The organism is Paenibacillus sp. LS1 (assembly GCF_026013365.1).
Classification (GTDB): domain Bacteria; phylum Bacillota; class Bacilli; order Paenibacillales; family Paenibacillaceae; genus Paenibacillus.
Window position 1 is genome coordinate 1 of sequence record NZ_JAPDOE010000008.1, and the last position, 115343, is coordinate 115343.

Genomic DNA, 115343 nt, shown 5'->3' on the forward strand with positions numbered 1-115343 from the left:
ACTTTCCTTGAGAAAGTAGTATGGAACCGTGGTGTAGTTGGCCTAACATGCCTGCCTGTCACGCAGGAGATCGCGGGTTCGAATCCCGTCGGTTCCGCCATTTTTTAATTAAATATACACCGTGCCGGTGTAGCTCAACTGGTAGAGCAACTGACTTGTAATCAGTAGGTTGGGGGTTCAAGTCCTCTCGCCGGCACCATTTTTAGTATTTACATATGAATTTGTGATAGAATGTATATTACAAGAAAAAATGTTAATACTAAGATTCTCTTAGTGGATGAATGGCTTACTCTATGGCGGTCGTGGCGAAGTGGTTAACGCACCGGTTTGTGGATCCGGCATTCGGGGGTTCAATTCCCCTCGATCGCCCCATGATTTTTTAATGGGGATTAGCCAAGCGGTAAGGCAACGGACTTTGACTCCGTCATGCATAGGTTCAAATCCTATATCCCCAGCCATTTCATTATGAGTCATTAGCTCAGTTGGTAGAGCACCTGACTTTTAATCAGGGTGTCGAAGGTTCGAGCCCTTCATGACTCACCATTATATTTTGCGGTCGTGGCGGAATTGGCAGACGCGCACGGTTCAGGTCCGTGTGGGCTAACCCCCCGTGGAGGTTCGAGTCCTCTCGACCGCACCATATGTTTTGCGGAAGTGGCTCAGCGGTAGAGCATCGCCTTGCCAAGGCGAGGGTCGCGGGTTCGATTCCCGTCTTCCGCTCCAATTTTTGCGCCCTTAGCTCAGCTGGATAGAGCGTTTGACTACGAATCAAAAGGCCGGGAGTTCGAATCTCTCAGGGCGCGCCATTATTTTCATAAGTATCGGGATGTAGCTCAGCTTGGTAGAGCACCTGGTTTGGGACCAGGGGGTCGCATGTTCAAATCGTGTCATCCCGATTTTTTTTATTTGCGGGTGTAGTTCAATGGTAGAACTTTAGCCTTCCAAGCTAATAGCGTGGGTTCGATTCCCATCACCCGCTTCCTAGTAACATACAGAAAAGTCTTTGCTATAAGCAAAGGCTTTTTTTGCGTTAAAAAGAATAAGTGTATTTCTTTCAAAATAGGGTCAAATGTCATTTGATTAAGGATGGAATCTTTGTTTAAATAAATAGAACAATTCGTATCTGATTAACCGTATTTAGTTATAAAGGAGGACAAACAGTAATGAAAAGAGCTCTGGTCATTGGTGGAAACGGAACGCTAGGTAAGGCTGTTGTTGTGAAGCTGAGAGATTATTCCGTTGAGGTTATTACAGCAGGTAGACAATCCGGAGATGTTCAGGTGGATATGACGTCGACAGAGAGTATTACTACCCTCTTTGAAAAGGTGAGTAATATTGATTACGTCATAGTGGCGGCAGGCCAGACCCATTATGCAAAATTGGAAGAACTGACACCTGAGAACAATATGATTAGTGTGCAGGGCAAACTGCTTGGACAGGTCAATATTGTGTTGATTGGTCAGCACTATATTAACGATAAGGGGAGTTTCACGCTGGTCAGTGGCATTATACAAGACCACCCTATTGAGCAAGGTGCATCAAGCGCTATGGTCAATGGGGCTATTGATTCGTTTGCCAAAGCGGCAGCGTTTGAGTTGCCAAGAGGAATTCGTTTGAATTCGGTTAGTCCTAATCTGTTTGTAGAGTCCGCGGAAAAATATAAGAATTTCTTTATTGGATTTAATCCCGTACCTGTAGAGAAAGTGGCTAATACGTTTATCCAGAGTGCACTTGGGATTGAAACAGCCCAAAATTTTAAAATATATTAAAAGCTGGACAGTTATATATGATTTGATGATTACCTATCCCTAATTAATTGCAGGAAGAGAAGGGTGTAAATGAAGTGTATTTAAATGTTAAGCATGTAGAATGATTTTCATGAAACAGGACTGAATGAGACCCTTTGGAATATTAAATATAAAGGAGATCCACCGAAAATTCGGTGAATCTCCTTTTGTTTGCTGTGGATGAAACAGAGGTATATTGACTATTATGGAGCAGGTAGTCCAAGAACTTCGAGCATTTCATTACGTTTAAGCGATTCTGCAATTGGGCCGTCAATGAGCCATTTCTTTGCATTGAGGACATAGACATGACCATTTTGAACAGCGGGTAGGCTTTTCCACACTTGGAGTTGTTGGATTTCGTTGAGTTCATCTTTTGTTTTTTGCAATGCTTCAGCTGACCCATCTGAGCTAATGGACACGATAAACAGATAGTCTGCTTTGATTTCAGGCAAAAGCTCAACCGAGATACTGGCATTCATCCGTTCCGGATTCTCTGCCTCGAGTTTGGTAACGAGAGCATCGGGGGTGAATCCAATCTCATAACCCGCTCCTACATAACTGGAAGCTGGGAATGGCGTGGATGGAATGGACGAGAAGAACAAACGCATATCTTTCTCTTCTAGGCGCAGGAATGCAGCTGTAGGTTTGGTCTTGCTGATATCAGCTGCGAGCTCCTGAGCTTCAGTTAATTGATCTTTATTTTTTTGTAAAAGCTGTTCAGCCCGCTCTTCAATATCCAGCGCAGTAGCTACCTGCACGATAGACTCCTGCCAATTACGGCGATCATAAGTGATCGTAGGCGCGATCTTCTCGAGTTGTTCGAGAATTTTGGCATCCAAACTGGCATTGGCAATAATGAGGTCGGGATTGGCGCTGACTACAGCTTCAAAATTGACACTTTCATTGATGGGTTCTACAGCCACGCCTTGAGCTTCAAGTTGCTCATTCAGGTAATCTTGCCGACCAATAGGTGTAGCAAGTACCAGTGGTACCTCTAAGGAGAGGAGAATGTCCTCCATATTAATGGACACAATCCGTTCGGGATGTGCCGGGATTTCTTTGCTGCCACTGGAGCTCTCCACGGTCTTAGTAGCTGATTCAGTGGATGCGTCGCCATCTGTCCCCGCAACTGATTTCACGCCATCTGCAGATGGCTGCGAAGTGCTTGCAGGTGTCTGTCCACACGCAACAAGTAACATCGCGAGTATGAACAGTATCCCCGTTATTTTGACATAATGCTGTTTGTACATCATAATCCCCCTGTGTTTCTAATGATATTGATTCTCAGTACACTTTATATTGTAGCGGTCTAATGTTGGGGGAGACATAGCCTTCTGTGCTATCCAGTCATGGATTAATGTGCTGAGTTCTACCAAAAAGTTTGATGGTTTCATCAATAATTTGATCATGGGCATATGGTGAATAATCCAACCAAGGCATTTCATCTAGCAGATATACATGCTGGTTCTGCACGGGCATCAAATCTTGCCATAGCTGAGTATGTTGTAGTTTATACCAACGTTGCTGGGATTCTGAGTCTTGGTCCACAATCAGTAACATGCGATCTCCAACCATTTGAGGCAACTCCTGTTCATCCAATGCACGATAGACTTGCCCTGGAAGCAGATCGTGTGAAGGGGACACGCCCAGGTCGTTATATAGAACAGCGCCCCCATTACGTCGGCCGTAGATTAACAGATGACCCATCATGATATGAATGATGGAGACCGTATCCTCACCTATAAAATGAGCAAGCTGCTCTTTGGCATGGATTACCTTGTCATCATACTGCTCCAACCACTGCTGAGCATCCTGTTGCTGTCCTACAATGGAGGCAACTTGTACGAAGTGTTCCCGCCAGCTCAATCCTTTCCAGGGGATAACGATGGTAGGAGCAATTCGCTGCAGCGTTCTTTTTAACGTATGGGCTTCGTACTCATTACAGAGTATGAGATCCGGGCTCGCTTGCATCAACAACTCAACGTTGGTTTGCCAGATACGAGGATTCATTCGTTTGCTACGTCCCAGATGATAAGGGATATTTGAGAAAAACAGATTCCTATGTTGATCCCGTCGGTTATCGATCAATGCCGCATGGGGGATGATCTGCAATGCCAGCAGGTGGCCAGTCGTTCCGAAGGAAAGGGCAGCGATTTTACTGCGTTTCTGTCGTTGATAGGTAGAGGGAGACACGCCAACATATTTTTTGAATTTGCGGCTAAAGTAAAACTCGTCCTGAAAACCAACCTGTGAGGCGATATGTTTGATGGTTTGGCCGGGGACGAGCAGCATCTCTTTGGCCCGGTCCATACGAATGCTATTCACATATTCCATGGGACTGATGCCAGTGCGGTTTTTGAATACCCGCGAATAGTGCCATACACTCATGCCTGCCACTCCGGCAAGAACTTCACGAGAAAGATGCTCAGCATATCCAAGCTCAATAAGTTCAAGCGTTTGATCCAAAGCAGAGGTATGTTCGGAATCTCCTATTGCACTTTCTTTGGGAGGAGCATACACATGGGTCAACAATTCATGCATCAAAGTCTGAATACGAAATGGACGATTTTCTTGAGGTACAGAGATGCATTCATGGAGCTGGGAGGCAATTCTGGTACATTCCTGAAAAAGTTCATGTGGTAATTCATCGGCGTAAGACGAACGAAGTAACCCTTTTTGGTATACCTCCATTACAGTAGAATCCGAAATGATTTTGTTCATATCTGAAATGGGCTTTAACAGATCAAAATATATCGCGAGTCCCTGTAAAGGATGAATTTCATCCGGTGTATATTCTATCGCTGTTCCTGGCAGGATCAGATACATCTTGCCGAGTGTGGCATGATTTTGCCTGTGCCCAATACGGATATCGGCTTCACCGCCAGTACAGATGAGCAGAAGATGTGAGTCCGTTAATATGAATGGGGGAACAAAAGACGCTTGATCGAGAACTTCGGATGTCTTGAATCTTGCATATAGGTCACGGGTATGGTCACCGTTAGATATCAGTGGAAAGACTTGTAAAGTCACCAGAATCCCTCCTTAACGTGCAATAGTAACATTACATATCATGTATTTGAGAATAATTATCAATTATCGCATATTGTCATACAAATAAGAAGTCCATTATGTATAAGTCGAACTATCATTTACACGAGAACGTAGAGTACAGAATTAATCTGAGGAACGAAGCGTGCGCCTAAAAGCTTTCTGAAAGAAAGCTTCATCGAAGGTTGTTCTTCATCGGAGTGGTAGTGGAGAGAATACGAAGGAGGTTTTAGGGCTTCTAGATGTTGAAGAAGGTATGCAGATAGAAGTTTTTAGAGCATGGAACTACATGAAACATACATAACCCTTGGGCTTTATAGTTCACTACGCAAAAAAAGACAAGCCCTCTCCTACGATGTCCGCAGGAAGAGGAACTTGCCTTTTTAGTTAGAGTTAGCGATTAGTATCTTTCCAGAATAGTCTGTGTCTTCAAGCCATCGGCCGGAATCAGCCAGTTTTTGTTCTCCAGCAATTGCAGTAGTTGGGTACGCAGTCCGGATACGGCTACAGCATCATCGGTTTTGAAAGAAACTTCTACGATATTCTCAATACCTGTACCTGCTGCGTTACGGATCGGCCATACTTCGAGTGTAAGCTCTTGACCATTCCATGTGCCTTCATATCGTTGGAACGTTATCGGACCATAAGCACGGGATTGTGTAAGCTGCTGTTTGCCCCAGTTGGAGGAAGTCCAGTTTTTCAATTTGCCCGGAAGCTTGTCCAGTAACATGTTCAAGGCTGCCTGCTCCGAAGGCAACTGAACGCCTGTGGCACTGGTATCTACTTTTTTGGTATTGGAGAAGCTCAGCGTCTGTTTGCCATATCCCCAATCAATCTCAGCCTCGTAATTATCATCCGATTTATCAAATCCTTCTTGGTTAGCCAGAGTCAGCGCTGCGTTGATGTCGCCATTGATCACAGGGTAGCGTTTTTTATAAGTCAATTCGTAGTTATTTTTGTCATCCTTTTTGCGAAAACGAACGTTCCATCCTTGTTGATCCAATCCGAGAGCATTGGTGTCGAAGTACTCTACGTTAATGTTTCTTGGCGTGGAATTCAGTCCGAGTGTCTGAATCACTTCACTGCGTGGTGTCCCATCTGTATTCAATACAAGTTCCGGCTTAGCCAGAAACTTCACTTCATAAGCAGGAACGGCATTGGCAGCAGCAGAAGCCTGTGGTGCTCCCACAAATGTCATTCCACTTCCCAATGTTACGATGCTCAGCATCAATGAGGCAGTTACCTTTTTCCACTTTTTCAAAACCAATCACTCTCCTAATCTGGATTAACGTACAGACTCACTTTATCGCCCGAATATATGAAAGCGATTAAAGGGAAGCGCACATTGCGTTAACCCTGCATAGATTTGATGAATGGCAAACGATAGTTTATAGCGGATCAGGGCAATCAACCATGGAAAATGGGGAAGCCGTGACTCACCTCTCGCAGCACTTCTTTGAAGCGGTTTACCTGAACGGAAGGGTGGCGGTCCTTGTTATGTACCGTATAGATATGGCGCGGCGCTTGCTCTCCTGGAATGGGAAGAACTTGAATGAGCCCCTGCTGTTCCTCCCACTGTACCGCCATCCGAGACATGAATGAGACATGCCCTCCGATTAACACGAGCTGTTTGATCGCTTCCAGGGAATCCATCTCCACGGTGCTCCGCAAACGAATGTCATGTTGCGCGAGCCATTGATTGGTCAACCGTCGAGTACTGGATTCATTGCCATGTAAGGCAAAAGGAATCTGTGCGATATGATCGGGTGTTAATACATCCTTCTGGGCCAAACCATGCTGCGGAGAGCAGATTAATACCAAGTCATCTTCACACAACGTCTCGGCTTGCAGGGCAGGTCCAACAAACGGCTCGGAAGAGATCACCCCCAGATCAATCTGATGCCGAATTAACATCTCGCGAATAACAGGAGAAGGTTTGACGGATAAGACGATACGGATGCCCGGGAATTCCTGAGAAAAGGTATTGAGCATGGCGGGCAGCAGATATGTAGCTGGTACATAGCTTGCCCCAATGTGCAGGGTGCCCCGATAGAGGCTGTCATATTCCTTCACTACCCGCCTTGCCTCTTGGGTCAGAGCATTGATTTTAACGGAATAATGGAGCAGAGCTTGTCCAGCCTCGGTTAGAAAGGTCTTCCCACTGCGTGATTCGAATAATCGCACACCCATCTCTTCCTCCAATGACTTCATATGAAATGTAACAGTTGGTTGCTTGATCCCCAGTAACTCGGCCACGCTTGTCATGTGATGATGCTTGTCGATCAGCTCAACAATTTGCAATTTGATCAGATTCAATGTCCCAACACTCCTCTCACTTCTAATATAGATTTAATCTATGAACATCAACAGAATTCATCTAAAAAGTTAATTCCAATTTTACATACAAGACATACAACTCGCGAAAGCGGACGTTAGACTGAGAACAGTGCAAGAGACAAGTAACAGAAGACAGGCAGGGATGCTTATGAAATTAGAGATAACGGGAATTCAAAAATCATTTAATCAAACACCCGCACTGCTGCCGACAGATCTAACGCTGGAACATGGAAAGTTCACGACACTGCTCGGCCCATCAGGCTGTGGCAAAACAACACTGCTCCGCATGTTAGCCGGGTTGGAACAGCCGGATGCGGGGGAGATTCGTGCAGATGGTCAGTGTATCTACTCTGCGGCGAAGCGGATTGATATACCAACACACAAGCGTAATCTGGGCATGGTGTTTCAGGATTTTGCATTATGGCCGCATATGACCGTATACGAAAATGTAGCGTTTGGCCTGAAGGCCGGAAAACAGAAATCTGATCTGCGGCAAAAAGTGAACGAAGCACTTGGCATGGTCCGCCTGCAAGGCATGGAAGATCGGTATCCTCATCAGCTGTCGGGTGGACAGCAGCAACGGGTTGCTTTTGCCAGAGCCGTAGCCGTCAGACCTGGTGTGATCCTGTTCGATGAGCCACTGAGTGCACTGGATGCTGTACTCCGGGAAGAGATGCGGATTGAGATGATGTCCTTGGTTCGGGATATGGGACTGACTGCGCTGTACGTCACACATGATCAGATTGAAGCGATGTCGATGTCGGATGAAATTGTCGTCATGCAGAAGGGGCGGATATTGCAAAAGGGCAGCCCGGAAACGATCTACTCGGCACCAAGTGATCCGTATGTCGCTTCGTTTATCGGAAAGTCCAACTGGCTCACGCCTAATCAATCGATGGTACGTCCGGAGCATGTCACCTGGAACAAAACAGGTCATGACGATCTGTGTTATCCGGGGACGGTACTTAGTGTCAGCTATGTCGGTGAGCGTTATGAAGTACGAGTGCAGATGGAAGGACTTGGCGTATGGACAGCCTATATGAATCAAAGAGTGCGTGTGGGAGAGCTGGTTCAGCTTCATGTAACCCCTGAACGGATATGCCGAATGGATGGTTATGACAACCCGAGTGTGAAGCACAGAGAAGTTATAGCAGCGGCTAATTAAAGTAGTGAAAATCAAACAGAAACCAAGGGAGATGGAATGATATGTTGGGTATGAAAACACGGAAAAAGAGCGCAATGCTGTTATTAACTGCGGTAATGAGTATCAGTTTGTTCGGATGTAGTACGGGGAACACAACTACAGGCAACGCAGCACAACCCGCGGGTGAAGGAAACACAGCAGTAGCGGCGGAAACAACGAAACCGGCTGGCGGCAAGCTTGTCTTGTACAGTGCTGGCCCACAGAAGCTGGCAGATAACATCGTGAGCGGATTTACGGACAAAACGGGGATTGAAGTAGAGATGTTCCAGGGAACGACAGGAAAAATTTTGGCTCGTATGGAAGCAGAGAAATCCAATCCGGTTGCAGACGTTGTAATCCTGGCCTCTTTACCTTCAGCACAGGCTCTAAAAGCCGATGGACTGACTATGCCTTACCCGGACGCAGCGAATGCAGACAAGCTGAACAAGGATTGGTCGGATGCAGAGGGCAACTACTTCAGCAGCAGCGCATCCGCACTGGGTATTGTATATAACACCAAACTGGTATCTACACCACCAACAAGTTGGGCAGAGCTTGCTACGCCTGCGTGGAAAGATGCAGTGAACATTCCCGACCCTACATTATCAGGTTCAGCACTCGACTTCATCACAGGATACCTGAGTGCGAATGGTGAAAAAGGATGGGATCTGTTGAGTGCCTATAAAGCTAATGGTGTAGCGATGGCAGGCGCTAATCAGGAAGCACTTGATCCGGTCATTACGGGTGCTAAAAGCATCGTAGCAGCAGGTGTGGATTACATGGCGTATTCCTCCAAAGCAAAAGGTGAACCCCTGGATATCGTATATCCTGAGGAAGGCACGGTAATCAGCCCAAGACCGGCAGCGATTCTGAAATCCAGTCCAAATGTAGAAAATGCCAAAGCATTCATTGACTACCTGTTGTCCGATGAAGCACAGAAGCTTGTTGCAGATGCTTATCTGATCCCAGGCCGCGAAGACATTGAAGCGACCAACCGTGCCAATGTGAAGGATATTCCACAACTTAAAGTGGATTGGAACTGGATGAGCGAACATGGCGAAGAGACAGCAGCACGTTTTTCGGAGACTTTTAAATAAGAAGAAATAGGATAGATACAATTAGGCAAAAGGAATACCTGCTGTCTGTGGAAAGTCATGTGAGGTGAACGTAGTGAAACCTGTTGGAATGGACAACAACCGAATTTTTCGGAGAGTGGGCGTGATTCTGGCCCTCTTTCTGCTGACCATAAGCATTGGCGTGCCGCTCTTGCTGATCTTCTGGCAAAGTGTGTATCCGGACGGGCAATGGGACTGGATGGCCCCAATTCGCACGATTACAGGTCATCATCTATCAGGTGTATTGCTGAACTCCATCTGGCTTGGCATCTGCGTTGTAGCGGTAACCACACTGCTGGCGCTGCCGCTTGCCTGGATGATGGCGAAGACCCGGATGGGCGAACACCGCTGGGTCGATGTGATCCTGATGATTCCGTTCATGACTCCGCCGTATATCGGCTCGATGGGCTGGATTCTGTTTATGCAAAAAGGGGGATACCTTCAGCAATGGGTGCCTTCATCTGCGAGCTGGAGTGAGCTTTTCTTCAGCTTCTGGGGCATGGTGCTCATCATGAGCTTGCACCTGTTCCCGTTCCTGTATCTGCTGCTTCGGGATGCATTAATCCGCATCGGTGGCAATCTGGAAGAAGCGGGAGCTGTGCACGGTGCACGTGCGGGGTACCGTTTCAGACGTATTATTTTACCCCTGTTGTTGTCGTCCTACGGCATGGGAATTATGCTGGTCTTTGTCAAAACGATTGCGGAATTCGGAACACCGGCAACCTTTGGGCGCAAGATTGGCTATTATGTCATGACCTCTGAAATCCATAAGTACATCTCCAGTTGGCCGATTGATTTCGGTAAGGCGACTTCGCTGGCATCGGTGTTGCTGTCCGTCTGTCTGGTGATGTGGTATATGCAGTCAGCCATGAGTCGAAAGTTCACGTATCGTCTGGTTGGGGGCAAAGGGCAACGTTCGAAGCGATATTCTCTTCGTGGCGGAGCGGGATGGTTATGCGGGGCGTATCTTGCGATCCTGTTGATCCTGTCGATAGGTATTCCGTATTTCTCGATCATCGCCGCTTCGACCATGAAGCTACGGGGATCGGGACTCGCATTTGATAATCTGACCTTGGATCATTACAAGGAGCTGTTATCTTGGGGATCGGTGAGTATGAAGGCCATCGGGAACAGTCTCGGGCTATCCCTTGCGGCTTCAACGGTCGCTGTTATTATCGGTACGGGGTTTGCGCTGGCGATCGGCAGATCATCTTCATTCATGCAGCGTGTGATTGACTTGTTCAGTCTGTTGCCTAATACGGTGCCGGGCATCGTGATGGTGGTGGGTCTGATCCTGTTCTGGAACTCACCTTGGATGCCAGTCACGTTGTATAACACCTACGGCATGGTTGTTCTCACGTACGTTGTTCTCTTCTTGCCTTACACGGTGCAGTATGTAAAATCGAGCTTTACCCAGATTGACGGAACATTGTTCCAGGCTGGGCAAGTCTTTGGCGGGAAGCCGCTGTATATTCTGCGGCGTATCCTGATCCCGCTGATCCTGCCTGGCATGCTGGCGGGCTGGATGATGACCTTTACGATTGCTACCCGGGAGCTGGTAGGTTCGTTGTTGATTCTTCCGCCGTCGATGCAGACGTCGGCTACGTATATTTTTGCCCAGTTTGAACAAGGTCAGGTGTCGTTGGGAATGGCGATGGCCGTTGTGACTGTAGGTATGACGGTGCTGATGCTGCTGGGAATCGAACTGCTGAATTCAAAGAGAAAGTGGAATGCATCATGATCAAACTGAACGTATGGGGCGGTGCAGGGGAACATGGACGTTCCGCCTATCTCTTGAGTGGGAGCAATGTTCGCCTTTTGCTGGATTGTGGTGTGAAAAAAGAAGGTACGGGCGAGTATCCGATGATTGACCCGGAGATTGTCCCGCAACTGGATGCGGTCTTCTTGTCCCACGCCCATGAGGATCATTCTGTCGCCATCCCATTGCTGTATAAGATGGGCTACCAGGGTGAAGTGTGGACGACGAGAGAGACGAGGGCACAGCTGCGTACGTATTTTGCCAACTGGCGTAGGTTTGTAGAGCGTGTAGGCGAAGAACTTCCTTATGATGAAGCAGATGAGCAGGCTATTCGTTATCGGTATCTGGAGGATGAGATGGTATCCCAAACCTGGTTCGAACCCATTCCTGAAGTTAAAGTGATGTGGGGACGGAGTGGACATTTGGCTGGATCGGTGTGGTTTGGGCTTGAAGTGGAAGCTAAGCGGATTTTTTATTCCGGGGACTACACGTCCGAATCGATGTTTTTACAGGCGGATTGTCCAGCAAAGGTGTTCTCGCAGGCAAGCATGATTCGTGAAAATCTGTTGTTTGATGCTCCGAGTAGCGAGCGGTGGGGTACGGAGGAACTAATCGCCATGAACAGTGGGCAAAAGGCTGGAGAATTCATAGCGTCACAGGATCGGATATCTGTTGCATCAGAGGCGTCGCCAAGCACACTCGTATCCATGGAGATATCCATCAAGCAGGGAAATTTCACATCCAACGGAGCAGATGGAGCAGGCAGAGCAAACCTAACAGACGTAGCAGAAGTATCTTCTGTCGGGCTGGTGGATCTGGCGATCGTTGATGCGGCCTATGGTACGGACCAAGATACACAGGCTGACAAACTGGAACAGCTCGAACGGGCCATTCGCCAGACAATTGCTCGAGGCGGAAAGGTGCTCTTACCCATGCCTGTCGTAGGGCGTGGACAGGAGATCCTACTGTGGGCACAGCAACAATTCCCGGCTGTTCCAATCGTAGTGGAGCAAGGGCTGGTGGACGGTATGAAGCAGCTTATGCATGTTCCATACTGGTTGAGGGAGCAGGGAGCGCATGTCACTGGAAGTCCGTTACAAGACGAAATAGATTTCTTTCTGACTGGACGAGGATGGGATCTGCCTACGACCACTCTAGAGCGGGAACAACTGTTGAATCAACATGCTGCTTCGCTATGGTTCATTCCGGACGGCATGATGCAGTCCTCGCTTGCCCGCTGGTATTATAGCCAATTATCAGACAGCGAGGAGAACCTGATTCTGCTCACCGGGCATGTTGCTCATGGTACATTTGCTGATAAGCTGCTACAGGTTCCTGACAACTATGGAGCATGTGAGGTGCGGAAAATACGCTATAAAGTGCATCAGGGCTGGAAGGATGTTGAGCGGATGCTGCTTGGAATTCCAGCAAGGCATACGGTCCTTGTGCATGCTGAACGAGCAGAGACGGACAGATTAAAAGAAGGTTTACTCAAGAATAGCCCATCACCGGGAACAGTGATACATTCACTGTCTGCTGGTGACGAGCTATATGTGTGAATTGTGCATGAAACGAAGTGTTGCGTTCGTTATCTGAGAGCGTCCCTGGGGACGTTCTTTTTCCATTGTTGTCTGATCAGTTAGGGTTCGCGATGAATGGGGTGCTCCAGTTCGGCATGACCCATCAAACTATCCACGGCTTCACCGTCCACCAGTATATCCAGGCTATTTACTTCATCAAATTGAAATATCGTTGTTGTTAAAGCTTCCAATGCGAGCAGTTCTCCACTGGTACCGAGATTGGCTTCAGCGGGGATATGAACATCCAAAGTCACCGTACCCTCAGCATATTGGATAGACAGCAATTCCACCTGCTCCCACAGGGAAACGAGCTCTGAATCGGTGTTTGTTTGCATAGCTGCAAATGTTTTTTCATATTTTTCGGAATCTTCCTCGTATTCAATTTCCTGCTCTGTTTTCTCAAGCTCCAGTACCTGAGAGTCTGCCAAGTAAATGTCGACGACTTGTGTATTCATTTTGTCTAGATCCACCTCCGGTTCAGATGGGTTTGGTGACTGCGCCTGTCCTCCCTGAACAGCAGGTTGATTCGATCCGGATTCACTCACTGGCTTCTGGGCACATCCGACTCCGATAAGGATCAAGCATGATAATATAAGTGCACAACCTAGCTTCTTATTCAAAGAATCACTTCCTTCATCTGATTTATTTGATGATTTATAGGCCCAAATACTCCTTGATTCCATCGGCAATCGCTTGAGCGGCTCTCATCTGAACAACATCGGACGACATGAGTTCTTCATCAAGTACATTACTCAGGAATCCCACTTCCAAAAGCACCGCAGGCATATTCGTATCTCGGATTACTTCCAAGTTGCCATTCTTCACACCACGATCTCTGAGCCCCAGGGCTTTCACCAAACGTTGATGAATGATAGTGGCTAGTTCCTTGCTGTTACTGCGCTGGTAATAGTATGTCTCCGTACCTGTCGCCTGGGGTGCAGACTTCACGCTATTGCCATGGATAGATACGAATACATCCGCATTTAATTGATTGGCAAGCTGAACACGCTCAGGGCGGGTTGGATAAGTATCACCCTCACGAGTCATGACCAATTCGATATTTGGTTCATTGAGCAGCAGGGCTTGTACTTTGTGAGCCAATGCCAGATTGTAGTCCTTCTCAGGTTTGTTCGTGATGCTAATCGTCCCTGGATCACTGCCACCGTGTCCTGGATCGATCACAACGACCTTGCGTCCTGAATTGCCTACGGGAGTTACAGGAGCAGGTGCGACGTTGTCTCCCGCAACATTCAGATCAATAATCAGTTTATCGGCGATGACGTTCTGGCTGTACTGGACATCCTTCACATTATTCAATTCTACAACAATTCGAACTTGCGCCGGTTCTCGTTTGAAAAGTGAATATCTCACTTCTGTCACATTGGGATAACCGCTCACATCCAGCTTGTCATTGAATCCCTGATCCAGCGGTTGGGAGATATCACCGAAGGTGGCTCCCGGCAAGTCCACAACCAGACGATCAGGGTACTTGAGGATCGTTACTATCGGTTGAACGGCCCCATCCGTGGATAACACGAGCTGATCATTGGCAAATTGGATATCGGTAACCTGGGCGTTAGACGTTGAGTCCCCTTTTCCAGAACTGTTGCCTGGGTCGATAGCAGGTTCCTTACTAGTGTTCGTTAAGTATACGATCTTGTCCTGATTGTTCCATCTTACCTTAAGCCCCATTTGTTCACTGACAAATCGAATGGGCACCACCAGCGTTTTATTCAAAATTTGCGGTGCTGTATTCAAGGTGACTTGTTTGTCAGCAACCATGGCTTGCTTTTGATCCACGGTTAGCGAAATGGTCTGTTGATGCTGAATTTTTACAGTGCGTGCTTGTTGGTTCCAATCGACTTTGAATTTCAAATTTTCGGCAACGACACGAATCGGGATCATCACGTTCTTATTGATGATTGTCACCTGTACATCACTTGGGAGGACTAATTCTTCACCATCGATAAAGATTTTTGACGTGCTTGCAGCGGCATTTCCCTGATTAGGAAGCAAAACGATTAAGAACAGACTCAAAAACAGTAGTAAAATGGTTTTCTTCATTATGCACCTCGACTAGTATTAGATCTATTTTCCACTTCCAAAATATACCTACATATTATAAACGGTAAAAATGTAAAAATGTTTCTTTTTTGATCTTTAATTATCTATTAATGAAAGAAAATAATATGTGTGTTCGCAAATAGGGCGGATATCTCTCCTTTCATTTTCCGCGTTGTAATTAAATTTCACGTAATGTTTGACTTGTGAAATTTAATATCATATACTGGGTGAAATTATGGCAGGATGACGTGTTCATCAAATCTGGCGGGAGGTTGTGAATGGATGGATACAGGCAGCTATCCGATGTGGGAACAGTATCGCTTGAAGCGGGAGCATTACATCATCGGGCTGATGTCAGGAACGTCACTCGATGGAACGGATGCGGCATTGGTACGTATTTTGACGGATAATAATGGGGCATTGGAGCAAATGGATCTGGTTGATTTTTTGTGCGTACCCTACTCCAACGAGCTGAGAGAAGCACTCATTCGGCTGTGTTCACCGGAGACGGCGCGAGTGGATGAGCTGACAACTGCCCATTTCGGTGTGTCGGAGTGGTATGCGCATAGCGTCATGAAACTGATCCATTCTTCAGGTATCTCACCCGGACAGGTGGATGCGATTAGCATGCACGGGCAAACGGTATGGCACGCACCTGTTGATTCTGCTTTTCCAGGACCCGCAGGAGGTAGTCTTCCCGTGATATCCACGCTGCAGATCGGTGAATGTGCTGTCGTTCGAGAGCGGACTGGACTGCCAGTAATTGGCAACCTGAGAGCAAGGGATATGGCGGCTGGTGGGGAAGGTGCTCCGCTTACACCTTATGCGGATGCTCTGATGTTCCGCAGCCCGACAGAAGGACGGCTGGTGCAGAATATCGGCGGCATTGGAAATGTGACGGTGCTTCCATCCGAGTCATCTACCGAAGGTATTTCGGCATTTGATACGGGACCAGGGAATATGGTGATGGACGCCATTGTGCGGCAGGCAACGGATGGGCGGCAGCATTATGATCCGAATGGAAGTATTGCCGCACAGGGGAAGTTCGATCAGGGTCTGGTAGACCTGTGTTTGGAAGATGAGTATTTCAAAAGGCTTCCGCCAAAAAGCACCGGGCGGGAAGTCTACGGTGCCGCGTACGCAGCCCGACTGATGGAGATGGCCGCAGCGCGTTCCTTAACGCTGGAAGATACGCTGGCTACTGCCACCTGTCTGACCGCGGAGACAATCGTGCGAGCGGTTGTGGATTTTGTATTACCGAAGGTGCAAATATCGGCCATGCTTGCCTGCGGTGGAGGCACTTCCAATGCCACGTTGATGGAGATGATCCGTCATAGACTTCCAGAGGGTATCCGTTTGGAACGAACAGCAGATTATGGTGTACCTGATGATGCTCGGGAAGCCATTGGATTTGCTTTACTTGGTCATGAGGCTTTAATGGGCAGAACGAACACGCTCCCGGCAGTAACCGGCGCGAAACACGCCGTAATCTCAGGCAATCTGACACTCTAGTGAGGTCTGACTTTTATTTGAGTTCAGTTATGGAAGGGCGAGGAATTCGATTAGACGCGAGTGGAATTATAAGATAAAATGCTTGTACATGAATGCAGTACGGAGAGGAGGAGCGGATGGAAGGCATGAAAGGTGGACTTGTACGTTTACGCGCATTAATGGATGACTTGACTCCGTCGGAACGAAAGATCGGGGCTTATATTCTGGATCATCCCCAAGAGACGGTTCAGTCCTCGGTGGCTCAGTTGTCTGAACGGAGTGGAGGCAGCCCAGCTGCCATTATTCGTCTTTGTAAATCGCTGGGGGTAACGGGGTTTCAGGAGCTGAAGCTGAAGATTGCCGGAGATTTGCAGACGAGTGAGCCATATCAATATACGGAGATTCGTCCCCAGGACTCCATGGAGAGCATTATTCAGCATGTGTCCGCAAACAATATTCAGTCGGTGAAGGATACCGTTCATATTCTGGACCCACGTTTGGTGGAAAAGGCCGTGGACGTGCTTCATCGGGCGAACCGGATCTTTTTCTATGGAGTGGGGGCCTCCAACCTGATTGCGCTGGATGCACACTACAAGTTCATGCGAATCAATCGCACAAGCTTTTCGTTCGCCGATCCGCATATGCAGATTTCGTCCGCAACGACGCTTCGTGAAGATGATGCGGTCGTATGTATCTCGTATTCAGGGGAGACTTCGAACGTAATCTCCTGTCTCAAGCATGCTCACGAAGGCGGTGCAGCGACAATCAGCATTACCAAGTGGGGCAGCAATACACTCAGTAGTATGGCGGATGTGCCCCTGATGATTACTTCCACCGAAAGTGATATTCGGAGCGGAGCAACATCGTCACGGATTGCTCAGTTGAACGTGATCGACATTTTGTATCTGGCGATTGCCAGTCGGGATTACAACCAGTCGGTGGAGTATTTGGAGAAGAGCCGACAGGCTATTCTGGAACATAAATGAGAATGGACGAGTCCCTTTACTGTTTTTAACAGGAGGGATTTTTTAATGGATAGAGACGTTCGCTTTACCTATAAAAAATCAAAAAAAGGGCCCAGACCAATGTCGGGCTCCTTTGTGTTCAACCATATATTGCTACGTTATTTCCCGGAAATAGCGCTGCGGACAAATCCGTCAGCCAGATCAAGCCTGCGCTGAGCTTCCGTTGCGTCCACGTCTGCCATCAGCATGACGATCGCCGTTTTGACATGCCCATCAGCCGCGATAAATACCTGTTCAATGTCTGCTTCACTCGCGCCTGTTGCCAGCTGGATCATTCGTTTGGCACGATGGACAAGCTTTTCGTTTGAAGGGTTCAGATCCACCATGAAATTGCGGTAGACTTTGCCCAGACGAATCATGGCGGTAGTGGTTAGCATGTTCAGAATCATCTTCTGGGCGCTGCCTGCCTTCATGCGTGTTGATCCCATGACAACCTCCGGCCCCACAACGGCCTCAATACTCACATCAGCCAGCAGGGTCATCGGCGTGCCAGCGTTATTGCTCAAGCTGATTACTGTAGCTCCGATCTGCTTGGCATGTCTCATGGCACCCAGCACGTAGGGAGTTCGTCCGCTGGCGGCGATACCGACTACAACATCGTTGTTGTTCAATCCATGCTCATCCAAGTCTGCAGCTCCCAATTCCTCACTATCTTCAGCACCTTCAACGGGGTCCTTTACTGCCCGGAATCCCCCTGCAATAATACCCTGCACCATGGAGGGAGGGGTACCATAGGTAGGTGGGCACTCGGAAGCGTCCAAAATTCCCAATCTTCCACTGGTACCTGCACCCACATAGAACAGTCTGCCGCCTGACTGAAAGGCATCTACAATCCGGTCAGCAGCCTGTGCGATCACAGGAATGAGTGGTTGAATTAACTGTGCAATTCGTTGGTCCTCGCTATTAATCAGTTCCATAATATCTGCCGAGGGCATTTCATCTATATGATCTGTCAGTGGATTAGGTTGTTCGGTTATCAATGAGTTAAGCATGTGATTCATTCGTATGGCCTCCTTCTCTCTTTCAAAATGATCCATTCTGGGAACAGCGCTGCTTAGCCAACTGCGCCGCACCTACCGCCGGAGCCGGAATATCCTCCCGGTGAACAAATCTCAGCTCTCCATCATATTCCAAAAGCCTCTGAATAAACGTATCTCGGAACAGCTCAGAGTAACGAAACAGTGATCCGGACAGGACAACCTGCGCGGCTGTAAATACATGATGACGGGCAATCAATGCCTTTGCCGTATCTGCCAACTGTCCGGCTTCATCGATAATTAGCATCTGGGCAACCTCATCGCCGGATTCGGCTGCTTCTATAGCGAGACGGGCGATGGATGCCGTTTCGGTTTTTCCCCAATCAGCCTGGTACACCCGTACCTTCAGCTCCAATAGATTCTGAAGATTCAGCTTCTGGATAAGAAGCGGGGTAAGCCGGGTCGGAGGGAGAATCCCGTCATAGCTCTGCATGATGGCTTGAAGCGTCCGTTGTCCAATTCGATAGCCACTTCCTTCATCTCCAAGCAGATGACCCCAGCCTCCTGTGCGGTACCGTTCTCCTTCCGGCGTGAAGCCGTATACGATGGACCCGGTTCCAGAGATACACAATACACCGTGAGTGTGGCCGAGGGATGCCATCAGGGCAATCTCACCCTCCGATACAACCCAGACTGAACAGGTTTCGGATCCTTTCAAATTTTGGTTCTTCATATAGTCATGTACTGCATCAACAATCATCTGACGTTCTTGCACAGTGTCTATACCTGACATACCTAGACATATACCTTTACATTTTGTCGATAAATCATTTATCAGGTTAAAGAGCCAATCCAGCACCCGATGCAGTTCTGAAATCGCCTGTTCGGGCGGTACACTGTGAGGATTGGTGGGACCCCCACGGAACCGGGCGAGTACTTTTCCGGAATCTGAAATGATTGCTGCATCAGTATTGGTACCGCCTCCATCAATGCCTGCATATACTCGCAAACTAGCTCACCTCGCTCGCTTGGGTTTTCTTTTTACATAGTATAGTGGCATGAAATGAAAAAGTAAAATTAAATTTTATAATAAAAAATAATGTTGAATTTTTATTTTACAGCTCATATAATGAACTCAATCTACAATTTTGGAAGGAATTAATACTGTTAATGTCAACTAAGTTGACGTTAATATTGCATTTAAGAGATTTAGCCTGCGTACTGGCAGGTGCAATCTACAGGGAGGTGCTTTTCCTTACTGCCGCGTTTATAGGTGGATGCCGTTTGAAGGCCGAATGATCTCAAAGGGGTAGCATGGTTAGCTAATGAAAGAATCGGAAGACGACACGCGAGGGAGATGAAGGGATGAAAAAGAAGGGTCTGGTATGGACGATGTTGTTGATGATGGTCTGGGTTACTGCCTGTGGGAATAGCGGAGGTGCTGCTTCGGATGATCCGAATGCTGACGATACGGTAACGGTATGGACCTATCCTGTACATGGCACATATGAAGATGAACTGAAGGATCTAATCTCTGATTTTAATAAAGAACACCCGAACATTACTGTAAAGACGGAAATGCTCTCCTGGGCGGAAGGGCCCAAAAAATTCGATGTCGCTTTGAACGCGGGCAACCCGCCGGATCTTTACTTTCATAGTGTAGACGGCACTTATGTGAATACGGGCCTGGGGCTTGAACTGGATAGCTACCTGACAACTGAGATCAAGGATGACTACTTGCCGGGTACGCTTGATTTAGGCCAGATTCAGGGGAAGCAGTATGGATTGCCATTGTACCAATTCCAATGGGCATGGGGTGGTAACAAACGCATTCTGGAAGAAGCAGGCATTGACTGGAAGTCCATTCAGCAAAATGGCTGGACCTGGTCCGAATTCAACGATGCCGCGGCCAAGTTAACCAAAACGCTCGATGGTGGGGCTAAGCAGTATGCGTTGGTCACTGACGGTACTTCGCTCGACTTCATTGAAATGTTATCCCGGAACAACGGCATGATTGATGTTCTTGACAAAGACGGCACGTTCCAATGGAATGATGGACGCATTCTGGATACCCTCTCTTTTATCAAAACCCTGATGGATAAAGGATATATGCCGAAGGAAACGGCGGCTCTCGCTCCAGCAAAACGGACGGATATGTTCTACGCGGGTGAAACGGCGATCATCTCCAAAGCGATTCCTTATTATGATGTGATGATTCAGAACCGTAACAAGGACATCGACGATGGCAAGGTGCAAGGGGAGAAGATTGATTTTGTGCTGTTGCCTGTACCGCATAATGACGATCAACCTGCGGCGACAACAATGGGTGGCGAAGGATACGTAGCCTTCAAACAGAAGAAGGATAAAGGCGAACAGCATGCCAAAAATACGTTCCTGGTGATGGAGGCGCTTAGTGGTGCCAAAGCAGGTAACTCAGCCAATGAACTGGCGCTTCCATTCGTAAGACAGTCCCAGGTGGATCTGTTTAAAGGGAAAGAACTTGGGCAAGCGGATAATCTGGATGCTGCAAAAGTCATGGCAGAAAATATCGCGATGCCGGTTGTATTGGAACTGGATATCGACAAAGCATCTCAGCAAAAACAATTCAAGGAACAAGTTGTGAAGCCTAACATTCAGGCGCTGTTCTCGGGTGAGAAAACACCGGAGCAGATCGCAGAAGACTTCAAGAACAAAGGCCAGCAGATGTTTGGACAATAACTCGGACCATAGAACATAACGAAAAATCACACTGATTAGGAGAGGAGGATTCGCCATGCAGACCGCCCTTGCGCCAAAGCCGTCTGTGCCCCGGACTTCCCGGGTTGCCCGGTTTTGGCGAGACTACGGGTGGGCGTATTTGTTTATTTTGGCGCCTGTCCTGCTGTTTCTCATTTTTACGCTGTATCCGGTACTGACTGCTCTCATTATGAGCTTCCAGAAATACAACATTATGAACTCCACTTGGGTAGGGTTGGACAACTATGAAAGACTGGTAAAGGATGAGACGTTCTGGAAGTCGATCAAAAATACGGTCATCTTTACCTTGGGTACGGTGCCAGTCAATATTCTCATCACATTTGTGCTGTCCTATTTCATCTTTCAGATGAAAAGCAAATGGCAGACTTTTTTCAAAGCTACGATGTATCTGCCTGCGGTAGCATCCGGGGTAACCATCTCCATCGTATGGCTGGCGATCTTTGATCCTACCGATTCGGGGTTGCTCAACCGTTTTCTTGGCTTGTTCGGCCTTGATCCGGTAATCTGGCTGGGCCAATCGGGAACGGCACTCTTTTCCCTCATTCTGATGAACTGGCTCGGATCGCATGGAGCGGGCATTATTCTGTATCTGGCAGCCATGGGTGGTATTCCAAAATCGCTGTATGAGGCGGCGGATATCGACCATGCCAGTGGCTGGACCCAGTTCAGCAAGATTACATGGCCACTTCTGAAACCAACAACGCTCTACTTGCTGGTGACGGGTGTCATCATGTCTTTTCAGGTATTCATCTCTGTCTATCTGATGACGCAGGGCGGACCGAACTTTGCGACAACGACGATTGCCTATCTGATCTACGAGACAGCATTCAAGTTCTATGAATTCGGATTGGCATCGGCTCAGTCATTTGTACTGGCTCTGATCATTATTGTCATCTCCGTCATACAGTTCAAATATTTCTCCAGCGATATTGAGTATTAGAGGTAATTCAAAACACGTACTGTTAGAGCATGTTGCATCAAGCATCCGGGGGTGAATGTAATTCATGAAATCAACACAGAAAAAGACACTGCTCGTCGTTGCATCCATTTTGCTGGTGGGCTGGGCGCTGGTGACGGTCATTCCGATGTACTGGATGCTCGTCGGTTCGGTGCAGGATAGCGCGATGTCAGCTTCGTTTAAACCACAGATGATTCCGGAGCAGTTATCGTTATCACCATATGAGCGCTTTTTTGCCAAAACCGATGCTTGGCGCTGGCTATATAACTCGCTGCTCATCTCGATCATTTTGACCGTCACGAATGTATTCTTCGCCTCCCTGGCGGGATATGCGTTCGCCAAACTGAAGTTTCCGGGAAGTCAGGCGGTATTCTGGACGTTGCTTGGGACGATGATGATCCCGGCACAGGTGACGCTGATTCCTTTGTATATTCTGATGGTCAATGTGTTTGACTTAGGGGATACGTATACGGCCATTATTTTGCCTGCTGCGGTTAGCGTAGGGAACATATTCCTGATGAAACAGTTCATGTCTACGCTGCCCACATCGCTGATACATGCGGCACGTATTGATGCATGCAGTGAATTCGGCATCTTCTGGAAAGTCATTCTACCGATGGCGAAGCCAGGAATCGCGGTGCTGGCGATATTCACGTTTGTGGCTTCGTGGAACGAATTTTTCTGGCCGTTCCTTATTACCAATTCCAACGAGATGCGTACCATTCAGGTGGGGCTTGCCTCATTCGTATTTGCCGAATCAACGGATTTCGGTGCGATGATGGCAGGGGCAACAATAGGTGCACTGCCCATGATCATTCTGTTTTTCTCACTGCAACGTTATTTCCTACAAGGCATTACGATCGGAGCAGTAAAAGGTTAGCTGTTAGTTCAGGACAAGTGACAACGTAAAGGGGGATCTACCTATGGCACGCGTGGAGTTTCGCCAAGTGCGCAAAGAATTCAAAGACGATCATAAAGGAACGTTCACGGCTGTGGCCGGCTCGGACTTTGTTATAGAAGATAAGGAATTCGTGGTGTTTGTTGGTCCTTCGGGCTGTGGAAAGACGACGTCACTGCGCATGATTGCTGGACTTGAAAAGCAAACGAGCGGCGATATTGTGATCGGTGACCGGCTCGTCAACGATCTGCATCCCAAGGATCGAGATATCGCGATGGTATTTCAGGATTATGCACTGTATCCGCATATGACCATCCGTGAAAATCTGTCCTTTGGCCTGAAAAATCTGAAAAAGCCAAAGTCCTATATTGATGAACAGGTGCAGAATGCGGCCTCCATTCTGGGACTGGAAGCCATGCTGGAGCGCAAACCACGCGAGCTGTCCGGTGGTCAGCGCCAGCGGGTTGCGGTGGGCCGGGCGATCGTCCGTGATCCGCAGGTGTTTTTATTCGACGAACCACTGTCCAATCTGGATGCCAAGTTGCGGGTGCAGATGCGGGTGGAGCTGGGTGAACTGCATAAACGCCTCGGTGCCACGATTGTGTACGTGACGCATGATCAGGTGGAGGCCATGACACTAGGGGAACGCATCGTGGTCATGAACCATGGAGATATTCAACAGGTGGCTTCACCGAAAGAATTGTATGCAAGTCCGCGGAATATGTTTGTGGCCGGATTTATTGGTTCCCCGGCGATGAACTTCATCGATGCCCGGATTGAAGGCACGCAGGTTGTCATCGAGGGAGCATCATTCACTCTGTCAGAGGATGTACTTTCTCGTCTTCAGAGCCATCAAGGCAAGCCGGTGATTTTGGGTTTACGTCCAGAGCATATTTTTGGTGAAGATGTGGCTCCAAATATCCCAACAGACCACATACTGCAGGCACGAGTTCAGGTCGTAGAACATTTGGGATCGGAGAATCTGGTGTATTTCCAATCCGGTGCCCGTACTGTTACGGCTAAAGTTCACCCCGAAACACATGCTTATGTAGGAATGGACAAGAATTTTGTGCTGGACTTGCGTAAGGCACACTTTTTCGACCCAGAGACGGAGCTTGCGATTGGAAGAGAGTAAGAGACGAGGCTGGGCGAAGAAGGCATTGTGAGAAAGGAGAGAGTGACGATGCGTAAACTGAGTGAAGTATTGGTCAAGTCGGGCGCGGAGATCTATCGGGATATTATTCCGGTGGCCTTGTACAGTGTTGTTAGCTCCATCGTGATGGTGCCTATTCTGATGTTTGCTCCACTATTGATGGCGGTGCTGCTTCTGGCCGTGATTTATATGCCTATCCTATTCGGTGTCAGTTATGCCGTGTATCACAGGCTGGAACGTAAGGAACGGCGCAATGGGCTTAAGGATATCTGGATTGGAACGTTAAAGGGAGTGGCTCCCGGAGGAGCCGTGGGTGTGCTTTTCGCGGTGCTTGGCTTCATTCTATGGTCAACCTGGTGGTATTACGGTGGACAGGGTGGAATTACAGGTACAGCAGTGAGCGTATTCCAGACGTTCTTCGTTCTCATGGCTCTAATGTCACAGTTCTATACCTGGCAGCTTGTTTTACAAAAAAACATGGGCATTCTTCAGGCAATGGGGGAAAGTGTAAAGCTGTTCTTCCGTCATCCAGGGTATACGATGGGCGCTTGTTTTCAGGCCATGTGTCTGACGGCTTTGTTGATGCTGACTGTCGTTGGTTTCGGAGCACTGTTTGGAGGTATGTTTGCCATCTATCAGCATAAGGTTGCTCTCAATGTGCTGGAACCCGAAGAGGAGCCTTCCGCAACAGGCGGTAATGATCACCAGCATACAGGTTGGATAAGCCAGGGGAATGTGTGATGGGCCTGTTGAATGGGTCCGAGCAGATTCCGGCCGTAAAAACGGGAGTTGATCTTTTGTCCAGAGGGTTGTCACATCCATGGTTAACCGATACTCGAATCGGTTTGATCACGAACCCGACTGGTATTACGGCGGACTTTGTATCGACAATAGATGTATGCGCCGGACTGTCGAATGCCGAGCTTACAGCACTCTATGCCTGTGAGCACGGACTGGATGGAGAGCTTCAGGCAGGTGTCAGATTCGGAGATATGCTCCATCCGCGTTTTGGCATTCCGGTGTTCAGCCTGTATGGAGATTACAAGAAACCTACACCTGCAATGTTGGCTGGAGTGGATACGGTACTGTTTGACATTCAGGATGTGGGCATCCGCTATTACACGTATGTCTCAACCCTGTTCCATATGATGGAGGCCTGCGCTGGAGCTGGTAAACGGTTGCTGATTCTGGACCGCCCCAATCCACTGGGAGGAAACGCTGTGGAAGGCGGTGTGCTGAACGCAGGGTATGAATCTCTCGTTGGCGCTTGGCGTGTACCTGTACGTACCGGAATGACGGTAGGTGAACTGGCTCTGATGGTTAACAGCGAGTTGGAGGTGCCGTGCCAATTGGACGTGGTTGCCATGGAAGGGTGGCATCGCTCCATGGAGTTCACGAATTGTGGGCTTCCCTGGATGCTACCTTCTCCGAATATGCCCACGCTGGACAGTGTGCGGGTATATGCGGGTACGTGCCTGTTCGAAGGCACTAATGTATCGGAGGGCAGGGGCACGACCCGCCCATTCGAGTGGATCGGGGCACCCTGGGTTGAGGGTGAGCGTTTGGCGGAACGATTTCGGGAATACAAGCTGGAAGGTGTGCATGTGCATCCGGTGTATATGTCGCCAACGTTCTCCAAACATGCAGGGGAGCTGTGTGGAGGCGTAAGAATTTTTGTGACGGACAGCAGAAAATTCCGGGCGGTAGAGACAGGATTAGTGCTTTTGCATGAACTGGCGTCGATTTATCCGGAGCAATTTCGCTGGTTGGAGCCGCCACAGCCGGGTTCTCGTTATTTTATTGATCTGTTGACCGGAGGCAGGAAAGTCAGGGAATTCATTCATGACCGTGCGGAATTCGTTCGTTTAATCGAAGCATGGAATGTACAGGCAGCGGAATGGAAAGAGCGGCGAAAGCCGTTTTTGTTATATCAATGAACGGATGTTTGTCATCGGAGGGAGGTATGGAATGAGTGGAAAAAAAGAGTTATACCTGTCGAAGTTGAAACAGATGACCTTGCGTGAGAAAATCGGGCAGATGCTGCTTTGTGGCTTTCATGGCACTGAAGCTACTGGCGATGTGGAATCCTTTCTCCGAAAGTATCCCATCGGTGGTGTAATCTACTTTGCGCGCAACGTTGAGTCGCCAGAGCAGGTAGATCGGTTATCGTTAGGGCTACAACAGACTGCCAAAAGCAGCGGTAATGTGCCGCTCTGGATATCCATTGATCAGGAAGGCGGCATGGTTGCCCGGATTATCGAAGGGATTGCCTTGATGCCTGGGCAAATGGCCATTGCTGCTGCCGGTTCCATCGACGATGCGTATCAGGCGGCATATATCAGTGGGTTGGAGCTGAAGTCCATGGGCATTAATATGAACTTTGCTCCGGTATTGGATGTGAACAATAACGCGGCCAATCCGGTAATCGGTGTACGATCATTCGGCGAATCTCCACAATCCGTTGCAGAATATGGGGCCAGAACCATTGCGGGAATTCAGGACGCTGGCATTGCAGCGACAGCCAAACATTTCCCGGGACACGGGGATACGGATACCGATTCGCATCTGGATCTCCCGATCATCGCTCATGATCGTGAACGGGTAGAGCGGCTGGAGTTGATTCCATTCCAAGCCGCCATCGCCGAAGGTGTCGATGCCATGATGTCGGCGCATATTTATTTTCCTGCACTGGAGCCGGAGCGTCTGCCCGTGACACTATCACAAACCGTATTAAGCGGATTACTTCGTCAGGAACTGGGTTATGAGGGCATGATCGTGACAGATTGCATGGAGATGGATGCTATTGCCGTGAACTATGGGACTGTCGATGCAGCTGTGATGGCGGTAGAGGCTGGAGCAGATCTGGTGTTAATTAGCCATACGGCTAATCTTCAGGCAGAGGCCTTTGAAGCGTTGCTAGCAGCTGTGAGGAGCGGACGGATTAGCGAGAGTCGTATTGATGAATCGGTAACCCGCTTGCTGATGTACAAGGCGAAACGTGGTTTACTGGAGAGTGAAACGGGTGGTGCAGGTGATGAGGAATTGGAAGGTGTAGTATCAAATGCACTTTCGTCAAAGGCTTCAAACGATCTTGCTCTATCCAGTTGGTCGGAGCGCAACAGTTCATTACACCAAGAGGTTGCCCGCCGTATTAGCGAGAACAGTATCACACTGGTGCGCGATGAGCTGAATATGCTGCCTTTGAAGCTGGAACGCACACTGGTCATAACAGTTGCCACGTCGGTGACGACAATTGCTGACGAACAGCTGACTCAGGCGTTCACCTTGGGCGCGGCTTTATCCAATTATGATCTGGACGTTGTCGATCTGACGGTCACGCCCGAGGAAGTTGCCATTCGATCCGCTCGTCTGCTTCAGGCGGCGGAAGAGGATGACATTCGGCAGATTGTGGTGGGAACCTACAATGCGGGAAGCCCCTCCGGCGATCCACAGTGCCGACTGATCGGCTGGTTGCAGCAACTGGGCAAGCCATTGACGGTTGTGGCATTGCGAAGCCCTTATGATCTGCTGGCGATTCCGTCTGCCGAGGTCTATGTAGCGGCTTACGAGAGCCGACCTCTTGCCATGGATAGCGTCGCTCAGGCGCTGATGGGTCGTATTCCTTTTGCGGGGAAACTTCCTGTCACGATAAAGTAAAAATGAAGACCTACAGAGCAAAGAGACGATCCTTTACAGGACCGTCTCTTTGCTCTGTACAAACGAATAATTATGGATTATTTCAATTGCAGTGCTTTAGCTGTTTTTGCCTCAACTTCATCCAAAAGTGAAGTCATGTCCATACCTGCGTGGTTACCAAGCAGGATAATGGTGATGTCATCGGACAGATTACGTGAAAAGGCTGTGGCAAACCCGCCACCACTACCGTTGTGGAAGACGGTACGGTTCGTGCCGTTCTCTTTCAGAATCCAGGCGTAGCCATAGTTTTTATCAGAGTAAGGTTCATACATTTGTTCAATCGTATCCTGGCTTAGAATCTGGTCCGTATACAAGGCACGATCCCATTTCAGCATATCGTCCACCGTGGAATAGATAGTTCCTGACCCGGATTGAGATACATAGTAAGGAGCAGTTACCCATGCATTTTCTTGTTGAACAAATCCACTAATCGTATGCACTTTACGGGAAGCCTCTCCCGAATTCTTCATGCCAAGTGGCTTCAGTATCGTCTGTTGCACGTAATCGCCATAACTCATGCCGGATACTTGTTCAACGACGTATGCAAGCAAAACATACCCGCTGTTGCTGTATAGATAGGCACTTCCCGGTTCAAACTTCAGCGTTTTGTGGCGAATCTCTTCTACAGTCTCTTCCATAGAAGTTCCTTCACCCCGACCGAATGCGGATGGCAGGCCTGAGGTCTGAGATAACAGCATGTGCAGCGTAATCTGATCTCCTTGCGGTATACCGGAGATGTACTTGGAGATGGGATCTTGCACATCAACTTTTCCTTCTTCCACCAGACTAAGAATAGAAGCGGCCGTGAAGGATTTGCTCAGCGATGCGATTCGAGTCTTCTGATCCGGGCGATTCAGCGTCTGCTCGTCGGCAAGTCCGTAGCCTTGCTTCAAAAGTACTTCACCATCACGGGCGATCAGCGCCATACCTGGATAGTTGATCTCGCGCAGATATGTATCTACGCTAGCAACCTCGTTGTTCAGCAGGCTGACTTGATCGGTTACCATATTCACACTCATCTGACCTGTAGCTGTGCGTTGGACTTTAATATCGGCCTTGATTGCATTAGCCATGGCCCGGACAGGGACCATCAACGTACCGTTAACGGTACGTGAATTTACACCTGTGGCCAGATCGACTTGGTTTACCTTAATGGAATTGCTACCAGCTTGAAGTATCAGCTTGTCTCTGCCAACGGTAATGGTAGCCGTCTTGGTGCGATTATCCCATTTTAACGTGCCTTTGACAGATGTGACCACATCCCGAAGTGGAACAAACGTTGAACCTTTGATGATAAGTGGTGCGTTCTTCCAGGATTGTTGCTCACCATTCACTTCAATGTGAACTGCTTGCGTCGTCTGCGCTGCGGATGCATGAATACCAGCTTGTCCCAGAATCGGACCTGCGCACAGGATGAACGCTAACAGAATGCGGAACATGGATGAATATACATTGGACACACGTTGCCTTTCATTTGCCTTGCGTAAGATTTGAATCCTCTCCTTCCAATCGTTTCATGAATAACCAGCTTATGAGCATTGTAAACGATCTCGCTAAGGGGGTCAAAACGAAAAGAAGGATAAGGTGCGTCCATCTAACCTGACCGAAAAGATTAAATTTATTCTAATTTAGTATCGATACATAATATTTTTACAGCGATTGTCCGATAAAAGGATGGGTGAAGATTATGATGGGGGATAGTTAAATGAAGAAAAGGATTCGAAATTGGTTTACTTTAACCGTAAAAAAACGCCTAATCGCTGCATTGCTCCTGTTCCTGATTGTGCCGAGCATTACCGTGGGATGGTTATCTTATCAAAAAGCTGCCGACCAGGTTAAGCTGGAAATTATTCGTTCCGCACAGGCCAAAACAGAAATGCTTAGTCTGCAGATAAATCAAATGCTGGAAATGGAGAAGGATAACGCAGCGCAGATGGCTGCAGGTATTACTTCAAACGATATTATTAACAAGTCCCCTGCGCTTCAAAGGCAGATGGATCGAATGTCTCAGAGTCATAAAGAACTGGGTGTTCTTACGGCAGGTGCCGATGATGGTAGCTGGATGAAATCCCCTGATCCCGGAGAACAGATCTATGATCCGCGTGAACGTTCATGGTATACGATGGGTATGTCTCAAGACGAACCGGTAATCTCGGATACGTTTCAGTCGGCTACAACAGGCGAGTGGGTCGTAACGGCAGCAGCCAAGCTGGCTGATGGTAAAGGGGTATTTGGGGCCAATGTCAGTCTCAATCATCTGAAAGAATCCGTTGATCAGATACGTATTGGTAAAGAAGGAAAACTGTATATGCTGGATAACGGGGGTAAATTCCTGTTCCACTATAGTATTGAATCGGGTACGCAGTCAGATGAAAGCTACATTAATGAGATGTATACGCAGGAAAGTGGGACGGTGAAGTATACATACGAAGGTCGCGAAGTGGAAGCTGTGTATTATACCAATCCGGTGACGGGGTGGAAAATTGTTGGCGAGATGGTTCCTTCCGAAGCAACGGAAGCCGTAATGCCTATTATGATCCGTGCAATTACGATTGTGGCATCTGCATTGGTTATAGGGTTGATTCTGCTTATTTTCATTATCCGCAGCATTCACCGACCATTACTGCAATTAACGCAGGCAGCATCCAAAGTAAGCGCCGGAGATCTCACCGTTCGGGTTGGTTTGCAGCGCAAGGATGAGTTCGGACAGCTTGGAGAAAGCTTCGATACAATGACAACTTCACTGCGTAATGTGCTTGGGGAGGTACATGATACATCCAGTCAGCTGGCAGCTTCTTCTGAAGAGCTGATGGCAAGTTCTGAGCAGACATCCAAAGCGACAGAGCAGGTAGCTGAACTGATGCAGGATGCAGCTGCAGGAACGACGTTGCAGAACAATAGTCTTGCCGCTACTGGCCAACTTGTGGGCGAAATGTCCATTGGAGTCAAAGAAATCTCATCAAGTGCTGAAGACACCGCTCGTATCGCTCTGGATGCTTCCACCAAGTCGGAAGCGGGTATGGTTACCGTAGAAGAAGCGGTTACGCATATTCAGCAGGTGAATGACGAGAGCAAAGCCATGTCTGTGGTCATTGAGGATCTGCGCGCGAAAAATGAAGAGATTCTTGTGATTGTGGCTGAGATTACGTCCATCGCCAAACAGACCAACATACTCGCATTGAATGCGTCCATTGAAGCTTCAAGAGCTGGCGAGCAAGGGCGTGGATTCGCGGTCGTAGCCAACGAAGTGAAGACACTGGCTCACAGCTCAGGCGCTTCAGCCGAGCGGATTAATGAGCTTATGCATGAGATGCAGGAGAAAACCAATGCAGTGCAATCGACCTTTGCCCGTACAGGTGAAGGTATGATCAAGAGTTCGCAGATGGTTACGGAGGCGGGCGAAGCCTTCCATAACATTCGTACTGCCGTACAGTTGGTGGCTGCACAAGCTGGAGAAGTATCCGCGGCTTCCCGTCAGATTGATGGGGGCATGAGTCATATCAACAAGGCAGTAAATGATACGATGGTTCTGTCAGACAGAATTGCCTCTGGAACGGAAGATGGCTCTGCTGCTGCTCAAGAGCAGTTGGCTACAATGGAAGAGGTCGCAGCATCTTCGGCGGCATTGTCACGTATGGCTGAAGATCTGCAAAGCATGATTGAACGATTTAAGTTGTAACAGGGATTGAAATGAAACAATGAGTTATGATGAATACTTAAAGGAAGGCGCTGAAATGCCCTTTCTGCAATGAGACTGCAGGGTTGCAACCCTGCAGTCTTTTTTCTGTTGAACAAGGGGGGTTAGGTATGTCTTAGAACAAAACATCCCTTTGAGTTATATTGACATAAACTAAACAAAAATATATTATGTCTATAAATAAACAAACAATAATAAAATTAAGTTGATGGATATACGGTTGAAATGACCATATCAATAAAAAAAGGAGCTTTTACATGAAATCCTCGGAATCTTGGTTACAAACCGCTTCGTTGGAAGAGATCAAACGTGGTTATATGGAGGAAGGTCCCGCCTATATATGCGTCTGCTGCGGATACAGAACGGAAGCGGGGATTATTTACCCTGAAGAAGGGGTGCTCTATGAGGCTGCCCGCTATATGCGTGTTCATATCGAGAAAGCTCATGAATCGGTATTTGAGTATTTGCTGGAGCTGGATAAAAGCGTAACCGGATTGTCTGATGTGCAACGGGGCTTGCTGGCCCAATTCTATGAAGGCAAGAAGGATGCTGAAGTACAGAAGGCCCTTGGCATCGGGAGTGCCTCCACAATCCGGAATCATCGGTTTGTATTGAAGGAGAAGGAGAGGCAGGCCAAGATATTCCTGGCATTAATGGAGCTTCTCAAGAGTAAGGATACCCAAGCTCCGGCTGAGTGGGTATCACCTGTGACAAGGCATGGACATACGATCCATCGTGACTCATTTGATATTACAGAACAGGATCGGGAGAAGGTGCTGAACAAGTATTTTCCAGAGGGGACTGGCGGTCCACTAAAGACGTTTCATATGCAGCAAAAGCATAAATATATCGTGCTCACTGAGATAGCCAAACGATTCGATACAGAACGCAAATATTCCGAGAAACAGGTCAATGATCTGCTGAAGGAAGTCTATGAAGATTACGTGGAAATACGGAGGTATCTCATCGAGTATGGTTTGCTGAAACGTGAGCCAGACGGCAGTCAGTATTGGCTGGGAAGCCGCGCAGATCAACAGAGCGCCGAAGTTGGAAAACAGGAGCGCAAAGAAGAGGGGGAGCAGGAGAACATGAACCGTCGCAAAGAATTGCAGGAACAGGCCAAAGAAGTCAAAACGGAAGCGGGCGTCTACCAGATTCGGAATGAACGTAACGGCAAAGTTTATATCGACAGCACACTTAACCTGAAAACCATTAACGGACAACGGTTTATGCTACAGATGGGTAGCCATCTGAATCGAAGATTGCAGGCTGAATGGAATGAATATGGAGAGACTGCCTTTGTAATCGAAGTGCTGGAGACATTGAAACAAGACGATAATCCCTATTACGATCCCAAAGATGCGTTGGCTAAATGTCTGCATCGCTGGTTTCAACAGTTAGAGCCTTATGGAGATCAAGGGTACCACGGAGATAAAAAGCCATCTGCTGAATAAGCGGGACATTTTCCTCTCTAAAATGCCTGACCTTTTATAACCCAAAGCCCCTTTGCCAATATGATGGCAAAGGGGCTTTTGGGTTATAAACTACTTGTTATATAAGTTGAACCAATCTTTTACACGATAACGGAGAGGACAGAAAAAACCTGAAAAAGCGGAGCGTTCGCCTTTATCCCCAGATTTTCCCCTTTGGATAAGGGAATCAAAAAATCTGGGGATAACAGCGATTGGAAGGTTATTCTGTCATCGTAGTGCTAGTGTAAACAATCTTTAGTTCAACGTTTACAGCTTGAATTGTTCCACCAGCTTCTGCAGCTTGTGAGCCAGATGTGCGAGCGAGTCAGCAGAGGATGATATCTCCTGCATGGAAGCAACCTGCTCCTCTGTAGCTGCAGAGATGTTCTCTGTTCCGTCCGCATTGGTTTCGGATATAGTGTGGATCTGATCAATGGACTGCACCACTTCGGCTGTACTTGCAGACATCTGTTGTGAGGCTGCTGCAATGTTCTCAAGCTGATGATTGACGACACCCACAGCCTGGCTAATCTGGGCAAAAGCTTCATCTGCAAACTGAACGGCGCGAATGCCGTTGCTTACATCCTGTTGCCCGATCTGTACATTGTGATTGGCCATTGCAATCTCCTGTTGAATCGCTCCAACCATCTCTACAATCTTCTGGCCGGACAGGCTGGATTGTTCAGCGAGCTTGCGGACTTCGCTGGCAACAACGGAGAAACCGCGTCCATGCTCACCTGCACGTGCTGCTTCAATCGAAGCATTGAGTGCAAGCAGATTGGTCTGTGCAGCGATGTCTGTAATAACAGATACCATCTCGCCAATGGATGTGGAATGCTGTCCAAGTCGTCCAGCAGTATCTGCCATACCTTGCACAAAGCGACTGACGGAATCCATCTCGGATACGGCCGTCTGCATGGTGGCATTCCCTTTATCCGCGAGTTCACTTGCTTGCATGGCAGCTTCAGATACTTGTTGCGTACTATGCGTTACCTGTCCCACACCTCCGGCTAGCTCATTCATCTGCTGTGCCGTATGCTTGAGGCTACTTGCTTGTTTCTCAAGTCCAGCTGCGGATTCTTCCGTGATCAAGGCAACTTGCTCTGTTGCTTTGGTTGTCTCCGATGAGTTGACTGCCAATTGTGTTGAAGAAGCAGTTAACTCATCAGCCGTGTGTCGCACGTCCTGAATGACGGTTCGCAAGGATTCGCTCATTTTATTGAAGCTGGTACTCAGCTTGCCGAATTCATCCTGCCCCAATACAGCAACCTCGATGGTCAGATTACCACCACTAATTTCGTCAGATGCCTTCACCAAGCGGTTCAGCGGTTTGGTGATTGACTGCACAATCCAGAAAATGATGATGGAGCTTACCGCAATTGCAATGGCTACAACGACAAGCGTGGTATAGAGAATCGGCCGGACAGATGCTGTCACTTCACCACTGTCAATCACACCGACTACGGTCCAGCCAGTCGTTTCATTGGTGGCGAAAAAGGCGTGTTCCTGGTTTCCATTTAGTGTATAAGTCAGACTTCCATTTTTCTGTGCAAAAATATCTTTATAGGGTTCCATGGTTCCTTCGGTCCCTGGTTTTTCGGTAGGATGTACAATGATTTTGTTGGCATTATCAATGATATAGACATAACCCTTCTCGCCAATCTTGGTGGAATTAACCGTCTTGGAGAGGGCTTCAAGCGACAGGCTGACAGAGACGACACCATGGCCATCCGCTGAGGTCTGAGCTACCGAAGCAACAACATTGCCGGTATTGCTTGATATGTAGGGTGTAATTACGGTAGGGACATCTTTGTTCTGCGTAGCAGCCTGATACCACGGGCGTTCCCGGGGGTCGTATCCTTCTTTGTTCACTGCAGTTACAGGGGAGTTAATATACACGCCCTGATCCGTACCGATGGAAGCAAGTTCCACGTCATCATGGGTTTCCTTATACGCGTCGAGCAAGGTACGGATGGTCTCTGTTTCGTCACCCTGGTTGGGTCCGACATTGCCTGCGTCCAGCTGACTTGCCAAGAAATCCACATTTTTGCGTGTTGCACCAATGATCTGGTCAATGGTCTGGTTAAGTACGGTAACACTGCTGATTGCGTTCTCATACATTTTCTCTTCAACCTTGGCATCGGCTGTTTGGAACGAGATAATACCCAGACTTATTGTTGGAATGAGCAATACAATAGCAAATGACAAAATCAGTTTTTCTCTCATCTGCATTGTTCTTTTGACCCCTTGTTTACGAATCATCTTCTTCATACACATTCCCCCTCTGTGTAACCCATCCCTATGTCTGGTGGACAAGTCAATCTGGTAAAAGATAGTTCATTCCATCCTTTCCAGATGTTTCTGGTGCTATCGTATGACAAAATTCGAGTTTATTCAACAATATTTATGAGTTTTACGAAAATATTTTTCGATTTTATAGGTATTTAGGATTACATCTGTTCTATAAAAAGTAATCTGTCTCTCCCTTAGTGCACATCTTGTGGTATATTTCTGAATTAATGTGACACGAAAAATGAACCTGAATGGATATACATCGATATATATCGGTTTATGGAGACCAAAATTGGAGAGGGGATGTACCGGAGTTGGACCAAAGTACATTACAGATATCTGGACAGGAGAACACAGAAGAGGTCCAGGATCAGGCTACATTCATGCAGGGGGTCAAAGATTGTATCCCAACGCTGCTTGGCTATTTGAGTATTGGCTTTGCTGCGGGGGTCATTGAAATGACAGCAGGTCTGAGTCTGGCGGAAACGGCTCTGCTTAGCCTGATTTTATATGCAGGATCAGCCCAGTTCATTGCAGCGGGTATGCTCGCATCGAATGGGTCAGCAGTAGCCATCATGTTCACCATATTTTTCGTAAATCTACGTCATTTGCTGCTCAGTGCAGCTGTATCACCGTATTTTCGGCATCTGACCCCGCTTAAAAATATGTGGATTGGTTCACTGCTTACGGATGAGTCTTTTGGCGTAGCGATGACACGTGCGATTGGCAGAGAAAGACTCAGTGAACGGTGGATGCACGGTCTGAATATTACGGCGTACTTGAACTGGTTCGTGGCTAATATGGCGGGAGCGTACTTTGGACGCTGGATTACCAACCCGGAACGGCTGGGTCTGGATTATGCCCTGCCTGCGATGTTTATTGGACTGGTTGTACTCCAGTTGGTGCATCGTAAAAATAAAAAAATACACATTAATGTGGCTATTATCGCCGTTGTCTGTGTAATCTTCGCCAGCATGGCTTCACTTGGCAGCATGAGTGTCATTGTGGCTGCGGTCATTGCGGCAACGATGGGAGTGTTCATGGAACGATGGAAGTAAGATGGGATGTATTCTGGATTATTATGGGTTCGGCGCTGTTAACATTTATCCCGCGTGTACTGCCACTGATGCTGTTCAGCAAGATACAGATTCCAATGTGGTTGTTACGCTGGCTGGAGTATGTACCCGTAGCGGTCATGGCAGCACTGATTGGTCAGGAACTGTTCATGTCAGACAACCAGTTGGTGCCGATTACGCACAATGCAGCCCTGTGGGCATCCCTGCCTACGATTGCAGTAGCGATCTGGACACGCAGTCTGCTTGGAACCGTATTGGTTGGTATTGTGGCTATGATGATTCTGCGATACGTGATGGGATAGAGTGTGGATTGAAATATGAAATACCTGAAGGAATAGAATTGTGATGAAAACGCTATTTTCTATTGTGGCCGAAAGGGATAAAATGGAGACTGAGGTGTTCAGTGTTTCCATTTTGCACAAGAGGAAGGAACGATTTCAATCATGAGTACTAGTCCATCCGTTATATTGTTTCAGGGAGACTCGATTACAGATGGGGGAAGATCACGCAATGATGATCCGAATCATTTTCTCGGCCACGGATATGCGTATCTGATCTCCAGCAAACTGGGTATGGAACTCGCGGGCAAGGATAAGACGTTTTATAACAGAGGTATCAGCGGGGATCGAGCATCCGATCTGTACGCACGCTGGAATGAGGATACGATTAGTCTGAAACCAGATCTGATTAGTATCCTCATTGGGGTTAATGATGCCTGGCGCACGATGAATGGTGAGCCTAGCGGGGTAACGGATCGTTTCGGACGGGCGTATCGCCATTTGCTCGAAGAAACACGGGAAGTGATGCCGGATACAGGGCTGGTTTTGCTGGAGCCATTTATTCTGAAAACCGGAGCGACCGTGGAGAAATGGGAAGCCTGGGAAGAGTATATCGGTCAGTATCAGAAACTAGCCCAAGGTCTTGCTGAAGAATTCGGCGCGGTGTGTGTGCCATTGCAGCAAACGTTCAATGATGCTCTGAAGCAGGCGGATGCAGCATACTGGTTGTGGGATGGCGTACACCCAACCGCAGCAGGTCATGAGCTGATTGCACGCCAATGGTTGTCTGTTGTGCAAAAATCTCCACTTGCGATTGTTTAACCAAAACGGAGGACCTGACGAGGGTTCTTCGTTTTTTTGATATAGGAAGGAGAAGGACTTAAAGTTGTGGAAAGGGTTCTTATGGATAATTCTTCAGAATCGCTATCATATCCGGTAAAATGAAATCGATTACATTATAATGTTTGTATGACAATCCATTAACGAAGAGTGGTGAATCCAGTGGTAGATTCCATTCACGAAGTCGAAAATGAAAACATAAACAAGCGTGGAAACGAGAACAAAGCAGTGAGTTCCCTAAGTGCCAACAGACTTCGAGAGAAGTTATCCCGGCCTGAATTGGCTACGCTATACACGGATTTGAAGTCATATGGTGAACGCGCTTTGATTGAACCCATGCCTTCCTTAACGTTCCGTCTATATCGCCAGTTCAGAGATACGGGTGAGCGGAAAGCCTATGAAGAGGCTTATTTCGATCGGAGGGGCCGGTTGGCTGCTGTGGCGATGCTCGCATTGGACACGATTAGGCCGGATGCACTGCAAGCGCTGGAAGAAATGTTGTGGGACGTGTGTGGTGAGTATACGTGGTGCTTACCCGCGCATCTGGGTACAGGTGAAATCAACCAGGTCCATGGGAACATCGATCTGTTCGCCGCAGAGACGGTACATATGCTGGCCGAGATTGTGTCCATTCACGCTGAGCGGCTGGACGGCCTTGTCATAGAGCGGATCAGGTCTGAAGCAGATAGGCGTATCTTCACCCCGCTTTACCGGGATCAACGGAAATTCCACTGGCAGACGGCGGATCACAACTGGTCTGCTGTCTGTGGTGGGTGCTGTGGCATGGCCGCACTGTTGCTGCTCAAGGATGAGTCCACATTACAGGAATCGATCTCCCATACGATCAGCTGTATGAACGCATTCCTGAGCGGTTATGGCGAGGATGGCGGCTGTGCCGAAGGCATTGGATATTGGGTATATGGATTTGGTTATTTCACCTATTATGCCGAGATGCTTCGTGAATATAGTGAGGGCGAAATAAATCTGCTGACGGGTTCAAAAATAGCAGCCATCGCAGCCTTCCCGCTGCGAGTTCATCTGTCAGGCGGCACATATGTGAATTATTCGGACAGTGCCGAGCAGGAAGAGGTCCCTTCCGGATTGCTATCCCTGCTCGCATCCCGGGTTGGGTTGCAGGTGGATCTGCCGCTTCATCTTCCACTGCTGACCGATGATCCCTGTCGTCGTTGGGCTCATCTGTTGCGCAACGTAATGTGGAGCGATCCGGCAGTGTATGGTGATGAAGGAGCCTTTGGACTGGCTGAACGTGGATTTATTTTTCAAAACCTGGGCTGGATGATTGCAAAAGGCTCGCTCGATTCTCCGGATACAAAACGTACGAACGGCGAACCTCTTCATGTGGCTATTTCCATTAAAGGCGGGCATAACGATGAACCTCACAACCATAATGATCTGGGTCAGTTCATTATCCATTGCGGTGGTGAGAATATTCTGTGTGATCCAGGAGCAGGGTTATATACCCAAGCGTATTTTGCACCAGGCAGAGAGCAACTGTTCCACATCTCGTCATCCGGTCATAGCGTTCCGCTCATTGAAGGCCAAGAGCAAAGCTCGGGTAGGCAAGCGCAAGCCCATGTGTTAGAGACAAAGCTGGCAGAGGGTGGCGGTGAGCTGGATACTACTTTGGATCTGACATCCGCGTACTCCGGGGTTGCTTCTCTGGCTCGTTATACGCGCCAATTTCATTGGGAAATATCTCCTGACGGTAGCAAAGATAGAGCAGAATTGCGTCTGATTGACCGTTTTCAATGGAAAAGCAGGAGGGTGTCTTCGGCTGAATCCTTCTCTTCGGTGGACGATTCAGATGCAGGATGTTCAAGCGTTGTGGAGCGATGGATGAGTAGAGTGCAGCCTGAGGTGGTGAAGAGCGGTAATCTTCGCTGGCAAGGTGTACATGGAACGGTCCATATGACGTATGATGCGAACCAGTGGCAAGTCCTTACGGAGGCAATAGACACAGTTGATCATGACAATGTTCCCATCACATTCTATCGGACGTCACTGTCATGGACAGGTGTGATTGATGAGACGGATGTTCGGATAGAAAGTCCTAATCCGCTTGAAACGGTATGTGAAGTGCGCTTCATTATTGAACCGAAAATGGGAGAAACCGAGGTGAGCATGCATGAGTAAATATACATCCGCGTCCACGTATCCATGGAAAGATGAACTCGAACGTTACCGTTCATTGGCAGAACAAGCGGGTCCCGCTCCGGCAGACGGCTGGAATAGGGATCGTAAGCTGGCACTTGTTGAGAGTGTTGTTCGCGCTTACACACCATATCAGGACAGCCAAGGCGCAATTATCGATCCGTTCTCGGGTGTGGAGAGGTATTATTCTACACCAGCCTATGCGATGGCTGCGGCGGTTCTGGTTGATGCGGGACGTACAGATCTTATTGATTCCGCAGCGGCAGCCCTGTCACAGAGCATTAATGTCGTGGTCAAAGGTAGTGCACCAGACAATCACCCCGATTTTTTTCCGGTGCTTATGATGAGAGCTTATATGTTGTTGAAATCACATCTGCCTGAACAAGCACAGATCTGGGCTGAGGCACTTAAGACGATTGATCCAGAACAAGATTATGTATTTACGATGAGCAAGATGAACAATCCCAACCGCATGATTAACTGGAACGCCATTATGATCTCTGGCGAGTATCTGCGGTGGCGTGAACAGCTGGCGAATGAGAGTACTGCGTGGATGGATCGTTATCTAGAAGCCTATCATGTGCCCCGATTTACAGCCCTTGGGTTGTATCAGGATGGACCGCTGGATCGCCCAAATTGTCCATTTTCCTATGATATTGCCACCCGGTATCACCTTGGGGTGATGCTTGAAGCTGGTTACGAGGGAGCTACTGCCGATACGTTACGTGAGCAGTTGCGACATGGTGCGTTCAGCTCGCTACTGACGCTCTCACCGCTAGGTGAGATTCCACCGCGTGGTCGCAGCTCCCATCACCAGTGGAACGAGGCAGCCGCGGCTTATGTATGCTCCACACATGCAAAACTAGCTTTGCAGGCGGGAGATCGGGTGATGGCGGGTGCTTTTGCACGTGCGGCTAATCGGTGTTTTGCTGCTGTAGAGCGCTGGAAAATGGATGATGGGCGCTTGAAAATTGTACGCAATGAATACGCGCCAGAAGATCGCCACGGGTATGAGATCTATACCAACCATACCTGTTACAACCTGTGGACGGTAGCAGCGCTGGCCCACGCTTGTCTCAGTGATCCGGGAGAGGATGTGGGCGAAGTGTACCTTCCTTCCGAGGTGGGCAGCCGAGTTTTGCAGACCGATGGGTGGTTCGAAACCGTGATTGCTTCCATACCTGGTCAGCAGCTGGTATTACAAACGGCGATGAATGATCCGTATACGATCCCTGGTTTGGTACGGATTCAGCAGATGGGGTTACCTGGTCTGATTGGTCCGTCCGCCGCCAGCCATGTGCAGGCCGGATTCACGGAATTTGCCGAAGGGGAGGTCCGTCCGCTCAGCTACTGTCCTGCCTGGAAGACACCAGATGGGGTATGGCATAGCCTTGCAGAGGGCATTCCATCCGGTGGTGCTTATGATCGGGATGTTGGATTAGACCCTGCTCAGGGAGGTGGTTCCATTGTGTATGAGAAGGTGGACTATGATTCGCGGAATGAAGTGGAGCAGCATCTGGCGGAAAGAACGGCAGAAGATGGCATAACTGCCTTGGAGAATGCTTTTGCCGTGACATGGGTCGGTCCATTACCCGGAATTGAAACATTGCGTACCCATTATGTACAACAGGCGGATGTGCTGACCATAACGTATGAATTCGAAGGTGAGATCACGGCGGCAGGTGCACTCATTCCATTGATGTTCCATGATGGTCGTGAACAGGCGGTAATCACCCATACGGATCATAGGGTACGAACGGAGTATCGGGGGGCCTATGTAGAATCTACAGCGCTGGATCAGGGAGCCATTATTCATCTGGAGGAGCAGGCTGTGGCTTCCCGTAATGGGTTGCTGAAGGAAGCGCGAATTGAAGTGAGCGGAGCCCGTAGTCTGACATTTTCGATCCGATTGGGTGAGGTTAGTGATATTTAACAGATAGTTATTGCAGTTACGGCATACGACGCTATAGATAAGTTGAGGATCAGCTGGAGCATCAAGCTAGATGTCCGGTATTGAATCGAGGAGGGATATGTTCATGAACACATCAACGTCGGTAAAATGGCTCGAGGAAGCGTGGCAACAGGGAGCTGCCAAAACGATTCGGAATGCAAAGCGGATCAAGGATACATTTCCACACATTGCCCCGCAAGGGACGTATGACCGGAATGATCCGGAATGGTGGACAGCTGGTTTCTGGCCTGGATTGTTATGGCTGGTCTATGAGGATATGCCAGAAAGTGAAGCGGTGGCTCCGCTACATCGCATTGCCGAAAGTTGTGAGCGGCAACTGGAGGGTTGTCTGCGTGATCCCGAATCGGTCGATCACGATCTGGGGTTCATCTGGCTGCTTAGTGGCGTAGCCAACTACCGCCAGACGGGCAGTGCGGATGGACGGCGGCGTGGCATGCTTGCCGCCAACCTGCTCGCTGCCCGCTTCCACGTGCGCGGTGAGTTCATCCGCGCCTGGAACTTCAGCTCGTCAGCAATGGATACGCGCGGCGTAGCCATCATTGACAGCATGATGAACCTGCCGCTGCTCTACTGGGCATCCGAGCAGAGCGGCGATCCTCGCTTCCGTTGGCTGGCGGAAGCGCATGCGGACACCGTGGCGCGCGAATTCATCCGCGCTGACGGGTCCATCTGCCACGTAGTGGAGTTCGATCCACACACGGGGCAGAAGCTGCGAGAGCATGGCGGACAGGGCCATGCTCCAGGTTCCGCCTGGGCGCGGGGCACCGCCTGGGCGTTGCACGGGTTTGCGCTGTCTTTCCGGTATACGGGCGAAGCCCGATATCTGGAGACAGCGGAGCGCGCGGCCGATTTCTTCCTCGCCATGCTTGGCGAAGAGATCGTGCCGGTGTGGGATTTCCGCGCACCTGCGGAGCATCAGGTGGCGTGGGACTCGTCCGCTGCGGCGATTGCCGCGAGCGGGTTGCTGGAGCTGGCGAAGCTGTCGCCACGCGGGGAAACCTATGCCGCCGCCGGAGAGCGTATCGTCCGCGGCTTGCATGAGAACTATAGCTCCGGCGACTCAGCAGCGGAAGAAGGTCTGATCATGCAGGGAACGGTGCATTACCCGGAAGGGCGAGGGTTGAATGTGCCGATTATATACGGCGATTATTTCTATATGGAAGCGCTGGCGAAGCTGCGTGGACGTGAGGGGTTATTTTAAAAAGAAGAATTGAGAACTACAAGCTGGAGGAACTGAAGGTAAGAGATCCAATTCTTAAATCAGTTATATATTCGGTATTAAATAGTCAGTAGTTATATTTGTAACCATCATCACCTGTCCGCGTGAGGCAGTCTCCAGTATTAGGAATGGTATCCCTTCTATTGAAGGCGAGATGAGCGGGCAGGATGATGATATCTAATAGAAGAAAGATCAGCGAAGATTCTCTTGATACGAAGATGCCACTCGTGCGGTTCCTGTTGGGGTGCAGGCTTAATTAGTATGTTCTATTAGAAATAGAAATAATTTATCTCACTTCGAAGGTGTACGTCTCAGAATAACAAAGTCGGCAGAAGATTGATCCGGATAGCGTTGCGGAATAATCTCATGAACTTTGAAATCAGGATAATCGAAGAGATAATCGAACAAATTACGGTCCTGGATCGTATCGATCCCCGGATTGCCGTTTTCTTTCAAACGCGTGTATAACACCACCCATGCTGTGGAAGCGTGCAGAACATCATAGAGGGTATTGCGAAAATCGGTTTCATCCGTAATGTGATATAACACATCCAAACAGACCGTCAGATCGGCTTGCAGGAAACCACGGTTAATCCACAGACCAGGTGTATATAGCATGAAGCTCTTGGACGAATCCTTGGCAAACTGGGAAGCACAGCGTTTTACCGAAGAGGCAGCGACATCAACGCCGAGGTAATCCTCATAGTTCATATATTGCAACTGGTTGCCATCCCCACATCCAAACTCAATGACTCGATGAATGTCTTCACGCTGGATCAGTCCGTTCACAACCTCGGCTTTGAATTCGGCCAATACCCCGTATGATCCCCTTCCGGAAGTCTCACCCGAACGATACGTTTGCTCCCAATATCCTTTGTAATCAAAAGGCTGACGCATATGTTTCCCCCGATCCTGTGAAATGAAGTTCAAGACAATCACTATACATAGGTTATGCGCAATATTCGCAGGTATGAATTAGTTAGAAAATGAAGAGAGCATGAATTAATTTCCACAGAATTCCCTGAAAATTTCCTGAAAGTCTAAACATCTGGAAAGGACTTGCCGACATTAAACATAAGGAAAAAAATGATGATAATCGGGGGGAAATGATGTTAAAGCCAAGATTGACCAAGTACATGGTGATGATGCTGGTGTTGATACTGAGTATATCCAACGTAGGCTTGGCCGCTGCGGCAGACAAAGAACTGTCCAAAATTGTGGTTTCCAAGAATGAAATGTCGCTCGAAGTTGGTGATTCCAGTTCCGTTACGGTGACAGGGGTATATTCTGATAATACGTCAGCAAACGTAACGATCAGTTCATCCTGGAGTACCAGTGATACTTCGATAGCAACTGTATATAATGGCGCAATTACAGCCAAAAAGGAAGGTACAGCGACGATTACCGCAGCTTACCAGGGTCAAAGTCAAACCGTTCAAGTGAAAGTGACGAAGAAGGTCAAAGCTCTTTCGAAAAACGTGCAAAGTCTGGATTTGCGCACGGGAGATACGAAAGAAATTATTTTGACAGCAACGTATAGTGACAATGAAACAAATAATGCAGCAGCAAGTACCGCAGAATGGTCTACCAGTGATGAGAAAGTTGCTACCGTTGTGAATGGTAAAGTAACTGGACAAAGCGCAGGTACAGCGGTTATCACAGCCAAAGTTGGCAGCCAAAGTGTGACGGTGGATGTTAACGTTGAAGTGGTTAAACGTGTAGATGTAGACAAACAACAGGTTAATCTGTTGTTGAACAAAAGTGAAAGTGTAAAAGTAACGGCTACTTATCCAGATGGTACAACCAAAGATGTAACGGATCTGGCGGAGTGGACATCCAGCAATGAGAAGGTTGCAGACGTTCTTAAAGGCGAAATTACAGGATACTCGGCAGGTTCTGCCAAGATTACAGCCAAATACGGTACGAAATCCGTGTCCGTTGACGTGGATGTGGATCTGACCAGCAAACTGAGTGTGGTGAAACAAAATATTTTCTTCCGTTTGAGTGATACAACCAAAACGGCTAATGTCGTTGTAACGGCTTCATATCCAAACAGCAGCGATGTGAATGTAACGGATCAAGCAACATGGTCATCGAGCAACGAAAAGGTTGCAACGGTATTCAAGGGACAGATCACAGCGATTAGTGCAGGTTCAACAACAATCAAAGCAACTTATAGTGGCAAAACCGTAGAAGTTGCTGTGGATGTAGATACGGCAAGATATTTGGATATCAAAGATGTGACTGACAAGCTCGCCATGAGTGTTACAGGTGAGAACAAGTCCAAAAAATTGGTAGCCAATGCAGAGTATATTGATGCAAGCACAGAAATTGTAACTTCCAAAGCAACATGGACTTCAAGCAATGCAGATGTTGTATATGTATCGAACGGCGATCTGATCGCGTACAAATCCGGTACGGCTACGATCACTGTAGCTTATGGCGGTAAAACGGTTAAATTCACAGTAAATGTAGACGTTCCGGACAAGTATGAAATGGATAAGAAAAAAGCATCAGTAGCTGTTGGTGGAACGACTTCTGCCAAAGTACTGGCGTTGTATGGTGAAACATCCAAAGATGTATCCGAAGATGCAACCTGGAGCAGCAGCAGCGACAAAATCGCTGAGGTAGATAGCAAAGGGGTTATCACAGGTGTTGCTACAGGTAAAGTAACCATTACTGCGAAAATTGAAGGCAAAACGCTGACTCTGCCTGTCGAAGTAGGTATGGCTAGTGGGCTGGAAGCAGATGTGAACTTCGTTGTTCTGTCCGCTAAAGAAACACAGACCATCCTTCTAACAGGTACCGATGAGGACGGCAACACCCTGGATGTTACATCCGAAGCAACTTGGAAATCCAGCAACGCACGTGTAGCTGACGTGAAAAAAGGTGTGATCACAGGTAACAGCAGTGGTAAAGCCAACATCACGGCAGAATACGGCGCTAAAAAAGTAACTATTCAGGTCGAAGTGGATGTCATCTCACGTATTGAAGCTTCCGAACCGGCTCTTTCCCTGAAATCAGGCGATACAGCTGATCTGACGGTAACTGCTTTCTTGAGCGATGGTAGCGAGCGTGATGTTACGGACAAAGCTGAATGGAAAACGAATAGCTACAAAGTAGCTCAAGTGACCAAAGGCAAAGTCAAAGCTACAGGTTCTGGTAAAGCCAAAATCACTGCCAAATACGGTAGTAAGTCTGTCACCATTGCTGTAGATGTAGATACACTGAAATATTTGCAGACGGATAAAGTAACGTTGACCATGAAACCTGGTGAAAAGGTAACTGTAGCGGCTACTGCAACGTATGCCGATGGCAGTGAAGCCAATGTATCCAAACCGGCTCTTTGGAAATCTTCCCGTATTGCGACAGCATCAGTGAAAGATGGAATCATTCAGGCGAACGGCAAAGGTAAAGCAACGATTACGGTGACATTTGCAGGTGTGAAAACCAAAGTAACCGTAGTGGTTGAAGCGAAGTAAATTGGTTTTTCCAATGTGAGCGTAAAACGTGCAATATATTAAACGGTGATGCCCAGCTTAATAGTGGGTATCACCGTTTTTTTTGTATATAAACTATTAAAAAAAGAAACGTCCTGAACCCCTGCATACACCCATTGCAGATGTATAACCAAGTGGTTCTATGACGTTCCCTGTATGTTCTATCACTACATCGTATGAGATAGTACCAGTGCACCATAGGCAAAAGCGATCACGATCAGAATGGCTGGGTGCAGCTTGGTCTTGGTCATGACCCAGAGCGAGATGCCTGCAATGATCAACGTCTGCCAGATGCCGATGGAATCAGTGGATAGCTGACCAAATTCCCATGTGAGCAGAATCATGAGCACAGCGATAACAGGTTGCACAAGTAAGGTCATGCCTTTGACTTTCGGTGACGTGCGATGTTTGTTCAAGAGACGAAGTAATAAAATTAGTGCGGTAGCGGAAGGTACGATTGTAGCAAAGCTTGCGATAAATGCTCCAAACCAGCCTGCCACGTGGTAACCGACGAATGCAGCAATTTTGGTTGCAATTGGGCCGGGAAGGGCGTTACCAATTGCCAGTACATCACCGAATTGCTCTGTGGTCATCCATTGGTAATGGTTCACAATCTCTTCCTGCATTAGCGGAATGGACGCCGGGCCGCCCCCATATCCCAATATGTTTGCTACGAAAAATCCCCAAAATAATTCCCACCATGTCTGGAGCATCCTTAGGACACCCCCTTATCGGATTTGCCTTTGGATTTGAAGCGCTGGACCAGATCCAGATGGAAGACACCATATCCCAGGAAAACCGCGATCACAATCCCTGGATGGATATCCAGTAACTGCAACAGTACAAAGGCAATCACACCGAAGAGGGCGGCAAAAACTTTACCAAGTCCCTTCCAGGCTTTCATGGCAAATTCGTAAGCCATCATGCCCAGCATGACAAAAATGACCGGCCGAACAGCGGCTACCATGCCCGCGACCACTTTCGACTCGCGTAGCGCGTACATGGAACCGAGCAACGCAATAATGGCAATGCTTGTCGGCAAAATGTGAGCGAGTACGGACACAATCGCGCCCAGTACACCTTTGGTTTTATAACCGAGATAGGCGGCCATTTTGGTCGCGATGGGACCCGGCAGGGCATTGGCGATAGCCAAAATCTCGCCGAACTCCTCATCACTGACCCATTTGTAACGCGTAACGGCTTCGTAACGGATCAACGGGATCACCGAAGGGCCGCCGCCATATCCGAGAATTCCGGTTCGTACCATTCCAATGACGAGACCGTTGTAATCTTTCCAACCCATGCTGATTTCCTCCTAGAGTCTCATGCCCATCCGGCTTTTATAACGTTTTAACAACAGTTGTGATTCCACTTTGACGATGCCCGGCATCTTGTAGAGCTTCTCGAGCAAGAACTGCTCCATCTCTTCCATATCCGCAAAAATACCGTGCATGTGCAGGGTACTCGGGCCTGTCATATGATAAAGGCTGGTGACGGCTGGCTCTTCATCCAGTTTCTCAGCGACTTCATCCAGGAAGGGCGGTTCAACATCGACATTGAAAAAGGCCGAGACCTGAAGCCCAACTTTGCTAGGGTTGATCACAACGGTGAAGCGTTCGATGATTCCTTTTTCGGATAACGCATTAATGCGTGCTTGGACTGCTACACGTGACAACCCGATCTGAGTACCCAGATCCGTATAGGATATCCGACTGTTCTTGTGAAGCGCCGCGATGATTTTGCGATCCATCTCGTCGAGATTATACATTTGCGGAATTTCTCCTCCCTTGGAGGAGCGTTTCTCTGACATGTTGACCATCCTTTTCTCTCGCTATATAAAATGAACAATGAAAATATGTTAATCATACAATGTGTATGTGGCATTCATATTTTAATGACGAATCGTAACTCAAGTCAATCTATTTATCATGATTATTGAATTTAACCGATTTTGATCTTTCATTTTGTTATTTTGACCAATTGAAAAAAATAAAAAGGCCACTCGCGCATTCCAATAGCGAGCAGCCGTTAAATAATAGATAGCTGGAGTGTAACGTAAAGCACGATACGAGGCATGTCCGGTTATCCCTGTGCTGTCTTGGGAAGCAAAAGGGTAACGGTGGTCCCTTCGCCAGGCTCGGAAGACACTCTTAACGTTCCTCCTGCACCACGGGCACGCTCTTCCATGCTGAACAATCCAACGCCATTGCCAGCGGTTGCTTCGCTGAATCCAGCCCCCTGGTCTTCAATAATAACCATCGTCATGTCCTCAGCATCTTCGACAGTAACACGTGCCTCGGAAACATCGGCATACTTTGCTACATTCGTTAAGGCTTCCTGAATAATCCGGTATATGGAAATCTCCCGATTCATCTCCAGTCGCTTGCGCAAATTACATTCCAGATCGACTTCGATTCCGTAGTGACGGGTGTAATTCTCAATATACGTCCGAATGGCCGGAACAACACCCAGATCATCCAGAACGGATGGTCTCAGCTCCCATGCCATACCGCGCACATCTTCCATGATGCCCGTGACCTGCTTCCGCAGTGCTTCAACACCTGGTTGAGGCTGGTCTGCCAGCAGTCGGTCCATCTGAATAACCAGAGAGAAGAGACTCTGTCCAATCCCGTCATGCAGTTCACGCGAGATTCGACGTCGTTCCTCTTCCTGAATGTTCATCACTTGGGACATCATCTTCTGTAATTCGGCTTCGACGGATTTCAGCTTGGTTACCTCACTACGTACAGCCAGGTATTGATAGGGCTCACCGTCGTTATCGAGGAAAGGCACGATGGTAGTGTTGACCCAATAATAACTGCCATCTCTGGCCCGATTGCGAATTTCCCCGTTCCAAACCTTACCTGAGGATATCGTGTCCCACAGGTTTTTCATAAAGCTTTTGCCATGGTATCCGGAATTAATGATTCGATGATCTTTACCGATCAGATCCTCGCGATCATATTGCGAAATTTCACAGAATTTATCATTCACATACTGGATTTTCCCTTTGCGGTCCGTGAGGGCAACAATGGAGGACTCATCCAGAGCAAACTTCAGATCACTCAGTTGATGCAGGGAACCCTTCAACCTGCTGCGAAATTCATTATCCGTAATGTGATTGTCGATTTCGTTCAGCAGGAGCCGTACGGGTTGGTCTGCGAGTCCACTTAGTCTGTTCTTGCGTGCACTACTCAAAGTTCAGCAACCCCTTTTTCATGGCGAACTTTACTAGTTCCGGTCGTGTACGCAGGCCAAGCTTCTCCATCAGATTGCTTTTGTGGGATTCGACCGTTTTGACACTGATGATCAGATGTTCGGCGATTTCCTTGTTGGCATATCCCTTCGCAATCCAGGATAGAATTTCTTTTTCCCGCTCTGAAAGTGTGTCATAGGGTCCGGCGTTTTCCTGTTTGGCTTTGTCCAGGTATTCACTCATCAGCCGCTTAGTTGCACTGGGGTACAGATAGGCGCTACCCTCTGCTACGGAACGAATCGCGGCAAGCAATTCTTCATGCGGCGCACTTTTGAGTATATATCCTGATGCTCCCGCGTGGATGGCGCGGAACAGATATTCTTCATCGTCATGCATGGTTAATATCAAAATGGAGACATCTGGCATCAATTTCTTCAATTCAGCAGTAGCGGTCAGACCGTCTTTGCCTGGTGGCATGCTGAAATCCATCAAGACGACATCTGGCTTCAATTCTTGAGCCTTGGCAATGGCTTCATCGCCATCTGCGGCATCTCCAACGATATGTATATCATTCTTTCCTTCAAGTAAGGCGATCAGCCCGGAACGCACGACAACATGGTCGTCTACAACTAATAGTTGAATCACATCATTTCCCCCTGTCCGCTTCCTCAGTTCTATCTATATCATAACAAAAAAAGAAGCCATTCAGAGGTTAATTCTCTGAATGGCTTCTCTCTTTACTTCAGGCTACTTATCCAAACACCTTCGGCTGAAGATGTAGAGCGACTTGCTCGGTCTGCCGGACCATGTCCGGTGAAAAGGTGCAAGGCAGTCTGCTGCCAACGAGCAGCACGGCACCAGGCACGCTTCCTTCCTGGAACACAGGTACCGCTATGGCACTTACCAGCCGCTCAGCAAGCATTAACGGGCAGCGACCGGGTGTATGCTCCCCGGTGGATTGTGCATCAGATAGGGCTGTGCGTCCAGTTCGAAGAGCTGTGCCTACCAGATCTTGTCCGGGGCGCATTTCCATGCGTTTCACCCGTTCATTACTAGCCCCAGAGGTATACTTCCAGCGCAGCATCGTCCCGTTCAGACAGGCAAGTCCGCAGAAGTCGCTGGATGTGTTCAGGCGCAGGCCGTCGATCATCTCCTGAATGCCAGATGGCAGTTCATCATGCATGAGAGGACACTTCCTTTTTCGGATTATATCGAGCATTCCTGTTAAAAAATATCGGTAACCTTGGTTCAAGGATCATCTTCCAAGTAAGGGTATTACGATGTTAGTTCTATTGTAGACCCTTTCTCGTACATTGTAATTCAGGGAAAACCCCTATTTCCGTTCCGTAATCTACTGAACTTGGGCAGTGGAGGACTCCTGAATCAGGTACACCAAGGGCTTGAAGAAATGCGAAGGATGAGGCATATCGGTGAAATGTGACTTTTCTCACAGCAAATTCAGGGAGTTTCTCGCCAAGGATCAGGTAATCCCCCGATAACCCTGAAGCTACTTTCGCGATATGATAGATACATAAGGAATCACCGAGGGGGACGAAGGTTATGGGTACAGTATTTGTAGAAAGAACAACCCAAAGAACAGAGCAGAAACAAACGGAGGCGGGCAAAATGACACGAGAAACAGGCGGAATCCTTTCGTTCGTTACACCTGAGCAATGGGACCTGATTGAAGCGAAAATGCAACCCAAACGGGTGAAGTCGGGGTATAGTCTCTTTCTCGAAGGCGATGAAGCCGGATATCTGTACTACATTCGTTCGGGACGAGTGAAAATGACCAAGTCGACGGAGGATGGCAAGGAAATTATTCTATCGATTCAGCAAAGTGGCGATCTCATCGGTGAATTCGGCGGCATCGGTGGACTGAATCACAGCTATAGTGCAGAGATGGCGGAAAAAGGGGAACTGGCGATTATCTCGCTTAGCGATCTGGAGAGCATACTCAGCAAACATGGCGATCTTGCCTTGAAATTCTTGCAATGGATGGCACTGTCGCAGCGGATTACCCAGTCGAGATTCCGTGATTTGCTGCTCTATGGCAAGGCGGGTGCGCTCGCTTCGACACTGATTCGTGCCAGCAACTCGTATGGCAAGATTACACCGGATGGCATCGTGCTGGACATGAAGCTGAACCATACCGAGCTTGCCGAGATGATCGGAGCGACCCGGGAGAGTGTAACGCGGATGCTGGGAGCATGGAAGGAACAAGGTACGCTGGATATGATGGACGGCAAACTGATGATTCGGGATCTGGCAGCCTTGCGCTGCATGTGCGGATGTCCGACATTCCCAAGCTGCCCAGTAGAGCTGTGCCGGTTATAACATAGCTTGGTTCGAGGCTTCACCTCCATTGGCGATTGGGGTCGTTACGGAGAATAAGAAAAAGCTGGCATCCGTATCAGTGGTGTCAGCTTTTTGGTGTACACGGAGAATGCGAAGAATTATATATGTAACGTTTTGTCTCCATTGGCCTTCCCATATTCACTGGCGAGAATCGAATAGAGCACCGAATCATGATATTCCCCTTTGTAGAACCAATGCTCTCGCAACAGACCTTCACGCTGCATACCAATCTTCTTCATGACATTCTCCGAAGCCGTGTTATGCGGTCGACATTTGGCGTAAATCCGGTGAATGCCAAGTTCGTTGAAACCGAAACCCAGTAAAGCACGGGCTGCTTCGGCGGCATAACCTTTCCCCTGGTAAGCAGGGTTGAGAACGTAACCGATCTCTGCATTGGTTTTTTCCATAACGTGAATGCCGACTCCACCAAGGAGAGTCCCGTCACTTTTCAAACATATCGCAAGTTCAAAGCCCTCTCTTGGATGTGCCTGCTGTGTGTCCAACACAAACTGCACGTATGCTCGTGTATCCTCTTCCGTATTCGGTCCCCATGCTGTATGCTGTGTAACTTCCGTCATGGAGGTATAGGCATGAATCCTCTCCCAGTCGGTCTCCCGAATCTCCCGGATGATCAATCTGTCAGTCTCCAATTGCATCGTTGTTCACTCCTTCGTGTTCTAATAACTTAATGTACATTGTACAACAAAAATAGCCCACAACAGATTCAACGAATGAATCGGTTATGAGCCATGATGTGGATCTATGATGTATGTCGAATGCTATTGTGGTTGTTTACATTGAACTGCGGGATACGTATACGCCAGCTTGCGAATAATTTCCTTTTGCCATTTCGTATCACCCAGATTGGTTGCCAGGTTCAGAAGATCCAAGTAATCGTCAAGCTGCAGGTCAGCCTTTTGCAGAGGTGTATTCATTCGATGTTCGTTCCCCTTTATCTATAAAATCGTAAAATCATATGCAGTAGACAGGTACATAGAGACAAGTTCAAGAATGATAATCATTATCACAGTTATATACTCATTATGCAATGAACGATGGCAAAATGCAATCCCAAGTCCGTAATGAATTCAACTTTTTTCTGAAAAAAGGCTCATCCACAGCACATAGGGGATGTATACACCCAGATATGCAGCCGGATACAGGAACCAGCCATTCAGCAAGAAATGGTGGATCTCGGTGGTGAATGTGGTCATATGAGCATTCGTCGCATACACATCGCCAGCGATGACCGTTGCCGCACTATAGAAGCAGAGCAGCGCAACAATATGAAATAATCGTCTAACCATCCGGGAACGAAGAGCAACATAAGCCATAATCAGCGGGACAATTAATAAAGGCACCAAAAATAGTAGCTTCGTCATTATCTATCATCTACTCCTTCGACATATGTAAGGTATGATCATCAGTATGGGCAAATAGACTCAACTTCTAAACTTTTTCAATAATTTTACAAAAAGATAGAGGAATTCAGCATATGAACAATTAAATTAAAGGAGGATAACCCATTATCAGGTAATTTGGAGGAGGAGAAAGGGAATATGAAGAAGGCGTTATGGCAGCACTGGATCGGGGCATTCCTGGTCTTTATCATGATGGCAACCGCATTGCTGGGGCCGGGTTCGCAAAGTCCGGTACAAGCTGCAGCACCACTTACGGTATCTCAGGCCATCGCTGCCCAGAGCGGTGGAGGAACGGCGACGGTTGAAGGAATCATCGTTGGACATGCTACCGGGTCACTTACAGCCAAGTTTACATCTCCGTATGCCAATGATTTTAATGTTCTGATTGCGGATTCAGCGTCAGAGCGAACCAACGCCAGATTATTGGATGTACAGATTCCCGCATCTTTCCGTTCGCAATATGGACTGGCTTCCAATCCGAGTCTTGTAGGCAAAAAGATCATCGTAACCGGAACCCTCGGTGCCTACAACAGCTATGCAGGAGTCAAAAACCCAACGTCCATCACGCTTTCCTCCGGAACAACCAATCCTGATCCAGAACCGAACCCAGGCACAGCACTGCCGGATGGTACCGGCAAGAAAGTGTTGTTCGATAATACCCACGCCCAGACAGCAGGTGCTGCCGACTGGATTATCGACGGGGCATTTTCGGATTTTGCCAATGGTCTGCGAAACGCAGGCTTTGCCGTGGATCAGCTGGAACGCAGTATCCCGTATACATTTGGTGAGCAAGCCATCACCTATAATAAATTGAAAGATTACCACGTCTTCGTCATCGGCGAAGCCAACGTGCCGTTCAAGGCGACTGAGCAGGCTGCGCTGGTGCAGTATGTACAGAACGGAGGAAGTATCTTCTTCATCTCCGACCACTATAATGCAGACCGCAACAAAAACCGCTGGGATTCTTCCGAAGTATTCAACGGTTATCGCCGTGGTGCCTTCCTGAATCCAGCCAAAGGCATGTCCTCGGCCGAAGCTGAATCACCTGCCATGCAGGGTGTGATTAGCTCCGATTGGCTGGCGACGAACTTTGGTGTTCGTTTCCGCTACAATGCACTCGGCGATGTGAACGCATCGGATATCGTTACACCTGCACAATCCTTCGGCATTACGGCTGGGGTTAATTCTGTAGCCATGCATGCCGGATCGACCATTGCAATTATGGACCCGAACAAGGCCAAAGGCTTGGTGTACGTACCAAGTGGCGTGTCCAAGTGGGGCAATGCCGTGGATCAGGGCGTATACAATGGTGGTGGACGAGCTGAAGGAGCCTATGCCGCCATTGCGAAGATTGGTGCGGGCAAAGCCGCATTTATCGGCGACTCCTCACCTGTAGAAGACGCTACTCCGAAATATTTGCGTGAAGAGACTGGCGCTACCAAGAAGACTTATGATGGATTCAAAGAAGTGGACGATGCTACTTTCCTCGTGAATACCGTGAAATGGCTCGCAGTCAAAGAGAGCTACACCAGTCTGGCACAAGTGCCAGGACTAACATTGGATACGGCAACAAGTCTGCTTCCTATGGAAGCTCCGGCTGCATCGACCGAGCCGCAACTTGAGCCATGGGCTGCACCCGCAGCAGGGTACAAGTGGTATGACCCGACTACATTTAAGGCAGGTTCATACGGAAAAGCTCAATAAGTGAAATAGGCAAAGATCAAATTATTATGCGAATAGGGCCTGACCGTGAAGGTTTGCGGACAGGCTCTTTTTTTGCTTGTTATACCCGTTGCAATAAGAACTTGATTAGCTCATACAGCCTTGCTCCCATTGCATAAATACCTGCTCCGAAGGGGAAGTTATGGGTACTAATGATGTGGTGCGAGGTACAACAGGTCCAACCCAAAAAGGAGGCGACGAATGATGAATCGGCAAGCAGACTGTGACAGTTCTTCGATGAGGCAGAAGCTCAAGGCGGACCTCCATCGTGTGGCGGAGAGAATGAATCTGACGTTATCCCGGTTTGACAATGACAGTGCCTGTCTATTGGGACAATTTGCAGAGATTCGTGCGGAGATCAAGCAGATCGAGGTACTCGCCTCTTCGTTTTATCTGGATTGTTATCTGTCACCCTTTACCGAGAAGTTTGCCGAATTAACATCGAGCGTACAGCATCTATCTGACCGGAGATATGGTGCGCTGATTGTGATTGAACGCGAAGTTCCGTTGGAGTCGATCATCCATTCAGGGGTGGCGGTGGATGCGAGAGTGACACATGCGTTGCTGGAATCGCTGTTCATTCCCGGTGCGCCTCTGCATGATGGAGCTGTTCTGATTCCTGGTAATCAGATTGTATCCGCTGGTAATGTGCTGCCGTTGTCGCAAGCGGAAGTGCATGAACGAAAAATAGGCACTCGTCATCGGGCTGCATTGGGATTAAGTGAATTGACGGACGCCGTTGTGTTGGTTGTCTCTGAGGAGACAGGACAGGCTTCATTCGCTGTAGATGGCGATTTGCATCCAATTAATGTGGTCGAGATCCTTTCTTAATGTGAGTGATTAAGTGGCCTACTTGGGGCAAATATGCTGATGTAGTTAAGCGCAGTGTACCTTTCTCCTGTAAGGGAGAGAGGTTTTTCTATTAATAGCCCCCGTTATACGAGATGCATCATTGGATGCGTCTCTGACATTGCGATGTGATTTTGCACAAACTGGGTATTCATGGGTACAATAGAGGATGGTAATTAAATAGAGAACACTGCGATTGGATCGCAAAAATGGTTGGAGGAGACGGTTAGCACATGAGTTGGTTTGAAGCAATGGAGCATCACGATTATGAGGAACTGGTTCTGTGCCAGGATCGAAATTCAGGGTTAAAAGCAATTATCGCCATACACGACACAACACTAGGCCCTGCGCTGGGAGGCACGCGGATGTGGACTTACGCTTCAGAAGAAGCCGCCATTGAAGATGCCCTGCGCCTTGCCCGTGGTATGACATATAAGAATGCGGTATCCGGTCTGAATCTGGGTGGCGGCAAAACCGTTATCATCGGAGATCCGCGGCGTGACAAAAACGAAGCAATGTTTCGGGCTTTTGGACGTTACATTCAAGGATTGAACGGACGTTATATCACGGCTGAAGATGTGGGAACGACGGAAGAAGACATGAACCTCATCTATCAGGAAACTGATTATGTAACAGGCATATCGGCAAGCTATGGTTCATCCGGGAATCCATCGCCTGCAACGGCTTGGGGTGTATATCGCGGGATCAAGGCAGCAGCCAAGGAAGCATTTGGAACGGATATGCTGGAAGGCAAAACGATAGCGGTCCAAGGTGTGGGTAATGTCGCGATGCATCTATGCAAATATCTGTATGAGGAAGGTGCGCGTCTGATCGTTACGGATATCCATAAGGACTCGGTCAAGCAGGCTGTGGATCGCTTCGGCGCGACCGCTGTGGATCCCGCAGACATCACGGGTGTGGATTGTGATATCTATGCACCATGTGCGCTGGGTGGCACGATTAATGACGATACGCTCAAGACGCTCAAGGCGAAGGTGGTAGCGGGCTGTGCGAATAATCAGCTACTGGAGACCCGTCATGGAGATCAACTGTATGATATGGGCATCGTTTACGCGCCTGACTACGTCATCAATGCTGGTGGTGTAATCAATATTGCAGATGAGCTGAATGGGTATAACGCGGATCGGGCGTGGAGCAAGATCGGAGAGATCTATACCAATCTGGAGAAAATATTCGAAAGCTCACGTACCGAAGGCATCGCAACCTATGTTGCCGCAGATCGTCTGGCTGAGCGACGGATCGAACAGATGAAGAATACGCGTAGCACATTCCTGCAGAATGGTCATCACGCTTTGAGTTCCCGGAGATTGCGCAAGTAAGCTTCATCCATTCATCGTGTAATCTGAAAACTGTCTGTTAGGTATCGACAACTTCCATTCCAGAGATGGATCGTGTCGATCTGACAGGCAGTTTTTTTATACTACTAGTTAGAATTAAAAAAAGAAAAACAGTGGCAATATCTCCCTAATTCATCAATTCCACTATGCATTTTTCCGATAATATAATTACATCGTTCAGATGGAGATGGTTCAGGAAGTGGGGAGAAGTGGAAATGGGGAAAACGGGGGAAAAGCAAGGGATAGGGCATAAGATCAAAAATATGTCCCTTAAAATCAAGCTGCCGATCATGCTTAGCTTTCTGGTGATTGTGGTGCTGATCGGTACAACGGCCACGAGTTATATGATTTCATCTGATGTTGTGGTCAGGAAAAGCAAGGATGAGATTAATGTGATGGCTGACCGCCTTGGGGAAGGGCTTTGGACAGCGATGCAGCTTCAGCAACAGATGAGTCATGCAATATCCGTACATAATACCTTCAAGGAACTCTTGGAGCTACGTAATACAACTGACATGACGGATGAAGAATTTTTCTCGGATGAGAACCCGTATTTCAATAAGGCCAATACGATCTTGACCGACAGTATATCGGAAACGGAAGGAAGCAAACCAGACCTGTTCGTGTTTGATAAGGAAGGTATCATGGTTGCGGGAACCATGCCGGAAGTGATTGGTCAGTCACGGGGAGATCGGGAATATTTTAAGGAGTCCATACAGGGGAAATCCTTCATCAGTGATGCTGTCGTCTCTAAGACTAGCAAGAAGCTAATTATTGCATTCTCGGAGCCCATCATCGATGAAGAGGGGAATATCCTGGGTGTGCTTGCTATGTCGGTGGACAGCAGCTTCTTCCTGGGGCAACTCGGAGACATTAAGATCAATGGTCAAGGTAAAGTTGAAGTACTGAGTCGGAGCGGCATCATTATGTATGATTCACTGGACCCTTCCGTTGTGGGACAAACGCTGGAAGGGGACAAGGACGCTATGGGAATTATCGAGGCCAGAGCCACCGACAAAGTGAAAATCACTTCGATGGATCGGGATAATACCTACTATCGTATTAATCAGATTCCGGGTGCAGATCTCTCTGTGGTCATTATTGACGATTATGATGATATAAGACGCCCGGTGGAGGATATGTTCAAACAGATGCTGATCGTTACCGCAATCGGAATTATTCTGGCAATCGGAGTTGGGTTGCTCATATCTCGTAATATAACGAAACCAGTCATTCGCCTCACAGGTCTGTTCAAGCAACTTGCCGAAGGGAATCTGACTGTAAAAGCAGACGGCAAGTATAACAGCGAATTCAAGGATCTAGCGGAGAGCTTCAATGGCATGGTGGAGCAGAACAGGAACCTGATTACCGATATGAATAGTTCGATTCATGTCCTTCAGGCCAGCACGCAGGAGCTGGAGGAGACATCCAGACAGACGGCCAGATCCATTGATGAGACATCGGCGACGTCCATGGGGATCGCGAAGGCGATGGAGGCCCAATCGGAAGATACGGAGCAGATTGCAGTCAAATTCAACAGCTTCGGCGATAAAGTGGCTGCCATGAACAGCAGTGCACAGGATGTGAAGGCTAGAGCAGATGAGATCGAAAATGTATTCCACAACGGGAATGAAGTCGTCAATGAACTGATGCGTATCAATGAGGTGAACGAACGGGAAGTAGAGAAAATCTCTGAGATTACCGTCAAACTTCAAACAAGTTCGGGCAGTATTAGTCAGATCACGGAAGCCATCAGCCAGATCGCCAAGCAGACGAACCTGCTTGCATTGAATGCTTCGATTGAAGCATCACGGGCTGGAGAGCATGGCAGAGGATTTGCGGTTGTGGCCGAAGAGATTCGCAATTTGGCAGAGCAGAGTTCCCGCCAGTCCAAGGAAATCTCCAGCATTATCGAGCAGAATCTGGCCGATGTAGCTGAGAACAACCAAAGTGTTGCGGAAATTCACACGATCTCATCCAGGCAGGATGAGCTTGTCATTCAGACTCGTCAGGCGTTTGATGTGATTCTGGAGAAGGTAACGGTCATTAATCAACAGATCGCCACGATGGCAGGACAGATGCAAGAGATGTTGCAGAACAAGGATGACGTACTGGAGTCAGCCCATAGTTTGTCTGCTTCAGGAGAACAGGTTTCTGCCTCGGTTGAGGAAGTAACAGCTACCATGATGGAGCAATCCTCTACGGTGCAGCAACTGGCGAATATGGTCGAGACTATTGATCAATTGACGCAAAAGCTGGCTGAATCAGCAGCGAGATTCAAGGTGGAGTAAGAGTCTGTCTCAAAAGGAATTCTGCCTCGCTCCAAGCGCTAACGAACCTACCGCACCTTAAAAGGCGGGTCATCAACGCTTGCAAGATTTAAAGAATCTCAGTAACGCTATTTCGTCAAAAACGTTGTCAAAACCTAAAAAATCGAGCGAATCGACGAAATAACGTCTCTGTGATTCGTTAGTTCTCAGATCTGGGCAAATGGGAGCGAATAGCGTGTCTCAGGTTCATTAAAACAAAATAACACGAACAAGGGATGTCCCCTGTCATATTCATGACTTATAGGACATCCCTTTCTTTTTTTATGCTCTCGATCAATGTGCTCTAGTCCATTTAGTGATCAATGAGATGCATCAGTTGAGGGAGAGGTGTGCGAGGCTTGGGCATAGGCTGATCTTCAGCGTTAAAATACCCCATGTGAAGTGTACCTACTATTTTTTCCTCTGATGTCACACCAATGGCTTCACAGAATAGTGGACTTTCGTTGAAAGGACTTGTCTTCCATACGACCCCAATCTGTTGTTCCCAGGCGAGCAACTGTATGTTCTGGATCAGTGTCGAGGTTGCAGCAAAAGCCTCTTCCCACGCTTTGGAGGGCAGGTTGGCTGTCATAACCACAACCAGATGCACAGGTGTCTGTGAACAATAGGCCGCTCTGATTTGTTGTCCGTACTTTGCTACAAATTCAGGATTGCGTGTACTCAATACAGCGCTTGCGAATGTTTCTCTGCCCTCATTCATAAACAGGATGAAGCGCCAAGGTTCCTTTTTGGAGTGAAAAGGGGCCCAGATCGCGTCCTCCAGAATCTCATGAATCGTTTCCAAGGGAATGGGTAGACCATTAAATTCCTGAATCGTACGTCGTTCGATCACGGCTTGCCTAAGACTTGTTTTGGGTTTCATCATGTCCCTCTATAACTCGAAGGAAGCAGCGATCTCATCAATAATTTTGCTAAGACCGATGGGACCGTATCCTGCAAACCACAGGTTGGCATCACCGATATATACATGATCGTTCTGGACTGCATTCAGATTGGACCAGATGGATGTATCCATGATGTTATTAAGCACAACCTTGTTTTCTTCCCCTGGACGAAGAATGATAAACAGTCGATCCGGGTTCAGATCAGGCAGAATTTCCTCGGAAATTGCCACATTCCATGATCCCTGGAAATCTACACTGTCTACTGAAGCAGGGGTTAATCCCAGCGCACCAAACAGAGTGAAGTTATCATCAGGTTTAATCAACTGAAGCTGTTTGTCCTGCACGCGCATGTAGGCCACCGTTTCGTCTTTGGCTTTTACGGCAAGCTCATCATGGGTTTGGGTCACTTTGGCATCATAGGCATCTTTGACCGCTTGGGCTTCTTTTTCTTTGCCAAGAACGGTTGCCGTTTCCATGAATCGCTCCCAGTCTCCTTTTTCTTCATTATCAAAAAGGATCGTTGGAGCAATCTTGGAGAGCTGCTCATAGTTTGCTTCATTTAACGTTTTGGAGGCCAGAATGAGATCCGGCTCAGCCTGGAGCAATGCTTCAAAATTGGGAGACTCGCCGGAACCTACGGCAGTGGTATCTTTCATCTGATCTGCCAGATATTCAGGGAATCCCAGATCGTTATACGTTACCATGGCTGTCGGTTCAATGCCGAGAGCGAGTAATTGGTCAGCAAAGACGTAGAGCATACCCGCAATTTTCTTGGGTTCAGCAGGAATTTCGATATCCCCTTTGATCGTAGAAATGGTGCGTGTATTCTCACTTCCCTGTTCAGCGGTTGATGGCTCTGCCCCATTGGATTCGGGTGAAGCGGAGTTCCCGCTGTTCTGGGAAGTCCCACAGCCTGCAAGCATGCTGCATAGAAGAAGAACGGTTATAAGGAATCGTCCTGATTTGAAAAAGGTAGAGAAGCGTTGGTTGTTAGGTAAAGACACGTTGTACACACCCTTTGACTGATTTTGATTATCATTATCAAAATAATTATAGGTGTATTCCAAATCGTAATCCATGGATATTCCTGTTTAATGCATGGACGTTTGGCTCAGGAACAATTGATTAACCCGATTCAGAAACAGATCATGGGCCAACGAAGTATAACAGGAGTACGGGGAGGAATCTCCTAATTCATAGACTTGATTGGTACGAACCGCCTCCCATTGCTGCCAGATTGAATTTTGCATAAGCGACGCTACAGTGTGCGTACGCTCTTCTGCGTGACCACTTGTAAACAGAATGAAGTGTTCAATATCAGACTGAACCAGCTGTTCCAGTGACATTAATCGGGAATGGGATACGTGGTTTAGGGCTTGGGGTACGGATAACTGCAAATCATCATAGAGTACCGTACCCAGATTACGGTTGCCGTAGACCCGGAACTGTCCATCCTCGTATTGCGCAACAGCCACAGGACGGTCATCCATGGCATGATGTATGCTGGAGATTTTTCGTTTGATCGATAGTTCATAACGTTCCAGCCATTCCTCGGCAGCTGTTATTTTACCCACAGATTGAGCAATGGAATACATCTGTTTACGCCAATCTCCTGCAAAAGATACGGTACAAGTGGAGGCAATATGCCGGAATAATTCGGCTTTTTTGGGCTCTTCATAATCGGTACCTTCATACCCGATGATCAGTTCCGGGTGTGCGTTCATTAATAGTTCCAGATCAGGCTGATCACTGCCCACTTGAATCACATTTTTGAATTCATATGATGTTCTATGAGCCGGATTAATCAGTGCCGCATAAGGCTCAATACCAAGGGCAAGCAGATGTCCCGTATATGGATGGGCAAGTGAAGCGATACGTGTTACGGAGCGATGCTTTTTAATATAGACCATGGGAGATAATCCGGTGGTTGCTTTGAATTTTCGGCTGAAATAGAATTCATCCTCATACCCGACCTGGTGGGCTGTTTGTTTGATGGTGTTGTCCGAGGCAAGCAGCAGATCACCTGCTTCCCGGATACGTACGGCGTTCAAATATTCGATCGGGCCTTGTCCAAACATTTTCTTGAACAATCTGGAATAACGGGTGACACTCAATCCAGCTAGTTCAGCCAGTTTTTCGCGTGTGAAGTTCTCCTGATAATGTGTATTGATATATTTTTGGCTCTGCCTTACCCCTTCAATCGCGGTAGCTTCCTGGGATTTTTGCTTCTTTTGCTTCAATAGGAGAAGACACAGTTCCTGAAAGAGGATCTGACGTGCCATTCCAGCCCACGGATCTTCCTTTTGCTCACCTTCATGGATTTGAATGGCGAGAACGGGAGCTGAGGGAACAACAGCGGCAATGAATTCAAGATGTGGATCAATAACTCGCTGCATGTTGCCATCCAGTTCTTCGTTGTAGACATTGTAGGTTAAGGTGACACATTCAAAATTATGCTGTACCTCGGTAGCTGCGATACAGGTGTGAGAAGGCGGGACGGAAAGGACTTGAGGGGCGCATAGGGAGATGATTTTGTCTTCGACTTTGACAGTTAAGCTCCCTTTGATCACCACAAGCAGCGTATGATGTGGACGGGATGGAAAGGACACTTGTTCTGCATTGTTGTCGACACGCCGGGCGTCAATGAGCCTATATAAAAGATTCGTGAGTTTCATCTGATCTTCTCCTGACTGCTATGAATGTACATACTATACTGCTGCTTATAAAAGTTATCTATATCAAAACGTAATGCACTTCTGGTTCAGCAGCTTCATGAATTGATCCAGCGCACTGCTGACATACCGATCCTCACCGCGGACAAAGGTTGTCGTGGTATGAGTATAGCGATCAGCCAGATCAAATACGGAGAATTCATCCGGTTTCTTGTGAATAACGTTGCACGGCATAATGGTAAAAGCAATTCCAGACTCCACACAGCTGAGCAGGTTTTCCATCGTACTCACTTCGATGATATTACGTGCGGACAGTCCCTCTTCCTGCAAAAATTCTTCGGTCATTTCACGATACGGACAGCCCTCGGGGAAAACAACCCACGAAACTTGGCACAGACTTTCGGGTGGTGTATCCATCCGCTTGGAGATGATATGAACCGTGTCTTGCATCTCATATTCCACCTTCAGACCTTCTTTCACGCAAGCACCACTGATAAAAGCACCATCAATCTCATAGTCCTGTATTTTCTTGCGCAGTACTTTGGGTGAAGTGGCGTTGACGAGTGAGATGGACACCTTCGGGTAGGTTATTTGATATTCATTCAGGATCTCCATAAAGCGGCTGGATGCCGCCGTTTCCACAATGCCGATTTTCAGCGTGCCAGAAGGTTCCCCGGGATCGGTCATATCCTGCTTCAGATCGTGCAAAAGGTTGTGAATGCGCGTGGCGTACTCAATAAATTGTTCTCCTTTGGAGGTCAGCACAACGCCTTTGGGAAATCGATTAAACAGCTGTATCTGATATTCCTGCTCCAGTTTTTTGATGCGTGTAGTGACATTGGATTGCGCGTAATTCAGTTCTTTGGCGGCCTGTGAGATTTTGCCTGAACGTGCCACCGCGAGAACAATATCGATATCGGAAAGTTCCATGCTATGTCCTCCTGAACGTGGATTATCTTCAATTGCTTCTGCAGATTCTGATGTTAGGTATCTCTCTAAGAGATACATCTATATATTTCAATCATTTTACGATATATCAGAGCCGCCTTACAATATCCCTAATGACGAAGAGAGTAGGGATATGACATGGATAACATGAATACACGTTCAACATTATTAAGCCCGGTGACGATTCATCAGTGGCAATTAAGGAACCGAATTGTGATGGCGCCGTTGACCCGAGGATTTGCTGATGATCAGGAGGGGACCGTGACGGATGAGATGGTGGCGTATTATGAGCAGCGTGCGCGAGATGGTGTGGGGCTGATCATTACCGAGGGCATTAACCCGAATCTGGCAGGCAAAGGGACTTACGGCATCCCTGGTTTATATACAGATGAACAGACGATTTCTTGGAAAAGGGTAACGGATGCTGTCCACAGTCATGGCGGCACGATTATTGCTCAACTATGGCATGTCGGCAGGTTGTCCCACTCCGATCTGATCGGAACCGCTCCACTGGCACCCTCCAGCCTTGCGGCAGAAGGAAGAGTGCATAAGCTGCATAAGCCGTATCAGGTTCCCCAAGCGATGAGTGCACAGGATATAGCGGATACAATTGAACATTTTCAGACGGCCGCCCACAATGCGGTTCTGGCAGGGTTCGACGGGATCGAGCTGCATGCTGCGCATGGGTATCTGATCGACCAGTTTATTAATGAGAAGACCAACCACAGAACAGATGAATATGGAGGAGACACTGAGGGCAGATTGCGGTTCCTGCGGGATATTATTGTGGCTGTAAAAAAAGAGATCCCTGTGGATCGCATATCGGTACGATTCTCTGAGAAAAAGGATGATGATGCATCCTATGCTTGGGTAGAAAAAGCTGGAATGATCGATGCATATCTGAACTTATTCCGCGAGACGGGAATAACAATCTTGCATCCCTCAACAGATCATTATGCGAAAGCGTGGGATGGTGAGCAGTCCTTTCACGAGCGGATTCGAAGTCAGTGGGATGGAATCATCATTGGTGTGGGGGATCTGGATGTTCAGACTGCGGAGTACGCTATTGGCAAGGGAAGTATAGATCTGGCTGCGTTCGGCAGACCGTTTATCGCAAACCCTGATCTGGTGCGTAAATTGAATGCTGGTGAGCAATTGGTCGAGTATGATGCGACTACGCATCTGCCCGTGTTGGTGTAAAAGAGAAAATCGAGTAAGAGAAGAAATCGAAAAAATGAAAGAACACTACTGACATACTGTTGGCAAGAGCGGTCTTGTATGATCAAGATATACCAAATGAAGTTGAGGTTATTTACATGACTTATGACGAAACGAATAACCTAAACAACCCCATATATAAAGGAGGACATTACATTATGTCAGCAATTGGACCGGATTTCATTTCACTTCAAGTGAGCAATCTTGAAGGCTCTGCCGAATTCTATCAAAACTATCTCGGACTGGTACGCTCACAGGCGGGACCACCTCATGCGGTGGTCTTTGAAACAAAACCTATTGCATTTGCTCTACGTGACCTATTGCCGGGAACCGAACTTGGTTCAGGTACTCAGCCGGGACTTGGTATCGCTCTGTGGCTTCATACCCCGGATACGCAAGAAATACACGACAAGCTTGTTGCAGCAGGCGTAAAGATTACATCTGCACCAATAGATGGACCATTCGGGAGAACCTTTACATTTGCCGACCCAGACGGGTACCAAGTTACCCTTCACAGTAAAGCCTAATACGCTAATGTATCCATCTAATAATAGTGATAACTTCCTGTCACAGGGAGCCAATCGATGATTACAACATGAAGGGCAGAAGCTGATCTTAGAGATCACTCTGCCCTTCTTTACATATGAAAGAATCGTTATAGAGGTTGTTCTCGGTACTGAAAAACGCCCTTTTTGAACACGCACTTATAGATGATTGCTGGCGACGGTAGCTTTCTTTTCCGTAAAGTAATACACCAAAGCGAGCAGCGGCATGATTAGGCCAATCAGCGTTGCGAGACTCCAGCCTCCGTTAGCATAAGACCAGCTTCCAAGAGATGAACCGATCGCACCGCCGACAAAAAATATCGACATGAATATGCCATTCACGCGTCCTCTCGCTTCACTTCCTAACGAATAGATGATGCGTTGACCCAGCACCAGATTTCCCGAGACAGCCATATCCAGTGTGATTGCGACGATCACAAGCAGGATCAATGAAAACGTGGAGTGGCTCTGGAACGCATAAGCAAGACCGAATGAAGCAGCAGCGATCACCATGGCAGCACCCGTCAGAATACGCGTTAGTCCGCGATCGGCCAGTCTCCCGGCAATGGGAGCGGCAATAGCACCTCCGACACCAGCCAGAGCGAACCAGGCAATGCCTTGCTGTGACATACCAAAATTGTTAGCCAGTCTGAGCGGAACCGTGGTCCAGAACAGGCTGAAAGCACCAAACAGACTGGCCTGATAGAACGCCCGGCGGCGCAGTAGCGGCATCGTTCTGAACAGTGTGCCCAAGGACACGATCAACTGCCCGTATTTCAAGGTGGGTTCAGGCTGACGAGCAGGAAGAGCACGTGACAGAAGGAGCATTAGAAGTGCTATAACAATGGCGGAGAATACAAAGATCGTCTGCCATCCGAAGAGGCTGGTGATGAAGCTTGCGACAGGACGAGCCAGCATGATGCCCAGTAGCAACCCACTCATTACATTGCCAACGACCCGCCCACGTTGTTCCTCGGATGTAAGATACGTCGCATAGGGCACCAGAATCTGAGCGACAACAGAACCTATGCCAATGAACAGAGAGGCAGTCAGAAATACAACAGCCGTGGGCGAGAAAGCCGCAGCAATCAGGGCAACGACCAGTGCGATGAGGAAAAGCACGACCAGACGCCGATTCTCGGTAATGTCACTGAGTGGCACGATGAACAACAAACCAATGACATAGCCAATCTGTGTTAACGTCACAATTAATCCGGCAGCGGCAGAAGACAGACCCGTTGTCATGCTAATCGGGCCGATAACGGTCTGAGCATAATACAGGTTCGCCACAATCAATCCACAAGCCGATGCCAATAAGAAAATAATCCAGGTAGGCACAGGTGCCTGCTTCACTTGCTGTCTCATATCCATCGTAATCATCCTCCAGAGTTTAAAATTTGTATTCCCTATAAACAGTTAATATTAAAAGTGTTAATTACTAAACGGTGTGTTCACTAATTACAAACATATAATAAACTAAACGTATAGTATTTTAAATAGGCGCTACATAATTCTAATGAAATTTTAAATGAAAACGAAAAGGTAAGCGGAGGATGGAATTGTGTGTACTCATCGCTGTTTAGTATAATGAACGTATCGTTTTTATGAATATTACTGATGATGCTATATATGATTTGCATCCAGGAGGGCTCAAGATGACTGCCAAAAGAGGACGTCCGCGTAACATGGAAACCCAAAATGCCATTCTTACAGCATCGTATGAGTTGTTGTTGGAGCACGGCTTCGGGACAGTTACGATTGAAAAGATTGCTGAACGTGCACAGGTGAGCAAAGCCACCATCTACAAATGGTGGCCGAACAAAGGCGCCGTCATCATGGACGGATATATGTCTGCTGCAACGGCAAGATTGCCAGTACCGGATACAGGCTCGGTATTGGAGGATATACGCATACATGCGAGTAATTTGGTTCGTTTTTTGACCAGTCGGGAAGGAAAGGTGATTACGCAGATTATTGGGGAAGGGCAGTCGGATGAAGGGCTTGCCGAAGAGTACCGCACAAGATACATCCAACCACGTCGGCGTGAAGCTCGGGGAATTCTGGAGAAGGGTGTGGAGCGCGGCGAATTGAAGAGTGGGGTAGACATTGGACTGTACATTGATCTGATCTACGGGCCGGTGTTCTATCGCATGTTAGTGACGGGTGAAGCGATGGATGATGCGTTTGTAGATGTGTTGCTCCGTTCGTTGTTTGAAGGCATTCAGTCCAAGTAGGTACAGGGAGAGCGACGATACAGGTGGGAGGAAGAGGAAAGAGGGCGATTCGTAGGAATCACCCTGAAGGGATCTCGTGTATATTGTACGGGGCAACTAAACCTGAAATATAGGTGAGATGGCTGTGGGCCATGAATCTGTAGTATTAGAGGGAAGGAAGGATGAGTGCTGGGTTAACACCGGGGGTTCATTCCATACCGAACTGGGCAGTTCGCGGCGTAAGACAGGGGCCACTTCCTTGGCAAAACGCTCCACTTGCTCCAGCTGCTCGCTATGCGTCAGTCCATCTACGCTGATACTCAGCACCTGATGTCCGTAAGCGGCATGATAGTCCAGAATTTTCTCAATGACCTGCTCCGGACTGCCGATCAACACAGGACCTCGTGCGATGTTATCCTCCAGATCGGTGAAGGGAGACTGGTTATGCTGGGCGGCAGCAGTGGCATGGAACGCTTCATAATATGGCTTGTAGCGGCGGATGGCTTCTTCACCGGTATCGGCAAGATAGAGACTGCCGGCACCGGAGCCGATCACTGCCTGCTGCGGATCATGACCATAATAATCGAGGCGCTCCCGATAGTGATCAATTAACGCTTTGTATTTGGCCTGAGGGTGAAAAGAGTTCGACGTGAAGAGCGGCTCGCCATATTTGGCAGCGAGTTCGGTCGAGACCGTGCTGGACGCGCTACCATGCCATATCGGGATGGATTGCTGAAGCGGCCTTGGCCAGGTGGTTACTCCCTCAAGAGGAGGGCGATACGTTCCCTGCCAGGTTACATTCTCTTCAGACCACAGCCGTCTTAGCAGATGATAGCGTTCATCTAGTGAATCCCATTGTTGCTCTTCGCTTATGCCGAACAGCGGATAGTGCCGAGGGTCATTGCCTTTCCCGATGATCATCTCCAGCCGTCCGCCCGATAATTGATCCAGTGTGGCATAATCCTCGGCAACCCGGACCGGATCAAGTATACTAAGAACAGTGACGGTGGTTAGTAACCGGATGCGTGTGGTTGCTGCGGCTATTGCGGTTAATACGACAGGTGGCGAGGAAGATAGAAAAGGCGCACCGTGTCGTTCGCCGATTCCATAGGCATCGAATCCCAGTCGTTCAGCCAGCTTCGCTTGCTCTAATATATTGTGGAATTTCTGCTGAGTCGTCAGAGCTTCCCCGGTTACAGCATTAGGCAGATTCATCATGAGACTAAACAAGGCAAATTTCATCTGACCTTCTCCTCGAACTGAATTGATAATAACTGTGTCGTATAATCCTATTGAAATAGTAGGATATGTAAGTTGGATTAAATGTATCATGTTCTCACGAATTCTTCTAATGGATTTTTTCTATAAGCAGGAATATTCAAGCTTCCTTGCAACATGTGAAGGAAATTGCCACGATTTTTATTGACCGCTGTAAAATTTAGGATTAAAATTGTGCTTATCATATAAATTCAAAATTATGGATTTTCATTGTGGAGGTGGGATACATGGAACCTACAACTACGATACGCTCATATATTGAGGACTACATCAGGAAACAGGGATATACCCTGCAGTATTTTGCCGATATATCGGGGGTTAACGCTGGAACGCTTAGTGCGATTATTAAGGGGACTCGGCCCATCGCTATGGCGCAACTGGATCTGATTACCCAAGGCATGAAGCTGGAACAGGGATATTTCTACGAGGTTTATGGGGCTGAATGTTTCGTGGAATCGGCACCCCATTGGAGAAGACTGGAGCCATTCCTGCAGCGCTGTGCTGAATTGGACAAGCTGGAATGTATTCAGAAGGTTATCCAGCAAGTGACGGATGATCGCTCGTATATCTCGGAGTTGTTCGAGATGGCGGAAGGCATGCTTGAGCGTGGACAGACGAAGGCTGCACGGATGTTGTACGAATGTGTGGCGGAATGTGAGAAGTATCAGCACTCGGAGCGTCTAGCCCTCTGCCAGTATCGCATCTTCACGCTATCTCTCGGTCAGGACCAGCATGAGAATCTTCGTGCGGCCGTACATTTTGAACCATATATTAACCGGCTGGATGAGGAACGGCAACTGGATGCGATAAAAGACCTGGCGAATACATACTTGGCTCTAAGATACTGGGACAAGGTATTCACTTTGGCTGAAGATCTAGAGCAGAAGACTAACTTTCTTAACTCGTATAAAAAAAGAAAATTGGAAACTCAAAGAATTACCGCTTATCCTACCTTTGTATATTCCGCATATTCTAATTTGCTGAGGGCAGCAGCATGTGATGGACGGGAAGAATATCCTGAAGCTCTCCGATATACAGAAGCATATTCAAAATTAACACAAATGGATAACCCTAGTGACGAGGAACTTAAATTTATTAATAAATTTAATGGATGGGCCCAGGTCAATAATTATCTATATCGCCTTATGATGGGGGATAAAGAAGTACTTTATTTATATGTTCAGCACATTGAGAAAGACGAAGCTGAGATTTTACCTGCATTGGTCAAAATCATGGAGGCAGCTAATAACCACGATATGGATGTTGATTTTGTTCTCGATAGATTTGATCCATATATAATGATGTATTCTAATACTTATGGTTACGTTGGTAGTTATAATGAACTTATAACCAATGGAAGATACATTCAATTCCTTAAAGAATTAACTATCTATCAACTAGGTAAAGGCAGATTTGAGCAAGGGTTTCAGCATTTATTACATTGTTTAGCTTCAGCTAAAAATATGAAAAACGAATCTGTTGTTATACAATGTGTAGGCTTATTTGAGAGATTTAGAGATAGAGCTTCAACTGAATTGAAGAACAAGTATAGAAACTTAATCGAGGAGGTCTATAGTAATTATGAGAAAAAAAGCAGCTTTAATAGTAGTTTTGTTTAGTGCTGTTTTATTGTTTACACTGTATCCTCAGCCTAGTGCAGGCACTCCAGTGTTGTATAGTACACATACACATGGCGGCGGCGGAGTGTAGTCGTTTCAGGATTCAAGTTTAATGAGCTTAAAAAGGTTTATTTCCTAGTCGGAAGTAAGCCTTTTTGTATTGATAACGTAGTTCTGAAAATACTATTAGCCATAACGAAAAGAGGATTCGCCATTGCAGATTAATATTCAGAAGCTTTATGACAAATATATAACGTTAAACATTCCTAATCCTTCCACTTTAGAGCAGATTCATGATCGACTAACAGAGAAATACTACGCTGAGAAGGTAGATTTAGAAGAGTTTGCTGACTTACGCAACGACCCTTATGCCGGATTCGATCAGGCGATTGCTGCTTACGTATTTAAGGATGAGAGGGGAACTAAGCAATTAATTAGCTTGAACAAGGATGAAGATATCCATGAGCCACTGGAATTTGCATGGATAATCGAATCTACTGTGCGGGGATTTTCTCTTGTATTAAATCTTGAAATCGACGTATTTTATGGGATGGAAGAGAGTGAGATGACTCTTGGCAATCAACGTTTTGAGGAATATCTGATCCTACTCTATTTAACAGGCTACATTGAGTTTGAAAATGATTACTTCATAAATCCATTGCGTGCTCGTTATCGAGAGGGATACAGACTTCGTTATTTTGGCATGCAGAACGGTGATGATAATTATCTATATAAATAGATTACTTTCTGATAAAGTTATTAATTTTTTTGGAGAGAAAGGTACCAAAAACACGTAGGGAAAAAATGATAATATGTCCATGACTCACTTTGGTGTCAATTGATTTGAACTTTCTTGAATACGATATGTAGACATGCTATAAATGTCTTTGCCCACATCTGGTAGAGATGAGCAGAATTCATGTCTCTATGCAAATTGCTTGATGTTGAAAGTATCTCGATGTAAATAAATATTTTATTCTGCAAAGGAATAAAATATGAATTTTTTGGCAATGTATCCTAAAATGTTATACAAAGAGGGGGTGCATGCTATGAGTGAACCGAGGCAGATCAAAGATAAAATCGAACGGAATAGGCAAGAGTTAAGTCGTTTGGCGGAGAATCATGGCATGCAAGACAACAAAGTCCTTCAACAATCGATGGTACTGGATGAACTGATTAATGAGTATAATCGTTTTAAATATAAGACCGGATTTATGAATAGGCAACCGATTGCATAATGCAGTCGGTTGTTTTTAGTTGGAGTATATGGGGTGGAGTAGAATGGGAAAGAGGCTCCGTTCGTTCCAAGCCTAAAGCCAATAGAGCTAATAAAGATAAACAAGACTCCAAAACCACGTAGAAGTGGATTTGGAGTCTTTGGACTGTCTCAATTCATTCGTGCCTCAAGTCGTCTTGCGACAATGGACAGCGCGTAGTTGATGACAAAATATAGTACGGCTGCAAGCAGCAGGGCCGGGATGATGTAATCGAAACTTTGACCGCCAAGGATCTGCACGTTGTGCATCAGCTCCGGCAGGGAGATGATGATCGCCAGTGATGTATCCTTCAGGAGTGAGATGAACTGGCTGACCATCGGCGGAGACATGCGGCGTAGCGCCTGTGGCATGATGATGCCACCGAGAGTCTGCATGTAGCTCAGGCCCGAGGAGCGGGCAGCTTCCACCTGGCCACGCTCAACGGACTTCAGACCGCTACGGACGATCTCAGCGATCATCGCGCCTTCGAACAGACTCAGTCCAACGACCGTGGACCAGAAGACGGACATTTTGATCCCGAGTTGTGGAAGTACGATGTGGATGAAGAAAATGATGAGCAGCAGCGGTAGATTCCGGATCGTATCCACGATCACCGCCACGATCTGAGAAAGAATAGGGATACGGGTAAACCGCAACGTACCCAGCACAGTGCCAAGCACGAAGCTGAATACAATAGATAGCCCTGCTACCTGCAGGGTAATCAGGAATCCTTGAAGCAGGAAACGAAGGTTGGGCCAGGCATAGGCCCCGCTAAAGTCCATATTTTATTAGCCTCCTTCTGTATGCAGGAATGGAATATCCGATATATCGCCCCAAAAATCAACACAACTACAAGTCGATCTGTTACATGGTGACCTGACCTGCTGGTTTGTTCTTCTTTGGTTTGCCCTTGGTGCTACGCGCCTCTGCATCGCTCTGCCCGAACCTGCGCTCCATATAATGCACCAGGAAGCTGAGTGGTAGTGTCAGCACCAGATAGAACAGCGCAACAATGGTGTACACACTTAGCGGCTGGAACGTATCCGAGTTAACGAGGTCGGCAAAATACATGAGATCCATGCCGGCGACGACGGCAAGAATGGATGAGTTTTTGACCAGATTGATAAACTGGTTGCCAATGGACGGCAACACAATCTTGATGGCCTGAGGCAGAATGATCAGGTTCATGGCCTGTACATAGGACAAGCCGGAGGATCTTGCTGCTTCCAGCTGTCCACGCGGCACAGTCTGAATGCCCGCTCGGATCGCTTCAGCAATGAAAGCGGCCGTGTAGATGGTTAGGCCCAGAGTACCGGAGACAAACCCATCCAGCGAAATGCCGAGTGCAGGCAGTCCAAGATAGAAGAAAAATACAACCAGCAGCAGCGGGATGTTTCGGATAAATTCCACAAACCCCGTACCGATCCAGTTCAGCGGTTTTACAGGGGATATCCGAAAAATGGCCAGAATAGCGCCAAGGATAAAGCTGCCGATCAGAGCCATAATGCTCACTTGAATGGTATTCAGGAATCCTTCCAGGAAACGATCCGAGTGTCGCATCAGTACGTTGAAATCCAATGTGCCCATATAGGCGAAGCCTCCGTTCTCCAGATGTAGAAACGGCGATTACGCCTGCTCATGCATCGCATCCAGCAGACGAAGTCGCCGCTTACTCATCATTAATCGGGTTACTCGGGCTTCGCGCCCAGCCATTTCTCATGTAATGTGTCGTATTCCCCGCTGTCTTGCATGCTTTTGAGCAATGTGTTGACCTCTTCGACGAAGGCGGTGTCGCCTTTGCGAATGGCCATACCATAAGGTTCACTTGTGAAATTTCCGCCAACCAGTTGGAAGCTGTTATCCGTCTGTTGCATACCGATGAGGATGATGTTATCTGTGGTCAGCGCTTCGCCTTTACCGGCCTTGAGAGCGGTGAACGCATCCTGATAGTTATCGAATTCAAGCACTTCAGCATCCGGGGCTTTCTCACGAATGTTCTGAGCGGATGTGGAGCCTTTCACCGCGAGCACTTTCACACCGCTAAGGCTTTCCAGGCCAGTAATCGCACTATCATTTTTCACGAGCAGGGACTGCCCTGCTTCAAAGTAAACGTCACTGAAATCCACCTGTTCCTTACGCTCATCCGTAATCGTCATCGTGGCGATAATGATGTCGATGTCTCCATTTTGCAGCATGGGAATACGCGTCTTGGAAGTGACCTCTTTCAGCTCGACCTTCGTTTCATCTCCGAGGATCTGCTTGGCGAGTGCCTTGGCGATATCAATGTCGAACCCTTTAACGTTGCCACTTGCGGGATCTTTCAATCCGAATAGCTTCGTATCATATTTCACGCCAGCAATGAGTTTGCCGCGCTCTTTAATCTGCTCAATCGTGCCTTTCGCCTCAGCATCACCACCACCGCTGGCGGAAGGTGTATCTGTACCTGTACTACAACCTGACAATACAAGCGAGAGAATGAGGACGAGCATAAATGATGGCCATTTCAATAATTTCTTCATGAATAAAGACCCCTTTCAAAATGGAATAGTGGATTATTCTCAATGATGAATCAGACGGCTCAGGAATTGCTGTGCTCGTTCTTCTCTGGGGTTGTCAAAAAATTCAGCGGCGGTGGCCTCTTCTACAATTCGGCCTTCATCCATGAAGATGACCCGGTCGGCAACTTCGCGGGCGAATCCCATCTCATGGGTAACGACGACCATGGTCATGCCATTATGGGCAAGGGAGCGCATAACATCGAGGACTTCCCCGATCATCTCGGGATCGAGTGCAGAGGTGGGTTCGTCAAAAAGCATGATTTTGGGCTCCATGGCGAGTCCCCTGGCGATGGCTACCCGTTGTTGCTGTCCACCGGACAACTGGGAGGGATAACTGTCTGCTTTGTCGGCAATGCCTACCCGGGTCAGATACTTCATTGCCGTTGATGCTGCCTGTTCTTTGGGTTGTTTGCGCACCTTCATGGGTGCAAGGGTAATGTTATCGATGACTTTTTTGTGAGGATAGAGATTGAAGTGTTGAAATACCATGCCGATGTCACGGCGGAAGAGGTTAATGTCCACCTTTTTCTGATGTAGAGGGATCCCACTGACGACAAGTTCACCTTCGGTAATGGTCTCTAGACGATTAATACAGCGGAGTAATGTGCTTTTGCCCGAGCCGGAAGGTCCGATAATGACGACGACCTCTCCTTCTTCAATGTGAAGATGGATATCTTTGAGGACATGAAAATGACCGAAATGCTTTTGGACACCCCTAAATTCAATCAAGAGTACACCCCATCCTTTCTGCAACGTTTGTGTGGAAAAGGAATAATAAGGAATTAATTGAAACTAGTTATTTAATCATACATAGTCATCCTGCTTATGGCAATTGGTTTGTGATAAAACATGACATAAGTAATGGTCTTTCTAGGGCTATAGCCAGTAATTGTGTTATATATCTGTCAAGTTATTAAATCTCTTGTGACGAATCCTGACAGAAAAATGAATCTAATCTCCTAGTTATTTACCAACCTTTGGAATAGATGTATAGAGTATACTGAAAGTGATGTTCGATTTATGACTCTGTTCAACAGAACAAATTCCATCAAGTTCTAACCGTACATGGCAAAAAAGCTCAACCCTGTGCATCATGCCATTGATATGATGGAGCGGAGAGCACCTGTCTGAACGTAAAAAAAGAAGGTCGTAGCGAAATATTGATCCCATAACGATACATTACAAGTAGAGAGGATGATTCTGCACGATGAATACATATCACTCCCCATTATCGACAGGAGCAAGTGCTCCGTCCGATGTTCGAGCTTATGAAGTTAATTTGCCTGTCATTCCTGCTCAGGAATTTCAAATTACAGACTATGGAGCTGTTGGAGACGGTGTAACGGATAATACGGAGATGTTCAGACTTGCCATTGCGTCATGTGCCGAAGCAGGAGGTGGCAGAATCGTAATCCCTGCCGGGGTATGGCTCACAGGCCCGATTGTAATGCGTAGCCGTATCGAACTACATGTGGAAGCAGGGGCACTGGTGACGTTTAGCCGAGATTTTGATCGATACCCATTAATTGCGTCAAGCTTCGAAGGCTGGCAGGTGGTACGTTGCCAATCCCCGATCGATGGGGATCAACTGGAGGATATTGCGATTACTGGTGAGGGGATATGGGATGGTGGCGGGGAAGCGTGGCGTCCGGTGAAACGCTCCAAAATGACCGCTTCACAATGGAACCGATTGGTTGACTCGGGTGGCGTTGTTGAGCAATCCAGTGGAGATGAAGAGATCTGGTGGCCATCCGCATCTGCACGTGAAGGCGGTACCATTGCGAATCGTTTGCATCAGGAGCAAGTACGTGACGTGGCATCTTATGAAGAAGTCAGAGACTTTCTACGCCCTAACATGGTCAGCTTGCGCAGATGCAAACGGGTATTGCTGGACGGTCCAACGTTCCAGAACTCGCCTGCATGGAATCTACACCCATGGGCATCGGAGCATGTAACCATTCGTAACGTGAGTGTACGGAATCCATGGTTTTCACAGAATGGAGATGGGTTGGACATTGAATCCTGCCGTCATGTGGTGGTGGAGAAGAGTGTATTCGATGTCGGTGATGATGCGATCTGTCTGAAATCAGGCAAGGACGCCGAAGGTCGTGAACTTGGTCTCCCATCCGAGTACATCACCATTCGGGATTGCACGGTGTATCACGGTCATGGCGGTTTTGTCATTGGCAGTGAAATGTCCGGTGGTGTACGGCATGTGCGTGTGTCGGATTGTACGTTTATCGGAACGGACATTGGACTTCGCTTCAAAAGCGCACGTGGACGCGGCGGGGTGGTTGAGGATATTCAGATTGAGCGTATATATATGAAAGATATCATTATGGAAGCGATCTCGTTTTCCTTTTTCTATGCGAATCAGGAAGGGTCTGCCCGGGGCAGTGATCTGTCTCAGGAGATTAGCGAAGAGACGCCAGTGTTCCGGGATATTCGAATATCGGATGTGGTCTGTGCCGGTGCCGACACTGCATTGCTCGTGAGTGGGTTGCCGGAGTTGCCTTTGGATGGCGTTAGAATCGAGCGCTACAACGTGCAAGCCCGCAGTGGTGTTCAATGTGGTCATGCGAAACATCTGCATATCGCTGAATTACAGGCGCAGATCACGGAAGGTCCGCTAATTCATTTGCATCAGTGCAAAGGGGCAGAGCTGGAAGATATTAAAGGCAAGGGTGCAGATGGCCGCCTTCTGATGGTGACCGGACACGAGTCCGCTGGCATTGTATGTCGTGAAGGGGATGCCGACACAGACGGTCGTCAGATCTCTGTTGGTCCTGAGGTACGAAGTGGTGTGATCATTCGCAGGTAAAAGGTGTGTAACAGGTAAACGGTATGTATTTAGGTTTATAAAAGTTGGTCCAATTCAGCCGTAGTGGCGTAGCTATAGATCCAGTAATCAAGGCGCTTCTCGCTATAAGAGGTGAGTAATCTCTGGAGCAAGGCTATCCACTCGGCTTCTATATGATGTTATTTAAGGATCTACCGGTGTTCCTTGCGATAGCGCAGCGGTGTTGTACCGGTGACCTGTTTGAATGTTTTGTTAAAATGAGCCGTATGCTCAAATCCTACCTTCTCTGCGATCATCTGGACACGCTCTTGTGTGGACAGCAATCTTCGTTGTGCTTCCCGGACCCGGACAACGCGCAAATATTCGCTAAACCGAAACCCGGTAAATCGGCTGAACATCCGGCTCAGATAGGATGGGCTGATATAGAAACGATTGGCTGCACCCTCCAGCGTAAGTGGTTCCGTATAGTTGTTATTTACATAAGTGACAATTTCGCTGATTTTGTCCTGCATCGGATGCAACGGACCTGGGCATGATTGCCGGATGACCTCCTCCACCCGATGAATACGAATCAAAAGTTGGGCAAGCAGGCTTCTGACCGCGATCTCATAGTGAGGGCGGCGCTCTTTGCATTCTTGCAGCATCTGCCACAATATGCGCTCCATCTCGGGCTGTTCCGCTTCAGGCAGGTGAAGGAGTCTTGAGCAATTAAAAGGCAGCAGGCCACATATGCCGAGTTCCATCCCCGTCGCAAAAGCAGGCGAAAAACCGATTAGAATCCGTTCGAATCCCGGAATGCTTCCTTTGGAGGTGGTATGTACATCGTGTGGATTGATCAGAATAAAATCACCCTTGCGGGCGGATAAAATCTGACCATTCATGGAGTAGACCCGCTCACCTTCAAGCAGATAATACAGTTCATAGAACGGATGAGCATGAGGCTGTGGCATACCGTTCCCATCCTGTCTGCGCATATGTTCAATGGTAAATGAATGTTCCCCGATTCGATATTTGGGTCCAATCCGATCCTCTATGAGACTCATGGTACAGCACCCCTCTGCTTCACGGATTAACAACGATATCCATATCATAACGGAAAATCCATCTTTTTGTAAACGCTATCATTGGAAATGAAATATTTCTTTAATCATATCGTTAAATACCGGGAGAACGAATCTGGCATGGCCCATGTGCGCTGTCAAGGTGACAAAACTTGAATGATGTTTTAGAGTAGGGAGAGAGAGGCAAAACTCTGGTTAAGGAGTGTCTCGAATATGATTTGGAAGGAAGGAAACAGGTTATGACGACACATGAATTATCGCCATTGGTTGCTGCGCTCAATATGCAACCTCACGTTGAAGGCGGTTGGTATAAGGAAGAATGGAAGGCATCCTATCAGATTCCTCAATCCGTTCTGCCGGATGCATACTCCGGCCCACGATTCTCGGCAAGTTCCACGTATTTCTTGCTTCACGCACATGAGATCTCCGAGTGGCATACGGTTCTGTCCGATGAACTTTGGCTGTGGCACAGCGGCAGTCCAGTTGAACTGAAGCTGGGCGGCAACGGGGAGAACCCGGAGAACGAGGAAGTTCTCGTTCTGGGAATGGATATTGCTGCAGGACAATCACCACAGGTGCTCGTTCCTGCCGGCGTATGGCAGACAGCACGCCCGCTGGGCGATGAGCCTGTACTGGTAACTTGCGTAGTAGCGCCAGGTTTCCACTTTGATGATTTCAAGCTGGTATCCAAAGGAGAATAGTAAGTACTTGATATGAGAAATGAAAATCCCGATCCGAGATGCTCAGGGCATCCGAATCGGGATTTTTTAGTTATTTGAATGATGTAGTTAGAAGTTAAAGTTGTCTGGATCCGAACCAAAGCGTTTGTTCTCGTTCAGGCCGTTAATCTGCTCTACTTCTTCCGAAGTTAATTCAAAATCGTAGAGATCGGCATTCGCGTGAATACGTTCCGGCGTAACGGATTTCGGTATGGTCACGATGCCGTTCTGCAGATCCCAGCGCAGAATTACTTGTGCGGGGGACTTGCTGTATTTGGCGGCGATGTCCTGAAGCAACGGATGCTCCATCAGATGACCTTGTCCGAGGGGAGACCAGGCTTCGATCTGAATCTGATGTTTGTTGCAGTACTCACGAAGCTCTGATTGGATCAGTAGTGGATGAAGCTCCACCTGATTAACTGCTGGTTTGATCGTGGCATCGATCATCAAGTCTTCCAGATGGTGAATCTGGAAATTGCTCACACCGATCGCGCGGATGCGTCCTTCTTTATGGAGCTTCTCCAGCGCTCGCCATGTATCTTTGTACTTGCCTTTGACCGGCCAGTGGATGAGATAGAGATCCAGGTACTCCAGTTCGAGTCGTTCCATACTTGCCTCGAAGGCAGCTAGCGTGGATTCATATCCTTGATCACTATTCCATACTTTAGTGGTGATGAACAGATCCTCACGGGCTACTCCGGATTCACGAATACCTTGAGCAACACCCGTTTCGTTGTTATACGCTTTGGCTGTATCGATGCTGCGATACCCGGCTTGAATGGCCGTTTTGACAGCATGAACGACTTCGTCTCCGTCTTTAACTTTGAACACCCCAAAACCTAGCCATGGCATTTTGACTCCGTTATAGAGCGTGGTTGTGTCCTGCACGTGTTTCATGGTCCGAAATTCCTCCTCTGATTGATTCATTGTTCCACTATGTAATTACCCTGCTGTTCCGCGGCCAATCGATATCGAAGAGCCGTCTTGATTGATTATACTAAAAACTTCCTTGTATTGGAAAAGAACACGATCCATCTCGGGAAGTAAACGCCGTGATTATCCTTTTTCTTCAACCAGAGGTTTGGTTTTGACGCTTGTGGGTGATAAGATGAAGTATACGATATATGGAAGTCAAGACTTTGCTATGGAGAGTTTACATAAGAAAAGAAGAAGTGCGGAATCGGGTACAGGCCGGGCCGTACGATTAACGATAAAGGAGCAAGAATACAATGGCTAAACCTAAACAAACCAAAAAAGCAGCAGCCTGGTCTCTCGTGGTGATGGGAGCAGGATTTGCTGCATCCTTGCCTTTCCAAGGCGTTCCCGTGGGCAAGTTGCTGGTAGGATCATTTGAAGCGGGACTCGTGGGTGGACTGGCGGACTGGTTCGCAGTTACGGCGCTATTCCGTCACCCGCTGGGTATCCCAATTCCGCATACGGCTTTATTGCCAAAAAATCGGAATAAAATGACCGAAGGTCTGGTCTCCGCAGTAGAGAATAACCTACTCAACAAAGACAGCATCACCGAGAAAATTGCAGATTTCAAAGCAGCAGAGACGGTGCTCGATACATTGACGCGTGAGCTTCACAATGACGGGATCAAGACGATGATTGATACGCTCTGCAAACGAATTCTGGCGGGTCTGCCGTTAGAGCAGATTGCTCCCCTTGTAGCGCGTGAGATCAAGTCACAGGCGGGTGCCTTTGATCTGGCGCCGATTCTGGAACGGGCTGCTCACCAGATGACGGAGCGGGGTTATGACGCCAAAGCGTTGGACTACGGACTGAAGCAAGCCGAAGAGTGGCTCGTTAAGCCCGAGACGATCATGTTTTTGGGTGAAAGCGGCATGAAAGCCATCAGCGGTATTCAGATGAACGGGTTAATGCAGTTTGCGATGAATGCATTCCTTGGTTATATGAACGAGGAGCGCCTGGGTGGCATTTTACAAGGATATCTCTTCGATCGGGTAGAGGATATGAAACGTGAAGGCAGCGCGCTAAGGTACAAGGTGCTTGATATGGTACGTACCCAGACGGTACGTTTGGCAATGAGCGAGGCTATGCAAGATGGAATCAATAGCTGGAAGAACAATATGCTGGAGGGCTGGAACGCAGAGGAGACGGTGCTGAACAAACTCACCGAACTGAGAGACAAGGCGCTCGCCGCGATGGAAGATGGACAGTATGTAGATACGTATGCACTGCCTGCCATTGAGCGGGTACTGGTTGATCTGCGGGCAGATCACGATTTGATGACAGGTATGAATGCCAAGATTGTGGATGGCGTTACTACACTGCTGGAGAAAAACCATTCCAAAATCGGTAAACTGGTGCGCGAAAATGTGGACAAAATGGATAATGCCACTTTGGTTTCGATGATTGAAGATAAGGTTGGACAGGATCTGCAATGGATTCGGATCAACGGAGCCGTTACCGGATTTGTTATCGGGATTGCGCTGACTGCGCTACAGATGGCATTGGCATAATAGTTCAACATGGCATAAAAAGGGCCGCTCTATCGAAGAGCAGGCTCTTTTTGTCGTGAATCGGAAAAAGCACAATACTCTATAGAATTATGATGCAAAATTCAGGAAATCGGGTAATATACACGCGAACACGCGTATGAATCATTTAGGAAGAAAGATACATAAAAACGATGCTCTCAGCCGATGTGGCGATGTTGATTTTGTACTATGATTCAGGTAACACAAGGTAAAGGCATGAATGAGTGAATATTCCTGATTCTATGGGTACACATATACATTGAAATCATAAGAAGAAGGTGATGGGTATGGGGCCAATACAAAAAAGGGTATGTGTATTCTTCTTAATTACGCTAGCTATCTTTATTTTGGGAGGTTGTCAGAACATGAAGGAAAGCGAGAAACAGGCACTTTTTCAGGAAGCAGAAACAAAAGCAGTAAACTATTTCAAAGACAAGTATGAGCTGAATGTTGTTATTACCAGCAAGGAGTTACTGCCCGAAATGGCACTTGATTCTATTGCAATGGAAGGGCACGTGGTCGAGCAAGAAGAACAAGAGTTTACCATTTCATATGACTATACCGATAAGAAAATCAAAAATTTTGGTATGAGCCCTGCAATCAAAGCAGCCATTATTGCGAAGGGCTATGATCCTTTTGCCAAGTAGATTGTATTGATTCTTTGGAGGTGAACATAACATGAGCGATACACCACGAATTGATGATGAAACATACCGACTGATGTCGGAACTGGCTTACGAAAATGCTAAAGCAGGCACCGAATATGCGAATCTACCAGGATGGCAAGTGCTTGAGGATACGCATGGCAATGGTTATTCCGGGTTTGATGCTGTAACTTTTTACAATCCGGAAACGGATCAGGCGGTCATTTCTTACCGGGGAACGGAGGGAAGTGCCGGATGGGATCGTAAAGGGCTTGATTTTCTGGCGGATGGTCAGATTGCGATCCCGGAACTGGGCAGAAAAATTGAACAGTCTACCGATTTCACACCGGATTGGTTATCAGGTGGCATTCAAAAGGTAAAAGACGTCACCGGATTGACCCATTTGGATAATGCAGTGGGTGAGCTTGATCGACAGCTTGATAAAAAGTTGAATCCTTTTCCGAATCAAATGTATGAAGCAGAAGACTACGCAAAGGATATGCAGAACAAATACAAGAATTTGGACTTCTCCTTGACCGGTCATTCGCTAGGCGGCGGAAATGCCCAGTATGCAGCAGCGCATACGGGAATGACAGCAGTAACCTTCAGTGCGCCATCTGTCATATCCAGCTTGACTCCATCACTGAAACGTAAGGCAGAAGAGGGCGGATTCGATAGTCAGATCACAAATTTCGGTCACCCGGGTGACTTTGTTGCCAGTGGATTCTTTGGTGGCTATGATCGCCATGTTGGTTCCATGTATTACATCAACTCCAATTATGAAGACATGAACGGCAGCATGAGCATGTTGGATAAGATCAATAACACCTTTGGTGGTAAGGAGTACCACGACCTGAAGCAGTATCAGTTTGAGAATGGTTATATTTCCAATGATCTGTACGACCCTATCACTGGTGAAAAAATCAATAAAACGCCTCGTGAGCCTTCCAATATCATGACGGAGCTTGCAGATATTATGCGTAGTTTTGGAGTGCAGACCAATAAGATGGTTGCAGGTGTGGGTGCCGTGGGAGGAGTTTCCGGTCTGATTCAGGTAACGCCGGAAGAACTGAAGAGTGTCGCATCCCGGTGGAAGCAAAATGCACAGCAATGTAATGCGGAGCTGAATCAGGTCCGAAGCCGAATGGCTCAATACCTGCATACGAGCCGCAGTCGCAGACTGGAGCCAATTGTCACCCAATTGGACGCGTCCATTCATGAGCTTGGCACATGGCATATGAAACACACCAGCCAGTTCCTGAACTTTATCGATGAGAAGGCGGATGCCTTCCGGCAGGCGGACGAAAGTCCGGTTCATTTTTAATTAGGATTCCTAGGTTAGCGTTGATATCACGTACATAGGGGGAGGGAACACGAGTGGGTGGACAATTGCTGGTGGAATTGAATGATCTTCGGATTGCGGAAAAAGAACTGACACAGCTGCTTGCCCGTCTGCAAGCCGATGAGCAGGAAGCGAGGGCGCTATACAGTCGCCTAAACGATTGGAAAGGGCAGTCTGCAGATCATACAAGGCAGCAGATTGAAGAGTTTTTTGCGGGCCTGTCCAGACGCATTCAATCCATTGAACAGCAGAAGAAAAGCTTGCTGCAATACATTGAGATTATGATCCAGACGGATCAGCAACGCTAAAGAGTGGTAAGGCTGATGTCATATTGCGGATGGCAATCAGCGTTAAGATGAGTGTGACAGTGGAGAGGCATGATTGAGTGCGTAACCCATGGAGTGAAATGAACATGGGTAGCCAAACAAAGAATTGCACATAGCCAAAAAAAGCCTATAGCACAACGGGTTGGATCCCGTATGCCATAGGCTTTTTTTTGTTATCTGAATTTGTCTCAAGTTATCGTGAACTTAACGTTAGTTCTTAACGTTTTTTGCGACGTGTAGCCAACGCGATCCCCAAGAAGGACAAGATCAGGGCCAAAATGGATACGATCAATGTTGCTTGTTGAAGCTTCAGCGTACCCGGGTCTGTATCCGTGTTGTTCGGCTCACCTGTAACGGTGTCATTGAGTGCATCGCCGAGTGTGGTGTCATCGTTTGCTTTGCTATCGTCGGTAGCTGCATTATCCCCAGCGGCTCCTTCTGTACCTGCACTATCATGTCCATCGTTGGCATGACCTCCACCTGCCGCAGCATTACCAGCAGCAGCTGGATCTTCGCTAATCGTTGTAATACTGTGCGGGTTGGCGTCACTTGGTTGGCCTGTCCATTCTACGATGCTGCCGTCGCTGTAGTATTGGAACGCATCCCAAGCCACTTCAGCTTCAGCCGTTGGGTTCTGTGCAACGAAGTTGAACTGCTGGAATTGTCCTGCCAGAATTCCTTCGTTATCGCCGTCAATTTCCCACGTAATCGATGTTACTTCATTGGAATCGTTCTTCTCGGTGGTGATTTTCCAGCCTGCCAGTGGTTGGTATTGCTTGAATGCAACACCTTCTGGAACTTTCATGGTGATTTTGGTCGTAGGCAGTTCCTTCTCGGATGGAATCTTAATGGTGTACGTCTGCCATGCGCTTGTCTGTGCAACGGATGGGCTAACGGTAACGTGAGCGCTCGCGAATCCGGCGAATAACATGAATGCTGCGGTACCTGTTGCGATAGTGGATGTTAGTTTGGAAATCCATGATGTTTTCTTCAAAATAAATAACCCCTCTCAGTTCTTATCATATATGATGCGGCCCATTTTCTTAAATGAGTGTCTACGTTCTGCAAAGGCGCCGTTTCGGTTACGAATGGTCTTTCGATCACCGTTATTCCCGGATCTTTTAGGCAACTATATAAATTTAACTAAATACGGTTTACACATACACTCCGATGACAGAATAACCTTCCAATCGCTGTTATCCCCAGATTTTTTGATTCCCTTTTCTCAAAGGGGAAAATCTGGTGATAAAGGCGAACGCTTCGCTTTTTCAGGTTTTTTCTGTCCTCTCCGTTTTAGTGTAAAAAATAGTTCAATTTATATAGTAATAAGTTGAAATCCGGGAATAAAGGCGATTGCTTCTCCAGAATCAATTTCGTTCCCTTCACTACATTTGCAGTTTGTAGAAACACTAATTTTAGATTGGGTCACTTTTCAATCTGAACGTTGTGTAACTACGGCTTGGCGGTGTCGATCTCAAATTCGGCATCTAGTGCATCCAACGTTTTGGTCAGAAGATGTACCTTGATATTCCAACGTCCAGGCATGGAGATGTAATCTTCAGCCTTGTACACGCCGGTGTCATTTTTCGGAATGGTGATCTCATAGATCCCCATATCCATGTCCAGATGTGTGAGTGACAGGGTGATCTGTTCCAGATCTTTGACGATACTGCCATCTGCACTTTTGACGTCCACTTCAAATTGGTTCTCTCCCGTTACATTGGGACTCACCTGAAGTGTGATCGCTGAGCCATCTTCTGTAGTCTTCGTCTCCTGATACGGTCCGATTGCTGCTGGTTGCCCTGGAGACAGGTGGGTCAACACGGCAGCCAAAGCGAGAATTACAGCGCCGGTGGCAAGTTCGGCTTTCAGGCTACCGGATAATCTGATTCCCATTGCAGCTCTTGCCAGTCTGGCATGACGCCATGCGAAGACAAGCATCACAATTAGCAGGACAATCTTGCCGATCAGGACAAGACCATAGGCTGTAGTGAACAAGGAGGTCAGCAAGGGTGCAGGCAGAATAATGAGACTGCTGTATATTCCTGTAGCGACCAGAGCGGCTACGGCGCCAATCCCCCAGGCGGTAAACCTGCGAATGGCAACCCAGTATACTTCTCCTCGAACCTTCGATGGCAGCTTATCCGCCAGTGGAGGCAGACATATCGCCATGGCCGTCAATGCGCCAATCCAGAAAGCGGCACCGATCAGATGCACGAAATCCATGGTAATGGCGAGTCCGCGTTGATCGGCAGCAGCCGGGTGTCCTGTCATGGCATGTGTGAACAACCAGCCGAGCACGAGCACAAGTGAGCCATAGGAGGACCAGATGCGCACACGGATGGAGCGATCCCGATCATATCCAGATAGAATGGTGACTGCCAGCAGCATCACGACCAGCATCTGTACCATCCAGATCTGGCCAAAGGATGTCAGCTTGAGCGCACTTCCGATCAGTCCCCAACTCAGCTCACCCAGCGCCACGCCAGATTCGTATAACGTGTTCAGTGGCAGGCTGACCAGAGCGGCAAAAGAAGCGGCAGCATAGCTGATCCACAACAGTCTGTAGCTCCCCGGAACGTCCATAGGTTCTCTTGTCATGGAAGTCGGAGCGATCCGTAGCAACATGAACGCGAGTGTACCCAGAATGACAGAAAGTCCGAGATACTGAATCCAGTCGGTTAGGGATACGATCCATTTCAGCGGTCCACCTGTTGAACCGGAACCGGATGTAAGATCACTCAGCCCGGCAGGCGATCCAGAAGGTTCACCGATATGGAAAACATACACTCCCTGAATCGGATGCCCATCGGCAGATACAGCCTTCCAGTTGACGGCATATGTTCCGTTGCCAAGTCCGGTCTGCAGGCCAGTCTCCAGAATATGAGGGCGCTCCGCATCAATCTGCACCTTTCCATCGTCTGCCTGAGTGCCGTCAGGTCCGGTAATTTTGATATCATAAAAGGCTGTCTGCAAGGATTCGTTGAACTCCAGCGTCAGCCGCTCCGGAGCAGTTACGAGTATCTCGTTCTCTCCAGGCGAAGCCTTAACAATATAAGCATGGGCAGATGCCCACTGTGGCATAACAAGGCAGCACACGAGCATCAGGCAGGTGACTAATGCCCAGTGCCGTTTGCCCCATTTCAGGGTAAAGCTTGTAAAAATCAAAAAATCATCACCCTCAGGTTATAGATTTATAGTCACTCATGGCGTTTGGAACACAATCTAACCCATTATAACTTTGTCCAAAATGACTGCGTATGACTACATTGGGCTATAAAAAAACGATTTGGTCTGCATAATTGTGACAAAAGCATGAATGCTATGACATTCCGCACCTATGCATTCCATTTCGAAGCAGCGAGTTTATTTGCGAAGCTTGCGCCCTGCCAGCCCGCTCTCTAGTGCATAGCGGGTAAGTTGTACCCGATTTTCAAGCTGCAACTTCTGCAAAATGTTTTTCAAATGATTCTTCACCGTCTGGTCGGAAATGCCGAGCTGATCGGCGATCTCCCGATTGGTATATCCTGCGGATACCCATTGCAATATCTCAAGCTCCCGTGCCGTGAGCGGGTTGTCTTGCACATCTTCACTGCGTGGCGCGGGAAACTCCTGCAAAATCCGGTAGGCCAGTTCCTTGCTGAGTGGTACATCGTCACTGACGATGGCGCGCAGGTACTCCAGCCAGGTGGAAGGCGTTAGATTTTTCAGCAAATAGCCTTGAGCACCTTGTTTCAGTGCTTCGAACAGAAAGGTCACATCATCCGATACCGTGACCATCACGATAATAACATAGGGGAATCGCAGTTTGATCTGACGGGTAGCTTCCAGCCCATCCATGTCAGGCATCTGCACGTCCATCAGGATCAGGTCAGGCATCCATTGTCCGGTTAACTCCAACGCTTCCTGTCCATTCGAAGCTGTACCAATCACTTCAAACAGGCTATCCTCGGATAAAATGCTACAAATCGCTTCACGCGCATGCGCATGATCGTCAACAACCAATACACGTACATGTTCCATGTTAGGCATGCTCCTTTCCAATCGTCATTCGTGTATGCCCCGGTCTTGAATCGAGGGTAAAAGACCAACCCATCTCGGCAGCACGCTCTTTCGTAATTCGCAGTCCGTACCGATCCTTCAGATGAAGAGGATCTCCACTTAGTCCATTCCCATTATCCTGAATATAAATGAACCAGGCAATCGGGTTACCCTCCGCATGAATCTGTACGCGGGTAGCCTGCGCATGTTTGCGTACATTTAGTAAACCCTCCCGGATACAGGCCAGCAGTTCCACTTGCTCCTTGGCAGTGAACGTTACACCGCTTAGATCCCAGTGAATCTGTGCGCCAGGTACTGTCTCCTTGACGAGCACTTCAACCTGCGCATGCAGTGAGATAATCTCGGGTGCCGCCGTAGAGGAGGGAACATAACGCAACTGGGCAATGGCTTGCCTCACATATGTATTGACTTCATGCACCGTTTTTTGAATCTCCTGGATCTCATGCTCATGTCCGCTTCCGGCCAGACTGCGGCCCGCTTTATCCGTCTTTACCGATAGCAGGAAAAGGGATTGGGATATGCCGTCGTGAAGCTCTCTGGCCAATTGATCGCGGGCTTCCAGTGCGGCTTTGGCAGCACGTTCTTGCTCCAGAGCAGCCCTGGCACCTTCAAGCATGCGGAACAATCTGCTGAGCAGAGTCACGCTGACGAGGTAAACGATGACGGGCGTTAGCCAGTTTCCGGCATCCATCGAAAGATACGGCATCAGGAACTGATGGCGAATATATTCCCAGATGCCTACTGTGAATGTGGGGATCAGCAGAATCATCCATTTGATTTGTTTATAGGACATGAATGCAGAACTCCTTTGATCTAGGATTAGCTGAATAACGTACTTTAATTATGCAGTGATGGGACCATTATAACGCAAGCTTGTCCAAGACCCTAGTCTATGTCTTTGGAGAAACCTGGGGAGGATCAGGGAGTATTTAGAAGGATATCTAAGAACGACAAGGGGTGAAATGTTGTCACGCTAGGTGAGGGTTGGTGTATCCAGCTGAGGAAGGCTGAGTCCGTTTTCCCTATGGGAGAAGGTCCTCTATACTTAATATAGAACGTGAATTCATTACAAAACATGTTAAGGAGTGACGCAACAACATGAGTCAAGAAGTATTGGAACGTCGCAGTGAATTGCTCAAAAAGAACATTCATCAGATGCTTGTTCAAGACAATCAGCACGGTATCAGTCGCCAAGACAACATGTTTTTGCAGCAGATGATTAAAGAGCTGCATCAGACCTCGCATGAGATGAATACCAAATCTTAATGTAGAATCTGCACGAGAATGAAGTTGTCTGGTGTACGATTCATTCCATGAAAATGAAAATGGCGCTATCTCCGATCAGACCGGGGATAGCGCTTTGACTTTTTAAGGGGATGTAGAAGAAGTTTCGTTCATCTTATAGCAACTGTTGCTGAGCGGTTCTTTTCTCAATATATCGAATGAACAACTCGGCAAGCTCCGGATCGAACTGTGATCCCGAACATGCGCGTAGCTCCCGAATGGCTTCCTCCACATTCTTCGTCTCCTGATACGGGCGTTCTGTCGTCATGGCATCAAAGGAGTCGATGACGGTCAACATCCGGCACAGCCGAGGAATCTCGTTACCCTTCAGACCATAAGGATAGCCTTTGCCATCATAGCGCTCGTGATGCAGCTCAATATACGGAATCAGATCGGCGAAGCGATCGTTCGTGATCACCATTTTTTTGCCCCAAGTGACATGCCCTTTGATTGTTTCCCATTCTTCAGCGGTGAGCTTGTCCTTCTTGTTGAGAATGGACCAGGGAATCTCCAGTTTGCCGATGTCATGAATTAATGCCCCCAGCACGAAACGCCGTTTCTCCGCATTGTCCAGCTTGAGCAATTCACTGATATCCAGTGCGTATTTATAAACCCGTTTGGAATGTTTGAACGTATCCATATCCTTGTATCTGAACAGATTGAGCTGCTGCTCGATGTCACGAACATCCTGTACCAGATCAATCTCGTGCTCCATACCATCATTGCTGCCGTGACGGTGCACGTTGTTCTTGCCTTGTTTCTTCGCATAATACAGTGCTTTATCGGCCTGATCCACGAGCTGGGATTTGTTATACATATCCACCTGATAGGGTGCGACGCCGCCCGAGAAGGAGAGACAACCGTGCGGAAACACTTCAACGCCTTCAAACGGTGTATCGTTCAGTTGCTTGCGCAGCTTGTTCATGAACTTGTAGGATTCGTCCAACTCCATGCCTGGCATGAGCAACGTGAACTCTTCCCCGCCATAACGAAAGGCGGTAACAGGTGTACCTTCCGTCTTTCGCATCAGAAAATCCCCCAGCAGGGCTAACAGGCTGTCACCTTGAAGGTGACCAAACCGGTCATTATACTTTTTGAAATCATCGATATCTAGTAGTCCCAGACAGAGCGGGGTTCCCTGCGTTCGAGCGTTAGTCAGTTCACTCTCTAACATGCTTTCGAAATAACTATGGTTGAACAAACCCGTACGTTGATCCGTGTTGGCCTTTTCCTCAATCGTCTGATACATCACGAACAACTGCCTGAATGCATGGGAGAGCAGAATGCTAAGACTCAGATACAACAACAGGCCAAGTACGCCATTGTGCACAACCAGAATGGTCAGGACCAGCGCCAGAATCAGCGTACACAGATAAACCAGCAGGGATTCGGTAACGAATGCCCGCTTCATCTGCTGTAATGCATCCTTCGTCGAGAAATGAAAGAACAAGCCGAGCGTGATCGTGTTAATAATGAAGTAGGCTGCGAGCGCTGCGAAATAAGGAAACAGGTTATATCCATTCAACGTACCCGATTGACCACCCGTCCACTCAAACACGGCAGCTGCTCCTGTAATCATAAGACTGTAGATGCTGAAGTTGACAATGTGTTTCCACCAGGTGAGCTTGCGCTCTTTGATGAGCAGGATGATGGAGACAGGGAGCAGCACGGACAGACTGAATGCTCCGCCAAACATGAATATACAGGCAAGGTACACCGATGAGTCCATGGATTGCTGATTGCCTTTGGGTGGAATCTGGAACGTGAAATAATCCAGAATCAACGCCGCACCCAGCATGGTGTAGACCATAACCCAATCTGACGTAGATAGATGAAGATAAGACCATTTGTTCATGTACAGAAAAACACCGATACCGGTGCAGCTAAGCAAAATAACATACAGACTGCTTCGATCTGCCTTATGGATAAGGTTACGAATAAAGTTCATAAAAAATCTCCTGCTTGGGTTTAGTCTACTCTTGATGTGTATATAAATTGAGCTGATAGGTATTAACACTTACACTTCGATGACAGAACAACCTTCCGATCGCTGTTATCCCCAGATTTTTTGATTTCTTTTCCAAAAGGGAAAATCCCGGGATAGCATATGCTTCCGATGCAGCTTTCTTTTAGAAAGCTTTTAGGCGAACGCTTCGCTTCTTCAGGTTATTTCTGTCCTCTCCGTTTTCGTGTAAATGTTCAGTTCAATATATAATTGGTGCGCTGGTATAGAGGTATACTATATAGATGTATAACATATCAAGTTGACTACCAAAAATCCAGAAAGAAAAAACAGGCCGCGGGCAGCCTGTTTGTCTTGTTTGGCGGTATGGATACTAGCCGCCCAGCTTGTATCCCGAAGTTAATGCCACAACGACAGAAGCCACGATGATTGCGTTGATGACAATGCGGGAATATTTCACACCTTCAAATTTTTTCATGGAGAAGACCTCCCTTCCTTGGAGTCTGACTGATCTTCTTCAAGCCTGATGAGTTTTAGCCGGTTGAACAGCCTTTTTGTCCCGACTCACCATCATGTACTGGATAAACAGGAATATGCCAACGTTCATGACCACATCACCGATGCTGATCACCTGAGTTCGTGGATAAGGGCTGGACAACGGGATGATATCACCGAGAAAAGGTAGGTGTGTAGACGCATCCATCATGAAATGCTTCGATACGGCTCCGCCTTCCCGAAGCATGTCTACATAATAGGGTCCCAACACAGCTGAAGCTTCCACAGAAACCGGCATGCGCCCACCGTTGACAGCCATCACGGCAAAATTGAGAAACACCCCAATCCAGATGAGCATGAAACCGGTATGGTGTCTGTTGAGCCACAGAAAAGCGAGCCCTGTAATGTAGACGGCAGCAAAGAGGTAACCATTAATGGAAGCCACCCATTCGAATCGTTCCTGCAAATAGAAAATAAAGAACTGGATTAGCAGCAATACAGGGAAAATCCAGCCACTTCTCAATTTGAGAGCTGCAAACTGGTTGAGCCCGTGCCGCAACCCGCCCCGAAAAAATCCAACGATCAAACCGAGCAGAATACCGTCGTATACCATGTGTAACCCCTGTTCGTTCGGAAATGTGCAAAATGATTGCGTGTTTATGTACTTAAGACATTCGACCTTATATTGGTAATTCCTGCATGGAAAAAATGAATATTAGGAAGAAATTTGAAAAATACTAGATAAAAAACCGTCTTTACGAACCTATAGGTCGAAACCCTTGTAAGATTCGGTAAAGACGGCTACTTATGATGCCAAAATACGAGCTTTAATTCGGTTGGAGATGGAATTTATTTTATTCGGAACCACCGTTTAGATAATTGAAGAAAGGCTGGTCCACCCAGAAGTCATAAGTCGTAATATCCGCATCAGGCGCTAGCTTCAGGAAGCCTTCACGAATGGCTTTGGCATTCTCTTTCAGAGAGAAGGACTGAGCATAGTAATTGCCAAGCGCAATCTTATTATTGGAAATGACCGGATAGTTCGCCAAAGCAGTTGGGGAATAATACAGCGGCTGCCACCAGGAGCTAAGGATCAGTGGAGATGTGCTATCGCTGTTCTTTTTGGCATATTTCAGAACAATGTCGTTGAAGCGAACTTTGTCTGCCACATTGTTGAACTCGAATTGAATGTCATATTCCTTCGCAGAGGCAATATAGTTGCCATTCTCGATCTGTGTCACTTTATAGTCAGGCGTTTCTTTCGGCTCGCCCCATTCCTTCAAATAGATGAAGGCAGATGTCTTCGGCTGGAATTGCACATCAGCATCAATACCTTCGCTACGCAGCAAACCAATCAATTGTACAGCGTGCTGGATATTATCGTGGCCGTAAGTAAGTGTCAGCTCATCGATAAAGTTGGAATCAAAGCGGCTATCCTTCAGGTTGTAACCTGTTACGAGATCATCTCGAAGGGCCTGATCCACAATTTTTCTCAATTCAGGTGACTCAATCAGATCCGCTGTGCGATATGCAGCATACAGTTTGGAGTAGATGTCTGCATCGCCGGAACGTCCAATCTCGTGTTTATATTTTCCTTGGCTGATCAGGACGCGTCCAAGCAGCGTATTAGCGAAATCTTTACTTGCTACGCCACCCTTAAGGAGAGCAGGGTACAGGCTTTCGGGAATCAGGCCTGTATCGATCGCAGCAGCCAGTTCCTGTGCGGCTTGTCCCTGAACACGGTTCGGGTTAATGCCCACCTTGGCAAGTGCTTTAGCTGTTTTCTCTGCAGGATATGTATAAGCCAGTTCCTTGAATCCAGCTGCTTTTACCGCGATGAAGACAGCTGCATAAGTGCTCAGTTGATCCTTGGCACGTACTTCTGTACCTGTAAGAACCCCATTATTGTATAAGGATACGGCAGCATCATAGGAAGAATCACCAGAGACCAGATCGGTAAAGGCTGGAGCTTTGGCTTCACTGTCGCTTGCTTGAGCTGCTGTCGTGATGGCTGCAATGGCTTGAATGAAGTCACCTTTGGTAATCTGTTGCGGCAATTGAATGCTGTATTTCGCTTGCAAGAATTGAGCAAAATCCGCTGCGCTTTCCGTATAAGCAACAGGAGCCTGGGCTACCGGTCCTTTGACACTTTGTGAGGTGGTTGGTTTAGCCGGAGTTGCAGATGCTGCAGAAGCAGAAGCGGGCAAGCTTAGGCTGCCGAGTGTTACCGGAGCGGCGAGCAGGGCCGCCAGTGTGATCTGGGTGATTTTTTTCAAATGAATAGCCTCCTTAAAATGGGTTGGAAAATAATCAGCTTTGGGTTATAATTCTGACAAATCCTATATGAATAGAATAATTGGATTGACTTTAGCACGGAGACGCGCTGGATGTCAACGAAAAAAAAGCTTGATACAGAGCGGTTTCCAGAGCTTGGAAGAAAGTAAATCGTCAATTATATTCTAATTGAGTGTATACGCTCAAAGATTTATTGACAAGGATCGACAGTATCCGCTAGGATAAGAAAAAAGAATGTTGAAAAGGGGTATTTTCAAAATGAAAAGAGGTTTATCGTTCGTCTTATCGATCATTATGTTGGCTATTTTGTTGGCAGCTTGTGGAACTTCGGCTTCCAAAGACGAACAATCCGCCCAAGGCAGTGATTCGGAGAAATCTCTTCGGATGGCCCTCGTACTTCCCGAAAAAATAGGGGTTAACCCTTTCTTTGTACAGATGGATGAAGGCTTCAAAAAAGCAGGCGAAGAATTCAAAGTAGATACCAAGACGATTGAATCGACAGACCCGGCAGCATTTGAACAAAATCTGCGTGCTGCGGTTGCCGAGAATTATGATCTGATTATCACAGCCACTTTCCAGGCAGAAGATGCATTGAAGAAAGTCGCTGCAGAAAATCCGGACAAGTCCTTTGCCATTGTAGATACAACCGTTGATCTGCCTAATGTTCGTAGCGTTGGTTTCCGTGAATATGAAGGGGCGTACCTGCTTGGTGCAGCTGCTGGATTGTCCACCAAAACAGATAAAGTCGGCATGATCGCAGCAATGGATGTACCATTGATCAAGAAATACACGGAAGGTTTCAAAGCTGGATTGGAATCCGTTAATCCGGATGCAGAATTCTTCGTGAACTATGTAGGTGGATTTAATGACCCAGCCAAAGCAAAAGAATTGGCGCTGGTGCAATTCGGCAAAGGCGCTGACTTCATCGCTGGCGCATCCGCTGTAGGCGATCTCGGCGTGTTCGAAGCAGCGAAAGAAAAAGGCTTCTATACTTCCGGTCAGGATACGGACCGCACAGTTGAAGACCCGGAACATATCGTATTGTCTCAATTGAAATCAACCGATACCGTTGCTTATGAGACCGTGAAAGATTTCGTAGAAGGCAACTTCAAAGCAGGCGCTGTTAACTACGGTTTGAAAGAAGACGGTGTAGGCCTGACTTACGTTACTCGTGATAGCGAATCTCCGCTGAATGCTTTTGTCGGACAAGAAGTGATCGACCAAGTTAAAGCAATCAACGATGATATCGTATCCGGCAAAATTGTAGTCAAAGATCCATTGCAACAATAGTTTTGAATGTTCTTTTCAATGAATGAGTGATGGAATTGATCAGCCGGCTGCCCGATCAGGCAGCCGGTTTTGCTGCTATTAAATGACCGAGACCGAGGGGAGCGGACGCGAGATATGCTGTTGGAGATGGAGCAGATTACAAAAAAGTACGGCGACTTCACCGCCAACCGTGACATCCGTTTTAATTTGCGTGAGGGAGAGATTCATGCCCTGGTAGGTGAGAACGGAGCCGGTAAAACAACCCTGATGCGCATGTTGTACGGCATGGAACAGCCCACGTCAGGCACAATCAAAGTTCGTGGACGTGAGGTGAGCTTTGCAACACCGTCCCAGGCGATGGCAAGCGGCATCGGCATGGTGCACCAGCATTTCATGCTGTTCCCTTCCTTTACGGTGGCGGAGAACATCGTGATCGGACGCGAACCGGCTAAGGCAGGTGCATTTGACCGCAAAAAAGCAGCGGCTCAGGTGAATGAGCTTGGCAGACAATATGGCATGCCAGTTGACCCGTGGAAAAAAGTTTCCGAGTGCCCGCTTGGTATGCAACAGCGTGTTGAAATTCTCAAGGTGCTGCATCAGGGCGCAGACATCATTATATTGGATGAACCTTCGGCGGTATTAACACCGCTGGAAGTGAAAGAGTTGTTGGCGAACATGAAATCGCTCGCCAAACTGGGCAAAACCTTTGTACTGATTACACATAAGCTTCAAGAAGTTATGGATGTAGCTGACCGAATTACGGTGCTTCGGGATGGTCAGGTGACAGGTACGCTGGAAGCCAAGGATACACATGTGGAGGAATTGTCTCGTCTGATGGTTGGTCGTGAACTTGTGCGTATGGACAAGCAGCCATCGGTTCCAGCTGAAGCGGTGCTTCAGGTCAAAGGAGTCAATCTGTCTGGAGCGAAGGATCGTTCGGCGCTCAAGGACATCCACATGGAGGTACGAAAAGGCGAGGTTGTTGGTATAGCGGGTATCTCCGGTAACGGCCAGTCTGAGTTGATTCAGGTTATTGCCGGACTTCGTAAGGCAGACAATGGTCGTGTCTTGCTCTCAGGCCAGGATACAACGAACTGGCCTGTACGGCGCATTCGGGAGCATGGACTTGCTCATATCCCGGAAGATCGTTATATGTGGGGAGCGGCCAAGGACGCAAGCGTTCGCGAGAATGGACTGATGGGACACCATCATCGCTTGCAGTCACGTGGCATTATCAAAGCCAAAGCAGCAAGAACTATGGTAGAGAGCTGGATCAAACAGTTCAGCATCAAGACAGGTTCTGCGGAGACCAAAGCACAGTTTCTGTCCGGAGGAAACTTGCAGAAGCTGATTGCAGCCCGTGAATTTGCACAGGATACACCGTTTCTGATTGCAGCCGAACCGACTCGTGGTGTGGATATCGGAGCCATGGAGACGATTCATGCTGAATTACTGCGTAAACGCAGTGAGGGAGCGGGCATTCTGCTCATTTCATCGGAATTGTCCGAAATTTTGCAATTATCTGATCGAATTATTGTCATGTATGAAGGCGAAATTGCCGGAGAATTGAGAGCAGAGGAAGCGACTGAGGAACAGATCAGTTTGTTAATGGCAGGAGGGAAAGAGCGGATATGAATCGGGTAAAAGAAACACTTCGCGGACTCGTGCAGCCGCTGCTTGCCGTATTCATCGGTCTGCTTGCAGGGGCTGTGGCGATTCTGATCGTTGGCGGTAATGTGGTGGATACGTATGCGGAGATGTGGAAAGGGGCCTTCGGCAACTTCTATTTCTTCACGAATACGTTGGCTCGTTCCACGCCAATTATCTTGGCAGGACTGGGTGTGGCGCTTGCATTCCGTGCCGGATTTTTCAATATGGGAGCCGAAGGCCAGATGATTCTCGGCGGGCTCAGTGCTGCGCTTACGGCGCTCTATCTGCCAGGGCCAGGCTGGTTCGTGTGTATTGCGGCGATTGTGGCAGGTATTGTTGCCGGGGGAATCTGGTCTCTGTTTGCAGGCTGGCTGGATGCACGCTTCGGGATGAACCTGCTGATCACAACTCTACTACTTAACTATATTGCCATTTATTTTGGCGGATACATGGTCTCCTATCCATTCAAGGATCGGACTGGATCTGCAGCAATGGCACAGACTCCGATGATCGATCAGAGCATCTGGTTGCCGAAGTTGTTTCAGGGTATGGGACTGCATGCAGGCTTCATCATTGCCATTGTAGCGGCTATTCTGATCTACTGGTTCACGCACAAAACGGTGACTGGTTACGAGATTCGCATGCTCGGCAGCAATCCGTCCTTTGCAACCTACGGCGGTGTTCGCCGCATTCGCATGATGATGCTGTCCATGGTCATCAGTGGCGGACTTGCTGGACTCGCGGGTGCAGGGGAAGTGCTTGGTACACAATACCGTTTCCTTGATGGCTCGCTGTCATCTGCAAGTTACGCATGGAGCGGCATTATGGCGACGCTGCTTGCCCGCTCGCATCCACTTGGTACAGCTGTGGCAGCCATTTTGCTCGCTGCGCTACAGACAGGTGCCATGGGTATGGAACGGAATACGGATGTGCCGCTGGAAGTCGGCAGTGTTATCCAGGCCGTATTGACGTTATTTGTATCAGCTCAGATCGGTTATTCATTCCTGAAGCGGAGAAAGGAGAAAAAGTCCAATGCAACAACTGTTTGATGCAGCCATGTTTGGCTCAACCTTGCGGATTATGACTCCAATCCTGCTTGCAGCGCTCGGTGGGGCTTTATGTTCCCGTGTCGGTCTGTTCAACGTCGGTCTCGAAGGACTGGTGCTGATCGGTGCGTTCTCCGCCATTGTCGGTAATTATCTGTTTGGCAATGTGCTGCTGGCTGTACTCTTTTCCATTATTATTGTGATGTTATTCTCGGCGCTCTTTGCCTTTATAAGTATTAATCTGAAGGCCAACGCCATCGTGGTCGGGATCTCGCTCAACTTCCTGGCTGCGGGGGTGACGACCTTTGCACTTCGTGCGATTTTTGATGTAAAAGGTGCATACTACGACAAAGACATGGTGGGACTTCCCAAGTGGGATATCCCGCTGATCAAGGACATTCCGTGGTTAGGCGATGTATTATCAGGACATAGTCCCTTGGTTTACCTCGGCATTGTGCTCGTGATTGGACTGCAATTCTACCTTTTCAAAAGTGTATCTGGCTTCCGTCTGCGCTCGGTCGGTGAGAACCCGATTGCAGCACAGAGCATTGGGATCAAGGTACGTGGCATCCAGTATGGTGCCGTTCTGATGTGCGGCGTGTTGTGTGCTCTGGCTGGAGCGCAGTTGTCGCTCGGTCAGGTGACGATGTTTACCGAAGGCATGACTGCTGGTCGTGGTTTTATTGCGCTGGTGGCAACGATGCTGGGGCAAGCGAATCCGCTTGGCGTCATGGGCTCCAGTGTGCTGTTCGGCTTCATGGAAGCATTGAGTATTCGTCTGCAAGGATTCTCCCTGCCGACGCATTTCACGTTGATGCTGCCGTATATTGTGACGCTGGTCGCGATGTTCTTTTTCAAAGACCGTACCTATGCACAGGATGCACTGAAAGCGGGCGGAAGCTCGCGTTAATTCCTGAATGCCTATGCTAGAGACAGTAAAAGAAGGAGGGATTCCACTTGCATAACAAGGCTGAACGGTTGAAAAAAAGTAAAAGCCCGGCACCCAAAACAGGCAACGATCACGGAGATCGGCTGCCGCCGGGACAGATGCTGACGGAGAAATTCCCAATTCTGCATGAAGGGGAAGTGCCGGAATATGACCTGTCCACGTGGGATCTGAAGGTATTCGGCGAAGTGGAAGAGGAGAAGGTCTTCTCCCTAGCTGAGTTGCAGGCGATGCCCCAGGTGAACACGGTGAGTGATATTCATTGTGTCACACGCTGGTCGAAATTCGATACGCCGTGGGAAGGGATTCGCTTTTCCGATTTTGTGAAGCTTCTGGGGGTTAAACCGGAAGCGAAATACGTTATGATCCATGCGGATCATGATTATGAGACGAATGTACCGCTCGAAGAATTGATGCATGATGATGTATTGCTTGCATTCAAATATAACGGCGAGCCACTAACGCCCAAGCATGGTTTTCCGCTCCGTATGGTCGTGCCACAACTCTACTTCTGGAAGAGTGCGAAGTGGATACGTGGTCTGGAGTTTATGACAGAAGACCGGAACGGATTCTGGGAAGTGAATGGTTTCCACCATTTTGCCGATCCGTTCAAGGAACAACGCTTCTCGGGTGAAGATATTCCGATTCCGGAAGACGAGTGGACGAAGAAGGAGTTTGATTGATATGTTGATGCCTATTTTGCAGATTCATTCGGAAGATATGCCGGCATACGCCATCGTCTGTGGTGATCCGGCACGAGCAGAGAAGATTTCCCGCAAGCTGGAGCAGGTGAAAGAACTGGCGTTCAGTCGGGAGTATCGTACGTTTGTTGGCTTATATGAAGGGGTACAGATGGCTGTCGTCAGCCATGGTGTAGGTTCACCTGGAGCAGCTGTCTGCTTCGAAGAATTGATCCGTGCGGGTGTAACGACTCTGATTCGTGTAGGTACCGCGGGATCGTATACAGCCGATTATCCGGCAGGTAGTGTGATTGTGAGTACAGCCGCTGTTCGATCAGACGGATTGACTCGCCAACTGGTGCCGGATGGTTTCCCAGCAGTAGCGGATATAGGTGTGACGCAAGCGCTGGTCGAGGCTGCTCGTGAGCAGGAGAGCGCAGATGCTGCAACCTTTGCAGGCAAAGTGGGCGTTGGTATCACCGTAACGCTGGATGCGTTCTTTGCAGGCGTGGAAGAGATTCCACACCGCAAGTACAAGCAGGCTGGAGCGCTTGGGGCCGAGATGGAAATTGCGGCCCTCTACATCGTCAGCACCTTGCGTGGTGCTCGCGCCGGAGCCATTGTCGCGATCGATGGATTCGCAGACAGCGATCTGGCTGCCGAGTATGATCCGCATACGGATGCGGTTGGACAAGCGGTGGAGCACGAGATTAATGCCGCTCTGCGTGCGCTAGCGGTGCTTGCTCGTCAGGATCAAGCGTAATACGAAGCTAGTAATTTAATCGGTAAACGTCCACCTGATGTGGACAATAAGGAAAGAGGGCAACCCGTAAGGTCATGAAAATGACCAGTGGGATGCCTTTTTTTGTGCTTTAAAGAGAGTGTATCCACTTAACGAACTCAGCACGTCTTATTCGGGCGGAAATCGTAAGTGTGAAATTCTAACGAATTGTAGGCACGCTAAAGCCTTGGATAGGCCCCTTTTTTCCAACCAATTCGATGAATTACTTTGATATAACGTGTCTGAGATTCGTTACATTTTCATTTCGCCTATATTTGCTCGTATAAGGTGTGTACGATTCGTTAGCTCTGACGCCTGTCCCTCATGGAGAATGATAATGCAGAAAATGGGCACGTTATATAAAGGAACATCAACCATGAACACGAAAAAGGGAGGACTGTACGATGACACAGAACAATCAACCTCAGGACGAGGCGGAAATTCGCAACAAGCTGGATGAAGACGGGGATTCCTTGATGGAGAAAAAGAAGATTCTAAGCGGAGTGGACATTGAGCCGCAGGCGGACGAATGGGCGGCGAAGCCATCACCTGTTGCTTTTAATGAAGGAACTACTTCTTCGAAAAAATAAACAATATGAGCATTATGTGGGCTTGATGGTATGAAGATAAATTTAGCGAAGCAGGTACCCTTATGGTATCTGCTTTTTGGTTGTATAATAATGTAAAATTAAGTAGACGAAAGAGTGATGGGGATGAGTACGGGTACGATTAACATCAGAAAGGCCGAAATGAGGGACTACTCTGGCGTGTCATTGTTGATGAATGAGCTACACCAGATGCATGTCGAGGCGCGCCCGGATATATACAGAGCGTTAGAGGCCAGAATGGAGGAAAAGGAGTTCACCGAACTGCTGGAAACGGACAAGCGTTACCTGTATGTTGCTGAGTCTTCGGAAACGGGCTTGATTCTGGGTTACGGGAGTGCGCAGTTAAGTATTATTCAAGATAACCCATTGATGGTGGATCGCAAGATGCTGTACATCCATGAACTTGTAGTTGATACCAAGCATCGGGGCCAAGGGACAGGTAAACAGTTACTACAAGCATTCATCGAGTTAGGGAGAGAGCTTCAGGCAGACAGCGTGGAATTATCCGTGTCAACGTTTAACTATGGGGCACAGGCTTTCTATGAACAGATGGGTATGGTCGTTCGCAGCAGCAGGATGGAGTATACCTTGTAAGGCAGGACCAGTAGAGTGAAAGGAACATTGGCATGGAGCGGAAGGGAGGTGCATGAAGAATATGGGAAGCGCTAATGAACAAGAACAACTGGGCCAGAATAGCATTCTGCAATCTACTGAGGATGTGGAATATCTTGTTCGCAGTGTGCAAAAACTGCTGGAAGAGCCTGACGCAGTAATACAATCTTGGAAAGCTGAACCCCTCAATCCAGGGCTACTTAATTTCACCACATCAGGTATTTATCGAATTCGTGGAATGGCTACCATAGTTGGAGCATCACTGTCATGGTCACTTATTTTGAAATGCATTAGACCGGACTCAGCAGAGAAGGAAGATGTTACATACCATAACTATTGGAAAAGAGAAGCAGAGATATTCTCATCAGGGCTACTCGATCATTTACCAGGGCGTATCATAGCTCCACGTTGTTTCGCTATACAGGATAGACCGGATCAAACCATTGGGCTGTGGATGGAAGATGTGTCTGGTCACTCGAAGTGTAATCATGTTTGGCCTCTGGACGATTGGGGTTGGATTGCGGAACGCATTGGTGAATTTCACGGAGCTTATCTCACGGGAACTTCACTACCCCAACAAGAATGGATCTGTCCGTATTGGCTCAAATCCTGGGTTAGGGGGTGTCGTCAGTATGCCCCTTCAATCCAAGAGCCTAAATTGGAAAGTGGACGTGGTGATGATGATACTGGAGCTAGAGGAAGGCATATCGGAGTAGGAGATTCTGTGAGGTATGCCTGTGGGGGAAGCAAACAGGAGCAGGCCCACTCGATCTGGCAGTGGTTCAACCAATATAGTGGGCAGATGGACAAGGTTATAAATTCACTAGACCCATTGCCACGAGTTCTATCTCATCAGGATCTGGCGCAAGGCAATATATTTATGCCATCAGAACGTCTGGACGATAGCGTACTTACTCTCATTGATTGGCAATTCATGAGTATTTCTGGCGTTGGTGAAGAGTTAGGAAAGCTATTTGGGGTTAACGCAAGTTTTGGGCACATTACAGCAGAAGACATATTTGCAGCTAAAGAGGAAGTGTTCAATCGCTATGTGCATGGACTTCGGACAGCAGGGTGGATGGGCGATGAAAGACTTGCAAGGTATGGCTACTGTGTCGCAGTTGCAGCTAGAAGTATGTGGGAAGTTCCTGAGTGGTTAAAATGGGTGGAGCAGTCATGTACTACTTCAGATATTAATGAGGAACTTGATCAGAAAATAAGTACCCGTGCCCGGATCATAACTATTCAGAAAGAGATGTCATCTGAAGCAGCTGAGCTGGCTCATACGTTATTTAATCAGGAATGAGCCAATCCATTTTCAACAAAATATCAGAATACTCTTGAATACCCCCATGGGGTATGTTACTCTTAGAAAAGAACGAAAGAAAAGGGGTGTTCATGATGGATCATCAGAGCCATCCCGAGGAACCTTTGCAATCCTCCAAGTCCGATTCAACGGAAGCTTTGGTTACAGTCCAAGAAGCAGTATCCTGTCATGCCGATGGTAGTGATGGGAAGCATGTGCGGAAGAGTCACCATTCGCAGGAGATGAAGAGTAACCTGGTTTCTCGTTTGAACCGTGTGGAAGGTCAGATTCGCGGGATCAAGGGATTGATCGAGAAGGATACGTACTGTGATGATGTGCTGACCCAGATTGCGGCGGCTCAGTCTGCTCTGAATTCCGTAGGCAAGCTTCTGCTTGAAGGCCATATGAAGAGCTGTATCGTTGAGCGTATTCAGGCTGGCGAACATGAGGTTGTGGATGAACTGCTGGTTACGATGCGGAAGTTAATGAAGTAAGTTATATCAATTTACTAGATCAAGTTATCATTTTAATATACCCCAAGGAGGAATTTACAATGTCTAATGTTACGTTGAGCGTTACAGGAATGTCTTGCAATCACTGTGTGAAGTCGGTTGAAGAAGCTGTGAAGAATGCTGGAGCGAGCGGTCAGGTGGATCTGGCAGCGGGAACGGTAGCGGTGGAATATGATGAGCAGACGGTGAACGTGGATCAGATCAAGGCTGCGATTGAAGATCAGGGGTACGATGTAGTCTAACCGAATCACAGGCTTAAACCGAACATGCTCATGGGCGAAAAAAGAGGTCAAAGGCCTTTCCCACGAGCCAGGTTTAAGCCTAATTTTCTGTCTAATATATACCCATAAGGGGTATGTTAATGCAATATACAATAAATTGAATCGATATGAAAGGAGCTGACATGATGGATAACTCAACAAGTAAACCAACGGACAGATCATCTGAACCCACACCAATGCCACCTATGGCAGACGCACCAGGACTAAAGACAACACTGCACATCACGGGGATGACCTGTGCTGCGTGTTCGACCCGAGTGGAGAAGGGCTTGTCCCGTATGGAAGGGGTGCAGCAGGCCAATGTGAACCTTGCCATCGAACAGGCAACCGTTTCTTATGATCCGAAGACAACCAACGTGAATGCATTGCGAGATAAGGTGGAAGCATTGGGCTACGGTACGGTGTCAGAATCCGTTGATCTGAACATCACGGGTATGACGTGTGCTGCTTGTTCTGCCCGGATCGAAAAAGGTCTTTCCCGACTGCCGGGGGTATCTCAGGCGAATGTGAATCTGGCGCTGGAAACAGGGCATATCGAATATGCCGCTGGTGCACTCAAACCTTCGGATATTACCGCCAAGATCAAGCAGATGGGCTACGGTGCTGAACTGCAATTGACGCAAGAAGAGACCAAATCGGTTCGTGAACGTGAGCTGCAACGCAAAAAGTGGAAATGGATGATATCTGCTTTGTTATCGATTCCGTTGCTCTGGGCAATGGTCGGGCATTTCTCGTTCACATCCGGAATCTATGTCCCTGAGCTGTTCATGAACCCTTGGTTCCAGCTGCTGCTGGCAACGCCGGTACAGTTCGTCATTGGGTGGCAGTTCTATGTGGGGGCGTACAAAGCACTACGTAACCGCAGTGCCAATATGGACGTTCTCGTCGCATTGGGTACCAGCGCAGCGTTTTTCTACAGTCTGTATCTGACGCTAACCAGTGGCTACTTACCTTCTACAACCATGGATCATGGGGCAATGGGAACGAGCACAGCCGCCATGCCTTCGGTAGAACTCTATTATGAGACCAGTGCAATACTGATTACGTTAATTTTACTAGGAAAATGGTTCGAAGCTGTGGCGAAAGGTCGCTCTTCACAGGCGATCAAAAGCCTGATTGAACTGGCTCCACGTGAAGCCCGTGTCATCCGGGATGGACAGGAAGTTATGGTTCCTGCCGCATATGTTGCGGTGGGTGACTTGGTTCTGGTGAAGCCGGGTGATAGCATCCCGGTGGATGGTATCGTTGAAGAAGGGCAATCCTCAGTAGATGAATCCATGCTTAGTGGAGAGAGCCTTCCCGTGGATAAAAAGCCAGGAGATCCCGTTACAGGTGCTACGCTGAACAAAAACGGGGTATTACGACTGCGTGCGACCCGAGTGGGCTCGGACACGGCTTTGTCTCAAATCATCAAAGTAGTCGAGCAAGCTCAGGGTTCCAAAGCACCGATCCAGCGGATCGCAGATGTTATTTCAGGCATATTTGTACCAATTGTTGTCGGCATAGCCGCGCTGACATTCCTGATCTGGTATCTGTTTGCAAGTCCGGGTGACTTCGCCGGTTCCCTTGAAAAAGCGATTGCTGTGCTCGTCATTGCCTGTCCATGTGCACTGGGGCTGGCAACGCCGACTTCTGTCATGGCTGGATCAGGACGTGCCGCTGAATATGGCATTCTGTTCAAGGGCGGCGAACATCTGGAGTCGGCACAACAGATTCAGACCGTGGTGCTCGACAAAACAGGTACAGTAACCCAAGGTAAACCGGTCCTTACCGATGTTATCACGGCTCCGAATTGGACGGAATCTGATCTGCTTGAGCGAGTGGGAGCGGCCGAACAGAGTTCCGAGCACCCGCTGGCAGAGGCGATTGTTGCAGGCATTCGTGCCAAAGGTCTGGAGCTAACCCCAACAGAGAAGTTCGAGAACATACCGGGATACGGCGTGCGAGCTTCAGCAAAAGGGCAGGAGATTCTGGTCGGCACACGCCGGTTGCTTGCGGATGCACAGGTGAATGTTTCTGAGGAAACCGTTCAGCAGATGAACCGTCTGGAGGAACAAGGGCGTACAGCGATGCTGGTAGTGGTGGATGGTCAGTGGGCAGGGATCGTGGCTGTGGCCGACACCATCAAGGATACCTCTCGTGAAGCCATTGGTCGTCTTCAGGCGATGGGGATCGATGTCATCATGATTACGGGAGACAATGAGCGAACAGCTCGCGCTGTAGCAGAACAGGCAGGGATCGGTAAAGTTCTGGCTGAGGTTCTGCCGGAAGGTAAGGCTGCGGAAGTGAAGAAACTTCAGGAGAGTGGCCTGAAAGTCGCTATGGTAGGTGACGGCATCAATGATGCTCCCGCACTCGCTACAGCGGATATTGGGATGGCCATCGGAACAGGAACGGATGTAGCGATGGAAGCGGCGGATATTACGTTGATGCGTGGTGATCTGAACAGTATTGCAGATGCGATTGAGATGAGTCGGCGCACGATGGGTAACATCAAACAAAACCTGTTCTGGGCCCTCGGATACAACGTTATTGGTATTCCCATTGCGGCAGTGGGCTTCTTGGCTCCCTGGCTCGCAGGTGCTGCAATGGCGTTCAGCTCCGTGTCGGTCGTATTGAATTCGCTGCGTCTGCAACGCATGAAGCTGAAGAGAAATGACTGACCGACCCATGTTTAATAATATATTCAACGTCTCATTGTAATGAAGTGAGGAAATCAATGCGCGGTTCGCTGCGGCGGACCGTGTTTTTTTGTTGAGAAAATACGGTTTGAATCGCCAGAAAGTAGGCCTGAAACGTTGCTATAAGTGTTCTCTTCTTTGGGAAAAGGATAGCATAATGCTCTTTTGTGAAAATGGATCGATTGTATTCATGAATAAAGCTTATGTTTTCTGAATATTTCAAAAATCAGTTGACAATATGGACATATTCACATAAAATTTAAACGATCGTTTGATTCAAACAACTGTTTAAATCAAATTAGAACTATTTTAGTAATGGAGGACACCTTTTATGTTGCAGGCATTACGTACATTGTTTAAAAAACCGCCAGTGATCGTGGGGATCGTAACAGCACTTATGTTCCAAGTGATCTTTAGCGTGATCTGGATGACCGCATATTCTGGAGTAAATGACCGTACGAAAGAACTAACGGTTGCGATTGTGAATGAGGACGGAGAAATGTCCAAAGGAATCGTAGATTCCCTCGCAGGAACACTGCCTTTCCACACCGTATCCAATCTGAGTGCGGCTGAGGCGTTGGATCAGCTGAATCATCACAAAGTACACATGGTGCTGGATATCCCGGCTGGATTTAACGAATTGCTTCAAACGGCTGGCTCAACCGCTGAGATTAAATACACCATTAATGAAGCGAACCCGGTTACGATTAAAAGCATGATGCAAGGTGTATCACAAAGTGTGACAAACACGATTAACAAACAAGCTACAGCACAAGGGGTACAGACGGTGTTGACCGCTTCAGGCGCACCTGCGGATCAGGCAGCTGAAGCCGCTACGAACCTCACTACCCGAGTGGAAGGAACGACAACGTCCATCAACCCGGTTAACGGGATGAATAATCAGATGGTGCCAATGATGATGGTACTGGCTTCGTATGTAGGGGCCATGATTATGGGGATGAATCTCCAGACAGCGATGGGCATGTTGTCCTCTACTTATTCCCGCTTGACTTTGTTTGGCGCCAGAGTAGTCATTAACGTGGGTTCCGCATTGGTCGTTTCCTTGCTGGGATCATCATTGATCGTGGCATTGGGCGGACAGATTGAACAAGGATTCGTCGCATTCTGGTTGTTCCAGGCGCTCTTCCTGTGCACGTTCATGTTCTTCTCCCAGTTCTTCCTGATCTGCTTCGGACCAGCAGGAAGTCTGTTCAACATCATCTCACTGTCCTTGCAACTGGTATCCTCCGGTGCAATGGTACCGCGTGAATTGCTGAACAGCTTCTATAGCGGCATTGGGCAGTACCTGCCTGCAACATACGCCGTTCAGGGTATTTTGAGCGTGCAATTGGGAGGCCCAGGAGTTCAGTCTGCTGCGGGCTCTATCGTGATTGTACTGTTGGTTGCAGTTGCTTTGTCACTGGTCGTGACATTGTTGAAAAAACAACGCATGCCAGCTGGGGCACCAAGCCCGGCTCAAGCGAACAGCTAATACAGCAGCTGTATAGGATGCATATCATTGCTTCATAGGATAGGACAAGCACCCCGATGATTTTCATCGGGGTGCTTGGTGTAATATAATAGACAGATAGAGTACCTGACTACAGCCCTTGAGCTGGAGCGAATGAAATGAACGGACAAGAGGGAGCGGGACGGAATGACGGAACCGGAGTTGGATATCAAAACGAGGATACTGCTTGCAGCCAAGAAGCTTTTTGCACAGCAGGGGTATGACGGGACGAGTGTTCGTCAAATCTGTGATGAGGCGGGTGCCAATGTATCGCTGGTCTCATACCATTTTGGCGGAAAAGAAAAGGTGTTCGAAGCATTATTCGAGCATTTTTTCCCTGGGCATATGATGAACTCGCTGGCGGAAGAGTCCATGTCCTCGCCTGTGGAAGGTATCCGACGAATTATTGGTGAAGTTGTGAAGTTCACGATGACGGACCGGGAGATGAGCGATATTGTGCAGCTTGAGATTACACTGCGTACACATCGCACAGCTACCGTATTTCGTTTTCTGGACCCTGTTTGGAGCCGAGTGAGGGAACTGCTGCAAGAAGGAAAAGACCAGGGATTGTTCCAGGTCGAGTCCGTGTCTTATGCGATGCTTCAGGTTATGGGTGTGGCTTTGGCGCATAAACGGGCCAAGAATTCACGATTTGGCTTTGATTATCAGGAAATGAATACAGACGAGCTCGCTGAGCAGACGATTGAGTTCGTACTTCGAGGATTGGGAGTGAACAGCCATGAATGAAACGATTGAGTTGATGATGAAACACCGCTCTGTACGCAAATTTAAGCCAGACCCGGTGAGTGATGAGCAGCTTGCAGCCATCGTAGCGGCTGGGCAGATGGCTTCCTCTTCAAGTAGTGTGCAAGCCTATACCGTAATTGCTGTGACGGACTTGGAGCAGAAAGCCGAGCTGGCTGAATTGGCAGGCAATCAGGCCTACGTCAATGAATGTCCTGTGTTTCTTGTATGGTGTGCTGATCTGTATCGGCTGAGTGATGCTGCGAAACGTCATCTTCCTGAGAAGGAATCGTATGCCGATTCCACAGAGAATTTCATGGTAGCCACAATTGATGCTGCACTGGCTTCCCAGAATGCTGCTCTTGCAGCAGAGTCACTTGGCTTTGGAATCGTATATATCGGCGGGCTTCGTACCCGGATTGAGGAAGTAGCCGAGTTGTTGGGATTGCCGGAGGGCGTATATCCGGTGTATGGCATGTGCATTGGTGTTGCAGATCAGGAAACGGGAATTCGGCCACGTCTGCCACTGGATGCAGTTCTGCATCATAATCGTTATAATGCCGAGCAGAGCATCAAAGGTGTTGAGCAGTACGACGAGACAACGACGGCGTACATGAAAGAACGGACCAATGGTGAACGAACGACCCCATGGTCCGAACTGATGGCGAAGCGCCTGACTGAGCCAACACGGTTGCAAGTGAGACCATTTCTGGAAGGCAAAGGATTTTTGAAGCGTTAAGTTATATTATGAATTAGAAGTCAGTCGGGGCGCAGCCGACTGGCTTCTTTGTGTTTTGTTGTAAAGTGCTGTGTTGGCACGGGCAAGCGAGAGTACTTGCGTCTACCAGATTGTAATCAAGTTAAGCCGTAGAAACGCTTCGTATTCTGATAAAAGAGACGGGCGGCCCGCTCGGTTCCCATGCCAGTGATTTCACTCCATGCCTGGATGACCTGTCTGGTCATGGCCGGGTGTGTCATTCGTCCCTGAAATGGTCCTTCGAAGGGCCAAGGTCCGTCGGTCTCGGCCATCACTTGTTCGGATGGATATTGCCGGGCGAGTTCACGAATCTCTTCTTCATACCGAATATCTGGCGTGAAGGAAATGAAATAACCATTGTCCGCCATGCGCCTTATGGTTTGGTGAGATCCTTTGAACCAGTGGAAGTGAGCACGTCGGAAATGATACTGCTCCAGCAGATCACAGACGATATCCGCATCTTCGTATACCGCATGAAGGACAAGTGGTTTGTTATGCTTTTTGGCGAGTTGGATGAAACGTTCAAGTAGTTCGATATACCCGCTCTGATCGAAGTGCTGTCCTGCCTGCTCCGCTTCCAGACGGTTGTAATAGGGAAGCCCAACTTCTCCTATGGCTATGGCTTGTCCCATATGCTTCTCAATCCATTGGAAGAACAGGTCCATTTCTGCAACGGAGGGCAGTTCCTGTTCCGGATGGAAACCGAAGGCCGGATAGATGGTGCGTGGATGTTGCTTTGCAAGCTCCAGATTGGCCTGGGCAGAAGCAAGATTCATGGACACGGCAATGACTGCTTCGACTTGCTGAGACTTGAATGATAGCAGCATCTCACGTTGTTCGTCAGGTGTATACTGATCGAAGTGAATATGAGCATCAATTAAGGGTGCGAAAGCTTGAGCATGCACGAGGGAATTCCTCCTTGTGTTCATTTATATTTTAACTATGTTACGCAGAATTCCTTATGGTGGATCACCCATTAAAGGAAAATAATAACTTAAAAACCCGCGCTATTATGATAGGCGGGCTTTCTGCTGTTCTTCTCTCATCCACTGTGCAATCTGCCGTTTGCGCTCAAGGAATGCGGATTCCTCCGTAATTTCTTCTCGTCTTGGGCGATCAAAAGGAATATGAACCTCATGCAGCACCGTTGCAGGTCGGTTGGATAATACATAGACCCGATCCGCAAGCAGCAATGCTTCTTCGATGTTGTGGGTGATGAACAGCACCGAGCGGCGGTTCTGTTCCCAGATATCGAGCAGCCAGCGCTGCATGTCGCTACGTGTCAGTGCATCCAGCGCGCTGAAAGGTTCGTCCAGCAGCATCAGTTCCTGCGGACTGAGCAGGGCACGCAAAAATGCAGCACGCTGCTGCATTCCGCCCGACAGCATATGAGGATAGGCCTGCTCGAACCCGGCAAGACCAACGCTGCTTAACCACTTTCGAGCCTCTGTAAGTGCTTCGGCCCGAGGAGGAGCGCTTGAAGCTACTTCACCAGCAAGCAGTACATTGTCTTCAATGGTACGCCATGGGAAAAGAGCGGGCTGTTGCGGCATATAACTGATCTTGCCACGTTGGCCCGTCACATCATGACCATTCATCAGCACTTGCCCTTCCTGTGGATTCAGCAGACCGCCGATGATATGGAACAGGGTGCTTTTGCCGCAACCAGAAGGCCCAACGATAGCGACAAACTCACCTTGCTCCACAGTCAGGGACAGGCCGTTCAGAACCGATAACCTGCTCCGTCGTTCGCGGAATGATGCATGCACATTAACAACGTCCAGTGCAGGTGGAACCAGAGCAGGAGTAGCATTGGCAGGTTGATCAGGGGTAGCCGAGTGAAACTTTTCACCATGCTTGGGCTCCATTACGCTTGCTCCTCCTCTAGGCAGGACTTGTGCGTCCTGTTGTCGATTCATATGATCATCACTTCCTAATATACAGATTACATCTTTACTACCGCTTCTGTGGCCGCCAGCGCACGAGCAGCTTCTCCAGCAGCGCAATGAGCAGGAAGAGCAGCAAGCTGAGCGCGACAATAATCATGATTGCCACGAATAGACGATCGGTGCGATAAGCCGACTTTTGCAGCATCATATAATAACCAATACCCTTGTCTGCACCAATCCATTCGGCAATGATGGCACCCATCACGCTATAGGTAGCGGCGATTTTGACACCGGAGAACACGGATGGCAGGGCATGAGGAAGCTCCAGCTTCCAGAAGATCTGGTGACGTTTCGCACCAGCCATGCGCATATAGTTCATCATCGCCGCGTCGGTACGGGTCAAGCCGTCCATGGCCGCCACTGCGACAGGGAAGAAGCAGACCAGGATGATGGTAATCAGCTTGGGCAACAGCCCGAATCCGAACCAGATTAACAGGAGCGGCGCCAGCGCGATGGTCGGGATATTTTGACTAAGAATAAGTAAAGGATACAAGGCTGACTTGAGAAAAGGGACCAAATGCAGCACCATCGCAATCAGCAATCCGACCGCTGTGCCAGCCGCGAATCCGATCAGCGTTAACTGAATGGTTGCGGAGGCATGCATGCCAAGTCGCTCGGCCTGGGATGCTGCTTCGCGGGCGATATCGGACGGTGCTGGCAGCATCCATTTCTCAATATGGAACAGGGAGACAGCTCCCTGCCATATTGCTATAAAGAGAATAACCGCCACAAAGGGCGGCCATACACTTTTGAAATAGGCATGCATTAGCGATATTTCTCCGTCAGGGTGTCCATACTGAAGCCGGTTGGGCTGTGGGCGATTTTGATCTGAGAGATGATGCTTGGGCTGCCAGCCTCCACGAGTACCTCGTGCATTTTACGGACAACCTCGAGCAGTTCCTCCAGTTCCCCCTCCATCGTGGTGTCGAGCGCGTTCACCTGATACTTCAGGCCAGATTGCTGAATAACTTCAATGGCGCGATCTACGTAAGGATAAGAATTCTCGCCATTTGGCGTTTTCGGAATAACCTGAATGCTAAGTAGTGTGCTTGCCATGAGAGTCACGGCTCCTTTCGGGTTAAATTGCATGATTTGAACTAGATCACACTTATCACTTCGATTGCAGTATCCTCTTACGATCACTGTTATCCCCGGATTTCTTTAATGAATTTTAATGGAGGAAATCCGGGGATAGCATATGCTTCCGATGCAGCTTTCTTTCAGAAAGCTTTTAGGCGAACACTATGTTCTTTAGATGGATTCTACACTCTTCGTTCTTGTGTACATAAAGGTCAACTTAACAGTTAGATTATTATTGGGGTAAAAACTCGTTCGTATATGCTTTGCTCACATCGATCTGTTCATCGAGCAGTTTTTTGCTAAACATCCAGTCGGTGTAGTTCTGCCATACTTCTTGTTTTTGTTCTCCCCAGCGCGGGGCGTCATCCGTGTACTTTGGACTAAGCCACTTCTGGCTTGCCAGTACCAATTCCTTGTCCAGATCCGGTACAGCTTTGATTAGAATGTTCGCTGCGTCTTCGGGATGATCAATCGCATATTGATATCCTTCGGAAGTGGCTTTCAGGAATGCTTTCACCAGCTCAGGATCGTTCTGAATCGTCTGCTCGTTCGTTACGAGGACAGGCGTGTAATAATCCAATGCATCTGAATAATCCTTCACATATAACATGTCGATCGGTTCCCCGCGCAGTTCGGCTTCAATACCCGTCCAAGCGTAGAAAATCCACGCGAAATCAATGTCCCGTTTTACTGCGGTAAAAAAGTCAGCGTCACCCATGTTAATGTTTTTCACTTTGGATACATCAGCTCCGTCGCCTTCCATAATGGATTGCATTACGGCTTCTTCAACAGGGGAGCCCCAGCCGCCATAGGTTTTACCTTCAAAATCTTTGGGTGACTTGATATTCCGATCCGCTGGAGCAGCGAACCCGGATGTATTATGCTGAATAACTGCTGCAATGGAGACGAGTGGAACACCCTGTGTGCGGGCTTGAGTTACACTCTCCTGATAGCTTACACCAAAAGGCACTTCATTCGATGCAACCATCGTATCTGCGCCTCCGGTACCTGGTTGAACAATCTCCACGTTCAAGCCTTCGGCCTTGTAAAAACCTTGATCCACGGCCGCATACAGGCCGGTATGATTCGTATTTGGTGTCCAGTCGAGCACCACTTTAATATCTTTCAGGGCGGCAGTGTCACCTTCGTTGCTGCTTTCCGCATTCGTGCTGCCGTTCTGTTCTGTCGGGGCAGCTTCTTTGCCGCCACATGCGGCTACCGTCACCAGTAGTACACATAAGAGCAACAGTCCCATTGTTTTACGCCATTTCATCTGTGGTTCTCTCCTTCGGTATGTCCGGCCGATTGGCACGGGGTACTCCTTGGCTTCATATCCAATCATCTTGCATAAATCGACAGATTTATACCAGTTGAGATCTGGATGACGTTATTTTTTATTCAAAAAGAACATCAAAAAGCGCCCCGTAATCCGGGACGCGTGCAGGCGTTAGAGAGGTGGCGTTCAGCCATAGGGCTGTGCCATTTCGATATACTCCGATTCCTACGCTGGCATGATCCAGATCAGGTCTAAGGGTTAGTATCTTGGTGGGATACACTCTCAGCCGGCCAATTCCGACTCCCCTGGGAAACTATGAAGTTACGGGCATTACTAGGTGTAATTATAGGCCAGCAGGTGGACCGTGTCCAGTCAGGAACTGGATGGGGACACGTATGAAGTTATCAAACAGGCCGTTATATATATGTATAACAGCCTGTTTAAATGTGTTATTTTCAATAATTTATCGTGGTGAATCATATAAGGAAATCTGGCTGAGTGCAAAAGCATCGGATTTCGGGTCATAACCTACCTGTTTCTGAGTGGTTTCCAGATTCAATCGTTTAAACCTATTATTCGAGATCCCATGCAGTATGGTGAAGGGCTCCAGATCGGTAGCCGTAATTGCTTTGAACATCAAATCACACAAGTCAGCCGGACTAATATACGCGCTCATATCCCTTGCCTCCAGCACTGGTCCGTCCGGTTGAAAATCATCATATGCACCTATACGTATTGCTACACTTTGTAAACCTTCGGTATACGCAAAATAGGAAGCGAGCGATTCTCCAAAACATTTGCTAACTCCGTTCAAATTCCGTGGGCGTGTCGGCATGTCCGGATAGACTTGAGAATCAATAGGATACCCCTCGATCGTCTGTGCACTGCTTGCCAGAATGACTCTCTTCACACCTTGGTCCTTAGCTGCACGGAATACATTAAATGTACCTTTGATATTGATGTCCAACAACGATTCATAAAACCCTGCATGCGGGGAGGGGTCTCCAGCCAAATGTACAACCACATCTATGCCTTCGCAAGCATGCTGACAGGCTTCGGGATCTGTCACATCCAGTATCATGATCTCATGGCTGGTCCCTTGATACGTATGCAGTCTGTCGATATTCAAATCTGTTAGTCGCAGGTGAAATGCTTCTGACAAGTGTTGGGACAAGTCACGTCCAATTTTTCCGGCTGCGCCGGTAATTAAAATGTTCATAAATCAGCTCCAATTCTTAGCGCTGGAAGAACTCAATCCATTCCTTTTCAGGTCCATAGATGAAGAAATAACGGTAACCGTTAGGCAGTGTGATAATCTCTCCATCGATAAATTCGGCTTCGGTGGCTTGGATGCGTTTGTACTCAGAATCAAGATCATCCACGTGGATG

At 48.0% G+C, this 115343-nt stretch carries 102 protein-coding genes, 10 tRNA genes and 1 riboswitch (1 of these 113 running past the window's edge); of the genes, 66 read left to right on the forward strand and 46 right to left on the reverse strand.

Annotated features, from left to right (window positions below):
- The first annotated feature begins 22 nt into the window (after positions 1–22).
- The 11 genes from OM416_RS22900 to OM416_RS22950 all read left to right on the forward strand — a co-directional run bounded on the left by OM416_RS22900 (position 23) and on the right by OM416_RS22950 (position 1769).
- A tRNA-Asp gene (locus tag OM416_RS22900) sits at positions 23–100 on the forward strand.
- A gap of 23 nt (positions 101–123) precedes the next feature.
- A tRNA-Thr gene (locus OM416_RS22905) sits at positions 124–199 on the forward strand.
- A 97-nt stretch (positions 200–296) separates the two neighbouring features.
- Positions 297–372: transfer RNA gene (locus OM416_RS22910), tRNA-His, on the forward strand.
- A gap of 11 nt (positions 373–383) precedes the next feature.
- A tRNA-Gln gene (locus tag OM416_RS22915) sits at positions 384–458 on the forward strand.
- A 9-nt stretch (positions 459–467) separates the two neighbouring features.
- Positions 468–543: transfer RNA gene (locus tag OM416_RS22920), tRNA-Lys, on the forward strand.
- Positions 544–552: 9 nt separating this feature from the next.
- A tRNA-Leu gene (locus tag OM416_RS22925) sits at positions 553–640 on the forward strand.
- A gap of 8 nt (positions 641–648) precedes the next feature.
- A tRNA-Gly gene (locus OM416_RS22930) sits at positions 649–723 on the forward strand.
- Positions 724–729: 6 nt separating this feature from the next.
- A tRNA-Arg gene (locus OM416_RS22935) sits at positions 730–806 on the forward strand.
- A 16-nt stretch (positions 807–822) separates the two neighbouring features.
- A tRNA-Pro gene (locus OM416_RS22940) sits at positions 823–896 on the forward strand.
- A 12-nt stretch (positions 897–908) separates the two neighbouring features.
- A tRNA-Gly gene (locus OM416_RS22945) sits at positions 909–979 on the forward strand.
- 184 nt (positions 980–1163) lie between these two features.
- On the forward strand, positions 1164–1769 hold the full coding sequence (locus OM416_RS22950; protein WP_264933338.1) for a short chain dehydrogenase: 606 nt from the start codon (positions 1164–1166) through the stop codon (positions 1767–1769).
- A 221-nt stretch (positions 1770–1990) separates the two neighbouring features.
- On the opposite strand, the gene OM416_RS22955 is transcribed toward OM416_RS22950, so the two are convergent.
- The 4 genes from OM416_RS22955 to OM416_RS22970 all read right to left on the reverse strand — a co-directional run bounded on the left by OM416_RS22955 (position 1991) and on the right by OM416_RS22970 (position 7151).
- A complete protein-coding gene (locus tag OM416_RS22955; protein WP_264933339.1) occupies positions 1991–3040 on the reverse strand; it encodes an ABC transporter substrate-binding protein in 1050 nt (349 codons plus the stop codon).
- 94 nt (positions 3041–3134) lie between these two features.
- Positions 3135–4817 carry a helix-turn-helix domain-containing protein gene (locus OM416_RS22960; protein ID WP_264933340.1) on the reverse strand — a complete coding sequence of 561 codons (1683 nt, stop codon included), beginning with the start codon at positions 4815–4817 and terminating at the stop codon, positions 3135–3137.
- Between the two features lie 418 nt (positions 4818–5235).
- On the reverse strand, positions 5236–6096 hold the full coding sequence (locus tag OM416_RS22965) for a hypothetical protein (RefSeq protein ID WP_264933341.1): 861 nt from the start codon (positions 6094–6096) through the stop codon (positions 5236–5238).
- 146 nt (positions 6097–6242) lie between these two features.
- Entirely contained in the window at positions 6243–7151 is a 909-nt protein-coding gene (locus tag OM416_RS22970) for a LysR family transcriptional regulator (RefSeq protein ID WP_264933342.1), read from the reverse strand.
- A 169-nt stretch (positions 7152–7320) separates the two neighbouring features.
- Here OM416_RS22970 and OM416_RS22975 point away from each other — a divergent pair, with 169 nt between their 5' ends.
- The 4 genes from OM416_RS22975 to OM416_RS22990 all read left to right on the forward strand — a co-directional run bounded on the left by OM416_RS22975 (position 7321) and on the right by OM416_RS22990 (position 12788).
- A complete protein-coding gene (locus OM416_RS22975; RefSeq protein WP_264933343.1) occupies positions 7321–8337 on the forward strand; it encodes an ABC transporter ATP-binding protein in 1017 nt (338 codons plus the stop codon).
- A 41-nt stretch (positions 8338–8378) separates the two neighbouring features.
- On the forward strand, positions 8379–9452 hold the full coding sequence (locus OM416_RS22980; RefSeq protein WP_264933344.1) for an ABC transporter substrate-binding protein: 1074 nt from the start codon (positions 8379–8381) through the stop codon (positions 9450–9452).
- Positions 9453–9540: 88 nt separating this feature from the next.
- The gene (locus OM416_RS22985) at positions 9541–11211 is read left to right on the forward strand and encodes an ABC transporter permease (RefSeq protein ID WP_264933716.1); all 1671 of its coding nucleotides are present in this window, start codon (positions 9541–9543) and stop codon (positions 11209–11211) included.
- Positions 11208–12788, forward strand: a complete 1581-nt coding sequence (locus OM416_RS22990; RefSeq protein WP_264933345.1) for an MBL fold metallo-hydrolase — start codon at positions 11208–11210, stop codon at positions 12786–12788. The genes OM416_RS22985 and OM416_RS22990 overlap by 4 nt, the downstream gene beginning before the upstream one ends.
- Positions 12789–12868: 80 nt before the next feature.
- Here OM416_RS22990 and OM416_RS22995 read toward each other — a convergent pair whose 3' ends face one another.
- Entirely contained in the window at positions 12869–13429 is a 561-nt protein-coding gene (locus tag OM416_RS22995; protein WP_264933347.1) for a GerMN domain-containing protein, read from the reverse strand.
- A 34-nt stretch (positions 13430–13463) separates the two neighbouring features.
- Positions 13464–14873, reverse strand: coding sequence for an N-acetylmuramoyl-L-alanine amidase family protein (locus OM416_RS23000; RefSeq protein WP_264933349.1), 1410 nt, complete (start codon positions 14871–14873; stop codon positions 13464–13466).
- Positions 14874–15155: 282 nt separating this feature from the next.
- Between OM416_RS23000 and OM416_RS23005 the strand changes: the two genes are divergently transcribed.
- Both OM416_RS23005 and OM416_RS23010 read left to right on the forward strand, forming a co-directional pair.
- Complete coding sequence (locus OM416_RS23005; RefSeq protein WP_264933351.1) at positions 15156–16385, forward strand: anhydro-N-acetylmuramic acid kinase; 1230 nt, start codon at positions 15156–15158, stop codon at positions 16383–16385.
- A 125-nt stretch (positions 16386–16510) separates the two neighbouring features.
- Entirely contained in the window at positions 16511–17350 is an 840-nt protein-coding gene (locus OM416_RS23010) for a MurR/RpiR family transcriptional regulator (protein ID WP_264933718.1), read from the forward strand.
- A 137-nt stretch (positions 17351–17487) separates the two neighbouring features.
- Here OM416_RS23010 and murQ read toward each other — a convergent pair whose 3' ends face one another.
- Both murQ and OM416_RS23020 read right to left on the reverse strand, forming a co-directional pair.
- Positions 17488–18390 carry an N-acetylmuramic acid 6-phosphate etherase gene (gene murQ / locus OM416_RS23015; protein WP_264933353.1) on the reverse strand — a complete coding sequence of 301 codons (903 nt, stop codon included), beginning with the start codon at positions 18388–18390 and terminating at the stop codon, positions 17488–17490.
- Positions 18391–18412: 22 nt separating this feature from the next.
- Positions 18413–19375, reverse strand: coding sequence for an N-acetylglucosamine kinase (locus OM416_RS23020; RefSeq protein WP_264933355.1), 963 nt, complete (start codon positions 19373–19375; stop codon positions 18413–18415).
- A 356-nt stretch (positions 19376–19731) separates the two neighbouring features.
- On the opposite strand from OM416_RS23020, the gene OM416_RS23025 reads away from it, so the two are divergent.
- From OM416_RS23025 to nagZ, 7 genes are all read left to right on the forward strand, one after another.
- Entirely contained in the window at positions 19732–21084 is a 1353-nt protein-coding gene (locus OM416_RS23025) for an ABC transporter substrate-binding protein (protein ID WP_264933358.1), read from the forward strand.
- Positions 21085–21139: 55 nt separating this feature from the next.
- On the forward strand, positions 21140–22063 hold the full coding sequence (locus OM416_RS23030) for a carbohydrate ABC transporter permease (protein ID WP_264933360.1): 924 nt from the start codon (positions 21140–21142) through the stop codon (positions 22061–22063).
- Between the two features lie 64 nt (positions 22064–22127).
- Positions 22128–22961 carry a carbohydrate ABC transporter permease gene (locus tag OM416_RS23035; protein ID WP_105406148.1) on the forward strand — a complete coding sequence of 278 codons (834 nt, stop codon included), beginning with the start codon at positions 22128–22130 and terminating at the stop codon, positions 22959–22961.
- A gap of 43 nt (positions 22962–23004) precedes the next feature.
- Positions 23005–24114 (forward strand): ABC transporter ATP-binding protein, encoded by a 1110-nt coding sequence (locus OM416_RS23040; protein WP_264933363.1) that lies wholly within the window; start codon positions 23005–23007, stop codon positions 24112–24114.
- 48 nt (positions 24115–24162) lie between these two features.
- On the forward strand, positions 24163–24873 hold the full coding sequence (locus tag OM416_RS23045; protein ID WP_264933365.1) for a hypothetical protein: 711 nt from the start codon (positions 24163–24165) through the stop codon (positions 24871–24873).
- A complete protein-coding gene (locus OM416_RS23050; RefSeq protein ID WP_264933367.1) occupies positions 24873–26069 on the forward strand; it encodes a DUF1343 domain-containing protein in 1197 nt (398 codons plus the stop codon). The genes OM416_RS23045 and OM416_RS23050 overlap by 1 nt, the downstream gene beginning before the upstream one ends.
- Positions 26070–26100: 31 nt before the next feature.
- Positions 26101–27789, forward strand: coding sequence for a beta-N-acetylhexosaminidase (gene nagZ / locus OM416_RS23055; protein ID WP_264933369.1), 1689 nt, complete (start codon positions 26101–26103; stop codon positions 27787–27789).
- Between the two features lie 77 nt (positions 27790–27866).
- Here the strand turns inward: nagZ and OM416_RS23060 are convergent, their stop codons facing one another.
- A complete protein-coding gene (locus tag OM416_RS23060) occupies positions 27867–29288 on the reverse strand; it encodes a serine hydrolase (protein ID WP_264933371.1) in 1422 nt (473 codons plus the stop codon).
- A 245-nt stretch (positions 29289–29533) separates the two neighbouring features.
- Between OM416_RS23060 and OM416_RS23065 the strand changes: the two genes are divergently transcribed.
- Positions 29534–31507, forward strand: coding sequence for a methyl-accepting chemotaxis protein (locus OM416_RS23065; protein WP_264933373.1), 1974 nt, complete (start codon positions 29534–29536; stop codon positions 31505–31507).
- Between the two features lie 275 nt (positions 31508–31782).
- Positions 31783–32979: a DUF2087 domain-containing protein gene (locus OM416_RS23070; RefSeq protein ID WP_264933375.1), complete on the forward strand. Its 1197-nt coding sequence runs from the start codon at positions 31783–31785 to the stop codon at positions 32977–32979.
- Positions 32980–33264: 285 nt separating this feature from the next.
- On the opposite strand, the gene OM416_RS23075 is transcribed toward OM416_RS23070, so the two are convergent.
- On the reverse strand, positions 33265–35268 hold the full coding sequence (locus tag OM416_RS23075; RefSeq protein ID WP_264933377.1) for a methyl-accepting chemotaxis protein: 2004 nt from the start codon (positions 35266–35268) through the stop codon (positions 33265–33267).
- Positions 35269–35672: 404 nt separating this feature from the next.
- Here OM416_RS23075 and OM416_RS23080 point away from each other — a divergent pair, with 404 nt between their 5' ends.
- The 6 genes from OM416_RS23080 to OM416_RS23105 all read left to right on the forward strand — a co-directional run bounded on the left by OM416_RS23080 (position 35673) and on the right by OM416_RS23105 (position 42828).
- Complete coding sequence (locus OM416_RS23080) at positions 35673–36347, forward strand: AzlC family ABC transporter permease (protein ID WP_062837349.1); 675 nt, start codon at positions 35673–35675, stop codon at positions 36345–36347.
- On the forward strand, positions 36338–36667 hold the full coding sequence (locus OM416_RS23085; RefSeq protein WP_264933379.1) for an AzlD domain-containing protein: 330 nt from the start codon (positions 36338–36340) through the stop codon (positions 36665–36667). Before OM416_RS23080 ends, OM416_RS23085 begins: the two co-directional genes overlap by 10 nt.
- A gap of 141 nt (positions 36668–36808) precedes the next feature.
- Positions 36809–37465 (forward strand): SGNH/GDSL hydrolase family protein, encoded by a 657-nt coding sequence (locus OM416_RS23090; protein WP_264933381.1) that lies wholly within the window; start codon positions 36809–36811, stop codon positions 37463–37465.
- 180 nt (positions 37466–37645) lie between these two features.
- Positions 37646–39637 (forward strand): heparinase II/III-family protein, encoded by a 1992-nt coding sequence (locus OM416_RS23095; RefSeq protein WP_264933383.1) that lies wholly within the window; start codon positions 37646–37648, stop codon positions 39635–39637.
- Positions 39630–41588, forward strand: coding sequence for a glycosyl hydrolase (locus OM416_RS23100; protein WP_264933385.1), 1959 nt, complete (start codon positions 39630–39632; stop codon positions 41586–41588). Before OM416_RS23095 ends, OM416_RS23100 begins: the two co-directional genes overlap by 8 nt.
- Before the next feature lie 103 nt (positions 41589–41691).
- Positions 41692–42828: a glycoside hydrolase family 88 protein gene (locus OM416_RS23105; protein ID WP_264933387.1), complete on the forward strand. Its 1137-nt coding sequence runs from the start codon at positions 41692–41694 to the stop codon at positions 42826–42828.
- Between the two features lie 309 nt (positions 42829–43137).
- On the opposite strand, the gene OM416_RS23110 is transcribed toward OM416_RS23105, so the two are convergent.
- A complete protein-coding gene (locus OM416_RS23110; protein WP_264933389.1) occupies positions 43138–43743 on the reverse strand; it encodes a methyltransferase in 606 nt (201 codons plus the stop codon).
- 212 nt (positions 43744–43955) lie between these two features.
- On the opposite strand from OM416_RS23110, the gene OM416_RS23115 reads away from it, so the two are divergent.
- Complete coding sequence (locus OM416_RS23115; RefSeq protein WP_264933391.1) at positions 43956–46328, forward strand: Ig-like domain-containing protein; 2373 nt, start codon at positions 43956–43958, stop codon at positions 46326–46328.
- Positions 46329–46513: 185 nt separating this feature from the next.
- Here OM416_RS23115 and OM416_RS23120 read toward each other — a convergent pair whose 3' ends face one another.
- The 6 genes from OM416_RS23120 to OM416_RS23145 form a co-directional block, all read right to left on the reverse strand.
- Positions 46514–47059: a chromate transporter gene (locus tag OM416_RS23120; protein WP_145152194.1), complete on the reverse strand. Its 546-nt coding sequence runs from the start codon at positions 47057–47059 to the stop codon at positions 46514–46516.
- A gap of 2 nt (positions 47060–47061) precedes the next feature.
- The gene (locus OM416_RS23125) at positions 47062–47649 is read right to left on the reverse strand and encodes a chromate transporter (protein ID WP_100527801.1); all 588 of its coding nucleotides are present in this window, start codon (positions 47647–47649) and stop codon (positions 47062–47064) included.
- A 12-nt stretch (positions 47650–47661) separates the two neighbouring features.
- Positions 47662–48156, reverse strand: coding sequence for an Lrp/AsnC family transcriptional regulator (locus tag OM416_RS23130; protein WP_264933397.1), 495 nt, complete (start codon positions 48154–48156; stop codon positions 47662–47664).
- A gap of 272 nt (positions 48157–48428) precedes the next feature.
- Entirely contained in the window at positions 48429–49544 is a 1116-nt protein-coding gene (locus OM416_RS23135; RefSeq protein WP_264933399.1) for a PAS domain-containing protein, read from the reverse strand.
- A complete protein-coding gene (locus tag OM416_RS23140; RefSeq protein ID WP_017691068.1) occupies positions 49537–50187 on the reverse strand; it encodes a response regulator in 651 nt (216 codons plus the stop codon). Before OM416_RS23140 ends, OM416_RS23135 begins: the two co-directional genes overlap by 8 nt.
- Positions 50188–50293: 106 nt before the next feature.
- Positions 50294–50725 carry a GAF domain-containing protein gene (locus OM416_RS23145; RefSeq protein WP_264933410.1) on the reverse strand — a complete coding sequence of 144 codons (432 nt, stop codon included), beginning with the start codon at positions 50723–50725 and terminating at the stop codon, positions 50294–50296.
- A gap of 377 nt (positions 50726–51102) precedes the next feature.
- Between OM416_RS23145 and OM416_RS23150 the strand changes: the two genes are divergently transcribed.
- On the forward strand, positions 51103–51879 hold the full coding sequence (locus OM416_RS23150) for a Crp/Fnr family transcriptional regulator (protein WP_264933412.1): 777 nt from the start codon (positions 51103–51105) through the stop codon (positions 51877–51879).
- 119 nt (positions 51880–51998) lie between these two features.
- Here OM416_RS23150 and OM416_RS23155 read toward each other — a convergent pair whose 3' ends face one another.
- From OM416_RS23155 to OM416_RS23165, 3 genes are all read right to left on the reverse strand, one after another.
- Positions 51999–52556 carry a GNAT family N-acetyltransferase gene (locus OM416_RS23155; RefSeq protein WP_264933414.1) on the reverse strand — a complete coding sequence of 186 codons (558 nt, stop codon included), beginning with the start codon at positions 52554–52556 and terminating at the stop codon, positions 51999–52001.
- Between the two features lie 123 nt (positions 52557–52679).
- Positions 52680–52835, reverse strand: coding sequence for a hypothetical protein (locus tag OM416_RS23160; RefSeq protein WP_167350941.1), 156 nt, complete (start codon positions 52833–52835; stop codon positions 52680–52682).
- A 153-nt stretch (positions 52836–52988) separates the two neighbouring features.
- Complete coding sequence (locus tag OM416_RS23165; RefSeq protein WP_264933417.1) at positions 52989–53282, reverse strand: hypothetical protein; 294 nt, start codon at positions 53280–53282, stop codon at positions 52989–52991.
- Between the two features lie 228 nt (positions 53283–53510).
- On the opposite strand from OM416_RS23165, the gene OM416_RS23170 reads away from it, so the two are divergent.
- From OM416_RS23170 to OM416_RS23185, 4 genes are all read left to right on the forward strand, one after another.
- Positions 53511–55025 carry a DUF6359 domain-containing protein gene (locus OM416_RS23170; RefSeq protein WP_264933722.1) on the forward strand — a complete coding sequence of 505 codons (1515 nt, stop codon included), beginning with the start codon at positions 53511–53513 and terminating at the stop codon, positions 55023–55025.
- Between the two features lie 219 nt (positions 55026–55244).
- Positions 55245–55874 carry a sporulation-specific diadenylate cyclase CdaS gene (cdaS, locus tag OM416_RS23175; RefSeq protein WP_264933419.1) on the forward strand — a complete coding sequence of 210 codons (630 nt, stop codon included), beginning with the start codon at positions 55245–55247 and terminating at the stop codon, positions 55872–55874.
- Positions 55875–56125: 251 nt separating this feature from the next.
- Complete coding sequence (locus OM416_RS23180; RefSeq protein ID WP_264933421.1) at positions 56126–57232, forward strand: Glu/Leu/Phe/Val family dehydrogenase; 1107 nt, start codon at positions 56126–56128, stop codon at positions 57230–57232.
- Positions 57233–57465: 233 nt separating this feature from the next.
- Positions 57466–59541 (forward strand): methyl-accepting chemotaxis protein, encoded by a 2076-nt coding sequence (locus OM416_RS23185; protein WP_264933423.1) that lies wholly within the window; start codon positions 57466–57468, stop codon positions 59539–59541.
- A 331-nt stretch (positions 59542–59872) separates the two neighbouring features.
- Here the strand turns inward: OM416_RS23185 and OM416_RS23190 are convergent, their stop codons facing one another.
- From OM416_RS23190 to OM416_RS23205, 4 genes are all read right to left on the reverse strand, one after another.
- The gene (locus OM416_RS23190; protein ID WP_264933424.1) at positions 59873–60445 is read right to left on the reverse strand and encodes a nitroreductase; all 573 of its coding nucleotides are present in this window, start codon (positions 60443–60445) and stop codon (positions 59873–59875) included.
- A 6-nt stretch (positions 60446–60451) separates the two neighbouring features.
- Positions 60452–61468 (reverse strand): ABC transporter substrate-binding protein, encoded by a 1017-nt coding sequence (locus OM416_RS23195; protein ID WP_264933426.1) that lies wholly within the window; start codon positions 61466–61468, stop codon positions 60452–60454.
- An 87-nt stretch (positions 61469–61555) separates the two neighbouring features.
- Entirely contained in the window at positions 61556–63139 is a 1584-nt protein-coding gene (locus OM416_RS23200) for an AraC family transcriptional regulator (protein WP_264933428.1), read from the reverse strand.
- 63 nt (positions 63140–63202) lie between these two features.
- Positions 63203–64066 carry a LysR family transcriptional regulator gene (locus tag OM416_RS23205; protein WP_264933430.1) on the reverse strand — a complete coding sequence of 288 codons (864 nt, stop codon included), beginning with the start codon at positions 64064–64066 and terminating at the stop codon, positions 63203–63205.
- 156 nt (positions 64067–64222) lie between these two features.
- Here OM416_RS23205 and OM416_RS23210 point away from each other — a divergent pair, with 156 nt between their 5' ends.
- Together OM416_RS23210 and OM416_RS23215 are read left to right on the forward strand one after the other, a co-directional pair.
- Positions 64223–65284 carry an alkene reductase gene (locus tag OM416_RS23210; RefSeq protein WP_264933432.1) on the forward strand — a complete coding sequence of 354 codons (1062 nt, stop codon included), beginning with the start codon at positions 64223–64225 and terminating at the stop codon, positions 65282–65284.
- Between the two features lie 176 nt (positions 65285–65460).
- Positions 65461–65829, forward strand: a complete 369-nt coding sequence (locus tag OM416_RS23215) for a VOC family protein (protein ID WP_264933434.1) — start codon at positions 65461–65463, stop codon at positions 65827–65829.
- 177 nt (positions 65830–66006) lie between these two features.
- Here the strand turns inward: OM416_RS23215 and OM416_RS23220 are convergent, their stop codons facing one another.
- Complete coding sequence (locus tag OM416_RS23220; RefSeq protein WP_264933436.1) at positions 66007–67218, reverse strand: MFS transporter; 1212 nt, start codon at positions 67216–67218, stop codon at positions 66007–66009.
- 284 nt (positions 67219–67502) lie between these two features.
- On the opposite strand from OM416_RS23220, the gene OM416_RS23225 reads away from it, so the two are divergent.
- A complete protein-coding gene (locus OM416_RS23225) occupies positions 67503–68081 on the forward strand; it encodes a TetR/AcrR family transcriptional regulator (protein WP_264933438.1) in 579 nt (192 codons plus the stop codon).
- A 96-nt stretch (positions 68082–68177) separates the two neighbouring features.
- On the opposite strand, the gene OM416_RS23230 is transcribed toward OM416_RS23225, so the two are convergent.
- A complete protein-coding gene (locus OM416_RS23230) occupies positions 68178–69302 on the reverse strand; it encodes an LLM class flavin-dependent oxidoreductase (protein ID WP_264933440.1) in 1125 nt (374 codons plus the stop codon).
- Between the two features lie 404 nt (positions 69303–69706).
- Between OM416_RS23230 and OM416_RS23235 the strand changes: the two genes are divergently transcribed.
- From OM416_RS23235 to OM416_RS23245, 3 genes are all read left to right on the forward strand, one after another.
- Positions 69707–70957: a transcriptional regulator gene (locus OM416_RS23235; protein WP_264933442.1), complete on the forward strand. Its 1251-nt coding sequence runs from the start codon at positions 69707–69709 to the stop codon at positions 70955–70957.
- Positions 70958–71171: 214 nt separating this feature from the next.
- Positions 71172–71696 (forward strand): pyruvate kinase, encoded by a 525-nt coding sequence (locus OM416_RS23240; RefSeq protein WP_264933444.1) that lies wholly within the window; start codon positions 71172–71174, stop codon positions 71694–71696.
- Positions 71697–72006: 310 nt separating this feature from the next.
- Positions 72007–72195: an aspartyl-phosphate phosphatase Spo0E family protein gene (locus OM416_RS23245; RefSeq protein ID WP_264933446.1), complete on the forward strand. Its 189-nt coding sequence runs from the start codon at positions 72007–72009 to the stop codon at positions 72193–72195.
- Positions 72196–72344: 149 nt separating this feature from the next.
- Here the strand turns inward: OM416_RS23245 and OM416_RS23250 are convergent, their stop codons facing one another.
- From OM416_RS23250 to OM416_RS23265, 4 genes are all read right to left on the reverse strand, one after another.
- Positions 72345–72995 (reverse strand): amino acid ABC transporter permease, encoded by a 651-nt coding sequence (locus OM416_RS23250; RefSeq protein WP_062837172.1) that lies wholly within the window; start codon positions 72993–72995, stop codon positions 72345–72347.
- A gap of 82 nt (positions 72996–73077) precedes the next feature.
- Positions 73078–73800 carry an amino acid ABC transporter permease gene (locus OM416_RS23255; RefSeq protein WP_062837173.1) on the reverse strand — a complete coding sequence of 241 codons (723 nt, stop codon included), beginning with the start codon at positions 73798–73800 and terminating at the stop codon, positions 73078–73080.
- 101 nt (positions 73801–73901) lie between these two features.
- Positions 73902–74732: a transporter substrate-binding domain-containing protein gene (locus tag OM416_RS23260; RefSeq protein ID WP_264933450.1), complete on the reverse strand. Its 831-nt coding sequence runs from the start codon at positions 74730–74732 to the stop codon at positions 73902–73904.
- A 39-nt stretch (positions 74733–74771) separates the two neighbouring features.
- Complete coding sequence (locus OM416_RS23265; protein ID WP_303048971.1) at positions 74772–75524, reverse strand: amino acid ABC transporter ATP-binding protein; 753 nt, start codon at positions 75522–75524, stop codon at positions 74772–74774.
- Between the two features lie 454 nt (positions 75525–75978).
- Between OM416_RS23265 and OM416_RS23270 the strand changes: the two genes are divergently transcribed.
- Positions 75979–77592: a glycoside hydrolase family 28 protein gene (locus OM416_RS23270; protein WP_264933452.1), complete on the forward strand. Its 1614-nt coding sequence runs from the start codon at positions 75979–75981 to the stop codon at positions 77590–77592.
- Positions 77593–77762: 170 nt separating this feature from the next.
- Here OM416_RS23270 and OM416_RS23275 read toward each other — a convergent pair whose 3' ends face one another.
- Positions 77763–78614 carry a helix-turn-helix transcriptional regulator gene (locus OM416_RS23275; RefSeq protein WP_264933453.1) on the reverse strand — a complete coding sequence of 284 codons (852 nt, stop codon included), beginning with the start codon at positions 78612–78614 and terminating at the stop codon, positions 77763–77765.
- A 257-nt stretch (positions 78615–78871) separates the two neighbouring features.
- On the opposite strand from OM416_RS23275, the gene OM416_RS23280 reads away from it, so the two are divergent.
- Positions 78872–79333, forward strand: a complete 462-nt coding sequence (locus tag OM416_RS23280; RefSeq protein WP_169480886.1) for a cupin domain-containing protein — start codon at positions 78872–78874, stop codon at positions 79331–79333.
- A gap of 87 nt (positions 79334–79420) precedes the next feature.
- Here the strand turns inward: OM416_RS23280 and OM416_RS23285 are convergent, their stop codons facing one another.
- Complete coding sequence (locus OM416_RS23285) at positions 79421–80248, reverse strand: aldo/keto reductase (protein ID WP_264933457.1); 828 nt, start codon at positions 80246–80248, stop codon at positions 79421–79423.
- 332 nt (positions 80249–80580) lie between these two features.
- Between OM416_RS23285 and OM416_RS23290 the strand changes: the two genes are divergently transcribed.
- The 4 genes from OM416_RS23290 to OM416_RS23305 all read left to right on the forward strand — a co-directional run bounded on the left by OM416_RS23290 (position 80581) and on the right by OM416_RS23305 (position 84149).
- Positions 80581–81837 (forward strand): DUF445 domain-containing protein, encoded by a 1257-nt coding sequence (locus tag OM416_RS23290; protein ID WP_264933459.1) that lies wholly within the window; start codon positions 80581–80583, stop codon positions 81835–81837.
- Between the two features lie 383 nt (positions 81838–82220).
- Positions 82221–82502 carry a hypothetical protein gene (locus OM416_RS23295; RefSeq protein WP_264933461.1) on the forward strand — a complete coding sequence of 94 codons (282 nt, stop codon included), beginning with the start codon at positions 82221–82223 and terminating at the stop codon, positions 82500–82502.
- Positions 82503–82533: 31 nt separating this feature from the next.
- On the forward strand, positions 82534–83823 hold the full coding sequence (locus OM416_RS23300) for a hypothetical protein (protein WP_264933463.1): 1290 nt from the start codon (positions 82534–82536) through the stop codon (positions 83821–83823).
- Positions 83824–83876: 53 nt separating this feature from the next.
- Positions 83877–84149: a hypothetical protein gene (locus tag OM416_RS23305; RefSeq protein ID WP_264933465.1), complete on the forward strand. Its 273-nt coding sequence runs from the start codon at positions 83877–83879 to the stop codon at positions 84147–84149.
- 235 nt (positions 84150–84384) lie between these two features.
- Here OM416_RS23305 and OM416_RS23310 read toward each other — a convergent pair whose 3' ends face one another.
- The 4 genes from OM416_RS23310 to OM416_RS23325 all read right to left on the reverse strand — a co-directional run bounded on the left by OM416_RS23310 (position 84385) and on the right by OM416_RS23325 (position 89022).
- Positions 84385–85161, reverse strand: a complete 777-nt coding sequence (locus OM416_RS23310) for a YcnI family protein (protein ID WP_062837184.1) — start codon at positions 85159–85161, stop codon at positions 84385–84387.
- A gap of 458 nt (positions 85162–85619) precedes the next feature.
- Positions 85620–87335, reverse strand: coding sequence for a copper resistance CopC/CopD family protein (locus OM416_RS23315; protein ID WP_264933468.1), 1716 nt, complete (start codon positions 87333–87335; stop codon positions 85620–85622).
- A 198-nt stretch (positions 87336–87533) separates the two neighbouring features.
- Complete coding sequence (locus tag OM416_RS23320) at positions 87534–88190, reverse strand: response regulator (protein WP_264933470.1); 657 nt, start codon at positions 88188–88190, stop codon at positions 87534–87536.
- Between the two features lies 1 nt (position 88191).
- Complete coding sequence (locus OM416_RS23325) at positions 88192–89022, reverse strand: sensor histidine kinase (protein WP_264933472.1); 831 nt, start codon at positions 89020–89022, stop codon at positions 88192–88194.
- 305 nt (positions 89023–89327) lie between these two features.
- On the opposite strand from OM416_RS23325, the gene OM416_RS23330 reads away from it, so the two are divergent.
- Positions 89328–89495 carry a hypothetical protein gene (locus OM416_RS23330; protein WP_167350943.1) on the forward strand — a complete coding sequence of 56 codons (168 nt, stop codon included), beginning with the start codon at positions 89328–89330 and terminating at the stop codon, positions 89493–89495.
- 133 nt (positions 89496–89628) lie between these two features.
- Here the strand turns inward: OM416_RS23330 and OM416_RS23335 are convergent, their stop codons facing one another.
- The 3 genes from OM416_RS23335 to OM416_RS23345 all read right to left on the reverse strand — a co-directional run bounded on the left by OM416_RS23335 (position 89629) and on the right by OM416_RS23345 (position 94247).
- Positions 89629–91461: a diguanylate cyclase gene (locus OM416_RS23335; RefSeq protein ID WP_264933474.1), complete on the reverse strand. Its 1833-nt coding sequence runs from the start codon at positions 91459–91461 to the stop codon at positions 89629–89631.
- Between the two features lie 532 nt (positions 91462–91993).
- A complete protein-coding gene (locus OM416_RS23340) occupies positions 91994–92584 on the reverse strand; it encodes a DUF5317 domain-containing protein (RefSeq protein WP_076332627.1) in 591 nt (196 codons plus the stop codon).
- A gap of 241 nt (positions 92585–92825) precedes the next feature.
- Positions 92826–94247 (reverse strand): hypothetical protein, encoded by a 1422-nt coding sequence (locus tag OM416_RS23345; RefSeq protein ID WP_264933477.1) that lies wholly within the window; start codon positions 94245–94247, stop codon positions 92826–92828.
- A gap of 277 nt (positions 94248–94524) precedes the next feature.
- Between OM416_RS23345 and OM416_RS23350 the strand changes: the two genes are divergently transcribed.
- The 15 genes from OM416_RS23350 (at position 94525) to nfsA (ending at position 109631) form a co-directional block, all read left to right on the forward strand.
- Positions 94525–95556: a BMP family lipoprotein gene (locus tag OM416_RS23350; protein WP_264933479.1), complete on the forward strand. Its 1032-nt coding sequence runs from the start codon at positions 94525–94527 to the stop codon at positions 95554–95556.
- A gap of 114 nt (positions 95557–95670) precedes the next feature.
- The gene (locus OM416_RS23355; protein WP_264933481.1) at positions 95671–97170 is read left to right on the forward strand and encodes an ABC transporter ATP-binding protein; all 1500 of its coding nucleotides are present in this window, start codon (positions 95671–95673) and stop codon (positions 97168–97170) included.
- The gene (locus OM416_RS23360; protein ID WP_062837193.1) at positions 97167–98234 is read left to right on the forward strand and encodes an ABC transporter permease; all 1068 of its coding nucleotides are present in this window, start codon (positions 97167–97169) and stop codon (positions 98232–98234) included. Before OM416_RS23355 ends, OM416_RS23360 begins: the two co-directional genes overlap by 4 nt.
- A complete protein-coding gene (locus tag OM416_RS23365) occupies positions 98218–99141 on the forward strand; it encodes an ABC transporter permease (protein ID WP_074093220.1) in 924 nt (307 codons plus the stop codon). The genes OM416_RS23360 and OM416_RS23365 overlap by 17 nt, the downstream gene beginning before the upstream one ends.
- A 47-nt stretch (positions 99142–99188) precedes the next feature.
- Complete coding sequence (locus tag OM416_RS23370) at positions 99189–99860, forward strand: sulfite oxidase-like oxidoreductase (protein WP_264933484.1); 672 nt, start codon at positions 99189–99191, stop codon at positions 99858–99860.
- 1 nt (position 99861) lies between these two features.
- A complete protein-coding gene (locus tag OM416_RS23375) occupies positions 99862–100620 on the forward strand; it encodes a nucleoside phosphorylase (RefSeq protein ID WP_264933486.1) in 759 nt (252 codons plus the stop codon).
- Positions 100621–101042: 422 nt separating this feature from the next.
- Complete coding sequence (locus OM416_RS23380) at positions 101043–101228, forward strand: hypothetical protein (protein ID WP_264933488.1); 186 nt, start codon at positions 101043–101045, stop codon at positions 101226–101228.
- A 123-nt stretch (positions 101229–101351) separates the two neighbouring features.
- Positions 101352–101840 carry a GNAT family N-acetyltransferase gene (locus OM416_RS23385; RefSeq protein WP_264933490.1) on the forward strand — a complete coding sequence of 163 codons (489 nt, stop codon included), beginning with the start codon at positions 101352–101354 and terminating at the stop codon, positions 101838–101840.
- A 52-nt stretch (positions 101841–101892) separates the two neighbouring features.
- The gene (locus tag OM416_RS23390; RefSeq protein ID WP_264933492.1) at positions 101893–103164 is read left to right on the forward strand and encodes a phosphotransferase; all 1272 of its coding nucleotides are present in this window, start codon (positions 101893–101895) and stop codon (positions 103162–103164) included.
- Between the two features lie 95 nt (positions 103165–103259).
- Positions 103260–103658, forward strand: a complete 399-nt coding sequence (locus OM416_RS23395) for a metal-sensitive transcriptional regulator (RefSeq protein ID WP_264933724.1) — start codon at positions 103260–103262, stop codon at positions 103656–103658.
- Between the two features lie 59 nt (positions 103659–103717).
- Positions 103718–103918 (forward strand): copper ion binding protein, encoded by a 201-nt coding sequence (locus OM416_RS23400; protein WP_169480867.1) that lies wholly within the window; start codon positions 103718–103720, stop codon positions 103916–103918.
- A gap of 215 nt (positions 103919–104133) precedes the next feature.
- A complete protein-coding gene (locus OM416_RS23405; RefSeq protein WP_413775822.1) occupies positions 104134–106620 on the forward strand; it encodes a heavy metal translocating P-type ATPase in 2487 nt (828 codons plus the stop codon).
- A gap of 349 nt (positions 106621–106969) precedes the next feature.
- A complete protein-coding gene (locus OM416_RS23410) occupies positions 106970–108130 on the forward strand; it encodes a YhgE/Pip domain-containing protein (RefSeq protein WP_264933512.1) in 1161 nt (386 codons plus the stop codon).
- 165 nt (positions 108131–108295) lie between these two features.
- Complete coding sequence (locus OM416_RS23415) at positions 108296–108895, forward strand: TetR family transcriptional regulator (protein WP_264933513.1); 600 nt, start codon at positions 108296–108298, stop codon at positions 108893–108895.
- Positions 108888–109631: an oxygen-insensitive NADPH nitroreductase gene (nfsA, locus tag OM416_RS23420; RefSeq protein ID WP_264933515.1), complete on the forward strand. Its 744-nt coding sequence runs from the start codon at positions 108888–108890 to the stop codon at positions 109629–109631. Before OM416_RS23415 ends, nfsA begins: the two co-directional genes overlap by 8 nt.
- A gap of 116 nt (positions 109632–109747) precedes the next feature.
- Here nfsA and OM416_RS23425 read toward each other — a convergent pair whose 3' ends face one another.
- The 7 genes from OM416_RS23425 to OM416_RS23455 form a co-directional block, all read right to left on the reverse strand.
- A complete protein-coding gene (locus tag OM416_RS23425; protein ID WP_264933517.1) occupies positions 109748–110578 on the reverse strand; it encodes a TatD family hydrolase in 831 nt (276 codons plus the stop codon).
- Positions 110579–110659: 81 nt separating this feature from the next.
- Positions 110660–111517, reverse strand: a complete 858-nt coding sequence (locus OM416_RS23430) for an ABC transporter ATP-binding protein (RefSeq protein ID WP_413775823.1) — start codon at positions 111515–111517, stop codon at positions 110660–110662.
- Between the two features lie 88 nt (positions 111518–111605).
- Positions 111606–112364: an ABC transporter permease gene (locus OM416_RS23435; protein ID WP_264933521.1), complete on the reverse strand. Its 759-nt coding sequence runs from the start codon at positions 112362–112364 to the stop codon at positions 111606–111608.
- Complete coding sequence (locus tag OM416_RS23440; protein WP_017690996.1) at positions 112364–112654, reverse strand: MTH1187 family thiamine-binding protein; 291 nt, start codon at positions 112652–112654, stop codon at positions 112364–112366. Before OM416_RS23440 ends, OM416_RS23435 begins: the two co-directional genes overlap by 1 nt.
- Before the next feature lie 256 nt (positions 112655–112910).
- Positions 112911–113951, reverse strand: coding sequence for an ABC transporter substrate-binding protein (locus OM416_RS23445; protein ID WP_264933527.1), 1041 nt, complete (start codon positions 113949–113951; stop codon positions 112911–112913).
- Between the two features lie 207 nt (positions 113952–114158).
- A riboswitch (TPP riboswitch) is annotated at positions 114159–114271 on the reverse strand.
- Positions 114272–114417: 146 nt separating this feature from the next.
- Positions 114418–115173: an NAD-dependent epimerase/dehydratase family protein gene (locus tag OM416_RS23450; protein ID WP_264933529.1), complete on the reverse strand. Its 756-nt coding sequence runs from the start codon at positions 115171–115173 to the stop codon at positions 114418–114420.
- A gap of 16 nt (positions 115174–115189) precedes the next feature.
- Positions 115190–115343: the final stretch of a VOC family protein gene (locus tag OM416_RS23455; protein ID WP_264933531.1), read on the reverse strand. Its footprint extends 233 nt past the window's final position; only the last 154 of its 387 coding nucleotides appear in the window; the start codon falls outside the window, past its right edge; its stop codon occupies positions 115190–115192.

What these genes read in the sequence shown, in the direction of transcription:
- OM416_RS23415 (WP_264933513.1), top strand. Translation starts at nt 108,296, where the DNA reads ATGACGGAACCGGAGTTGGATATCAAAACGAGGATACTGCTTGCAGCC.
- OM416_RS23080 (WP_062837349.1), top strand. Translation starts at nt 35,673, where the DNA reads ATGCAGGGGGTCAAAGATTGTATCCCAACGCTGCTTGGCTATTTGAGT.
- OM416_RS23330 (WP_167350943.1), top strand. Translation starts at nt 89,328, where the DNA reads ATGAGTCAAGAAGTATTGGAACGTCGCAGTGAATTGCTCAAAAAGAAC.
- OM416_RS23270 (WP_264933452.1), top strand. Translation starts at nt 75,979, where the DNA reads ATGAATACATATCACTCCCCATTATCGACAGGAGCAAGTGCTCCGTCC.
- OM416_RS23160 (WP_167350941.1), bottom strand. Translation starts at nt 52,835, where the DNA reads ATGAATACACCTCTGCAAAAGGCTGACCTGCAGCTTGACGATTACTTG.
- OM416_RS23335 (WP_264933474.1), bottom strand. Translation starts at nt 91,461, where the DNA reads ATGAACTTTATTCGTAACCTTATCCATAAGGCAGATCGAAGCAGTCTG.
- OM416_RS23165 (WP_264933417.1), bottom strand. Translation starts at nt 53,282, where the DNA reads ATGACGAAGCTACTATTTTTGGTGCCTTTATTAATTGTCCCGCTGATT.
- cdaS (WP_264933419.1), top strand. Translation starts at nt 55,245, where the DNA reads ATGATGAATCGGCAAGCAGACTGTGACAGTTCTTCGATGAGGCAGAAG.
- OM416_RS23225 (WP_264933438.1), top strand. Translation starts at nt 67,503, where the DNA reads ATGACTGCCAAAAGAGGACGTCCGCGTAACATGGAAACCCAAAATGCC.
- OM416_RS23350 (WP_264933479.1), top strand. Translation starts at nt 94,525, where the DNA reads ATGAAAAGAGGTTTATCGTTCGTCTTATCGATCATTATGTTGGCTATT.
- OM416_RS22975 (WP_264933343.1), top strand. Translation starts at nt 7,321, where the DNA reads ATGAAATTAGAGATAACGGGAATTCAAAAATCATTTAATCAAACACCC.
- OM416_RS23145 (WP_264933410.1), bottom strand. Translation starts at nt 50,725, where the DNA reads ATGCATGATGAACTGCCATCTGGCATTCAGGAGATGATCGACGGCCTG.
- OM416_RS23405 (WP_413775822.1), top strand. Translation starts at nt 104,134, where the DNA reads ATGCCACCTATGGCAGACGCACCAGGACTAAAGACAACACTGCACATC.
- OM416_RS23035 (WP_105406148.1), top strand. Translation starts at nt 22,128, where the DNA reads ATGAAATCAACACAGAAAAAGACACTGCTCGTCGTTGCATCCATTTTG.
- OM416_RS23425 (WP_264933517.1), bottom strand. Translation starts at nt 110,578, where the DNA reads ATGAACACAAGGAGGAATTCCCTCGTGCATGCTCAAGCTTTCGCACCC.
- OM416_RS23450 (WP_264933529.1), bottom strand. Translation starts at nt 115,173, where the DNA reads ATGAACATTTTAATTACCGGCGCAGCCGGAAAAATTGGACGTGACTTG.
- OM416_RS23070 (WP_264933375.1), top strand. Translation starts at nt 31,783, where the DNA reads ATGAAATCCTCGGAATCTTGGTTACAAACCGCTTCGTTGGAAGAGATC.
- OM416_RS23100 (WP_264933385.1), top strand. Translation starts at nt 39,630, where the DNA reads ATGAGTAAATATACATCCGCGTCCACGTATCCATGGAAAGATGAACTC.
- OM416_RS23065 (WP_264933373.1), top strand. Translation starts at nt 29,534, where the DNA reads ATGAAGAAAAGGATTCGAAATTGGTTTACTTTAACCGTAAAAAAACGC.
- OM416_RS23085 (WP_264933379.1), top strand. Translation starts at nt 36,338, where the DNA reads ATGGAAGTAAGATGGGATGTATTCTGGATTATTATGGGTTCGGCGCTG.
- OM416_RS23045 (WP_264933365.1), top strand. Translation starts at nt 24,163, where the DNA reads ATGCGTAAACTGAGTGAAGTATTGGTCAAGTCGGGCGCGGAGATCTAT.
- OM416_RS22950 (WP_264933338.1), top strand. Translation starts at nt 1,164, where the DNA reads ATGAAAAGAGCTCTGGTCATTGGTGGAAACGGAACGCTAGGTAAGGCT.
- OM416_RS23125 (WP_100527801.1), bottom strand. Translation starts at nt 47,649, where the DNA reads ATGGGTTGGAAAGATTACAACGGTCTCGTCATTGGAATGGTACGAACC.
- OM416_RS23385 (WP_264933490.1), top strand. Translation starts at nt 101,352, where the DNA reads ATGAGTACGGGTACGATTAACATCAGAAAGGCCGAAATGAGGGACTAC.
- OM416_RS23325 (WP_264933472.1), bottom strand. Translation starts at nt 89,022, where the DNA reads ATGTCCTATAAACAAATCAAATGGATGATTCTGCTGATCCCCACATTC.
- OM416_RS23250 (WP_062837172.1), bottom strand. Translation starts at nt 72,995, where the DNA reads ATGGACTTTAGCGGGGCCTATGCCTGGCCCAACCTTCGTTTCCTGCTT.
- OM416_RS23320 (WP_264933470.1), bottom strand. Translation starts at nt 88,190, where the DNA reads ATGGAACATGTACGTGTATTGGTTGTTGACGATCATGCGCATGCGCGT.
- OM416_RS23110 (WP_264933389.1), bottom strand. Translation starts at nt 43,743, where the DNA reads ATGCGTCAGCCTTTTGATTACAAAGGATATTGGGAGCAAACGTATCGT.
- OM416_RS22985 (WP_264933716.1), top strand. Translation starts at nt 9,541, where the DNA reads ATGGACAACAACCGAATTTTTCGGAGAGTGGGCGTGATTCTGGCCCTC.
- OM416_RS23395 (WP_264933724.1), top strand. Translation starts at nt 103,260, where the DNA reads ATGGATCATCAGAGCCATCCCGAGGAACCTTTGCAATCCTCCAAGTCC.
- OM416_RS23025 (WP_264933358.1), top strand. Translation starts at nt 19,732, where the DNA reads ATGAAAAAGAAGGGTCTGGTATGGACGATGTTGTTGATGATGGTCTGG.
- OM416_RS23000 (WP_264933349.1), bottom strand. Translation starts at nt 14,873, where the DNA reads ATGAAGAAAACCATTTTACTACTGTTTTTGAGTCTGTTCTTAATCGTT.
- OM416_RS23090 (WP_264933381.1), top strand. Translation starts at nt 36,809, where the DNA reads ATGAGTACTAGTCCATCCGTTATATTGTTTCAGGGAGACTCGATTACA.
- OM416_RS23010 (WP_264933718.1), top strand. Translation starts at nt 16,511, where the DNA reads ATGAAAGGTGGACTTGTACGTTTACGCGCATTAATGGATGACTTGACT.
- OM416_RS23430 (WP_413775823.1), bottom strand. Translation starts at nt 111,517, where the DNA reads ATGGAGCCCAAGCATGGTGAAAAGTTTCACTCGGCTACCCCTGATCAA.
- OM416_RS23435 (WP_264933521.1), bottom strand. Translation starts at nt 112,364, where the DNA reads ATGCATGCCTATTTCAAAAGTGTATGGCCGCCCTTTGTGGCGGTTATT.
- OM416_RS23355 (WP_264933481.1), top strand. Translation starts at nt 95,671, where the DNA reads ATGCTGTTGGAGATGGAGCAGATTACAAAAAAGTACGGCGACTTCACC.
- OM416_RS22990 (WP_264933345.1), top strand. Translation starts at nt 11,208, where the DNA reads ATGATCAAACTGAACGTATGGGGCGGTGCAGGGGAACATGGACGTTCC.
- OM416_RS23235 (WP_264933442.1), top strand. Translation starts at nt 69,707, where the DNA reads ATGGCGCAACTGGATCTGATTACCCAAGGCATGAAGCTGGAACAGGGA.
- OM416_RS23280 (WP_169480886.1), top strand. Translation starts at nt 78,872, where the DNA reads ATGACGACACATGAATTATCGCCATTGGTTGCTGCGCTCAATATGCAA.
- OM416_RS23300 (WP_264933463.1), top strand. Translation starts at nt 82,534, where the DNA reads ATGAGCGATACACCACGAATTGATGATGAAACATACCGACTGATGTCG.
- murQ (WP_264933353.1), bottom strand. Translation starts at nt 18,390, where the DNA reads ATGAATCACATGCTTAACTCATTGATAACCGAACAACCTAATCCACTG.
- OM416_RS23445 (WP_264933527.1), bottom strand. Translation starts at nt 113,951, where the DNA reads ATGAAATGGCGTAAAACAATGGGACTGTTGCTCTTATGTGTACTACTG.
- OM416_RS23440 (WP_017690996.1), bottom strand. Translation starts at nt 112,654, where the DNA reads ATGGCAAGCACACTACTTAGCATTCAGGTTATTCCGAAAACGCCAAAT.
- OM416_RS23210 (WP_264933432.1), top strand. Translation starts at nt 64,223, where the DNA reads ATGGATAACATGAATACACGTTCAACATTATTAAGCCCGGTGACGATT.
- OM416_RS23030 (WP_264933360.1), top strand. Translation starts at nt 21,140, where the DNA reads ATGCAGACCGCCCTTGCGCCAAAGCCGTCTGTGCCCCGGACTTCCCGG.
- OM416_RS23150 (WP_264933412.1), top strand. Translation starts at nt 51,103, where the DNA reads ATGGGTACAGTATTTGTAGAAAGAACAACCCAAAGAACAGAGCAGAAA.
- OM416_RS23295 (WP_264933461.1), top strand. Translation starts at nt 82,221, where the DNA reads ATGAAGGAAAGCGAGAAACAGGCACTTTTTCAGGAAGCAGAAACAAAA.
- OM416_RS23050 (WP_264933367.1), top strand. Translation starts at nt 24,873, where the DNA reads ATGGGCCTGTTGAATGGGTCCGAGCAGATTCCGGCCGTAAAAACGGGA.
- OM416_RS23245 (WP_264933446.1), top strand. Translation starts at nt 72,007, where the DNA reads ATGAGTGAACCGAGGCAGATCAAAGATAAAATCGAACGGAATAGGCAA.
- nfsA (WP_264933515.1), top strand. Translation starts at nt 108,888, where the DNA reads ATGAATGAAACGATTGAGTTGATGATGAAACACCGCTCTGTACGCAAA.
- OM416_RS23105 (WP_264933387.1), top strand. Translation starts at nt 41,692, where the DNA reads ATGAACACATCAACGTCGGTAAAATGGCTCGAGGAAGCGTGGCAACAG.
- OM416_RS23190 (WP_264933424.1), bottom strand. Translation starts at nt 60,445, where the DNA reads ATGATGAAACCCAAAACAAGTCTTAGGCAAGCCGTGATCGAACGACGT.
- OM416_RS23200 (WP_264933428.1), bottom strand. Translation starts at nt 63,139, where the DNA reads ATGAAACTCACGAATCTTTTATATAGGCTCATTGACGCCCGGCGTGTC.
- OM416_RS23340 (WP_076332627.1), bottom strand. Translation starts at nt 92,584, where the DNA reads ATGGTATACGACGGTATTCTGCTCGGTTTGATCGTTGGATTTTTTCGG.
- OM416_RS23120 (WP_145152194.1), bottom strand. Translation starts at nt 47,059, where the DNA reads ATGCTCCAGACATGGTGGGAATTATTTTGGGGATTTTTCGTAGCAAAC.
- OM416_RS23360 (WP_062837193.1), top strand. Translation starts at nt 97,167, where the DNA reads ATGAATCGGGTAAAAGAAACACTTCGCGGACTCGTGCAGCCGCTGCTT.
- OM416_RS23365 (WP_074093220.1), top strand. Translation starts at nt 98,218, where the DNA reads ATGCAACAACTGTTTGATGCAGCCATGTTTGGCTCAACCTTGCGGATT.
- OM416_RS23275 (WP_264933453.1), bottom strand. Translation starts at nt 78,614, where the DNA reads ATGAGTCTCATAGAGGATCGGATTGGACCCAAATATCGAATCGGGGAA.
- OM416_RS22955 (WP_264933339.1), bottom strand. Translation starts at nt 3,040, where the DNA reads ATGATGTACAAACAGCATTATGTCAAAATAACGGGGATACTGTTCATA.
- OM416_RS23180 (WP_264933421.1), top strand. Translation starts at nt 56,126, where the DNA reads ATGAGTTGGTTTGAAGCAATGGAGCATCACGATTATGAGGAACTGGTT.
- OM416_RS23115 (WP_264933391.1), top strand. Translation starts at nt 43,956, where the DNA reads ATGTTAAAGCCAAGATTGACCAAGTACATGGTGATGATGCTGGTGTTG.
- OM416_RS23040 (WP_264933363.1), top strand. Translation starts at nt 23,005, where the DNA reads ATGGCACGCGTGGAGTTTCGCCAAGTGCGCAAAGAATTCAAAGACGAT.
- OM416_RS23155 (WP_264933414.1), bottom strand. Translation starts at nt 52,556, where the DNA reads ATGCAATTGGAGACTGACAGATTGATCATCCGGGAGATTCGGGAGACC.
- OM416_RS23375 (WP_264933486.1), top strand. Translation starts at nt 99,862, where the DNA reads ATGTTGATGCCTATTTTGCAGATTCATTCGGAAGATATGCCGGCATAC.
- OM416_RS23290 (WP_264933459.1), top strand. Translation starts at nt 80,581, where the DNA reads ATGGCTAAACCTAAACAAACCAAAAAAGCAGCAGCCTGGTCTCTCGTG.
- OM416_RS23185 (WP_264933423.1), top strand. Translation starts at nt 57,466, where the DNA reads ATGGGGAAAACGGGGGAAAAGCAAGGGATAGGGCATAAGATCAAAAAT.
- OM416_RS23205 (WP_264933430.1), bottom strand. Translation starts at nt 64,066, where the DNA reads ATGGAACTTTCCGATATCGATATTGTTCTCGCGGTGGCACGTTCAGGC.
- OM416_RS23380 (WP_264933488.1), top strand. Translation starts at nt 101,043, where the DNA reads ATGACACAGAACAATCAACCTCAGGACGAGGCGGAAATTCGCAACAAG.
- nagZ (WP_264933369.1), top strand. Translation starts at nt 26,101, where the DNA reads ATGAGTGGAAAAAAAGAGTTATACCTGTCGAAGTTGAAACAGATGACC.
- OM416_RS23390 (WP_264933492.1), top strand. Translation starts at nt 101,893, where the DNA reads ATGAAGAATATGGGAAGCGCTAATGAACAAGAACAACTGGGCCAGAAT.
- OM416_RS23005 (WP_264933351.1), top strand. Translation starts at nt 15,156, where the DNA reads ATGGATACAGGCAGCTATCCGATGTGGGAACAGTATCGCTTGAAGCGG.
- OM416_RS23075 (WP_264933377.1), bottom strand. Translation starts at nt 35,268, where the DNA reads ATGAAGAAGATGATTCGTAAACAAGGGGTCAAAAGAACAATGCAGATG.
- OM416_RS23230 (WP_264933440.1), bottom strand. Translation starts at nt 69,302, where the DNA reads ATGAAATTTGCCTTGTTTAGTCTCATGATGAATCTGCCTAATGCTGTA.
- OM416_RS23410 (WP_264933512.1), top strand. Translation starts at nt 106,970, where the DNA reads ATGTTGCAGGCATTACGTACATTGTTTAAAAAACCGCCAGTGATCGTG.
- OM416_RS23260 (WP_264933450.1), bottom strand. Translation starts at nt 74,732, where the DNA reads ATGAAGAAATTATTGAAATGGCCATCATTTATGCTCGTCCTCATTCTC.
- OM416_RS23400 (WP_169480867.1), top strand. Translation starts at nt 103,718, where the DNA reads ATGTCTAATGTTACGTTGAGCGTTACAGGAATGTCTTGCAATCACTGT.
- OM416_RS23220 (WP_264933436.1), bottom strand. Translation starts at nt 67,218, where the DNA reads ATGGATATGAGACAGCAAGTGAAGCAGGCACCTGTGCCTACCTGGATT.
- OM416_RS23170 (WP_264933722.1), top strand. Translation starts at nt 53,511, where the DNA reads ATGATGGCAACCGCATTGCTGGGGCCGGGTTCGCAAAGTCCGGTACAA.
- OM416_RS22980 (WP_264933344.1), top strand. Translation starts at nt 8,379, where the DNA reads ATGTTGGGTATGAAAACACGGAAAAAGAGCGCAATGCTGTTATTAACT.
- OM416_RS23130 (WP_264933397.1), bottom strand. Translation starts at nt 48,156, where the DNA reads ATGTCAGAGAAACGCTCCTCCAAGGGAGGAGAAATTCCGCAAATGTAT.
- OM416_RS23255 (WP_062837173.1), bottom strand. Translation starts at nt 73,800, where the DNA reads ATGGGCACATTGGATTTCAACGTACTGATGCGACACTCGGATCGTTTC.
- OM416_RS23215 (WP_264933434.1), top strand. Translation starts at nt 65,461, where the DNA reads ATGTCAGCAATTGGACCGGATTTCATTTCACTTCAAGTGAGCAATCTT.
- OM416_RS23285 (WP_264933457.1), bottom strand. Translation starts at nt 80,248, where the DNA reads ATGAAACACGTGCAGGACACAACCACGCTCTATAACGGAGTCAAAATG.